Genomic DNA, 115343 nt, shown 5'->3' on the forward strand with positions numbered 1-115343 from the left:
TATTCATATGGGCATGACTTCATCTGATGTGATGGATACGGCTCTCAGCCTTCAGCTTGTGGAAGCTTCAAAGATACTAAACAACGGTGTTAAAGACCTGATAAATGCTTTGGCTGCCAAAGCTATGGAATATAAATATACTGTCCAGGTGGGACGTACTCATGGCGTTCATGCCGAACCCATTTCATTCGGACTGAAACTGGCCTTGTGGATGGAAGAAATGAAACGCAACCGCCAACGGCTTGCGGAGGCTACTAAGGCTATTACCGTGGGTAAAATGTCAGGAGCGGTAGGTACTTATGCTACTTTATCCCCTGAAATTGAAGAGATAGCCTGCAAAAAACTGGGGCTTTCACCCGCCTCCATTTCAAATCAGGTAATCCAGCGTGACCGCCATGCCCAGTACATGACTACTCTGGCTATTATCGCTGGTTCGCTGGAGAAATTTGCTACAGAAATACGGGCTCTCCAAAAGACCGAATGCCACGAAGCCGAAGAGCCGTTTGAAAAGGGTCAAACCGGTTCATCCGCTATGCCGCACAAGAAAAATCCGGAACTCTGCGAACGCATTTGCGGTATTGCCCGCATTATACGTGGTTATTCTGTTACTGCTATGGAAAATCAACCACTTTGGCACGAACGTGATATCAGCCATTCTTCTACTGAACGGGTGATTATGCCTGACGGTTGTCTGCTGATAGATTATGCCCTGCACATTTTTACAAATGTCATAAAAGGGCTTAATGTTTTCCCCGAACAAATGGAAAAGAATCTAAATCTAACAGGCGGTTTGGTTTACTCACAGAGGGTCATGCTTGCTTTGATAAACAAGGGTCTTTCACGCCAGCAGGCATACAAAATGGTACAGAGGAATGCCATGCGCACTTGGCAAGGCGAAGATAATTTTATGAACCTGCTCAAGGCGGATGCCGAGGTTATGCAATATGTGACCTCTGCCGAAATTGACGAATTATTTGATTACAAGTTTTACCTGCGTTATATAGATGATATATTCAGCCGGGTCGGACTTACTAATTCACAGTGGAAGAAAGGCGGGGACTCATCCTCTGATGAAGGACTGTCACCCAGAGCTATATAGATGACTGATAAAAAAGTACTTATGGAAACTGCCCTGCCTCTGCCTTCTTTTATAAAAGGAAAAGTGCGTGATACTTATCTGCTTGGTGATAAACTGCTTATCATTGCCAGTGACCGTATTTCCGCTTTTGATGTGATACTGCCTTCAGGCATACCAGGTAAAGGAAGGGTGCTTAACTGTATTTCATCATTTTGGTTTGAGAAAACTGCTCATATAATACCCAATCATGTTATAGAGCTGGTTGAAGATGTAAATTGTCTGGATAAATACCTGCCCGTAGCCGAACGGTTCAAATATCCGGAATATTTAAACAGCAGAAGTATGGTAGTCAAAAAAGTTAAGCGTGTTTCGGTTGAGTGTGTAGTGCGTGGTTATATTGCTGGGTCAGCCTGGAGTGAATATAAAAAGACGGGTACTGTAAATGGTGTCTCTATGCCGAAAGGTCTTTTGCAAAGCCAGGAGCTACCAGAACCTATATTTACCCCTACCACCAAGGGAGACGGCGAACATGACCGCCCCATGTCTATTGCTGAACTGGAAGCTATGGTCGGCAAAGAACTGGCTGATAAACTGGCTAAAAAGAGTTTGGAACTCTATAAATTCGGACGGGAATATGCCCGCCAAAGGGGTATTATTATAGCTGATACCAAGTTTGAGTTTGGTCTGGACGGCTCAGAGCTTATCCTTATTGACGAAGCCCTTACCCCGGATTCCAGCCGTTTCTGGGATGAAAAAACCTATAAAGTGGGCGAAGCCCAGGATAGTTATGATAAACAGCCTGTGCGGGATTATCTGGAAACTATTAGCTGGAACAAAGAACCCCCCGGTCCTGTATTGCCGGATGAAGTTATAAAATCAACTACCTGCCGTTATGAATACGCTTACGAAAGAATAACCGGCCTAAAGTTGGGTTAACCTGCTAGCGTGGATATATATAAAAGGGGCGAAAGCCCCTTTCCCTATTTTACAAATCGTTTAAATCAGTTTTCCAGCATACCTTTGGTGCTGGGGGCAATGCCTTCGCGTCTGGGGTCTATACCAGTAGCTTTGTCCAGTGCCCGTGCCAATGCTTTGAAAAGAGCTTCTGCTTTGTGATGGTCATTAGAACCGTAAAGAATGCGGGCATGTAAATTTAGCCGACCCTCTATTGCAAAAGTCTCCAGAAAATGCCTGACTAGGTCCGTGGGAAAACCGGTAAGGTCATTTTTAGCAAACGGCAAATCCAGCACTGCATATCCCCTGCCGCTCAGGTCCAGAGCTACTGAAGCCAAGGAATCATCCATAGGTACAGTTGCATCTGCCATGCGGACAATACCCTTGCGTTCCCCTAACGCCTCGTTAAAGGCTTTACCCAAAGTGAGTGCCACATCTTCCACCAAATGATGTATATCATCCCCGTTGGCAGAGATATTTATGTCAAATAAACCATGCTTAGCCAGTTGGGAAAGCATATGGTCAAACAGCCTGACCCCGGTACACATTTCAGCCTGCCCGCTGCCATCCAGATTCAGACTAAGGCTTATGGTGGTTTCGGTGGTCTGTCTTTTTATAGATGCTGTTCTCCTGGTCATGTTATTCCCCCATTTCCCCAAGCGCTTTTAACAGTGCGTCTGTATCTTCGGGCTTGCCCACTGAAAACCGCAGGCAGTTTTCCATCATCGGTGCATCAAAGCATCTTACCAAAATGCCCTGTAACTCCAGTGCCTGCTGAATGTCTTTGGCCTTGCCTTTAAGCAACTTGCACAAAATAAAGTTAGCTGCAGATGGATATGGCTTCAGCCAGCTAAATTTACTTAGTTCAGTATATAACCGTTTACGTTCATTCACAATCTTTTTTACGGTTTCCAGCATATATTCACGCTGGAGCATAGTCTGGCGGACGGCAGTATCCGCTGCAATGTTTACTGAATAAGGGTCTTTAATACGTGATAAGTAGTCTGCAATCATCGGCGGGAAAAGCCCGTAACCTACCCGCAGTCCTGCCAGCCCTGCCCATTTGGAAAAGGTACGCAGTATCATAAGATTTGGATACTTAGCCATATCCGAAATCATAGTCTGGCCTGTAAACTCGTAATAAGCTTCGTCAACCACGGTGGGTACGCCCAAATCCAGTATTTGTATTATATCCTCTTTGCTTATGGCTGTACCGGTGGGGTTATTGGGGGCGGCTATAAATATAAGCTTGGTTTTTGGAGTAAGTGCATTTTTAATGCCGCTGATATTTACATTATAACCGGCATCACGCGGCACATTGACTACGGTTCCGCGGTTCAAATCAGTATAAAATTTATACATGGCGAAAGTAGGCGGGCAGTTGATAACCTCATCTCCGGGGTTTATAAACAGCCTCAGCAGTAAGTCTATCAACTGGTCAGAGCCTGCCCCGCAGATAATCTGCTCCATATTTACGCCGGTATATTCCGCCAGCAAACGGCGGATTTCAAATTGGGTGGCATCAGGGTAGATATGGTACTGGTCAAAGGCAGCCATAGCCTGCCGTACCGCTGGTGCAGCCCCGTACAGGTTTTCATTGGCATCCAGCTTGATTATCCGGTTTTTTGTCTTTACCAGTTCCGGTGCTTTGCAGGCAGAATAGCCGGCAAACCCTTCTAGATCTGTCCGTATATATTTTTTCATATCATATGTCATATCAGTTCTCACTTATCCCATCCGCTTTAAGGCGGCTTCGGCATGGCATTCCAGCCCTTCGGCTCTGGCAATAGTGGCAGCGGCTTTCCCCAGCTTTGCCATTTCCTCTTTGCTCACGTTTACAATATCTATATATTTTACAAAATCCAGTATATTAAGCGGGGAGCTGAAACGGGCAGTGCCTGAGGTGGGTAAGGCATGGCTTGGCCCAGCTACATAATCCCCCATTACCACACTGGCTTTTTCCCCGTAGAAGATACAGCCAGCGTGATTTATGCGGGACAAATACTGTTCTGAATCCTTTACCAGCAGGCATAAATGTTCGGCAGCATACATATTGGCCAGCGTAATGGCCTCGTTCATATTATCCACAACCGCAATCAGCCCGTTGTCCTTTAAAGACTGCCGGATAATATCCTTTCGGGCACAGGTAGCAGCTTTTGTCTCCACGATATCGTTTACTTTGTTTGCCATCTCCTCAGATGTAGTCACCAGTATCGAGGCAGCCAGTGGGTCATGTTCGGCTTGAGCCAGTATATCAGAGGCACAATATTCGGCGTTAGCATATTGATCAGCAACTAACAGCACTTCGCTGGGGCCCTGAAGTCCGTCAATATCCACCACTCCGAATATGGCTTTTTTAGCCAGTGTAACAAATATATTACCCGGCCCGCATATTTTGTCCACTTTGGGAATTGATTTAGTACCGAAGGCAAGGGCTGCCACCGCCTGAGCACCGCCGCAGGCAAATACCTTGTCTACCCCGGCTATATAAGCGGCAGCCAGAGTGGGCATCGGGATTTTCCCGTCTACTCCCGGCGGGGTGACCAGTATAATCTCTTTTACGCCGGCTTCTTTAGCCGGAATGGCGGTCATCAGCACAGTTGACGGGTAAAAAGCTTTGCCGCCGGGTATATACAAGCCGACCCTTTCCAACGGGCGGATAAGCTGTTTGCCCTGCATAATTTCAGCTGCTTTCCAGACAGCCTCTTTCTGAAAGCGATGATAAGCCTGCACCTGAGCGGCGGCAAGTTTCAGTGCCTCAAAAAGTTCAGCAGGTATTTCACCAGCGGCCTGCTTGATTTCGGCTGGGCTTACCTCAAGTTTTGAAATAGCGGCACTGTCAAACTTCAGGGTATACTCTAAAACAGCTTTATCACCCTGTTTGCGTACATCGTCAATTATGCCGTTTACAGTCTTTTCAGGGTCAACCCCCAGCCGTTTGGCAAGTTCGGCCCTCTGGGTTTCGTCCAGAAAGAACCCGGTCTTATCCCGGCGGGAGAGCCTTTTTTCTGCTTGGGCAAACCCGCGGATTATTTCCATTTTACTTTAGGCCTCCAATGCCTTTTTAAGCATACTTATTACCGTGTTTATCCGTTCGCTCTTGGCGGCGGAGACTACGCTCTGGTAGTTGGCTATAACACAGGCGGTAGATTCAAATAAAGTATCTATTATTTTCAAGTTGTGGCGGGCAATAGTGCCGCCGGTTTCGGTATTTTCCACCAGCATATCCGCATCTTCCGGCAGAAAAGCCTCAGTAGCCCCCCAGGTTGGAACAATGCGGTAATGCCCCAGGTGGTTGCTTCTGGCGTAAAAGTCAGAGATATTGGTATATTCGGAAGCTATCCGCATTTCGCGGCTGCCGCAGTAATCTTTCAGTTCGTCCAGATTGGAAACCGGCACATCGTTATGCACCACCGCCACCAGTTTTACCCAGCCGTATTTCAAATCCAGCAGTTCCTTTACCGGGCTGGTCGGGAACTGGTAAAGATGGTCAGTCAGCCAGTCACGCCCGGTAATAGCCAGGTCAAAATTGCCGTTGGCTACCTGTATGGGCATATCCTGGGGGCGGATTACCTTTACCGCAATGCCGTTTATGCCGAATGCCGGACGGTGATTGCCCGTGGCAGATGGGTAGTCTTCAATAGCTATCCCCGCGGCATCCAATATCTTACGGACATGGGGCTGCTGATGCCCGTCAGGCAGTGCCAAACGCACAGTATCATCCGGCATATCCAGAAAAGATGGCTGGCAGCCATTTACTGGTTCAATCTTAATATCTTCCGCTTTGGGTTCAACATAGCGGCTGATATTTGCCATTACAGATGAAATAGCCCCGCTCAGGTCTTTTTCCTCAAGGCTCTGGCTGTTGGCTATCAGATAGGCTTTAAAATCCAGCACTTTAGCGATAGAACGCAGATTCTTTTTAGCCAGGTCTGCTTCGGACTTGCGCGGCAGAATAACCACTTCGGCGGTATCCGGCGGATAAGCCTCTGCCGAACCCCAAAGCGGGAAAATGCTGAAATTTTTAAGCCGCAGCTGCATGGCAAATACCTCGGCGATATTCGGGTATTCGCTGGCTATGCGTATACGGGTATTGCAAGCTGAGAGTGCTGCCAGATTATCATATGGGCTGTTTACAGCCGTAGCCGCATATAATGAGCCATGCCCGTAGCCAAGGTTTTTCAGTTTGACTATACTACTGGAAGGGTAACGTGAAGTCAGTTCGGTAAGCCAGTCTGCCCCGCAGACACCCAAATCATAGTTGCCTATGGCCAGCTGAATGGGTATATCCTTCTCGTGAAATATTTTGGCGGACATTTCCGGGTTGGAAACTGATTTAAAGCAGTATATTTTAGCCTTATCCACGTATCCGTCAAACCCCCACTGGCTTTTCTCCAGCAGGGCTTTGGTATCACCAAGTAATCTGCCTTTTGGCAGAGCCACTCTAAGCATCTTCTTCACCACTTAGCAGGCATATTACCTCGGCCTGATTTTTAAACTCTGTGGTTTTGTCTTCAATCAGGTCTGTTACTTCATAGCTGTCAGCCGCTTTAACCGTAACTGCCCAGCCATAAGCGGCCGTATCCACACCGGGGTAAAAAAGCTCAGCGCTTATGCCGCACTCGCGGATAAGGTTAGCCATTTCGTAGGCATTTTTAAGGTTATCACCTTCATATTTTATAAGTATTTTTTCTTCAACCATGTCATACATATCTTCGGCGTCTATCATGGGGATAAGGCGGTTCAGATATAAAGCAAACCCGGCTGCCGGTTTGTCAGGACCTCCCAGCAGAGGGATAAGCTTGTCATAGCGGCCGCCGCCGCCCACGTGTTCGCCATTTACAAACAAATGGAAAATTACCCCGGTATAGTATTCAAAACCTTTACCGGAGGCAAGGTCTATCTGGTAGCTGACACCCAGTTTATCCAGTATATCCACCCCTGCAATAAAATCATTCAGGGGTTCTTCCAGGTCACCGCCGGCAGCCCCGGCCATGGACATAACGTTTTTCAGGAAAGCGGCTGAAGTGCCTTTGTTTTCCATCAAGAGTTTCAGGGTGCGGAAAAGTTCAGGCTTTTCGGCCTCAAGTCTGCTCATCAGAGCAACGTCCCCGTCCAGCAGTTGGTCAAATATCTTATGCTGTTCATCAGTATTCGGCTCAAGCTGGGCCAATACCGCTTTTATAAGCTGGGCATGTGAAAGCCTTAGCTCCACATCTTCAAAACCCAGTCTGGACAGGGTTTCCAGTGCCAGTGTGATTAACTCGGCATTAGCTTCCGAACCGGTAACGCCGATAAGCTCGGCTCCCAGCTGCCAATTTTCGCGGGATTTTTTGCCTGTTTCATCAAAGCGGAAAATATTGGAGGTATAGCACAAACGGGCAACTTCCATTTCACGGAGATTATCTATATAAAGTCTGGCAGCCGGTATAGTGCCGTCCGGCCGCAGTACCACCCTTTCGCCGCTCCAACCGTCCCAGTCCAAAAAGGAATATACCCTTTTAAGCATTTGAGGGGTAAGTGTGCCGCTTGAGGTAAATAGGCTGAGGTATTCCAGCATGGGGGTACGCACTTCTTCGTAACCCCATGTAATGCAACTGTCATGGAAAATGCTCTCTATATACCTGAACCGAAGCATATCTTCGGGCAATAAATCACTGCAGCCTTTACAACGCGCAATCATGTTCTTCTACTCCGTTTAAAGTTAGTCTGTAGATTTTACAATACCCGGCCTGACCAAGCAAATGGTAGTAAAGTTATTGAAATATTATACCTTATAGCAATATACTTTAGTCGTCTTGTATTGGCTGATGAAGGAGTAAAGATGAGCTGGTATTGGATTGCCCCTTTAATCATCATAGCGGTGCTGGTAATTATTTTCGTGGTAAATCAAGTGGTCAGTGCTCACCTAAAACAAGCTGCCACCGGCAAAGAAGAGCTGTACGGCAAAAAAGCTTTGGTAAAAACCCCGCTAAACCCCGAAGGCAAAGTGCTATATGACGGGGAGATATGGGCGGCGCATATTGAAAACGGCACTGCCGAAGTGGGACAGGAAGTGGTTATAGTACGTCTGGAAGGATTGAAATTGTACGTCAAAATGGAAAGGAACGAATAAATGGAAGAAACCTTAAATACCTTAATTACGGTTGGTGTGGTTCTGGTTATACTGCTACTTATACTCAGTATGGCCGTCAAGGTAGTTGCCGAGTACGAACGGGGTGTCATATTCCGGCTGGGGCGGCTTATCGGCGGCAAAGGGCCGGGTTTATTCTTCCTTATCCCCTTTGTAGACCGCATGGTAAAGGTTGACCTGCGGGTAGTTACTATGGATGTACCCGGACAGGAAGTTATTACCCGTGATAATGTCACCGTAAGGGTTAACGCCGTGGTTTATTTCAGAGTGGTAGACCCTGAGGCCTCGGTGGTGAAAGTGGTTGACCATTACCGGGCTACTTCCCAGATTTCCCAGACTACCCTCAGAAATGTACTTGGCCAGTCAGAGCTTGACGAACTGCTCTCCCAGCGTGAAAAACTAAACCAGATACTTCAGCAGATTATAGACGAAGCTACTGCCCCGTGGGGTGTTAAAGTCAGCATTGTAGAAATAAAAGAAGTGGAACTGCCCGAAGCTATGAAACGGTCTATGGCCGCTCAGGCTGAAGCCGAGCGGGTACGCCGTGCCAAGATTATTCATGCCGAAGGCGAAATGCAGGCTTCCCAGAAACTGGCTCAGGCCGGCAAGGTTATTGCCAAAGAGCCGGTCAGTCTGCAGCTGCGTTACCTGCAAACCATGACCGAAATTGCTTCAGAACACTCTAACACTATAATTTTCCCTGTGCCGGTAGACCTTATCAGTATGTTCATGGATAAAGGGAAAGGCATGACTAACCCGAAGACTGAAAAAGACACTAAAGAATAGTTTTGTACCATCAGATAAATAAGAAGGCCTGCTTTGAAAGCAGGCCTTCTTATTTATGTATATATTAAATATCAATCAGCATGCCTCAGGCTTACGTCCCCCGCCATTATATGCACCAGATTACCATCCGCCAGCCGTATTCTCAGGCTGCCATCCGGATTGACAGTTTCCACTATCCCCCTATAAATATCTCTGCCGCTTGTTACGTCTACTTCTTTACCTAGTGTAATCAGCCGTTTCTTCCACATTTCAAACACACATTCACCGTGTTCGTTTAAATAAAGATACAGCCTTTCAAACTCGTGCAGAAAGCCAAGTATCAGTTTCTCACGGCTTACAGGTTTCCTGGTATGGTTTATCAGACTGGTTGCAATATCTCTTAGTTCGGGGTAGGTTTGCATATCGGTATTTACATTTATACCCAGCCCTACCACACTGGAATTCACCTGTCCGTCCCGTATATCATTTTCTATCAGCATTCCGCATACTTTTTTACCTTTTATCAGGATATCATTCGGCCATTTCAGTTCGGTCATTATACCGGTTGTATCTTCTATGGCAAAACTGACTGCCAGTGAAGCAGTCATTATCAAGCGTGAAAGTTCATTTTGATTGGGGTGCAGTATAAATGACATGTATATGTTACCCTGGGGTGATAACCACAACCGTTTCAGACGTCCATGTCCCTCTGTTTGCCTTTCGGTTATTATCACTGTACCGGCTTCGGCACCTTTGCGTGCCATATCCATTGCTACGGTCTGGGTAGATACAGTTTCCGGCAGATAAATTATTTCCCTTCCCATAAAACAGGTGTGCAGGTTATTTCGGATATCATTTATAGATATACAAGACATGCTCATATATTTCTCCGGAAGTTTAAATATCTGGACTTTACAGCCAAGACCATTATATTATACAACAACAGGCACATCGGGGGAGTAAACTGCTATGCCGTCCAACCCTCTGGAAGAATATAACCGCAAACGTAATTTTGCTAAAACTGCTGAACCTTCTGGTGTACGAAGTACACTCTCTGTACAGCCAGTATTTGTTGTCCAAAAACACCTTGCCAGCCGCCTGCACTATGATTTCAGACTGGAAATTGATGGGGTTTTAAAATCATGGGCTGTTCCCAAAGGGCCGTCTGCCAGTCCTAAAGAAAAACGGCTGGCTGTGCCTACCGAAGACCATCCCATGCAGTACGCCTCTTTTGAAGGTGTAATACCGGCGGGTGAATACGGGGCGGGGCAGGTGATAGTCTGGGATAGAGGTACTTTTACAAACCTTAAAGCAGGAAAAACACTGGCAGAGTCTTATGACACAGGACATCTGGTAATAGAACTTCAGGGTGAAAAACTCAAAGGCGGATATTCGCTTTTACGGACTAAAATGGGCTGGTTGATGGTGAAGATGGAAGATGCATTTGCCCGCCCGTTATCAAATATACTTGATGAACAACCGGCTTCGGTGATAAGCGGAAAATTGGTTGAAAATATTACTTAAAACAGGCTTAGCGTCTATATACACAGGGGGAGTTAATCTATGAATGTAGTAGAAACACATGGCATATCTAAAATATATGGACGGAATATCATAGTAGATAATTTGTCTCTTAGCCTTGAACAGGGGCAGATTATGGGGCTTATTGGACCTAACGGAGCAGGCAAAACTACCACTCTCCGCATGATGATGGATATTATAAAGCCTGACAGCGGTAAAGTGCTTATACTGGGCGAACAGATGAATGCTGACGCCCAGAATCATATCGGCTATCTTCCTGAAGAACGCGGGCTTTACCGAAAGCAGAAAATTATAGATTCTCTGGTATATCTGGCTAGTTTAAAAGGCATGAACCCTTCTGCTGCCAAAGCTAAGGCTTTGGAATTACTGGAAAAAGTGGGGCTTTCAGCCCATGCTGAAAAAAAGATTGAGCAGCTTTCACATGGCATGGGGCAGTTGGTACAGCTAGTTTCTGCTATTCTTCATGACCCGGTTCTGATGATAATAGATGAACCGTTTAACGGGCTTGATCCGGTAAATGTTCAGCTGGTAAAGAATCTGATGCTGGAGTTACGCAGTAAAAATAAATCACTTATCCTTTCTACTCACCGCATGAATGAAGTAGAAGAAATGTGTGATCGGGTTTGCATGCTTAATAAAGGTAAGCAGGTGCTTTACGGCAATCTGGTTGATATCAAAAATCACTACCGCAGCAATACTCTTGAAGTAGATTACGAAGGTGAATTCCCACCTCTGGATAAAGTTCTTGATGCCAAAGCGGCAAGCGGCAAAGCTCATATTATATTAAATGGAAACACCACTGCCCAGAATGTGCTGGTGCAACTGGTAAACAGCGGACTGATTATTCACCGCTTTGAAATAGCTACTCCTACTTTAAATGATATTTTTATCAGCATTGCAGGTAAGAAAAATGTCTAAATACAGTATTGTTTTAAAACACGAGTTCATGTCAACCTTGAAACGCAAAGGTTTTTTGATAACATCACTGGCTTTGCCGGTGCTGGGTTTGGTGGGTATTTTGGTGGGTATGGTGGTGCAGGATATAAACGCACAGCCGGATACTGCCGAACCCCTGCAAATAGGTTATGTGGATCAGGTGGGGGTTTTCAGCGGCTATCAGGAACAGCCAGGGGTTGTACTGGTGCCTCAAACAGACTCTCAGACAGCGGTTGATAATATGCTAAATGGGGAACTGGACGAATTTCTCATTATACCTGAGAACTATATAAATACCGGTATAATTCAGCGTTTTACCCTGGAAACTGAAATTTCTCCCGGCGGGGATATTTCTTACGCTATATCCAGCTTTCTTACCTCAAATCTTTTAGGCGGCAAGGTGGATGCCGATATCTTAAGCCGTGTACAAAACCCGTTTGCTCTGGTAAATACCGTTATAGACGAATCCGGCCAGCCGGCACCTGGTCAGGGCGGCATTCCCAACTATATTGTTTCCTATCTTTTCGGCATTCTTTTGTTGTTGGCCATATTTACGGCTTCTGGCTACCTGCTGCAAGGGCTGAGTGAGGAAAAAGAAAACCGTATTATGGAAGTACTCCTTTCTTCTGTCACCACCCGTGAACTTATGACCGGCAAAATAGTAGGTCTGGGTCTGGCTGGACTTATACAAGTCACTTTCTGGCTGGTATGTGCATGGGGTCTGGTTCAATTTGCTACTAAAACCTTCGGCGACATTCTGGGGGCTTTATCTATACAGGCGGATATGATAATAGTCTGTCTGGTTTTCTTTGTACTTGGCTATTTTCTGTATTCCATACTTATGGCGGCGATTGGCGCTATTACCTCTAACGTGCGCGACGGGCAGCAGCTGTCAGTTATTGTTACTATGTCTGCAGCCTTTCCTTTTTACCTGATGCCGTTTATTTTGGAAGGTGGAGATAGTATCCTGAACATAGCTCTTTCACTTTTCCCTATGACCGCACCTATTACCATTATCATGCGGATGGGTACGGGTATCCCTGTATGGGAGATTGTATTGGCAGCTATTCTTCTAAGCCTTACTATTTGGCTGTTTTTCGGGTTAGCCGCCAAATTATTCAGAGTATTTTTGCTTATGTATGGTAAAACCCCCAGCATAAAAGAAATACTGCACCTTATCAGGCAAACTTAGGCTGGCCGAGAGCAAAGCTGATATTTTGTACGGCTAAACAGGCTGGAAAGCTGCCAAGCCCTTTACTATTCGGCCGAATTGCTCTAAAATAGCCTCAAAACTTGCGGGTGTAACTCAGCGGTAGAGTGCTTGCTTCCCAAGCAAGACGTCGCGGGTTCGAATCCCGTCACCCGCTCCATAACAAATTTAGAAAGAGGTGCTGCGTGGGAACTGCAATTGATTACCAGAAGCAAATGACCGAAATCGTGTATGTGAACCTGCCAGGGCCTGAAGAACCTCAACCAGGCATGACAGGCGGAGAACTCCTCCATGGTTTTTTGGCTGAACTCAACAGGGCTCCTTCGGCTGAAACGAGGGCTTTTGTAAGCACTTTAGCCGCCAAGTGGAATATTCATTACCGTAACAGCAGCGGTCGCTAATATCCCCCCGCACTTATCCCGTCAAGGGGGTAAAAGAGGTGCATCATGGGTGTAGCAATTGAATACCAGAAAGTTATGACCGAGATTGTGTACATTAACCTTCCCGGTCCCGAAGAGCCTATGCCCGGTATGACAGGCGGAGAACTCCTCCATGGTTTCTTGGCGGAGCTTAACCGTGCAGTTTCACCTGAAAGCCGGGCATATGTAGCTTCATTGGCTGCCAAGTGGAATATCCATTACCGTAATTCCTTTTCCAAATAATCTCTTGATTAATAAATAGCCCCGGAAAACAGCCGCTCTGCAATGTGATTGCAGCCGGTATTGGAGAAATGCCACCAAATGATACCCCTATGTTACTTGCTGCTGATAACGTTGTATCAGAGCAATCAGCGCGTTTCTGGCGGTTATCCTCTAATGTTAGAATTAACCTCTACAAGGCCATATTATTTGAACTTCCCCTTACCAGTTATTCTGCATTGCAAAAACCGATTGGTAAAAGCGGCTTTCTGAAATAGCCTTTTTAGATAACCGGCAACTGAGAGTGCTTGGAGAAGATATTACATTATGGCTGGATAGAAATTGTCCGCCGCCTTAGAAAGCAGTATTGTCAATATGCTGAAGTACGGTCTGGCATTGGCAATAGTATTATTTTCAGTACTCAGCTTTTCCCAGGGTGATTCCAGTGCCGTAATGAATTTCACAGGTATTCATCTCATGACATATCTGCCCAGTATAATTCTAGGTATGGTTGTAGACCTTAAAGACCCTCTCCACGAAGGTCTTGCTGCCAACAATACCCTTTCAAAAATGCTTTAAGTTGATATTTTCAGCCAGATAATGATGTTCTGATACCGTTTAACCCTGATGATACACACTCTGCCCAATCCTGATATAATATTCTTATGACTGAAAACAGCCTTGCTTTGTATATGCATTTCCCTTTTTGCCTTAAAAAATGCGGATACTGCTCGTTTGTTTCTTATACAAATAAGCTTGAGCACATACCTGATTATGTAAACTGCCTGAAGAAAGAAATAAAACTGCGGACAGATGGGCTTTGCTTCCACAGCCTGTATTTTGGCGGAGGCACACCCAGTCTTTTATCACCGGCGCAGATAGCAGATATCATATCCGGTATAAAGACTTCTGCCCGGATTTTACCCGATGCAGAAGTTACCTTAGAAGCAAACCCGGGTACTCTTACCCTGCGGTATCTTGAACAAATAAACCGCCTTGGCATAAACCGCTTGAGCTTGGGTATCCAAAGTTTTTCAGATGCAGAACTGGCAGTGCTGGGGCGTTTGCATAATACCACCCAGGCACAGGATGTATACAAAAAAGCCCGAGCCGCCGGTTTTGACAATATAAACCTTGACCTTATTTATGGCCTGCCCCATTCTACTCCTCTTTCTTTTAAGACCAATCTCAATGAAGTGCTGAAACTGGCACCGGAGCATATTTCACTCTATGGTCTGACTTTGGAGGAAGACACCCCTATGTATCTGCAGGTACAAAAAGGGTTATTGCCCTTTATGGATTCTGAAATTGCCGCTGACCAGTATCAGCTGGCTGAAGAAATGCTGGATAATGCCGGATACCGTCATTATGAGATATCCAACTGGGCTAAACCGGGATACCAAAGCCTCCATAACCTCACCTACTGGCAAAACAGACCATATCTGGGTTTGGGTGTAGCAGGGCATTCATTTTTTCAAAATTGCCGTACAGCTAATGATATAAATCTTGATGAGTATTTATTCTGCTGGCAGAATAATTGTCCTCCTAAGCCATCTGAAAATATATATGTAGACTTGGCTAATCAGCTGGCGGAAACTATCATACTGGGTCTTCGGCTGGATAAGGGTATAACTGCCGAAGATATTGAAAACCGCTTCGGCCTGTGCGTGATGGATGTGTATTATCCCCAGATTCAGGAATGTGTTGAGCTTGGGCTCTTGGAAGAACATGACAGATGTATCCGCTTGACACCTAGAGGCCGTTTGCTTTCTAACGAGGTTTTCTGGCGTTTCTTGCCTTAAAGATTAAAATACGCTAATTTATATATTCAGCAATCACAAGCATATAGTTAAAGTTGGTGATATGAGTCAATCCAGTGTAAGAAATTTCTGCATTATTGCCCATATAGATCACGGCAAGTCCACTCTGGCTGACCGTTTGATAGAGATGACCGGTACTCTTCGGCGTGATGAAATGTGCGAACAGGTCATGGACAGTATGGAGCTTGAGCGTGAGCGCGGCATAACCATAAAAGCCAAGGCTATTCGTCTGCGTTATATCTCGAAGAACAATCAGGAATACCGCCTGAATCTTATAGACACTCCCGGACACGTGGATTTTTCTTATGAAGTTTCACGGACTATTGCCGCTTGTGAAGGGGCTATCCTTGTCATAGACGCAACTCAAGGCATTCAGGCTCAAACCCTGGCAAACGTTTACCTTGCAATAGAGTACAATCTGGAAATTATTCCGGTTATTAATAAAATCGACCTGCCCGGGGCTGATATCCCGCGGGTAATGGGTGAAATTAAAAGTGTATTGGGTTACGATGAAGATTCCGTAATCCAAATCAGTGCAAAATTGGGTTTGGGCGTACCGGAATTGCTGGAAGCTATTGTAACCAGAGTGCCTGCCCCCAAGGGTAATGCTAATCTGCCTCTGCGGGCGCTTATATTTGATTCACATTATGACCCTTACAAAGGTGTGGTTGCCTATTTGCGGGTAGCCGACGGTAATATAAACAAGGGTGATGACCTGTGCCTGATGGGACAAGGCACAGAATTCAAAGTGCTTGAAGCCGGATATTTTGCCCCTGCCCAGGTAGCTGCTTTGAGGCTTGACGTAGGTGATGTAGGTTATATAGCCACCGGGCTTAAGTCTGTAGGTGAATGCCGAGTGGGTGATACAGTGACCCTGCAGCATGGGGGTGCAACCCAGCCGCTTATCGGTTATCATCCGGCCAAAGCCATGGTCTTTGCCGGCATCTATCCCACCCAGACAGATGACTATCATGAACTGCGTGAAGCTATGGAAAAGCTAAGCCTGAATGATGCTTCACTATCTTCTGAACCGGAATCCAGCCCGCTTTTAGGTCACGGATTCCGCTGCGGTTTCTTGGGGCTGCTCCATCTGGATATAATAGTTGAAAGGCTGGAACGTGAATTTAACCTTTCACTGGTAGTAACCTCCCCCGGTGTCAGCCTGACAGTCACCCGTACCAGCGATGAAGTCCTTACAGTCGTAAACCCAAATGAAATGCCTTTGCCACACGAAATAGCCCGTATTGAAGAGCCGTGGGTTTCGGTGGTGATTATAACCCCTTCAAAATATATCGGTACGGTTATGGATTTAGTCCGGGAAAATTACGGCGTTTATAAAAATACCGAGTATCTGGGGCAGCTGGCCATGAGTGAGCTTGGGCAGCGGGTACAGCTTCATTACGATATGCCTCTGCGCTCCATACTCACCACTTTTCATGACCAACTGAAAAGCCGCACTCAGGGTTATGCCTCATTGGACTACGAGTTTATCGGCTACCGCGATGCTCATCTTTCCAAGATAGACGTTCTGGTGAATGATGTACCGGTAGATGCTTTCAGTCGTATTATTCCTCCGGATAAAGCTCATGAAATAGGTGAAGCGCTGGTAAAGAAGCTGAAGGAAATGATACCCAGACAGCTATATCAAGTCACCCTTCAGGCGGCTATCGGCAGTAAAATTGTGGCACGGGCTGACATATCTGCCAAACGCAAAGATGTAATTGCCAAGTGTTACGGCGGTGATATTACCCGTAAACGTAAACTTCTGGATAAACAGAAGGAAGGCAAGAAGAAAATGCGTCAAATTGGCAAAGTGGAAGTGCCAAAAGAAGCATTTTTAAGTGTCCTGAAACTTCAATAATTTGCTATTTTGCCTTGCCAAAGGGCAATTAGTGTGTTACAATACCGCCACTTAAGCTACTTTCGGGTATTCTATTGTCTTTTGTATACGTATGTCTTCGTGCCCGTAAGTAGACATTACTAAAAAGGAAGATTAGATTTTGGCCATTAGTCTTATTGCTATTGCCGTTCTCTTCCCCTTTGCAGCCGGCTTGATTTGTCTGTTTCTGAAAAACACCCTTCTCCGGTCTGGGCTTGTTGCCTCCTCTGCTATTGTGCTTATTTCCAGCTCTATTCTGTTGTTTTCACAGGGTGGTTTACCTATTGAATACAGTCCCGCCCACCAGTGGGATAGTATTATTTTGATATTGGACTATGTTTTGTTGGCGTTCTTCTTGTTTGTGGGCGTCAAAGATATTATTAAGAACGGTTGGAGTGCCAGAGGTATTCTAACTTCCGGTTTGGTGCTTTCCCAGATAATCCTTCTGGGTCTGTTTGAGTTTGTTTGGGCACCTGCCGTTCCGCTTTCTTCAGAACCGGCTTTTTTTATTGATCAGCTCTCCATTATCATGTGCCTTATTATTTCCATTATCGGTTCGCTTATACTGCTTTACGCAATCAAATATATGAAAGATCATGAGCATCATCAGCATCTTGGCATCACCCGCCAGCCCCGTTTCTTTTTCTTTATGACCATACTGCTGGGAGCTATGAACGGCATTGTCTTTTCTGATAACCTTCTCTGGATATACTTTTTCTGGGAAATAACTACTTTATGTTGTTTTGCCCTGATCGGACATGAACAAACCAAAGAAGCCATAAACAATGCTTTCCGGGCATTGTGGATGAATCTGATAGGCGGTCTAGGTTTTGTGCTGGCTATCATTTATGTCTTTACAAATTATGACAGCATTTCCCTGCAGGCTCTTATAACTAACCCGGCCATAGCCATGGCACCTCTTTTCTTCCTGTTTATGGCCGCTTTCACCAAAGCAGCCCAGGTACCGTTTCAAGGCTGGCTTTTGGGAGCAATGGTGGCACCGGTGCCTGTTTCTGCTTTACTTCACTCCTCCACCATGGTCAAAGCGGGTATTTACCTTTCTATCCGTTTGGCACCGTCTATTACCGATACTGCTTTGGCTACGTTAATTGCCCTGTTCGGGGCATTTACTTTTATGGTAACTGCCATTATGGCTATAAGCCAGCGTGAATCCAAGAAAGTTTTGGCCTACTCCACCATTTCAAACCTTGGGCTGATTATAATGTGCGTAGGTATAAATACTCCTTTGGCAATTACTGCTGCCATTGTGCTCACCATTTTTCATGCCATATCTAAAGCGCTGCTCTTTATGTGTGTAGGCGTTATAGACCACTCTATGGGCAGTCGAGACATTGAAGATATGGAAGGCCTGGTACGCCGTTATCCTTTGATAGCCGGCATAACAGTTGCCGGTATTCTCTCAATGATGCTGGTGCCTTTTGGTATGCTGCTGGGTAAATGGGCTGCCATAGAGGCTACTTCAGCTATGTCAGGGTTTATTTCGCCGCTGGTGTTCCTGCTGCTGGTTATAGGTTCGGCGGCTACTACCGTTTTCTGGGTGAAATGGCTGGGGCGTTTTTTCAGTGTAACACCTGGAATTGTGAAAATACGTTTTGAACGTTTTTCATTTTTATATCACAGCCCTTTACTGATGTTGCTGGCTTTTGCCGGAGTGTTCAGTATAGGGGTGATATCCTTCTATGAAAGCTTTATTTTACCGGCTGTAACTGCTTTCTATCCGAATGTCATTGACACTTCAAATGGATTTTTTGGAAGTGCCGCAGGTTTATTTACCGCCTGGCCGCTTTTTATCCTGCTGGCCATAGCCATTATACTGGTGCCGGTTTTATTTAAGCCCAAAACTAAAAACCTCAGCACTGCCTATATGTGCGGTGAAAATGTAAGCACTTCAGCTGACAGCTTTTATTCTGTAGCTGACGGTGAAACTAAACTAAAGCTGGGGTCTATGTATCTTGACACCCAGTTTGCCAATTCCCATCTGGATACCGGGCTAAAAATAGTTGGCCTTTTGATACTGGTTAGTATGCTGGTAGTGGTGCTGATATGAACGAATGGTTGCTGGTTGCCCTAGCCCTGGTTTTGCCCCCGGTACTCGGCAGTTTGCTTCGCGGGTTTGACCGTATATTAACTGCCCGCATGCAGGGAAGATTCGGGCCGCCTTTGCTTCAGCCTATCTACGATACTATCAAGCTGCTTGCCAAACGCCGCATGATTACTGGCCGTATGCAGGCCGTTGGTTCTATAGGTTACCTGCTGTTTATCATGGCGGCTACAGTCATGTTTTTCCTCGGCCAAGACCTGCTGCTGATTGTACTGGTGCTGGGTGTGGCAGACGTATTTCTGGTTGTGGGTGCTTTTGCCACCCGTTCCCCGTACAGCCAGATTGGTGCCAACCGTGAGCTTCTGCAGATACTTTCTTATGAACCTATCTTGATTATAACGGCTATCGGGCTTTATGTTGCTAACGGCAGTTTCATGATTTCCGAAATAGACCAGCCCTTGCTGCCCTCGTTGTGGCCCATATTGCTCACCCTGGTTCTGGTACTGGTTATTCTTATGCGTAAATCCCCGTTTGATATATCTTCTTCGGAACATGCCCATCAAGAACTGGTGAAAGGTGTATTTACCGAATATTCAGGCATTCACCTTGGGCTTATAGAAATTGCTCATATGTACGAACTGATACTGGTACTGGGATTTATCTCTCTCATGTGGCTTCCAGGTATTGTGCCCGGCGTTGCCCTGGCACTGGGTTGCTGGTTTTTGGTGCTGGTGATTGACAATATTACAGCCCGTCTTACCTGGTCGTCCATGCTCAAAATATCATGGATGTTCGGGCTGGGTTTGGCGTTGGTTAACCTTATCGGACTTTCAGTACTGGGAGGGGCATAATTGGATTTTATTACGAAGTCCCAGATAAAATCACCTTGGCTGCTCCATTTTGATTGCGGCAGTTGCAATGGGTGTGATATTGAAATACTGGCCTGCCTTACCCCTATTTATGATGTTGAACGTTTCGGCATTGTGAACATGGGAAACCCCAAACACTCGGATGTACTTCTGGTAACCGGCCCTGCCAATAAACGTAATTACCGTGTTTTACAAAACTTGTATCAGCAAATGCCTGACCCAAAAGTAGTTATTGTTATAGGCACTTGCGGTTGCAGCGGCGGTGTTTTTCATAACTGTCCGAATATACTGGGCGGTGTAGATAAGGTAATACCTGTAGATGTTTATGTCCCCGGCTGTGCCGCCAGACCAGAAGCCATTATAGACGGTGTGGTTATGGGACTTGGCAAGCTGGCTGAGAAAAAAGCTAAAGCCAAAGCCGATGCCAAATGTGAGGAACAGCATGTGTAATTGTGAGACTAAAACACCTGATGTTATTGACTTGTCCAAGCTGGACAATATCCTTGACGGTTACCGTGATAAAGCTGATATGCTTATTCAGGTGCTCTTAAAAATTCAAAAAGAATACAACTGGCTTCCCAAAGAGGCTTTGTATAAAGTAAGCCAAACCCTGAATGTACCTGTGAATAGGGTTTATCATGTAGCCACTTTCTATAAACTTTTCAGCGTAATACCCAAAGGCAAGCACAATGTAAGTGTCTGCGTGGGTACTGCTTGCCACGTATTTGGTGCACCCAAGATACTTGACCGCCTGGAGAAATCACTGGGTATAAAAGCCGGCGAAACTACTCCTGACCTTAAGTTCTCTCTTGAAACGGTAAACTGTCTGGGTTGCTGTGCTTTAGGGCCGGTTGTGGTGGTTGACGGCCATTATCATGGCAAATTGCCTACCGCCGATGCTGAAAAAATATTGGCAGACTACGATTAGTTAGGAGCATATGATGCCAAGGCTAAATACTCCGGCTGAGCTGGAAATACTGCGAAAAAAACTGGTTGAAAAACAGTCTGCCAACCGTCTCTGCATAACGATATGTTGCGGCACCGGTTGCCGGGCTTTAGGTTCAGTAAAATTGGTAGACGCTTTCCGAAATGAGCTTGCCAAGCAAGAGCTGGACAATCAGGTTGATATCAAAGAGACCGGTTGTCATGGTTTTTGTGAAAAAGGTTCGGTAGTTGTTATCTATCCCCAAAATATCTGCTATTTCCATGTAAAACCTGAAGACGCCGCAGACGTTGTTGCTAAAACAATAAAAACCGGCGAACTGGTAGACCATTTGCTTTACAAAGACCCTGCCAGCGGCGAAAGGCTGGTTTATCATCAGGATATCCCCTTTTACAAGTACCAGGAACGGACTGTACTGGGCGATAACGAGCATATAAACCCCCAGAATATAGAGGATTATATCCAGCGGGGCGGTTATTCCGCCTTGGTTAAAGCCCTTTTCCAGATGAACCCGGAATCTGTACTGGAAGAAGTAGATACAGCCAATCTGCGCGGACGCGGCGGCGGCGGTTTCCCTGCCGGTAAAAAGTGGCGCACCACCCGTGATGCCGCAGACCCGGTCAAATACGTGCTGGTTAACTGTGACGAAGGTGACCCGGGGGCATTTATGGACCGTTCCATCATGGAGGGGAATCCTCACTGTGTATTGGAAGGTCTAGCTATCGGGGCTTTTGCAATCGGTGCAAAAGAAGGTTATATATATGTCCGTGCTGAATATCCTCTGGCGGTGGAAAACCTGTATGCTGCCATAAGGCAGGCAGAGGAGTATGGTCTGCTTGGTAAAAATATACTTGGCTCCGGCTTTGATTTTATTGTCAAAGTCCACGAAGGCGCAGGCGCTTTTGTTTCCGGCGAATCTTCGGCCCTAATGACTGCCATTGAAGGACGGGTCGGTGAACCCCGCCCCAAATATATCCGCACTGCTATCAAGGGGCTCTGGGATAAACCCTCAAATCTAAATAACGTGGAAACCTGGGCTAATGTCCCCCATATTATAAACAAAGGGGCGGAGTGGTTTAGGTCTATCGGTACCGAAGGCAGCAAAGGCACCAAAATATTTGCTTTGGTTGGCAAGGTTAACAATACCGGATTGGTAGAAGTGCCTATGGGTACTACCCTCCGGGACATTATATTTAAAATAGGCGGCGGCCTGCGTGACGGTAAAAAAATAAAAGCTGTACAGACAGGCGGCCCGTCAGGCGGCTGCATACCCGAAAACCTGCTGGATTCGCCTGTTGATTATGATGTGCTGAGTAAACTGGGTTCTATGGTAGGTTCAGGCGGGCTTATCATAATGGACGAAGAAACCTGCATGGTAGATATTGCCCGCTATTTTATAAACTTTCTTTCAGACGAATCCTGCGGAAAATGCCTGCCCTGCCGCGAAGGGCTTCGCCAGCTGGTAGATATACTTACCCGTATCACTGAAGGCAACGGCACTATGGCAGATATGGATACGCTTGAAGACCTGAGCGGGGTGATGAGTGAAGCCTGCCTGTGCGCTTTGGGACAGCAAGCCCCCAATCCTTTGCTGACCACCCTTAAATATTTCCGCCATGAATACATTGACCATATTAAAAACAAACATTGCGAAGCCGGTGTCTGCAAAGCCTTGCTTACTTTCTATATTGACCCTGACAAATGCAAAGCCTGTATGATCTGCGCCCGAAACTGCCCCACTGATGCCATCAAGGGCGGCAAAGGGCTTATTCATACTATAGAACAGGATAAATGCATCAAATGCGGTGCCTGTCTTGATACCTGCCCCGCCAAATTTGATGCGGTCAGGAAAATATCCGGCATACCTATACCGGAAAATGTACCATCTGGACCTATTCCTTTAAACCGGAAGGCAGAATAATGGAAGAAATCAAGCTTACCATAGATGGCAGGGAAATTACTGCTCAAAACGGGCAAACTGTTTTTCAGGCAGCGGCCGCAGCCGGTATTCATATACCTTCGCTTTGCTTTCATGAGCAGCTTGAACCATATGGCGGATGCCGTGTATGCAGCGTGGAGGTAATAACAGGCTCGCGCTCCAAGGTGGTAGCTTCGTGTGTTTATCCGGCATCAAACGGCCTGGTAGTAAATACCAATACCGAAAAAATACGCCATATCCGCAAGGTACTTATAGAGTTGCTGCTTACTAAAGCCCCCGCTTCAAAACCCATACGAGACCTGGCTGAAGAATACGGTGCGGATACCGCCCGCTTCAGTCATGATGCTTCTTTTTGTATACTCTGCGGCTTATGCGTGCGCTACTGTGCCGAGGTTAAAAAGGCCAATGCTTTGTGCTTTATCAGCCGGGGTACTCAGCGTGAAGTAACGTTTGTACCTGAAATTGCCAACCGTGAATGTGAAAAGTGCCAGCAATGTTTTGATATTTGTCCCACAAACTTTATCCGGGCTAATTTTGAAATGGCCAAAGCTCTCACTTTCGGGACTGAGGAATAGTTATGTTAGAAAATGCTGAATATATAAAAACCGAAGAACTGCTTGACCAAACCCAAAAGCTCTATGACGAAGGGGCAATATTCTGTACGGCTTCCTGTATAGACTTGGGTGATGAATTTGAAGTTATTTACCACTACAATCTGGAAAATGGCCTTAGGATGAAGCATCTTCGGTTAAAAATAGATAAAAATGAAACTGTTCCCAGTATTTCAAATATATATCTATGTGCTTCGCTTATTGAAAACGAAATGCAGGAGCTTTACCAGCTCAAACTCAGCAAAATTGCTATAGATTTCAGCGGCGGTTTTCTGGTCACCAAAGAAACCCCCAAAAGCTACATGATAAAAGCCCCTGATTACAAGCTTATTCCGGTAGAACGCCTGACTGCCCCCTGCCAGAGGACTTGCCCGGCAGGTATCGATGTATCCCGTTATGTCCGCCTTTGCGGCGAAGGGAACTATGATGCGGCCTTAGCTGTAATCAAACAGGCCATGCCTTTCCCCGGAATACTGGGCCGGGTTTGCTTAGCCCCCTGTGAATCTGCCTGCCGCCAGGGCAAGTGCGGAGAAGCTATAAGCATCAAACAGCTTAAACGGGCGGCCTATGAATACGGCCATTATACAGATATCCTCACCGCCAAAGCCACTGGCAAAAAAGTGGCCGTGGTTGGCTCTGGTCCGGCTGGCTTGGCAGCAGCTTATTTTCTGGCCAAAAAGGGGCATAAGGTAACTGTGTTTGAGGCTTTGCCGAAAGCCGGCGGCTATATGCGGGTAGGCATACCTGAATATGCACTGCCCCGCCAGATACTGGATGCCGAAATTGAAAACGTTGCCAAACTGGGTGTTGAGTTCAAGCTGGGTACAGCCGTAAATTCGCTGAGTAGCCTCAAAGAAATGGGGTTTGATGCCACTTTGCTGGCGCTGGGTGCCAATCAGGGAGTACGCCGCTCTAACATAATAGCCGCTTTCAGCGGAGCTACAGACGTATTTAAAAAATTCGGGCTGGCAGTTGAAAATATAAACGGCAGCAATGTGTTTAAGGTTGACGATGATACGCTTAGTACTTCGCAGGAGGGTGTTTTTGCCTGCGGAGACGCCGTAAACGGGCCTACTTCGGTAATTCATGCCGTTGCCTCCGGTAAAAAAGCGGCCGCCAGTATAGACCAATATCTGGGCAGTGACGGCAAGTGGGTGTATGAAAATATTGTAGCCCACGAGCCGATATCCCGTGATACTTTCCTTGAACGGATTTTGCCCAAGAGCAAACCTTTAAGTGTTAAATATGATATTAAGCAAGCCAAAGAGCGAAATGAAGAAACTGCCGGCTATAGCCGTGAAGTTGCCGCCGCCGAGGGCAAACGCTGCTGGCGCTGTGATTTGGAGGAATAAATGGCACGAACAGTAATACCCTTCGGGCCACAGCATCCGGTATTCCCTGAGCCGGTACAACTTAAACTGGAATGCGAAGACGAAACGGTAGTCGGGGTTACGCCGGTTATCGGTTACGTACACCGCGGGGTAGAAAAGGCCTGTGAGATAAATACCCTGCGGCAGAATATCTTTCTGGTAGAACGTATCTGCGGCATCTGTTCAATCCAGCACGCCCTTTGCTATTGTCAGGGCATAGAGGAACTGGCTGGTATTGAAGTTCCCCAACGGGCACATTATCTGCGCACTGTCTGGGCTGAGCTTTCCCGTCTTCACAGCCATAGCCTCTGGCTGGGTTTGTTGGCGGATGCACTCGGTTTTGAAAGCCTGTTCATGCAAATCTGGCGTGCCCGTGAGATTATCCTGGATATACTGGAGATGACTGCCGGACACCGGGTGATTACCTCTGCCTGTGTGGTGGGCGGAGTGCGCCGTGACATAGACACCGAAATGCTGAAAAAAACGTCCGATATGCTGGGTGAGTTTAGAAAGATGATGGATAAAACTATCCTGCCCACCCTGCTGAATGACCCCACCTTGAAAAAACGGACTGTAGGCAAAGGTATTTTATCCTATGACCAGGCTATTACTTTAGGATCTTGCGGCCCTACCATGCGCGGCAGCGGCGTTTCGTCTGATGTCCGTTCCACCGGGTATGCCGCTTTTAAGGAGTTGGGCTTTGAACCGGTAGTGGAAACTGCCGGAGACAGCTATGCCCGTACTTTAGTACGCACCCGTGAATTATATCAATCTATAGACCTTACTCTGGCGGCTCTCCATCAGATGCCTGCCGGTGAAATAATGGTTAAGGCAGATGCCTATCCCGAAGGGGAAGTATTCACCCGGGTGGAACAACCCCGAGGTGAACTTACTTACTATATAAAGGCTAATGGCACTAACCACCTGGACAGGTGCAAAATACGCACTCCCACTTTTGCAAATATCCCTACCCTATTGGTAATGCTGCCGGGGTGTGAACTGGCAGATGTGCCTGTTATTACTTTATCTATAGACCCATGTATATCCTGCACGGAGCGTTAGGAGAAGGCTATGCCCTGGATGATAGGAACAATACTTAAAAATTTGTTTTCAACTCCCCCCACCCGCCGCTACCCATACGAAAAACGGGAGTCATTTGCTGATTCACGTGGCAACATTACCTGGGATGCCGGGCGTTGTGATATGTGCAATGATTGCGCCCGGGTCTGCCCCGCCCGCGCTATTGCTCTTAAACCGGAAAAACATATTATAGAGTATGACCCGTTGAAGTGTATTTACTGCGGGACCTGTACTGAGACATGTCTGCAGCATGCCATTATCCAGCATCCGTTGTATGCTGCACCTCAGGTTGAACATATTTGCCAGATAACCGAAGTACATCACTACCGCTACTAGGCAAATAGTTTCTTTAATAATCAATCCCGGTTGTAACAGGGATTGATTATTTGACAAGCAAAAACATTATGTCAATATGTCAGGCAGTGTCTGCGGTAAATGGCATTACGTCTTGTATTTGGTCTGTATTACAGAAAAACATAACCAGGCGGTCTATACCCAGTGCATTTCCTGCACAAACGGGCAAATGTTTTACGGCCTCTAAAAATTTATCAGGTGAAACTACCCGTCTATTCTGTTCGGATTCTATCAGCCATTTTTCTTCGGCAAAACGGCTTGCCTGCTCAAGCGGGTCTGTCAGCTCTGAATAGGCATTGGCCATTTCCAAGCCGGATATAAAAAACTCTGCTCGTTCGGCTACTTCCGGTTTAGTCTCTTTTATCCTGGCCAGAGATGCCATTTTAGCCGGATAATCCATCAGCACCATAGGCTGTTCGGATGGAAAAGACGGAATAACCTTTAACACCAGGTCATCATCAAAACGCTTTCCATCATCTATAATTATAGGATTCCAGCCTGCGATATCCCTAAACGCATCATGTACCGTTTTGCGTTCCCACGGGGGGGTAAGGTCAATATTATGCCCCAGATAAGAAACCATGGGTTTGCCAAAAAGCTTCATGGCGATATAATAAAATAGATTCTCGGTATCAGTTATCATCTGCAGGTAATCTGTTCCGACCCTATACCATTCAAGCATACTGAATTCAGGGTTGTGATGGCGGCCTTTTTCTTCAGCCCGGAAACAGCGGCTTATCTGATAGATGGTTGTATATCCCGCTGCCAGCATACGCTTCATATACAGTTCAGGTGAGGTCGACAGATAACCATTTTGGCATTCAATCGGTTTTATATAGCGTTCCGGCGCAACTGAGGGAACAAAAACAGGGGTCTCCACTTCCAGAAACCCCTGCTCATTGAAAAAACTGCGGATTAAACCCAGGATTTGCATGCGGCGTTTCAGGTTATCTTTCAGTCTTTCCAGCCGCTGCCTCTCGTCAGAATACATTACAGTTACTTCTTGTTGCCTACTCTTTCAACATAGGCACCGGTACGGGTATCTACTTTTATAATATCCCCTGCCTTCATAAATGTTGGCACACCAATTTCCATGCCATTGGAAAGTTTGGCTGGTTTATTCTGGGCAGTTACTGTTTCCTTGCCTGTACTCATGGAAGTTTCAATTACTTCCAGCTCAACAAAATTAGGCAGCGTGATTTCAATAGGCGTATCACCTAAAAGCTGCACAGGGATAACCATGCCATCTTTCAGGAAAACGCCTCTTGAACCCATGCGGTCTTCAGCCATATAGTGCTGTTCAAAGGTGTCAGTGTTCATAAATATATAATTGCCGTTTTCATGATAGAGATACTGCATATCATAGGTAGATACATCAGCTTCTTTGAGCTTATCCCCGGAATGAAAAGTGCGCTCCAGAATACCGCCGTCCATTAGGTTGCGGAATTTTATCCTGTACACAGCGCTTCCTTTGCCCGGCTTCATAAAATCCACATCATCCACGTTGTACGGTATATCATCCAACAGGATTTTCTTGTTCTTGCTGACTTCCTCTATATTCATACTGGCCTTTCGTATTAGAAAATACTAAATGTGTTCAATCCGAAAATAATAATGTATATACGTGTACCAAGTCAAATTGGTTGTCAGGTATATTGACGCTATTATTTTTTGTAATTATAATTAGTGATAAGCAAATAGTTGTAGTAACAATAAATATTCATGTCACCAATATATATTGAGAGAACACACATGACTAAGGAAAATTGCTTTGAAAATGCAAAAACAATCCTGGTTAGTGATATTCTGGGCCTTATCCAGAAACTTTATACTGAAGCACTGGTAGTACCGCAGGGATTGCTGGAAACAGAAATTACCATGCCCCAGTTACGAGTACTATTACTATTGCGTTTGAATGGGCCGCTTTCTATGGGTGTCATATCCAGAAAACTTTGCATTGGTTTGGCTACCCTTACGGGTATTGTAGATCGTCTGGTCAGGCAAGGCTTTGTAGAACGCGAAACCCCACCGGATAACCGCCGTGTAGTTATCTGTCATTTGACCGAAAAGGGGATTTCTCATTATGAGAGTCTGTGGCAGTTTACTACAGACAAAATAGCTGAACTGTTGGATGGGGTAGACAACGAAGGTTTGTCTGTAATACGCAACGGTTTCTGCATACTGGAAAAATCAGCTGCCAGCAAATCAGCGGCTATCGAAAATACTAATAGGATTTAATCATATGTTCAAAATCATCGCCGGGTGGGTCATAAAGTTTAAATATTTAGTAGTCAGTTTCTGGGTGATCCTAGCTGCTGTAATGGCATTTGCCGCCCCATCCTTACAGGAAGTAAGCAAACTGGACCAGTCCGGTTTTATGCCCACAGATTCAGATTCAACAAAAGCCAGTGCTCTGCTAAAGCAATACTTCCCAGATGAAATGGCCTCGGTTTCCGGTATGTACCTGATTATGTTTAACAAATCTACTCTCAGCCAGACCGATATGGATTATGCGAATCTTATTAGTCAATGGCTGTCTTCGGAGGATGCACCTTATGGCATTGGTGAGATAGATTCGGTATTCAGTAACCCTCAACTATCCAACCGCCTTATCAGCCCGGATAATACTACCATGCTAATCAATATCAGCTTGATGCAGTCCGCTCAAGACAAGCAATCTGAAATAATTATCAATGCTATTCACTCCCGGCTTACAGATATACCTATAGGACTTGAGATATATGTATCAGGTGAGGCGGGTATGTTAAATGACCTGTATGCAGCTTTGGCAGACAGTATAGACCTGACTACGATAGTTACTATTATACTGGTTTCGGTTTTGCTGCTTATTATCTACCGCTCACCGGTAGCTTCACTTGTACCTCTGTTAACGATAGGCATTGCCTATCTGGTAAGCCGTGGTGTGCTTGGTTATATGGCCGAATCAGGGGTAAATATCTGGTCACAGCTGGATATATTTATAGTGGTGCTGATTTTTGGTGTAGGTACAGATTACTGTTTATTTTTGATATCACGTTTCCGTGAAGAACTTCATAATGATCAAAACCGCTGGGATGCGCTGAAAACAGCTTTGGGACGTATTGGAGCAGTTGTTTCTGCCAGTGCCATAGCTCTTATAGTAGGCTTAATGGGCATGGCGATTGCCCGCTATCAGATGATTCAAACTATGGGGCCTTCGCTTAGTGTAACTATTGCCATTACACTGCTGTGTGCTATTACAATTACTCCCGCACTGGCATCTATATTTGGCGGCAAAATATTCTGGCCAAGCAAATTTGATGCCAACCAGAAAGAGAAGCATGCTGCCTTATCCCCTACCAACAAGTTTCGTTTCTGGAGTTGGGTGGGCACTATAACAACCAAGCACCCTTTACCCATAGCTCTGGCGATAATCGGCTTGCTTTTTGTACCCTATACCCAGCTATCGCAACAACGGCTTTCGTTTGATACTATCAGTGAACTCCCACAGGATGCGGAGTCTGTTATAGGTTTTAATAAACTTGTGGAACATTTTAATATAGGTGAGATGATGCCCACCACGCTGGTACTGGCGGACAGAAACGGACGAAGCTTGAGTACGGCTGATATTCTTGATGAACTGTCAGATTTGACTGCAAGTCTGGAAAGCCTAAAAGGTGTAGATGGTGTACAATCAGTGCTTCAGCCGGATGGTACTGCCGCCTCAGGTACAGCACTTTTAGCTGCAAACCAGATACTTAATTTAATACCTGACCGGTCTTCAGAAAATACAACTCCCGCTGAGCTGGTTTCCGACCAGACTTTGGCAGGTTTTTGGTTTATAAAAAACTATCTCACGGAGCTTAATCAAAGTTTCCCTTGGGTGGCAGAAGAAACCGCCTATCAAAGTTCTATGGCATCGCTTGATAAGATAACAAATATGCTTTTGGATATCCGTTATTCCGCTCAGATAGATACCCAGCTTAATGTACTTACTGAACAAATTCGCCAAACCGCAGATGCTTTACGACTTGGGTATCCTGCCAAAATTGAAATGATTTTTGCCGTTAAAGCCTATTTGGCTGAAAGTGCCCAGTCATATGGCTTTATTGCCGGTTTATATGACTATCAACAAACTATGCAAAAAATTGATAATATTGCGGCGCTGATTGCGCAAGCTAATAACGATGGCAGTATTGTTTCCGGACTGTATGGTCTGGCTTATTCCACCGAACATCTGGCGTTTGTAATAGGCAGTCAGGGGGTCTATCACCTATTTCCACAGTCATTGCCCGCAGATAGCTCATTATCCGGTACATCTAAAATACTGCTGGGTGAAATCGGATTATTCAGCCAGAATATGCACTCTTTAAGTAGTATATTTTTTGCCCACGGCAACCCGTATTTTATATCCCAAACACTTATAAAGGCCTCACCGGAGCTAAATAGTCTGGTTAATATGTTTTATTCGGAAGATCAGTCAGGCGTACGCATATTTTTAACTCTTTCTGATTCTCCCTATAGCAACGCGGCAATGGATACTATTTCTGAGATAAAAGCATTACTTCAACCAAATAATTCGGATGGGCAACTTTCAAGTTTGGAGTATGGTGTTCAAGGTACTAGCGCCACTAGCCAAGACGTCAGAGAAATGATTGAACAAGATTACACCAATATCCAAATGATAATCCTGGGAGGGGTTTTTCTGGTCTTGCTGATTCTTTTGCGAAGCATAGTCGCCCCTGTATATCTGCTCCTTACAGTCATGCTTAGCTACGGGTCAACCATGGGCATTATAACCTGGCTTTTTCAAGATTTGCTGGGGCATGCCGGTATAAGCTTCATGCTACCGATTATACTATTTACTTTGATTGTGGCACTTGGCTCAGATTACAATATTTTCCTGGTATCGCGTATCCGCGAGGAATCCGAGAATAAACCTATCAAAGAAGCTGTAAAAAATGCCATTTCTTCAACCGGTGGAGTCATTGTTGCCTGTGGCCTGATACTGGGAGGAACATTTGCGGCTATGCTCACATCACCCATACTTACCATGTATCAGTTGGGGGCTGCTGTTGCTATCGGTATTATAATGGATACGGTCATTGTCCGGGGCATTTTAGTGCCATCGCTGGCAACCATAGTCGGCCGCTGGAATTGGTGGCCATTTCACAAACTGAATAAATAAAAAATGTAAACCATAGTTAACAGCAGGCGTTTTTAAAATACTTTGCATTTATAGCTTAAAAGTATTCTGCCCAAAACCTTTATCTTAGTTAAAGGCAAATGCTGACTGGTACCATTGCCATTTGAAAGTCGCAGCCCCTTTTCGGTGGAATAAAGGCTGTACCCGTAAACGCCTTGATCTATCTGGCAGGCGTATAAATTTCCATCTTCAATAGCATGTTCCGCTTGAATTACCACCATTTCACCCTGATAAATCCCAAAATGTTCAAGATGATTATCTTCGACCTGAAGGGCATAAATATTCTTTCGGTCTTCAACTATGCTGCGAGGGATAAGGAAACTCTTGTATGCCAAATCTCGTTGAGTCTTGCGTTCAGGCATGCATCCATGTACACAGATTTCCACTGTCTCAAGTCTTTTAAAAACAGTTTGGACTTCTGCCAATATATCTTCAATCTGTCTTGGGGATACCGGTTCATTTTCAGAAATAAGCTTGGCAGGTTCAATACCAAAAGCATTTGAAAGCTTATTTGCAGTTGCTAGAGTAATACTCTGCCTCTCACCTTTTTCCAGCTTTCTTATATATTGTCCTGAAAGCCCTGAACGGGTGCCTAGATATTCAGGCGTCCAGCCCCGGGCCTTCCGAAACTCTCGTATTTTTTCGCCTATACTCATCATTGTAATTATATAGACATTATGCACTTAAATTATGTAATTGACAATATGTATTTTTCGGTTTTTTATCCGCATAAATGCATGAATATGCCGGGATAAATGGAACAATAAAACGTATATCACCGAAATATAAACAATAATGCAGTAAATATAGAGAAAATATGCTTAGTTAGCAAAAATAGGCATTGTAGTAATATGGTGGCTGAATATTTGACGAAAAACGGTTAGCAAAACACGAGGGAGTAAGTGGTAGGCCGTACAGGTCTCGAACCTGTGACCCTCTGATTAAAAGTCAGATGCTCTACCAACTGAGCTAACGGCCCACAAACAGACGTTATTTTAGCATCGATGGGTAGGTTTTGACAAACTTTAAGCGGCTATTTTGGGGTTATTTTTGAAATATTTGTCACTATTAGCCAAATCTCACCTATTTTGTTGTGGTTTCAGCCGGGATAGATTTAATTTCGAGGTTAGATTTCCTTTTGCGGCGTTTCCAGCCTAATCCCTCCAGAAAATCACCTATAATTATTTCCTGATATGATTCATGGCGGAGAGATAAATCAGGGTTAATGCGGTATTTTATGCCACGTCCCTCTTTTTTCTTGGCTATGTAACCTTCAGTTTCAAGATCGGCAATTATTTTTCTTACAGCCCGCTCGGTAATATGTATATTTTCAGCAATTTCGCGTGCGGTAATACGTGAATGTCTGGCTAAAAAACTTAGCACCAGTGCGTGGTTTGTAAGAAAAGTCCAGCTCGCCATTCATAACTCCCCTAAAATTTATGTCCAATTTTACCATTTGACAAGTGCTTTGATTAGTGATAAATTATTCATGTTTTAGATATCATAACTAGTTAAGCATGAATAACAGAACATCCTGATTGTAAACTATTTTATTCATGCATGCAATATCTAAAACTGACAACGTAAGTGTTGCCACATCGGGTACATTAGAGTGCACGAAAGGGGGTGACTACAATGGTTGACAAAAAACCCATGGCTCCTGCTGCCAAGCCCGGCGCTCCCGCTGCCAAGCCCGTTAAGAAGTAACTGGTAATTCACTGATGGTAAAGGGCAGGAGAATCTCTCTCGCATCAAGGGTGATTCTCCTGCATTATTTTTGAATATGCTCTGGTTGCCTGTGTTAATATTCGTGGCCACTATTTTGCTGGTGGTTTTTAAACCTCGGCCTTTTAACGAAGCCGGGGCTATTTGTTTGGGTGTCTTTCTTATGCTTTTTACGGGGATTATTCCCCTTTCTAATATCAGCCAGATATTTTCGGCAAACCTCAATATTCTATTATTTTTCTTTGGTCTTATGCTGGTAAGTTATTTCGCAGAGTTATCCGGTTTTTTTAGTTCGGCGGCCAATCTAGCTTTAAAACTTTCCAAGGGTAATTCTTGGCGTTTGTTGGGCTTAGTTTTTGCTCTGGGTATTATCATCACTATGTTTATGTCAAATGATGCCACTGCCCTGCTCCTTACCCCGGTAGTTTTCATGCTTGTTAGCCGGTATGGGCTAAAACCTTTACCATACGTATTTGCTTGTGCCTTCGTGGCAAATACAGCCTCAATGATTTTTCCATTTTCCAATCCGGTAAATTTATTGGCTGTAGACAAGTTTAATCTTAGTCTTAGTGAATATTTGACGTTTATGCTAATTCCTAGCCTACTTGCCATTACAATCACAATAGCTATATTTTATTTTGTTTTCCGGCGTGATCTTACACCAAGGTTTTCAATAATGGAGAACAAACCTGTTGCCTTAAATAATTATTCACGCTCGGTCCGATTTACATTAATTTTTCTGGCAGCAGGTTGTCTTTTAACTTCCTTTATGGGGTGGCCGCTTGCAATTCCGCTTATGGTGACTGCTTTTATACTGTTAGGTATAACCTTAGTTTATAAAAAAATGGATTTCAATCATCTCAGACATTCTGTTTCATGGTCCATACTGCCATTTGTTCTGGGGTTGGCTTTCATGGTAAATGGGTTGGAAAATGCCGGGTTGACTACGACGCTTGGTAACTGGCTTTCCGGAACTATGGCTAGTGGTGGCCAACTGGAAACCGGGTTGATTACGTCTTTCGGCACAGCTATCGGTTCCAATTTTATAAATAACTGGCCGATGATGATGGTTTCAGTATCCAGTTTATCCGTCATAACTGATATCAGTGGCGGCAATGCATGGCTGGTCTATCAGGCTATTTTGGGCGCAGATTTGGGGCCTAATCTGCTTATAATGGGCTCATTATCTACTATGCTTTGGCTTATTCTCTTACGTAAACGGGGGCTGACAATAAAGCCCATGGAATACACAAAACTGGGGCTGCTCATCACTCCTCCGGTGCTTCTGATATCAACTTTGGCCATATTTCAGTTGGGGAAATTGAGTAATTAGTATGAAAACAATCACTCGCAAGAGTTTGGATAATAGCATAAAAGACGGAGCGGCATATTCAGCAATGCTGGGGCTTACCCAGGACTACGTAACTCCTTTCGCTCTGGCACTAAAAGCTTCCGTACCTCAAATTGGTATACTGTCGGCTTTACCGAACTTATCAGTTGCTTTCTCACAGCTCTTTGCCCCATTTCTTTCTGAAAGGGCTCAGAGCCGCAAGAGTTTCGTGTTCAAAGCAGTATTATTGCAAGCTGTATGCTTTTTACCTGCTTTTATTATGCCTGTGCTTTTCCGTGATTTCGGAGTTTGGTGGCTAATACTCTGGTACACACTGGGTACTATGTTTGGTTCACTTGGTAATCCTGCCTGGTCAAGTCTGATGGCTGATTTGGTGCCGGGCTCTATTCGGGGGCGTTTCTTCGGCTATCGCGGCATGATAGCCGGCATAATGACTCTGGCATTTTCGCTGGCCAGCGGCTTACTTTTGCAGATAAGTACGGATACCCTGTTTTTGGGTTTTGGGCTTATATTTTTCGGTGCCAGTTTAGCTCGTTTTATTTCAAGTTTCTTTTTAAATAAAATGGAAGACCCTCAAGCCAAAGCCCCTGTGAAAGATGGCGTAAGCATGAAAGCTTTGGTAATGGATCTGAATAAAACCCCCATGGGGAAATTTATATCTTATTCAGCGCTTATAAATTTCAGTACTTATATTGCCGCCCCATTTTTTGCTGTTTATATGCTGCGTGAGCTTGGCTTTGATTATCTGACTTATATAATAGTAATTTCCTCAGCTTCAGTTGCCAACTTCGTATTTATGAAGGTTTGGGGAAGGGTTTGTGATATATGCGGTAACGTAAAAATACTTAAATTATGCAGTATTTTTGTGCCTGTTGTGCCTTTGCTCTGGATATTCAGCCATAACATATATTATCTGATAGGTGTTCAGGCGCTTTCAGGAATAATATGGGCAGGTTTTCTGCTATCCGGTACCAACTACATTTTTGAAAGTTCAAACCGCCGTAACCGCATGCGGGGTTTTGCACTTTACACAGGCGGAAACAGTCTGGGGATTGCTTTAGGGGCACTTACGGGAGGTTTCTTAGTCAGTATTTTGCCCCAGCTGAACGGCTATCACATGCTAAGTCTTTTTCTTGTTTCGGTAATAGCCAGAGCAATAGTAGTGAGCCTGTTTATAAATGGTATTAAAGAAATGAAACTCAAGGAAAATCCTATACCGCAGGCATTTATTTCTGCCTATAAACTGGATTTATTGGCTCTAAAAATCAAAATTATATCTCAGTCTATATTTCAGCTGCCGCGCATTTTCCGCCAGCCGCTCCGCTCTGGAATAGTGATAAGGATATTCCAGCTGATTATCCGTTTCTAGTTTGTAAAAATTTACCTCGGCCTGTTACAAAAATACGTTTGCGTATATATATATTTATGTAAATGCCCTGCCGTGCCAGTTGGATTTGCCAATCTCCAGTACTATAATAAACCGTAATATATCTTAAGTGAGGCTTGCCATGGTTGACCCGCGTACTGAAAAACTGGCCGATTTACTTGTTAACTACTCTATCGAGGTAAAACCCGGCGATAAGGTTGCCGTTAACTATTTTAGCAGTGCATTGCCTCTGGCAGCAGAAGTATACAAGAAAATACTAGCTGCCGGCGGTCATCCATTAATGCAAGTTTCTAAAAATGAGTTTCTGGAATATCTGCTGAGATATGGTTCTGATGAACAAATAAGCTATGTTCATTTTCCACAGAGATATATTACGGAACATTATGATGCCACTATCCACCTGCTGGCTGAAGAAAATACTAAAGCCATGACCAGTGTTGATCCCCGAAAAATGGTGGCCTTTGAAAAAGCCCGCACCGACCTTATGGAAACCAGTATGAGACGAACAGCAGAGGGGAATTTCCGCTGGGTTTTAGCTATTTATCCCACTAACGGATATGCTCAGGATGCAGGGATGAGTTTGGAAGAATATACTGATTTTGTTTACAATGCCTGCCTGCCGGATATGAATGACCCTGTAGCCTTTTGGAAAAATCTGAATAAGCGCCAGCAAAAAGTAGTAGATTGGCTTAAAGGTAAAAAACAGGTACATATCAAAGCCAAAGATACTGATTTGCACCTGAGCATTGAGGGACGAAAGTTCATAAGTTGTGATGGAAAGCTTAATATGCCTGATGGGGAAGTATTTACCGGCCCTGTAGAAGATAGTGCCGAAGGGCATGTATATTTCTCATATCCGGCCATAGAAGCCGGACGCGAAGTTACCGGGATACGTCTTTGGTTCAAAAAAGGCAAAGTAGTGAAAGCAACTGCCGAAACCAATGAAGAATTCCTGCTTAAAACATTGGATACTGACTCCGGCGCTAGGTATTTGGGTGAATTTGCTATAGGTACAAGTGAAGGAATCCAAAAATTTACCAAGCAAATACTCTTTGATGAAAAAATAGGGGGAAGTTTTCATCTGGCCTGTGGCGCAGGTTATCCTGAAACCGGCAGTGTAAATAAATCTGCTATCCACTGGGATATGGTATGCGACCTGCGGGACGGCGGCGAGATATGGGTAGACGGTGAGCTATTGTATAAAAACGGTAAATTTATTATCGAATACTAATTTTATATAGTCAAAATAATTATGGCGGGGTGGCGGGATATGCTTAAAATCGTATCACAAGACCATTCGTCTTTTACGGACAGGTACGAAGCCGGTGCTTTTTTAGCTATTGAACTTGGTAATCTGAAGGGTAAACAGGCAGTTGTACTAGGTATACCCCGCGGCGGGGTGGTTATTGCTTCCCAAATAGCTGACCGCCTTAGAGATGCCAGACTGGATATAGTCCTTTCCCGCAAACTCCGTGCCCCATCCAACCCGGAACTAGCCATAGGTTCAATATCTGAAAATGGCCAGGCATATTTAAACCACCACCTGATCCATCAACTGGAGATTCCCCTTGAATATGTGCATAAAGAGGCTGAATTTCAGCTTGACGAGCTTAAACGGCAGGCACGTGTTTACAGGGAAGTTATCCCCCGTATCCCCCTGAATAATCACCTGGTTATAATAACCGATGACGGCATAGCTACCGGTTCTACCTTTGAAGCAGCTTTAACATCAGTACGGCAGGAATGCCCTGCCTATCTTATAGCAGCCATCCCGGTAGGCTCGGAAAGTACTCTTAGGCGGCTGGAACATTTAGCGGATGAGGTTATCTGCTTAAAGTGCCCTAAGAAATTTGAATCAGTCGGACAGTATTATTACTATTTTACCCAAGTAGATGACGATAATGTGCTTAATATATTAAAGCGTTTTCGCCATATATTATAGAAACCAGAACCAAATAGATTTACTCTGCCGGAGGTTATATTTTATATACATCTGGCGGTTTTAACTCATATTTTTTACGCCGGGATTATTTTGCGGGCCTTTGAGCTGATAAACATGTTATAAATATATAACGTGTTTATTAAATTGATTACCCTGGAAAGGATTTGCCTGTTATAATAGGTTTTGTAGCAAAACAATATTTGATATAGCTGACACAAATATCCCCAGGAGAAGGAAAGGATTTTGCCGAATGAGTGAAGAACTAAAAGAGTTGATTGAAGCGGCGATATACAAAGAAGTTGCCTCTCAGTCACTTTACCAGTTTGCCATGCAAAAAACCAACGATACATCGGTTATACAGCTTTTAGAAACACTGATACAGAACGAAGAAGGTCATCTAAAAATACTTAAAGATTTGCTGGTCAAAGGCAAATTTAAACCGAAGGCTGTCACTCCCCGTTTGCAAACTCTTAAGCTGGATACCTATATTAAAGGCGGTACACAACTGGAAGGATCAGGTCTGCAGGACATACTTCTTTATGCTATTAAGGAAGAGCAATCAGCTGCAGAGTTCTATTCCCATCTTATGTCTACCTTTATAAGTCAGGAAGCCAAAGATATGTGCCGTTTTCTGGCTGCCGAAGAATTGGAACACAAACTAAAACTGGAACTGATTTATGATGACCTGTTTTTCATAGAAAATTAGGTTCGTAGACAGAATTTTGCTGTTAAAATACATGAATACCCAACAATCAGGAGGTTAAAGTGTCTGAAGATATCGCTAAAATACAAAAACCCGAAAGCAATAAATATACGGATAAAAAGAAACTTTACGTTGTGCCGCTGGTGCTCGGCTGGAAGGAAGCTCCCCCAGAATATGAAGCTATGCTTAGCCGTTACTGGAAAGAAGTTGGGGTGCAGCTTGCCCATCTGGAAAGCCGCATCGGTAGTGTCAATTATGTATTTCACGAATCTGTAGACCAAAACGGGATTGAAGGGCTGGATGTATTGACCAATTTTAGCCCTGTAAGCAAAGAAATGGCTCTCCGTTTTATAGAAAAGGGCGCAACTGTAGAGCTGACTGAAGATAATGAACTGGTGAGGGAATGTCTGGATTGGGAACGATTTATGCTTATAGGTTTTACCAGCCAAAATGTATCAAAACTGGTATCCGAAAAATTCATTCAGGCGGTAAAGAGCAGATATGAGTTTATCCGCAACCGGATAAGTGAAATAATAAAAGAAAATCAGGCCGGTGTACTTTTTATCCGCGAAGGCAATTTAATGCAATTTCCCACGGATATTGAAGTCTTCAGCGTAGCTCCGCCGGTTCTGGATGAAATTCACCGCTGGCTTAGAGAACGCCGTGATAAAATACCGGCTCAGTCAGAAGGTGATGATATTGATTCATGTATTGCCGAAGATCCGGGAAACACACCTCATGCTAATGGCACTAAATAATCATTAAATTAACAGTTATCAAAAAGGCGGCTTATCTGGTCACTCAGCTGGTTACGGACAACGCTATCCAGACTAAGCCCGCCTTCCAACATACTTAATCCGTTTTCCACCTGCGCATTGGTTTGCCTTAGATTTTGTATCTGGTCAGATTGATATTGCGCCCTCTGACTTATCTCGTCCAAATCTATCTCCAGTTCAAATCTATCACGCAGAAATTCAAGAAGAAGTAACTCAGCTGCAGCATCACCGCTTGTTTGCAGATAGAATGGTAAAACCTGCCACAGGCTCATGGCATTTATTCCGCATTTACCGGCCTGCCAAATCACAAATGAGTTTATATCTACCTTTTGGTTGGGCGGGGTGTCAAAATTCATATTGCACTCAACCCCTGCATTTTCCAAACTGTATTTATGGATATCTGAATTTACTACCGCCATAAGGCGATGAGGTGCTGTGTGTGAAATCATGGCACCTACACTGCCCAAACAGATAATTTCATTTGCCTGATAGTCCGCGGCGGCTTTTATAAGTTTACTTATGTAATCATACTGGTTAAATTCCGGAATACTCCCCTTGAATATAAGCAACTGCCTGCCGGACAGGTATTTCAGTGTACCTGCAGGGAAGTTTGCTAGATCTTCTCTTACAGCTATGCCGCTGAGTGAGAAATATTTCTCTATCTCCAGTTCAAATACAACAGAGATGGTATCCTGTTTTTCCATCTCCGCCAGTACTCTTTCGCTCAGTAAACCGAATTCACCTTGCCAGGCAATAATCAGACATTTTGCCTGCAATTTCTTAACTTCCATGTTCATTCTGGTTATGGTCTTTCTTGAAAAATTCATTTATATTTTCTTTGAGCCACTTTTCATCATCATCGGAAATCCCTTGGTTTTCGCTTTGATGATAACGGTTATCCAGCTTCTGACGCACCAATTCCGGAAAACGGGAGTACATATCTGCAATCATCTCATCAATTTCTCTAACCGATTCATCCATCCGGAATAAATCTACGCTGATACGTATCACATATCTTAAGGCTTCAAGAGAAGAACGGGAAGCATGCGGATAAACCAACGGTAAGTGGGAAAGGTAATCAGGTATTTCGCCCATGAGACACGCAGCAGATATCTTTCGTTTTTGGGCTACGCCCAGTAAAAGCCCGTTGAGGCCGGAAATATTGGTTACAAAATTCTTGCCTGCCAGATTACTCTTGAGTTCCTCAGGCAAACGTTCCTGTATCATACCGAGAAAGTTTTTATTGTTGGCAACAGTCCAAACCTTGGGTTTGATTTTATGGTGAGTCATGGTGACTGCTGCGCCAAAGGTGATAATACGCTGACAGCCCAATTCTTCGGCTACGTCCAATACACGGTTTGCCATGCGGTGTGCCCGGCTTCCCTGCGCATAAGTGTTCTGCCCATCAGCAGGCTGTTCGTCTCCCATGAATATTATGATATCCTGACCACACCACTGCTGATAATAAAAACGGCTTAAAGGAAAACGCAGTTCCTGTTGAACACCATTTTTAATACTTACTCCGGCAGGGTAAAAAAACTCTTCAGGTTCTATATCTGCCAGAACTCCTGCCCCAAGATGATCACGCAAAGTGGCCAGGGTCACGATACCCACGTTGCCAACACCCGGCCAAGCCGCCAGCATTATTGGGGATTTCATTTCCGGCTTATTATGGTAAATTATTCCCATACCTTTGCTTATACCCCTTACAATAATATATTAAAATTAATTTAAACGGCAATTCAGCCCGCCGTTATTTAGTATGCTAAATAGTACATGTTTGAGGGTTTCATAATAAACAGCTACACCCTTTTCAAGGCATAATACTGCTTAAAGAATCTGCTGGATTTTTACTGATGTAAAAGAAACATGACAATATTGTATATTGGTATGTTTAAAGGGTTAATTTCAGTTTTCGAATAACCCCAGCAATTTTCCGAATAAAAAGAATCCACTGATACTTATTAACAAAATAAGAACAAAGGTCAAAATAACCCGCGGAGAAAAGAAAGCTTTTATTATGGCACCGCGTACTAACTTGGCATGCTGCTGTTTTACCAGATTTTCCGCTGCTCTTCCAGCTAAATATTCATCTTGCAAGTCAGGCATGGCAAAAACCCTCTTAGACCAGCCAATCAGCCCAGATATATCTCAAGCGCATCTTCGGCTACAGTTATCAAACGTCGGGTGGTATCCAGTTTTATAGAGTACATATAGCTGGTTATGGGTGGGTTTTCATTTTTGGGATCCATATAACGTACAAAATAATCTTCGATAATTATGCCGGTTTCAGAAACATATTTATCAATTTCAGGGTATTTGGAGGTCATGTTGGCTAAACGGACTGAAAGTATTTTTACTCTTTGGCCTTTTAGAAAACGTGGTGCCATCCCCATTCCTCCATTGATGTTATTTTACTTTATCCCGCTTTATCAACCGGGTATTATTTTGAAAGATAGGAGAAGACACTCGTGCAACAATACGCTGCCCCCATCCAAGTATATACCGACATACTTTACCATATCTTTAGTTATTAGGATACTTCCCCATCGCCATTAGGCTTAAAAGGGCAAAGTTTTATATCACCCCAAATCCCTATTTTGTCATCTTTGATAAGTACCAGACCGTGTACTCCCTCTATTTTCTGCCCATATTCCAATGCTGACGGAATATCCTCACAGGTTTTCACCAGATTGGCTACCGCAGTGGCAGCAGCATCTGCCAAAATGGCCGAGGTTGATACAACCATGGCCGCATCAGCCTTGCCGAAACTAAAACTATGCCCTACCGTACCGGACGATGTGCAAATCCCTAAGGGACTATTTTCGGGACTTATTTCCAATGCCAATGTACCGCTCAAAGGAGATTTGCCGGCAAATATGCCAATCCGTCTGGCGGAAAGAGTATGTACAAATATATCTCCGCCGTTTTCAACCAGAATCTCCGGACTATATGCTAAAAGCTCTTTGCCAACATATTGGGCTACTGCCCCGGCAACAGCTGCCATAGGCCCTACATCTGCTTTAGCTGCAGCTTCAGCCATATCGCGTATAATGGGGCTGGAATCAGGATAAATTTTGACAGGTTTGAGACTGGAGGCAAAGACAGGATAACGCTTGATATAATCCGTGATTTCCTTACGGTACTTCCTGACAAAAAAATATGCTACTTCTTTAAGTTCTGTTGCAGCCAGTATTAATAAATCCGATTCCTCTTCAACCACTTGAAAGGAGTGCAGGCGTCCGGCATTTACCCAGTTTCGGTATGTACGGGGTTCATACATATTATCCCGCTAAAAGTGCAGTTCCATAGCCCGCGGAGGGCATGATTGAATACATATGCCGCAAACTATGCATTTTTTGGCATCAAACTTAATCTCTCTGCTCTCACTATCTATGCTGAAAGCATCTACTGGACACATAGTCACACACGCTCCGCAGTGCGTACAACGATTTTCGTTGCGGGTTACTTCACGGCTTAAAGAATCTATCTTGACGCCGGCTTCATTCAGATAGGCAATACCCTTGTCATACGCCTCACGTTCACCGGTAATCTCCAGCACCATCAGCCCCTCTTTATCTGGGGTTATTGATGCTTTGAGAATATTAAAAGCCAAATCAAAATCCCGTATAAGGTGGTAAACAATAGGCCGGTCTACCAGTCTTTGAGGAAAGCGTAAAACTATTCTTTTAGATGTCTTCATGTTACCACCTACAGGAGATGATGATTATCGTCACTCAGCGGGCGTTCTTTAAACGGCCGTATTTTAAGACCGGAGTCTATTCCCGGCAGAGGTGCAACCGGACTGGTAATTTCAAATCTGCCCTGCTCAATCCAGTCTTTTAGTTTACCGGCAATTTCCCTGGCACGCGAATAGCTGCAAAGTGAAGCAGTAGGTATATTTTTACCGTTTATACTTACACTGCCACTGCGCAGTTGGGCATAAGTAACTTCGGCAACCGCACCGGAACGCAGATTCGGATAAGCAGACGAATAATCGATAACTGTACCGATAATATCATTATCTGTAACAAGCGTAGACTCAAGTATCTCTTCGGAGAGTATAGGTATAGGTACACCGATACCTACAGATAAAGTTACTCCATATCCCAACATACTGGTACCAACAAGATACCGGGAGTCCATTTGTTTCAGGTCACCTATAACGGTCAGCGTACCTGCCCCGCCTTTGGGTACACCGCTATCGGTTCGGGGAACACCGGGGTTATGCTGGGTACCTTGCCATGCGATATAACCGACACCTCCGCCTAAAAATATGCGACTGCCAATGCCTATCGTACGGTAATAAGGGTCATTAAGGAGAGGCGACAGCATACCGGCAGTGCAATAATTTATGTTGCCCATATTAGGTTTTAAAACACCCATATAGGTATAGATGGTTTTGTCAGAAAGATTAACAGCTACATTATAGTTCTGGTAGGCGTTACGCATATTAAACAGCACAGCTTCGTTAAGGTCTTTTATATTTATATAGCTGGAAAGTCTCCGGCGGGGATAGCAGTCTGTTCCATAAGCGCTGGCTTCAAGACGTATATCTTTGCCGGCCACCAATTCTTCTATCACGTGCCCGCCGCCGTAATTGAACTCACCCGGGTGAATGCGGTTTCGGGGATCATCATCCGGTAAAGCGTTAGCACCGATAAACAAATCTGCCGCCGCAAAAGCTGCATAGGCTGGCACATCATTTAAATACGCCCGGCCTCCGCCTAGTTTCATACGGGGATTGGTATGGCCTATATTAAAATAAACCCCAGAGGAGCACATAGGGCCGAAAGTACCAGTGGTAACCACATCAACCTCTTTGAAGGTAGTTTTCAGCCCTTTTTCTTTGGCATAACCTACAATTTCTTCGGCCGTAAGGACAACAGCTTTGCCTTCTTTAACTCTCTGGTTTATTTCCTCCAGCGTTTTTTGCATCTCAGCCCTCGCCTGAAACAAAGCCTGAAACAGGTACGTCTTCAAGCTAAAATTTAGATAACTATATCACTTACAATAGTAGTCTTCAAACAAATATATCTGCTGCAGTGGTAATATAGTTATAATATAATAAAACGAAGTAGTACTTTTGGGGGATTTAACTTACTAAAACTAACTTATACTATAGTATGATATCATACCTGTTTAAAAGGAAGACAAATGCGCGCTGACGAATTATTGAAAATAGCGGTAGACAAAAAAGCCTCGGATTTGCATCTCCGGGTGCCAAACCCTCCCGTACTCAGGATAGATGGTGCACTTAAGCCTCAGACAGACTGGCCGGTTTTATACAACAAGGCGATTGAGCAGATACTGGAAGAGATAACCACGCCCGAACAGCGTGAAATATTTTATGCGGAAAAAGAGCTGGACTTTGCCTATAGCGTAGCCGGAGTGGCCCGTTTCAGGGTAAATGTGATGAGACAACGCGGTTCTATCAGCATTGCCTTCCGCCAAGTACCTTTTCAGATACGAAGCATAGATGAACTGGGCGTACCAAAAATCTGCAAAGAGCTTATTCTGAAACCGCGCGGGCTTATACTGGTAACCGGCCCTACCGGAAGCGGTAAATCCACCACCATGGCCGCAATGGTTGACCACCTGAACAATACAGATTCACGCAACGTTATTACTATCGAAGACCCTATTGAATACCTGTACACAAATAACCGCTGCATTATTGCCCAGAGAGATTTGGGTGACGATACCAAGTCTTTTTCTACTGCTTTGAAACATGCCCTTCGTCATGACCCTGATGTGATTTTGGTGGGTGAAATGCGTGACCTGGAGACTATTTCTACCGCCATCAGTGCCGCTGAAACAGGCCACCTAGTAGTGGGTACTCTTCATACCACAGATGCCCCTCAGACTATAGACCGTCTGATAGATATATTCCCTCCTGACCAGCAGCAGCAGATACGCATGCAGCTGTCTCTGGTTATTGAGGCAGTGCTGGTGCAAACCCTGTTACCCAAACTGGAAGGTAAAGGGCGGGTAGCTGCTTTTGAAATAATGGTGGCAAATACTGCCGTACGCAACCTGATACGTGATAAAAAAGCCCATGAACTTCACAATGTAATGCAGTTAAGCTCCAAAGACGGTATGCAGACACTTGACCAATCTTTGGCAAACCTGGTACGCCAAAATATGGTTTCGCTTGAAGAAGCCATGCTAAAAAGCAGCAATCCGGAAAGATTGCAAAAACTGCTTGCATACCAACAAACCAAGCAAAATCAGTTCTGAATACATCACTAGAAACCTACATCGTTTTATATAGATTTTTAGTATGGGCGGGTGATACGGATGTACAACCCGCCCATACTTTTTTTTACATATTATCCCGGTATCGGCTAGATAAGTTCTAATACTTTAGTATTAGACTTTATTATTAATTTTAGTCTTTTATAGAACTTTTAACACTTATATATACTATTTTGCAATACCATTACTTCATAATTAAACTTTACTCGGAAAGGGGACTAATGCTATAGTAGTAAAAAGTATTTCAGGGGAGGAATTATGCTGATTGATTACGGCTATATTGCACTATTCCTTGTAGCTGCAATACTTTTCACAGCGGTAGTATTAGGACTGCCGGTTCTCCTGCAAAAAATAGGCATTATACCTAACAAGCCTGATAAAGTTAAAAATGCCGCTTACGAGTGCGGCGTGGAGACTCACGGCCGTACCTGGGTTCAGTTCAATTTCCGTTATTACTACTATGCACTCTTGCTTATAGCTTTTGATGTATTGCTAGTCTTTCTTTTCCCCTGGGCAACTCAAATTGGTTCTTTGGGATTTTACGCTTTTGGAATAGTATTTATCTTTTTGCTTATAGTCTTGGCGGGCTACCTGTATGCATGGAAGAAGGGGGCTTTGGAATGGAATTAAACTCTGATAAACCGCTAAGCCTGCTTACTCTGGATGAAATTGACCAGCAGGAAGGTGGGGTAATTCAAAGCTTTCGCACAGGACATACATCGCCTTATCCTGACCCGGCTGACTGGTTGAGCGGCGACGAACCGCCTCCGGGGGTTTTTATTACTAGTGTGGAAAAGGTGCTTAATTGGTCACGCCATTATTCGCTTTGGCCGGTTATGTTTGGGTTGGCCTGTTGCGCTATTGAGATGATGTGCATGGCTGCTTCCCGCTGGGATTTAGCCCGTTTCGGTATGGATATTTTCCGTGCCTCTCCCCGTCAGGCAGACCTGATGATAGTTGCAGGTACACTTACATGGAAAATGGCTCCCTGGCTGCGAAGGATTTATGACCAGATGCCTGAGCCAAAGTGGGTGCTGGCCATGGGCGCTTGTGGCACCAGCGGCGGTTTATTCTGGGATTCATATTCGGTAGTACCGGGTTTCAATCTGGTAGTTCCGGTTGATGTATATGTACCCGGGTGTCCTCCCCGTCCGGAAGCCCTGATGAGAGCTATCATGGATATACACGAAAAAATAGATAAAACCCGTATCATAAAGAGATAAATTCATGACCGCTGCACTTGATTATCAACAACTGAAGACTGATTTATCTGAGAAATTATCTGGCATTGAAATTCAGGCAGAGGCTTCTTTTTTGCTGGTTCCCGCAGAGAATATACACAAAGTATGTGAATGTTTGACCTCTCTGCCGTCTATCCATATGGATTATCTGACAAATCTTACAGCGGCAGATTATCCGGAATATATCGAAGTTATTTTTCACCTGAACTCAGTTGAGCATAATACCTCTATTACTCTCAAAACCCGCCTGACTGACAAGGCTAATCCCAAAATGTCTTCGGTAATGGATATCTGGCGCGGAGCAGAGTTGCAGGAACGTGAAATTTATGACCTGTTCGGGGTGATTTTTGAAAACCACATAGGCCTGAAACGCATTTTCCTGTGGGAAGGCTTTGAAGGTTATCCTTTGCGCAAGGACTTTGCAAATGGCCATTAAAACTGAAAACTTTATCTTGAATATAGGTCCTCAGCATCCGAGCACCCATGGTGTGTTCCGCCTGCGTATTGTTCTGGATGGTGAGGTAATTACCGACCTTGAGCCGGTTTTCGGCTATCTACACCGGGGTATTGAAAAACTGGCTGAGGGACGTACCTACCTGCAGGACATACCTTTTACAGACCGTCTGGATTATCTGGGCTCTATGACCAACAACCACGCTTATGTTATGGCAGTGGAAAAGCTGGCCGGCATAGCAGTGCCGGAACGGGCTGAATATATAAGGGTGATACTGGATGAACTTCAGCGGCTGGCCAGTCATCTGGCGGGATTGGGCTTTTTTCTGAATGACTTGGGTGCCCTTCAAACCCCTTTGCTGTATATGTTCCGCGAGCGTGAAAAGATTGTGGAACTGTTTGATATGTGCAGCGGCCAGCGCTTAAATTACAATTATTACCGTTTCGGCGGCTTTGTTCAGGATTTACCGGAAGAATTCCTGCCGGCCCTGAAAAAACTGCTGGATACCTTGCCCGGTTTCATAGACGAATACGAACAGCTTATTTCCACCAATGAAATTGTGCTTATCCGCACCAAAGGTGTCGGCGTGCTAAAGCGTGAGCTGGCAATAAACTCCAGTGCGGCCGGGCCGGTTCTTAGGGCAAGCGGGGTAAATTGGGACATCCGCCGGAATGACCCGTATTCCATATATGACCGCTTTGAGTTTGACATACCCACCGCCCAAAACGGTGATACCTATGACCGCTATCTAGTGCGTATTCAAGAAATGCGCCAAAGCGTGCGGATACTCCGCCAGGCAGCCAAAGACCTGCCCGAAGGTGAAATAATGGGTAAAGCCCCCAAACTCCTTAAGCCACCTGCGGGTGAAGTTTACAGCCGCATAGAAGGGCCTAAAGGCGAACTGGGCTTTTACCTGGTTTCAGACGGCACGGATAAGCCTTACCGCTGGCGGGTGCGTCCGCCCTGCCTGTTAAATTTATCAGCTTTGAAGGATATGGTGATAGGTTGGAAAGTGGCTGACCTTATGGCTATATTCGGCAGTATAGACATTGTAATGGGTGAGGTGGACAGATAATGTCTGACTTTTGGGTTCACCTGCTCGTTTATCTGGTGATACTTTTTGGTTTTGTGATTGTGAGTGTACTCATATTCATCTGGCTGGAGCGCCGTCTCATCGGCCGTTTCCAGCTTCGTCCCGGTCCTAACAGAGCCGGTCCTTTCGGCTTGCTGCAGCCTATTGCAGATGCTATCAAGGTGCTTATTAAAGAGGATATTATCCCCACGGAGTCAGACAAAGGGGTATTCTGGTTAGCCCCGCTGGTGGCTTTTGTACCGGTAATGCTGATGTTTGCCGCCATACCCTTTGCAGATGGGGCTATGCTGGTTGATCTTAATATAGGCATACTTTATATCTTGGCTGTCAGTTCGGTAACTGTAATAGGTATATTTATGGCCGGCTGGAGCAGCAACAGCAAGTATTCCCTGCTGGGTGCCATGCGTACCATAGCTCAGGAAGTGAGCTATGAAATACCGCTGGTACTTTCCATACTCGGTGTTGTTATGTTAACCGGTTCGCTTTCTATGAATGAGATAGTTAAAGCTCAGAGTGTCCCGTTTATTCTTTTGCAACCTCTGGGTTTCTTTGTATACCTGTCCGCCGCCATGGCAGAAATTAACCGCACCCCGTTTGATTTGCTGGAAGCGGAGTCGGAGATTATTGCCGGTTTCCATACCGAATATTCCGGCATGAAATTCGGTCTTTTTTACCTTATGGAATATGCCGAAGTGCTGGCAGTTTCAGCCATAGCCACCACCCTGTTTCTGGGTGGCTGGCAAGGGCCACTGCTGCACCCTGTTATATGGTTTATCACTAAAGTCCTTATAGTCTTTATGTTTATAATCTGGGTGCGCGCCACCATACCCCGTCTTCGCATAGACCAGGTAATGGCTTTTGGCTGGAAATTCCTTTTACCCTTGTCCCTTGCCAATCTGGTCATTACTGCTTTTGAAATACTGATTGCACCGGATATTAATACAGCTGTGCTTGTGGGTGTAAATATAGCGGTAATGTTCGGGCTTATCCTCCTGTTCAGTAAATTTTACAAGCTGGGAGGTGGACGTGTCAGCGTTAAGTAATACCGGGGGCGGCATTCTGAAAGGAATGCGCCTTACCTTCAAGCATCTTTTCCGCCCGTGGATAACTGTCCAGTATCCGGAAGAAAAGCTGACTATGTCAAAAAGGATACGGGGAACTCAGGTTATCTGGGTGAAGGAGACTTGTATTGCTTGCCTGGCCTGTGCCAGAGCCTGTCCGGTGAAGGCTATAAACATGGAGGTTTCCCGCGGCGAAGACCGCAAGCTTAAGGTAGACCATATGTCTATAGATTTCGGGCTGTGCGTCTTTTGCGGTCTGTGTGTTGAATCCTGCCCTACTAAAACGTCAATTTACATGGGCTACGGCTACGAAACTACCACCTACCGCTGTACCAACGTTGAAAAAGCGGAAGGGCAAAGCCGTTCCGAGTGCCGCTGCCATGAACTGATACTTACCGGGGATGAACTTGCCCCCTCGGCAACCCGGGTACTCAGCGGGTATGACCGCCCGGATGCCGCAGAAAAACTGGCTGAACAAACCTTGCTTATAAATAAGAAAGGCTATTTTGAAAGGTAAACCGGGGTGGAAATAGCGTTCTGGATTATAGCCATAACCTGTATAGTCTCCGCCTTGCTGGTGGTGGGAGTGAAAAATATTTTCCACTCATCCCTCTGGCTGATACTCTGTTTCCTTTCGGTTGCCGGCGTGTTTTTGCTGCTTTCGGCAGACTTTCTGGCAGCGGTGCAGATACTTATTTATATCGGTGCTATATCGGTACTGATAATACTGGCAATCATGCTTACCCGTGAGGTTCAGCGGGGCAACCTTACCAACAAGCTGAAAATACCGGCTCTGGTTGTTGTTACCGCTTTGGGCGGTGTTATGACCTATATGCTTATCAGCTCAAACTGGACCTCAAGTGACGCACCAGCCCCCTCTACCACCACCCCCGGCCTGGCCGAAATGCTTTTCGGTTCAGACGGGTTCGGGCTGGGGGTACTGATTACGGGCGTAATATTACTGGTGGCCATTATCGGAGCTATAGTACTGGTGAGGGACAAATAATATGGGACTGACTCACTTTTTGGTACTGGCGGTAATACTGTTCTGTATCGGTCTTTACGGGGCGCTGGTTAAAAAGAGCGCCGTAGTGATACTGATGTGCATAGAAATAATGCTGAACGCAGTTACCATTGCGGCGGTGGCCTTTAACCGTTTTTCTGCCGCCGAATTTTTTACCGGGCAGATATTTACTCTGTTTATTATCGCGGTGGCGGCCTCCGAGGCAACTATTGGTCTGGCCATAATAATATCCATTTACAAAAACCGGGATACTATTGATGCCACCAAGATAGATTTGATGAAGTGGTAAAGAGGAAGAATAAGCGATGACCCAAACCGGACTCTGGCTCATAATGCTGCTCCCCCTTATCTGCGGAGCTTTGATAGCCATGGGATATGCCTTTTTCTGCAAAAAACCGGCTTTAAGCGGATACCTAGGCATAGCCGGCGTAGGCGGTTCGCTGCTACTTTCTATCTGGGGGCTGACAAGCCTGCTGGGTAAGGAAGGGGTTTCTCACTATGCTTCAGGATTCAGCTGGTTTTCCATTGGGAATTCGGTTGATATCAGCCTTAACCTAAACTTTGACCCGCTGGCCGGCATAATGTGCTTTGTAATCCTTTTTGTCAGCCTGATGGTACACATATATTCACAAGGCTATATGCACGGTGATAAAGGGTATCCCCGTTATTACGCCTTTTTGTCTTTCTTTACCGCCTCTATGCTGGGGCTGGTGCTCTCTGACAACCTGCTTTTTACCTTCTTCTTTTGGGAGTTGGTGGGTCTGGCATCATATTTTCTTATCGGCTTCTGGTTTACCCGCCCGGCCGCCGCCAATGCCGCTAAAAAGGCGTTCATTGTAACCCGCATAGGTGATGTGGGCTTTTTAGCCGCTATACTCATTTTGTTTGCGAATACCGGTACGCTGGATATAAACAGCCTGAACGGCATGGCCGAAATGGGGCTTATAGGTGCCGGCGCAGTAACTGTGGCCGCTCTGGGTATATTTGCCGGCGCGGTGGGTAAATCAGCCCAGTTTCCCCTGCATGTATGGCTGCCGGATGCTATGGAAGGCCCTACCCCCGTTTCCGCCCTTATCCATGCCGCCACCATGGTTGCTGCCGGTGTATTTCTGGTTGCCCGCACCTACCCTATATTTGAAAGCTCGGCAACAGCCATGCTTTGGGTATCTATAATCGGCGCGGTTACCGCTATATTTGCCGCTACCATGGCGCTGGTTATGAATGACATGAAGCGTATACTGGCCTATTCCACAGTCAGCCAGCTGGGTTATATGATGCTGGGGCTGGGTACAGGCGGAATTGCTATCGGTATATTTCACCTGTTTAACCATGCTTTTTTCAAGAGTTTGCTCTTTTTAGGTTCGGGCAGCGTAAATCACGCTACCGGCACATTTGATATCCGCGAAATGGGCGGCCTGTCCAAACCCATGCCGGTTACCAGCAAGACTTTCCTTATTGCCTCACTCAGTCTAGCAGGCATCTGGCCGCTTTCAGGCTTTTTCAGCAAGGACGAGATACTTGCCGGGGCTATGGACGGGCAATTTATCCTGTTCATTCTGGCACTCATCACCGTATTCCTGACCGCCTTTTATATGTTCCGCCTGTACTTCGTGGCTTTCGGCGGCACTTACCGCGGCAAGGGGCATCCCCACGAATCCCCCAAGGTCATGTCTTGGCCGCTTCTGATACTGGTTGTGCCTTCGGTAATCAGTGGTTTGCTGAATGCCGGCGGCAGTTTCAGCGGCTTTTTGGGCGAGGAAGTGCATACCGGCTTTTTTGAGGGATTATTCGGCATTTTGCTGCACCCGCTGGCCCTGGTTTCACTGGCCGTAGCCGGCGGCGGTATATATCTGGCTTTCCTGATGTATAAAAAGAAGAGCCTTTCACCTGCTGTATTTTCAGAGCGTTTTAAATGGCTTTATATGATATTTTCCAAGAAATACTGGATGGATGAGCTGTACGAAGGGGTTATATCCCGCACGCTGCTTATGAAGGGACTGTTCGCTTTTGCGGCCTTCTTTGACAAAAAAGTAGTAGACGGCGGCTTAAACGGCTTCTTCATTCAAAAAGTATTATTTTCCCGTCTTTTCAGCCGCTTCCGCACCGCTGATGAACGCATAGTGGACGGGGCGGTAAACGGGGTTGCCGCTATAACCGTAGAGAGCGGCAAAGTGGGACGCAAAGCCCAGACCGGGCAGCTCCAATCATACGGAATTTATCTTGCCGCCGGGGTGGTTGTACTGGTGATGGCGGCTCTTATTATCTGGTAAGGGGGGAGTATGAGCATACCATACTTAACACTAATAACTTTCCTGCCCGCAGCGGGAGCTATCTTGATGGCTCTGTGGCCGCGTTTGTCCGGGCGGGCAATAAAAATCAGCTCACTGCTGCTCACTCTTGTGCCGCTGGTGCTCTCACTAGTGGTCTTTGCCGGATTTGACCGGAGTAGTTCCATGGCCGGGGTTATACAGTTTGAAGAAAATCTCCCATGGATATCCCTTTTAAACGCTAACTACCACCTTGGCGTTGACGGTTTAAGTTTGCCTTTCCTGGTTCTGACTACTTTACTGGGTGTTCTGGCAGTACTTATCAGCTGGAAAGTAGACCTCAGGGTAAAAGAGTTTTTTGTCTGGCTGCTTATACTCCAGACCAGTATTACAGGCGTATTTGTCTCTCTTGATTTGCTGCTCTTCTTTATCTTCTGGGAGCTGGAACTGATACCCATGTATTTCCTGATTTCAATCTGGGGTGCAGGGCGTAAAGAGTATTCGGCTCTTAAATACGTCCTTTACACCCTATTTGGCGGTGCGTTTATACTGGCCGGTATCCTGATACTTTTCTTTGCCACCGGCAGTCTGGATATAGCGTCTCTGGCATCTACGGACCTAAACAATTTCCTGCGTCCGGCCATGATGGTGCTTACCTTCTTTATGTTCTTTATCGGTTTTGCCATCAAGCTTCCGGCTTTCCCCTTCCACACCTGGCTGCCGGATGCCCACACAGACGCACCTACCGCCGCCAGCGTTATTCTGGCAGGCACGTTGCTTAAAATGGGCGGCTATGCCATGCTCAGGTTAAACGTGGCCATGTTCCCTGACGTCTGCCGTGACTGGGCACCTTTGATACTGACTATTGCAGTCATAAACGTAATTTACGGTGCCGCTATCACCCTTAAACAAACAGACATAAAAAGGCTTATTGCCTACAGTTCGGTAAGCCACATGGGTTTTGTACTGCTGGGTATATTTACCCTAGGTGAAATCTCCATGAATGGTGCGGTTCTGCAAATGTTCAGCCACGGCATAATCACCGGCCTGCTCTTTGCCATAACCGGTGTGGTCATGCACAATACCCACGAACGGGATATTAACAAGCTTGGCGGTCTGGCAAAACAAATGCCCCGCACAGCTATCATATTTATACTGGCCGGTCTGGGGGCAATGGCAGTACCTGCCACCAGCGGATTTATCGCCGAAGTCAGCGTATTTTTGGGTTCATTCCAGAGTTCGGTAGTCCCCGGCGGGCAGGTCTTTACCATGCTCTGCCTTTTGGGTTTGGTACTGGCGGCTGCATATATACTCTGGACAGTCCAGAGGGTATTTTTAGGCCCCGGACTGGAAAAATTCCAGATGGTAAAAGATGCCGATAAAACCGAAATAGTTTTTTCACTGGTATTTTTGGTGGTAATGTTCGGGGTTGGTCTTTATCCCCAAATTGTTGTAGATGTAATTCAAACCGGAGTGGCCCCGCTGGCGGCCCTTTTCGGCGGATAGAGGCAGATGGATTTGTTTATGCCTGAAATAATAATACTGATAACAGCCGTTCTGGTAATAATAGCTGACCTCTTTTTAATCAAGAACAAGAGGTATCTGGCTTATCTGTCTTTGCTGGGTTTAGCTGCAGCGGCTGTTGCTGCTGTGCTTAACTGGAATAACCCTCCCGAAATGGCTTTCGGCGATATGCTGGCACTAGATGGCTACTCCAGTTTCTTCCGGATTCTTTTTATCTGCCTTTCAGGTTTGGTTATAATGGCTTCAATAGATTATGTAAATAAGTTCAGACGTTTTCAAGGCGAGTATTATGCACTGGTTCTGCTTGCCCTGCTGGGCATGATAATGATGGCTTCCACAGCCAACCTGATTACTATGTATCTTTCTCTCGAACTGGCCGGACTGGCTTTTTATGTGCTGGTAGGATTCTTGAAAGACCAGCACTCCACCGAATCTGCTCTTAAATACCTGCTTCTGGGCGGGGTGGCTTCGGCTATGCTGGTATTCGGTATGGTACTTATTTACGGTTTTAGCGGTGAAACCAATTTGGGAGGTATTCTTAACTATATACAGACACTACCATCTGGTATGGATATAACTGCCCATGCGGGATTTATGCTTGGCATTATTCTTACTATTACTGGGCTGGGTTTTAAAGTAGCGGCAGTCCCGTTCCAGTTTTGGGCACCTGATGTTTATCAGGGTTCACCCACCCCTATCACCTTGTATCTTTCAATAGCCAGCAAAGCGGCCGGGTTTGCCCTTTTCCTTCGTCTTTTCTACACCGTTTTTACAGATCCGCTGGCGCTCAGCCATGAATGGGCTTTAATAATTGCAGTACTGGCAACCGCTGGTATGACACTGGGCAACGTACTGGCTATACCTCAAAAGAATATCAAGAGAATGCTGGGTTATTCCAGTATAGCCCACGCCGGTTACATACTGGTAGCTTTGGCGGCAATAGGCAATGCTCCAGAACTTGCAGACGGGCGGATAAGCCTGCTCTTTTATTTGGTAGCTTTTGCCGTATCAGACATGGTCGCCTTTATTTCAATTATCGCTATCAGCCGTTCTACCGGCAGTGATGAAATTTCATCTTATGAAGGACTGGCTAAAACAAACCCGGTGTATGCTTCTGCTCTGACACTGGCACTGCTGTCTCTCACCGGCTTTCCGCCTCTGGCAGGTTTTCTTGCCAAGTACTACATATTTAGTGCGTCCGTCCAGGCAGATTTACTGTGGCTGATGATTGTGGCTGCGGTAAACACTGTAATTTCAGCTGTTTTCTACTTTAACGTGATACGGGTAATGTGGCTTAGACAACCCCGCCAGGATGTACGGGTACTGGCTTCATGGCCACTTAAACTGGCACTTGGTATTTCGGGACTGGCTGTGTTAATATTCGGCATTATACCTGAAACGCTCCTGAACCTTATAGAAAAGGCTACCGAGCTAATAATTCACTAGGACATTTGCCTTGCCGATTTTAGAATATATTGACACTCATGCCCATCTGGATATGCCTGAATTTGATACTGACCGTCAGGAAATATTTAGACGGGCTTTTGAAAATGGCGTAAAGACTATAATAACTACCGGCATAGATATACTTTCCAGCCAAAAAGCTATTGATATGGCCGCCGCAAATGCTTCCATATATGCTGCCGTTGGTATCCACCCTCAGGAATGTAACGGGGCAACTGAAGCAGATTTTGCACATCTGGATATACTAGCCGATGCTGATAAAGTTGTGGCTATCGGCGAATGCGGGCTGGATTATTACCGTGATTACTCACCCCGCCATACCCAGTTGGAAACCTTTTATAATCACCTTGATTTAGCTGATAAAAGCGGCCTTCCCTTGATTATTCATTGCCGCCAAGCCGAAGAGGATATGCTGAATATACTTTCAAATTGGTCTGCCCAGAGTCCCGCTTCTGAAGGAAAAGGTGTAATTCACTGCTTCAGCGGTTCCGCTGAAACTGCACTTAAATATATTAATATGGGTTTTTATATCGGGCTGGGCGGGTATATAGGTTATCCGTCCTCCAAAAAGTACCGGGCAGATTTTGCCGCTATACCGCTTGAATGTATTGTACTGGAAACAGACTGTCCGTTTTTGCCTCCTCAATCACACCGCGGGGAGAGAAATGAACCGGCCTATATACCGCTAACAGCTGCTATTCTGGCAGAGATAAAAAATCTTGAACCTGCTGAAATAGCATCTGTCACCACTGCTAATGCCCGCCGGTTATTTCACCTTGATAAATAAATAAGCCGAAGGGCAGATATCTTTCAAAACACATTCCTCACAGCGCGGTTTTTTGGCATCACAGACTGCCCGGCCATGGTCTATCAGGTAATACGAAAAATTCCCCCATTCATTACGGGGAATAAATTCCATCAAATCCTGCTCTATTTTTACCGGATCAGTATTATTGGTAAGACCCAACCGTTCACTAAGGCGTTTCACATGGGTATCTACCGCTATTCCTTCAACCAACCCGAAAGCATTATGCAGTACTACATTTGCCGTTTTACGTCCAACACCGGGCAGAATAAGCATATCCGCCATATTAGATGGTACAACCCCGCCAAAACGGCTTACAACCCCTCTGGCAGCACCCATAATATTCAGTGCCTTGTTGTGAAAAAAACCGGAAGACTTTATATCCTGCTCAAGTTTATCTAAAGAAGCCTCGGCAAAAGCTTTGGCATCTGGATACTTTTTAAACAAAGCAGGGGTAATTTTATTTATCATCTTGTCAGTGGACTGTGCCGATAAAATAGTAGCTACCAGCATTTCAAACGGAGTAGTAAAGTTGAGCGCCGTTTTGGCATCTGGATATATTATCGAAAGGCGTTTAATTATTTCAGATGCCTGTTTTTCAGGGTTCTCAACCAGCATTTTTATCCTCCAGATTTTCATTTCAGATATTATACCCCAGAATTTTTCGAGTTGGCATATCAAATAATCAAAGCTAGTTGTTATTTCTCTATTAGGCTTAATAAAAAACTGCTATAATAAACGCCATGGCGAAAACAATAATGATTCAGGGTACTTCCTCAAACGTAGGCAAGAGTATACTCGTAACTGCTCTTTGCCGGATATTCAAACAGGACGGCTACAAAGTAGCCCCATTCAAATCCCAGAACATGGCACTGAATGCCTTCGTTACCAAAGAGGGCGGCGAAATCGGACGGGCACAGGCTGTTCAGGCAGAAGCCTGCGGAATTGATCCCAGCGTAGATATGAACCCTATTCTTATGAAGCCTGAAGCAGATTCCCGAAGCCAGATTGTGGTTAACGGCAAAGTAGATCGTACCATTTCCGCCCGTGAGTATTATGAATATGCACCGCTCCTGCTAAATACCGCACTGGCGGCACTTAACCGCCTGCGTGAGAAAAATGACATCGTAGTTATAGAGGGTGCCGGCAGCCCTGCCGAAATAAACCTTAAACAGCGGGAAATTGTGAATATGAGGATTGCCAAGGCGGCAGGTGCACCCGTACTCCTAGCTGGAGATATAGACCGGGGCGGGGTTTTTGCTTCTCTTATCGGTACAGTAGACCTTTTAGAGCCTGATGAACGTTATTATATCAAAGGTTATCTGATAAACAAGTTCCGGGGGGATGCCAGTTTACTGAAGCCGGCTATAGATGTAATAGAAGAACGCACTTCCATACCGGTGTTGGGCATTATTCCCTACCTGCGGAATATGGCTATTGCTCAGGAAGATTCGGTTTACCTTGACGAATGTAAAGGCAGTCTGGGCGAAACTGACCTGGATATTGCGGTAATCCGTTTGCCGCGCATATCAAATTACGATGATTTTGATGCTTTAGCTACAGACGGGGCTTCAGTCAGGTTTGTAGCTAAGACTGCCGAAATCGGCAACCCTGATTTGATAATAATCCCAGGTACGAAATCTACCATACCCGACATGGAGTACCTGTGGCAGAATGGTCTCGCTGAAACTATTATTAAAAAGGCCCGAAAGGGAACTCACGTATTAGGTGTTTGCGGCGGTTATCAGATTTTAGGAAAAATGATATATGACCCCCATAAGACCGAGTCTGAAAATACAGAAATGAAAGGATTAGGGTTGTTAGATGCCGAAACAACCTTTGAAAAAGAGAAATCCACCACCCAGGTAAGAGGACAGGTCAAGTTCAATAGCGGGTTGCTTTCAGATATGGCAGGTTGTGAAGTGGGAGGTTATGAAATCCACATGGGGCGCACCCGGTTATTTTCTGCCCAAGCTGCATTTCACGTCACAAATACTCCAAAAGGTTCGGCAGATTATCTGGATGGGGCATCCAATGCGGAGGGTACAGTACTGGGCACTTACATACATGGCATATTTGAAAGTGCAGCTTTCCGCCGCGGTTTCTTAAATGCAATCCGCCGCTACAAGGGTATTCCTGAACGCCAGACTGACTATTTTGACCGTGACAAAGAGTACGATAAGCTGGCGGAAATAGTTAGAGCAAGTATAGATATGGAAAAGATTTATGCCATTTTGAACGAGGGTATAAAATGACTCATGCTGAAGCTGAAGATAATATAAAACTGCTTTTGGAAAAAAGCAAGACCGAACCTGCACTTAATTTTCTGTGCATAAAAATACTGGAACTGAAACCTGGTTATTCCAAACTTAGTATCAAACTTAAACCCGAATTTATAAATGCTTACGGAATAATTTTCGGCGGAATTACCATGTCTTTAGCAGATGAAGCATTCGGCTATGCTGTAAACAGTCTGAAACTCCCTACAGTGGCAGCCCAGTTCAATATCCACTTTTTGCTTGCCCCAGACAACGACGATGAACTTATAGCGGAAGCAAAAGTAATCAAATCCGGCCGCCGCCTTGCCGTTGCCGAAGTAGAAGTGACCAGCACCAAAGGTAAACTGATAGCCAAAGTCAGTGCCAGCGGTGTTCCGCTGTAATTTTAGCTAAGCTGGGGCAGAGGTTTCATCATCACCCAGATAAGCGGCTATCACATGGCTATCGTTCTTGATTTCTTCAGGCTTACCCTCGGCAATTTTACGCCCGAAATCCAGTACCGCAATACGGTCAGCCAAGTCCATAACCACACCCATATCATGCTCAATAAGCACAATACACTTTACCCCGTCACGCAGTATGGGTGTATCAGGATAAGTCTCGCCTTGACCTTCAAATATATCTACAATAAAACGGGCAATATCTTCTTTTTCTTCAAGGTTCATGCCCGCCATAGGTTCATCCAGTAAAAGTACCTGGGGTTCTAAAGCCAAAGCCCTGCCCAGTTCCACCCGTTTTCTCATACCGTACGGCAGCATACTGACTATTTTTTTACGTACAGGTTCTATTTCCAGAAAATCTATAATATCTTCAACTATCTTGCGGTGTTTTATTTCTTCCTTATGAGCCGGCCCGAAATACGCCCCGCCAGTCAGAAAATTCTGTTTCATAAATATATGCCGGGCAGCCATCAGGTTTTCAAGGGTGGTTAAACCTGAATAAAGTTCAATATTTTGAAAAGTACGGGCAATACCCATTTTAGCCACCCGGTCAGGGCGGATACGGGCAATATTCTGCCCGTTATAAATAATACTGCCGGACTGTGGCTTGTAAAATCCGTTAATACAGTTTAAGAGACTGGTCTTGCCGGCTCCATTCGGGCCGATTATAGCTGTAATCTGGTTATCGTAAATATCCAGGCTAACTTCTTTGAGTGCCTTGATACCGCCGAATGAAAGGGAGAGGTTATCTACTTTTATCTTGGTATCAGGCTGATTCATTGTGCTGCCTCTCCTCGTTCATAATCTTATCCCGATAGTTGATAACCCTGTGGCACAAAGGCCCTTCGCATTTTAAGCTGTGCCCGCATTTCTTGGCCTTTTTAACCATCTCTTTCTGGGTATCACGGGAGGGCGAGCCGTACGTGTCAAAAGCGGTACAACGTACAAAACCATCATTTTTTACTATTATGGTTACCTCGTCACACACTGCTTCGCAGAGTATGGTACAGGCGGTAATCTGCCAATCAACCATATATTTCCCCTAATCCCACTTGCGTTCATCCAGCATAAGTTTGGTTTCCTCTGCCAGAGCACTCGCGGGTACAAATTCTATGCGGTCAGCCTTTAAGAGACACCTGTCTTGAAACTTCTTATTCAGTTCTTCAGACAGTTTTTTAGCATCAAATTCCTTTTCATTATGGACACAAATAAAAGTCATCTCATCACGGTTGGCAGGACGGTTTATTCGTATCTGGTAACGGACTATCTCGGGGAAAAGCTTGAAAACATCTTCGGTTTGTTTGCCGACTACAAACATACCACGTACTTTGACAGCATCGCCTACCCGCCCTATTATGCCACTGAGTTTATAGGCAGTACGCCCGCAGCTGCACTTCTCTTTTTTAAGGCAGGATAAATCACCTGTCCCAAAACGCATAAGTCCCCATGTTTTATTATTTACCGGGGTAACTACTATTTCACCGACTTCCCCTTCGGGCAGCTGTTTGCCGTTCTTTGGGTCTACTATCTCCACTGCATATTCGTCAGACATAAGGTGCAGGCCATTTTTCTCTTCGCACTCGTAAGCCAGACAGCCGCCTGTTTCAGTCACGCCGTATGCCTGAAAAGTTTCTATGCCATAATCTTTTTCAAGTGTCTTGCGAATAGATAATGTCAGCATTTCGCCGGTAAACCATGCGCGTTTCAGGTTTAAATCTTTTTTAATATCCAAACCCATCTCTTCTGCCTTACTTAGAAGGCTCAGAAGATAGCTTGGTGTACCCACAAAAGCGGTTACTTTCAGCTCCCGAATTGTTTTAATCTGCATTTCGGTATGGCCGGTACCGGAAGCAATAGGTGTAGCCCCGCAGTCACGCAGACCTTCGTGAAAAAGTATGCCGGCTGGGGAAAGGTGATATGTAAAGGTATTTATAACTACATCAGCCTTACGGAAACCAGCCGCCCAAAAAGAACGCCCAAACCAGCGAATAGTACTGGTGTGCAGGGGTTCATAAACCGGACCGGGCGAAATAAATATTCGTTCTATATTATCTTCGGGTATCATCAAAAAACCGCCCCAAGGCAAGTCTTGTTTTTGCATTTCAATAAGGTCTGCTTTACGAATGATAGGTAGCCTCTCCAGATCTTCCATTTTGCGTATCAGTTCCGGTTTCAGTCCGGCTTTTTGGAAAATGGTTCGGGTTGCCGCCGAATGTTCGTAAGCATAAGCAGCGGTTTCCTTAAGCCTGTTATTTAGAAATTCAACCCTCTCATCAAGCCCCATAGCTTCCAGCTTGTCAAAGTGGTTGTTTTTGCCGTTCTCTAAAGCCATCTTTTACGCCTCTTGTAATGTTTGACCTCACGATAGCTTTTCTTAGAGCCCACCGTGGAAAGCCCCATATAAAATTCTTTAACATCTTCATTATTGGTTAGAAATGAAGTGTCTCCATCAAGTACTATCCGTCCGTTCTCCAGTACATAACCGTAATGAGCAATCGATAACGCTACCTTAACATTTTGTTCAACCAGCAGTACTGATGTACCCTGTTCTTCATTAAATCTTTTGATAATGCCGAATATTTCTTTGACCATCATCGGTGCCAAGCCAAGTGAAGGCTCATCCAGCATCATCAGCTTTGGGCGTGCCATCATGGCACGCCCTATTACCAGCATTTGTTGTTCCCCGCCTGAAAGATATCCGGCAGTATTGTGCTGAACATGCCTCAGGCGGGGGAAATATTCATATACCATAGATAAATCAGATTTGATATTCTGACGGTCTTTACGGTTAAAAGCCCCTACAATCAGGTTTTCTTCAGTGGTAAGATGCTCAAAGACATGGCGGCCTTCCAAAGCCTGAACTATGCCCAGCTTGCCGATAGCTTCCGGATTTTTCTTGTCAATGCGGTCGCCGTCCCACTCAATATTGCCGTCTGTTACCAGCCCTTCCTCAATATGCAGCAAGCCTGAAATAGCTTTGAGAGTAGTGGTTTTACCGGCGCCATTGCCACCCAGCAATGCCACTATAGACCTCTCCGGTACTTCCAGCGACACACCATGAAGCACCTTTATAACGTTCAGGTAGGTAACCTCTATGTTATTTACTTTGAGCATAGATAAAATATTACCTTTCGCTATTTGCCAAACCAATCAAAATTTTCATAAGCAATGCTGGGCGTTTCTATCCAGCCGCTTATAACCTTAAGCTGTCCATCTTCAATCCTGAAAACTCTGACAGATTTTACCAGACGGTTATCGCCGATTGAGTATGAAACCGGGCCATGCAAACCGCCCACATCGTACCCATTCAGCCGTTTTATGCCGAATTCTTCAATAATCTGAGGGGTTAACGAATCCACACCACCGGGTGAGTTTTCAATAGCCAGCCGCAATATTTCAGCTATAATCAAACCCTCTGCCCATGAGACGATATAATCCATATTGCCGTAATTTTCAGGGTGATATTTCAGACAGTATTCTTTCATCTTGGCCATGGCGGGGACATTTTCATCCCAGCTTACAGTAGGATACACGCCCAATATCCCTTCGGCCTTGTCTGCACCGACAAGCTCCACCAGTGACTGGGTAAACCCACCGTGGCCGCAGCCTATCTGGACACCGGGGTATATACCCAGCTCAATCATTTGCTTCACAATAACAGATGTAGGCTGAGGAGTACTGGATATGTAAACTACATCCGGATTTTGATTTTTCATATTTAAAAGGTTTGCAGTGTCATCATTGATAGTAGTGGAATGTTCGTAAATACCCACTATTTCCACGCCCAATTCCGCAGCCATAGCTGTTGCGGCATCACGCGCACCATAACCGGTAGGATTTTGAAGTATCATCAGGGCAACTTTGGGTTTACCCTCACCCTGCCATATATTCTCCATGTAATACTGCATGAAGGCTACCCAGTCATCACCATAATCCGGCAACTGGGAATATATATGCTGAGGCGGATGAGTCAGTGAAGGTGAACTAAAAGTGGTAAACCCCGGGAAACTTACTCTATTGGCTATTTCCATAGATGCCTGCATATCTTTTGAGGAATTTGTGGTAAAGAAAAGGCATTCTGAAGAAATAAACTCATTTATCACGGTAACTGCTATTGCAGTGTCATATTTGGTATCCCGGAATATAGGTTCAATCTTATATCCGTTTACTCCGCCCAGTTCATCATTTATGTACTTGATTGCATCCAATTTGGCATTACCCTGAGGAGTTCCTTTTTCGGCGGCTGGTCCGGTATAACATACGCTAAGACCAACTTTCAGAGTTTTATTGGTCACCAGCGGATTATTATTGTTATTACCGGTGATATTATCCAGATTGCATCCGCTTAAGGCAATGGGTACAAGGGTCAGCACCAGAGCCATAAAGATTCTAAAGCCAATTTCAGATTTTCCTAGTCTCATCAGATCCCTCCTTTGAGGCTATATTATCTATTATTAAGCTTCTCAACACAACTCTCCGCAGATCCCCTTGTACCCATTTACAGCCTATTTAGCTGCCAAACCAGCTAAAATCCTCGTACCTGATAAGCGGTGCTTCTACCCAATCACTCAAGACCTGCATTACACCACCGGATATTTGGAACACTCTGACCGCTTTGGCCAGACGGTTATCGCCGCTGACATATGAAACCGGCCCTTGCAAACTACCCACAGTATAACCATTGAGCTTCTTTATTCCGTATTCCTCAATAGCTTGCGGAGTCAGATTATCTATACCCCCAGGGGTATTTATCAACGCAAGGCGAAGTATCTCCGCGACAATCAAACCCTCTGACCATGAAGCAATATAATCCATATTGCCGTAGTTTTCAGGGTGATATTTCAGGCAGTATTCTTTCATTTTTGCCATTCCCGGTACATCTTCGTCCCAGTTTACGGTAGGATATACGCCATATATACCTTCGGTATTAGTCACACCAGCTAAATCTATAAGAGCTTTGGTAAATCCGGCATGGCCGCAACCGACAGTTACTCCGGGATAGATATCCATCTGGTTCATCTGCTTGATGATGACAGACGTAGGCTGGGGAGTGCTGGAGATAAAGACCACATCCGGGTTTTGACTTTTAAGGTTTATAAGATTCGCCGTGTCATCTGTGATAGTGGCAGAGTGTTCGTAGATACCCACTATCTCTATACCCAAATCAGCCGCCAAGGCATTAGCCGCATCACGCGCACCATAACCGGTGGGATTCTGGAGTATCATGAGGGCCATTTTAGGAGTACCCTCACCCTGCCAGATATTTTCCATGTAATATTTTGCAAATGATGCCCAGCTGTCACCGTAATCCGGAAGCTGTGCATATATATGCTTTGCCGGGTGGGTGCAGACCGGTGAACTGAATACGGTAAATCCGGGGAAATTTGCCCGGTTGGCAATTTCCATAGAAGCTTGCATTTCCTTAGAGGCACAGGTAGTGAATAACAGACAATCTTTATCCATCATCTCCTGTACAATCGTTGCCGCAAGCGAAGAATCATATTTGGTATCACGCCAGATGACTTCTATCTGGTATCCGTTTACGCCGCCCAATTCCTCATTTATGTACTTGATTGCATCCAGTTTGGCATTCCCCATTACAGAGCCTTTTTCAGCTGCCGGGCCGGTATATGGTATTGAAAAACCAACCTTCAAAGTAGGCTTTTCCGTTCCGCCAGGATTATTGGCATCAGTATCACTTGAACCGCATCCCCCCGCCGCCACTGAAAAAAGCAAAAGGAGCATGCTAAAAAAGGACAAAGCTCCCCTCTTTATCAATTGTTTACGGTTTTGCCCTAACATGACTTGTGCTCCTCCTTTTTTCAGAATTCCCTATTTTTTTCGCCTAATACGAGAAAGGCCAATACCGGTAAGAGGACTTGAACAGTTGCCAGCGGTGGGCGAGGCCTCTTGGTTCAAGCACTAAAAACAAGACAATTGCCAGGCCGAATACCATCGGCCCAAGCCCGGCTGCAAAGCCTGACGGCAACTGCGGGAAAGCAGAGCCCATAAGAGGGGATACATACTGGACACCCTGCTGCAGCAGACGGATAAAGAGCGCCCCGAATATAGGGCCAACCCCTGTACCCAAACCGCCTATAATCACAATACCAACGTATAAAATTGAATCAGACAAGGTGAAATTTTCAGCCGTCAAATAACCTATCCAGTGAGCCATAAGCGAACCGGCCACACCGGCCAGAAAACAGCCGATGAAAAAAGCCAGCAGCTTATACTTGAAGACGTTTATACCCATGACCTCAGCCGCCAAATCATTATCCCGTATGGCCACAAATGCCCGCCCTATGCGGGTGCGGGCTATATTTTTCATGAAGAAAATAGCCAAAACAGCCACCAGCATAATAATGAAGTACTGGCTGCCCTGAGTGGTAAAGTCAAAATTAAAAAGATTAATCGGGGGTATCACAATCCCGTTAAAACCGCCGGTAAGGCTGGACCAGTGGTTTATCACCCAGATTATGATAAACTGGGCGGCAATAGTGGAAATAGCCAGATAAAACCCCTTTACCCGAAGGGAGGGCAACCCGAACAGCACACCCACCAGACCGGCCATAATGCCGGACGCTATCATGTCAAAGGGGAAAGGCACTCCCAGTTTGCTGGCCAAAATAGCGGTAGTATATGCACCCACAGCAATAAAGCCGGCATGGCCTACCGAAAGCTGGCCGCAGTAACCCATAAGTATGTTTAAACCGGCCGCAGCCACAACCGTAATACCTATAAGGTTCATAATACCCAGCCAGTAACTGCTGATATTGAACGGCAGGCTGAATAAAAGAATCAGAAAACCAATCAGCATAGCCCAATGGGTTTTGGTACGGAAGATAGCCATATCCGTCTTGTAGCTGAAATTACGCGTTCCGCAAGGTAGATCCATAGCTATATCCTCTCGATGCGTTCCTGCCCAAACAGGCCATAAGGCTTGATGAACATTACGATGATAATAATAATAAAGGGTATTACCTCTTTAACGCCCGGCCAGGTGAGGGAGGTAAGATACCCGCCTCCCAGATTTTCAGCCAGACCGATAATAGGCCCGGCTATCATAGCCCCTAAAAACGAATCCAGCCCGCCCAGTATCACCACTGAAAAGGCTTTGATACCGGTTTCCACCAAGCCCAGAGTGATACCGCCTATGCTGGACATCAATACCCCGCCCACAGCCGCCAGCACTATGGCCAGCATCCAGGACAGGGAAAATATACGGGTTACGGGTATACCGCAGGCCTGAACAGCCTGCTGGTCATCAGCGGTAGCCCGCATGGCCACCCCCATTTTGTGGTATTTGAAAAAGAGGGTCAGCATAGCAAAAAGAAGCAAAGATATACCGGCCGCCCAAACATATTCCTGTGAAATAACCGCCGAACCTATGTGTATAGGTGTTTCAGGGAAAATCTTGGGCAGGGCAGCCACACTTTGCGGCCAGATAAAGCTGACCACACCCTCCAGGAAAAACCCCACCCCCAGCGTCACCGTAACCAGCGAAAGGATAGGCTGGCCGATAAGCGGCCTCAGGATAATCCTTTCCATCAGCCAGCCCAGAGCCAGAGCAAATAAAACCACGCAGATAAACCCCAGCCAGAAGGGCATGCCAACCTGTGCCAGCATACTGTAGGTAAACCACGAACAGATGAGCACCATCTGCCCCAAAGCCAGATTAGCCACCGAAGAAGATTTCCAGATGAGGGTAAAACCAAGTGCAATAAGAGAGTACACCAGACCAACCGTAATACCGGTTATTATATATTGCAATAAATCTGCCATAATCTCCGCCTACAAAGACCTTACTTTTATACTGGTAGTTACTACGCCCTTGCGCCCGTCCCGATAGGTTACCGCCGCTTCCACCTTTACTTCCTTATCCAAATGGTACATGGCATCTATCAGGTCTTTATACCGTTCAGATACAAAACCCCGCCGAAGTTTACGGGTGCGGGTAAGTTCAGCTTCGTCAGGGTCAAACTCTTTATGCAGCAAAACAAACTTTTTTACCCGTGCGCCTTCCGGCAGATAGCTGTTTACCCTTATAAGGTCTTTGGCAACTAAATCCGCAACCTCTTTTTTCTGGGAAAGGTCTACAAAAGTAGTGAAATTCAAGCGATTTTTCTGTGCCCATTTGCTTACCATAGTAAAATCAATATTTATAATGGCGGTTACATATTCCTTGTCTTCACCGCCAACCACCATGGCATCTTTTATATACGGGCTGAAACGGAGGCGCCCTTCAATATACTGAGGGGCATACTTTATCCCGCTTGCCAGCACGCCCAAATCTTTCAGGCGGTCAAGGAATATCAGGTGACCCTTTTCGTTTATATTTACGGCATCACCGGTAGCAAACCAGCCGTTTTTAAAGCTCTGGGCAGTCTTTTCAGGGTCTTTGTAATAACCGCTGAACATACAGTCACTGCGGATAAGAAGCTCACCTTCATTAGTCAGGCGCACTTCCGTGCCCAGTGCCGGCCGCCCCACACTTTCAAAGCTGATATCCCCCTTGCCGTGAGAGGAAATAAATCCGGCTTCAGTTGAAGCATAATTCTGCCTTAGCTCAATACCCAGGGAATGTATCATTTTGAAGGTATCCAGCGAAAGCACCGAACTGCCGGTAACCCCAAATCTTACCTTACTGACCCCCAGTTTATCTTTTAAGGGGTGAAACAATAGCCCGTCAGCTATCTTATGGCCTATCTTCAAGGGGAGACCGGGCTTGCTCCCGGCCAGAGTTTTTTCGGCCATTTTATACCCCAAAGGTGAAAGTGCCTTATAGGCCAAACGCTTCAAGGGATGAGCATCTATTATTTTTACCTGTATCTCACTTACCAGGCTTTCCCATTGGCGCGGGCCGTAGATAACAAAATTAGGCCCTATTTCACGAGTATCTTCAGCAACCGTTTCCGGCTCTTCAGAAAAGTTCAGGCGTGCGCCGGAAAGAATATGGGGTATGGTAGCGAAAAAACTGTCACCTACCCACGAGGCAGGGAAATTTGAAATAAGGTCGTCTTTATAGTTCAGCGGGTAACGAGCAACAAAACCCTTGGCGGTAGTGATAAGGGAACGATGGCTGAGCATAGCTCCCTTCTGAAGTCCGGTAGTACCGGAGGTGTAGTAAATGAAGGCAATATCATCAGGCTTGGTATCACTTAGCAGTTGTTCAAATAATCCGGGATGGCTTCTTTCGTATTCCTGCCCCAGCTTCATCACATCTTTAAAACTTACCAGCATGGGGTCATCGTAGTTTTTAAGCCCTTTGGGGTCCCAGTAAATAATCTTTGACAGGTTTGGCAGTTCGGGCAGCAGTTCCAAAAATTTGTCAGCCTGTTCCTGGTCATTTACTACTGCTATTCTCACTTCGGCATGACGGGCAATATACTTAACCTCGTCAGGGATAGAGTCCACATATATACCAGTGGGGATTGCACCTATGGCCTGGGCGGCAAATTCCGCCCAGAACCATTCTGGTTCATTATCGCCGATAATAGACACCCTGTCAGCGGGTTTAGTCCCCAAACTGAGCAGCCCCAAACCGAAATACTTAACCGTACCGTAGTAATCGCTCCAGGTATATTTTTGCCATATACCCAGATTTTTCATACACATGGCAGGCTTATCGCCCCATTGTTCGGCATTATGTTTTACCAGTTTGGGTATTGTGTCTACTTCAGCCATAACAAACCCTCTTTTTTTATCTGCCTAAAAAACTTCACCTCCCGTTTGGGGGAGGTGAGTCTGTAAAACACTGTTACTTATAAATCGGTTTACCTATTTTTACTCATCAGCTGCCCCCGAAAGCGCACACAGGGTGCGCCCGGTAAACATGAAGTAAAAATAAGTGTAGCCTGCGTATTTCATTGGCGTAGTGTAACACAGGCATAAATATGTGTCAAACAGTATTATTTTTTGTGTGTGAAAATACCTGTCTTGGGCGCATAAATCCTGCCTAATTGACAAGCCGAAAGCTATTCATTATTCTAGAACTATTACCCAACGGGAGAACAAGGTCTTGAAAAAGCTATTATCCGGCAATGAAGCTTTAGCCTTAGGTGCGTATCACGCAGGTCTTAAACTGGCCGCTGCCTATCCAGGCACTCCCAGTACCGAAATAATGGAAAATCTGGCCAAACTGCCCGATATACATACCCAATGGTCATCCAATGAAGCTGTAGCCGTAGAAGTAGCCACCGGTGCATGCTATACGGGTGTGCGGGCTTTGGCCGCCATGAAACATGTGGGGTTAAATGTAGCCGCTGATGCATTTATGGCTGTTGCAACTACCGGAGTAAAAGGCGGCCTTGTTATAGTAGTGGCAGATGACCCCGGTATACACTCCTCCCAGAACGAACAGGATACCCGGCACTATGCCCGGCTTTCTAAAATGCCGGTGCTAGAGCCGTCAAACAGTCAGGAAGCCTATGATTTTATGGCTTTGGCTTTTGAACTGAGCGAGCGCTTTGATACGCCGGTAATTCTGCGCAGCACCACCCGTGTTTCCCATTCCAGCTCTCTGGTGGAAACTCCTGCTGAAAAACAGCCTGCAGCCCAGGCTGCGTTTAAACATGATACTGCCAAACTGGTTATGGTACCCACCGCTGCCCGGGTACGCTGGCCAAAGGTACTTAAAAGAGAAGAACTTATAGGCGAATATGCGGAAAACTGCTTTTTTAATAAATACATACCTGGAAATGCCAAACTGGGTATCATAAGCAGCGGCATTGCCTTTCAATATGCTAAAGAGGTTTTCCCGGAAGCTTCATTCTTAAAGCTGGGCATGACCTACCCTTTACCTAAAAACCTTATCAAAGAATTCAGCCAGAGTGTTGAAACCATACTTGTAGTAGAAGAGCTGGATTCAGTTCTTGAAGATTCGCTCTGCCGCATGGGCACATCCGTAATAGGCAAAAAATATATACCCCGCAGCGGTGAACTCAATCCTGATATTCTGCGTGAGTCTGCCATCAAAGCAGGCATACTGCCTGAGATTAAAGACACTCTGCCAAAAATAAATACCCCGGACTTTCCCAAGCGGCCGCCGCTTTTGTGTGCGGGCTGTCCGCATACTGGCATATTTTTTACCCTCAGTACTCTAGGGCAGCGTTCGGCTCTGCCCGGAAAACTCAAACGTGAACCCAAGCTGGTGCTTTCGGGTGACATAGGCTGTTACACTTTGGGGGCTTACCCGCCGCTTTCGGCTATGGACACCTGCGGCTGTATGGGCGGAAGCATCAGTCAGGCAGTGGGTATGGAAAAAGCCGGTCTTACCGAACCTGTTATAGCCATTATCGGTGATTCTACCTTTATGCATTCCGGTATAAACGGCCTGATTAATTCAGTTTACAACCAGTCAAAGATAACCATACTTATACTGGATAACCGCACTACCGCCATGACCGGGCATCAGGGAAACCCCGGCTGCGGTATTGCCGCAAGCGGCCAAACTGTTACCGAGGTAAATCTGGAAGAGCTGATAAAGGGTACGGGAGTGAAAAACCTTCAGGTACTGCCTGCGTTTGACCTTAAAGCCCTGAGAGCTGGGCTGAAGAATGCAATATCCAGCGGCGAGCTGAACGTGATAATTGTACGCGGAGAGTGTAATGTCATCTGCCGGAAACGCTCCCTGCCAAACACTATTGATACCAGCCTGTGCAACCGCTGTGATGCCTGTCTTCTTTTAGGCTGTCCGGCTATCCAACGTGACGGTGACAAACTCTTGATAGACCCAAGCCTTTGCACCGGCAACAATTGCAATCTTTGTTCTCAGGTCTGCCCTCAAAAAGCTATTAAAACCAACGAGGCGGCGTAGGCTTATGAAAAAATTCGATATACTGATAGTGGGTGTGGGGGGGCAAGGAGTCATACTGGCCAGCAACGTGCTTTGTGATGCGGCTATGGCTGCCGGCTATGATGTTAAAAAGACCGATACCCTTGGCATGGCTCAACGCGGCGGGAGTGTAGTAAGTCACCTTCGTTTTGATAAAGAAGTTTGTTCTCCCCTTATCCCCAAAGGGCAGACCGATTTGATAATCGCCTTTGAAAAACTGGAGGCCGCCCGCTATATGGAATATCTGGGTTCGCAGACCAAGGCTGTAATAAACGATATGGCTATGCCGCCGGCTTCGATAAGTCTCGGCCTTTCAAAATACCCTGCGGATTCCGAAATACTAAATGGTTATACAAAGCTGGGCATTGAGGCAGATTTCATAGCCGCAAATGATGCTGTTAAAGAGTTGGGTAATACCAAGATGCTGAACATTTACCTTCTGGGATATGCTGCCCGTTATCTGCCGTTTGGTTTCGACATATTGGCCGATGCCATCAAAAAACGCCTGCCGTCTAAATTACTTGAGGGGAACTTAAAGGCACTTGAAGCCGGATATGCAGCCTCAGTAAGTCAAGCTTAGCTGAGCGAACAGGTATTATCTGATTCGGCGGATGCTATATCCCCAAGCAGTTTGGAAAGCAAGTCCGAAATCCTCAGTTCACCTGCCAGTTTGCCAGCCTCATCAATTACCGGCATTTCCACCATTTCTTTGTCTGCCATCAGGTTTATGGCATGGGCAATAGTGTCCGTTTGCTTTACGCTTACAACTCCGGAAGTTATTTCTTTAATAGTACATGACTGGCTGAGCCGCAGTACTTCAAAAGCATCTGAACGGGTAACCATATGTTTTTCAGAAACTATATTCAGCTTTACCTTTACCCACTCAAGCAGCTGCTTGAGTTTGACAATACCTGTTAAAACACCTTCTTTGTTTACAACAAACAGAACATGTGTATGTGAGTGAAAAGCAAAAGCCTTTATGGCATGCTCAATACCCATATCGTCTCTGACCATTCGTTTTTCAGATATTTTTTCACATAGTTCACTGACAATAATATTTTCCAAAATCCCTCACCCGTCTACTTTTCTTTTTGTCCGCATATCTCGGCCTGGCAATGGGGACAGCAAGGTTCTCCCCGCCCGACTAATCCCCCGCAAGCAGGGCAATAAAACAGTGACAATTTGCAAGCCTTGCAAAAAGGCATGCGCACATCAGCCTCGGTATTAATATTACAATATGGGCAAGCTGTCGGGTGTTTACCGGAATTTGAGTTTGTCATATTAACCTCTGGACTGAACTTTACTTTTATAATCGGCGATAGCACTGTGCAAGGCCTGCGGCCCCATTTGGGAACAGTGGTTACGGTTTTGTGGTAATCCTTTTATTTCAGCCTCTACCGCCTTGTTATCAATCTTCAGGGCTTCTTCAATTGTCTTATCAGTAGCCATCAGGCTTACCAGACTGGATATAGCCACGGCCGCACCGCAGCCATAAGTCTTGAACTTCACTTCTACCAAATGGTTATCTTTGACTCTTATGTAAAATTCGGTAACATCACCGCAAATATCGTTGCCGGCTCTGCCTATACCGTCAGGATTTTCCATTTCACCGGAATTAAGAGGATTAACAAAGTATTCCATAACCTTTTCAAAGTACAAAGTCATATTACATCCCCTTTTCCCCAGATACTATTAGGATAACAATTGAAAAGATAAAAATCAAAGGCCAACCATTTATATAATTTTAACACATACTTTTTAAGCTTAACAGTCAAACCGTAAACCATATCTTGTGTGCTATAATATTTGTAAATATGCCGAGGAGGCCAAAACTATGATGTTTGATTGGTCAAGTGCTGGCTGGGGCTGGATGATTTTTGGCGGTATTTTCATGCTGATTTTCTGGTGTGCTATCATCGGCGTTATTATCTGGGGGATTATACACCTTACCAAAAAAGGACAAAATCCATCTTCAGGTTCAACGGCAACCGAAAAAACGCATTATATGGATGTATTGAAAGAGCGCTACGCAAAAGGTGAAATAACCAAAGCGGAATTTGATCAGATGAAAAAGGATCTCCTGTCCTAGACCGAAGTAATGTCTGAAAATAAGCGGCCGGATGCTCTGCCCAAGATAATTATAGGTATAAGCGGCATGTCATGTACCAGATGTGCCGCCAGCATCGAAGCGCGTTTATCAAAAACGGCTGGTGTAATAAACCCTAAACTTAATTTTGCCTCCGGCAAGCTCATTTTCAGTTATGATCCGTCTGTTATCAATCTGTCAGATATAAAGGCCATTATTACCGATTTAGGTTACGGTATTATCAGTAATAAATCTATTTTCCCCATAAAAGGCCTTCATTGTACGTCCTGTGCAGCCAGAGCCGAAAAGGCTCTGATAAATACAAGCGGTGTAATTAATGCAGGTGTTAATCTGGCCAACCAGACTGCCAGCGTAGAATATCTGGATTATATTTCTTTCCGCGAACTCAGCCAGTCCGTAAGCAATATCGGCTATGAACTATTGCCCGAAGAAACACCCCGGGATGAAATTTCTCACTCAGAAGCTACTGAAACCCGGCAATTAAAACGGGAACTTTCAATAGCTTTGGTGCTGGGAATAAGCCTTATGATTATAGGATTCTTGCCAGCTTTTGGCGGCAAGGAATTTATTATGTTTTTGCTGGCTACGCCAGTGCAATTCTGGGCGGGACTGCGTTTTTACCGCGGGGCATTTGCCGCCTTGAAAAACCGCACCACAGATATGAATACCCTTATAGCGCTGGGTACTTCCGCTGCCTACTTGTATAGTATGATAGCTTTGGTGTTCCCGCCTTTATTTGATTCACCTTTGCTGGAAAAACACTTGTATTTTGATACATCCGCTATGATTATCGCCCTTATCCTGACCGGACGTTTTCTGGAATCCCGTGCTAGAGGGCGTACTTCTGATGCCATTCGCCGTTTGATTGGTCTTCAGCCAAGTACAGCCTCAATTATAAAAGACGGCAAAGAAATTTTGGTAAGTATAAACGAAGTAATGGCAGGCGACAAAATTATTATTCGCCCGGGTGAAAGACTACCCGTGGACGGGCTGATACTGGAAGGTTATTCCAGCCTGGACGAATCTATGGTAACCGGCGAAAGTATTCCGGCTGAAAAAAAAGCGGGTGATAATGTTATCGGCGGTACGTTTAACCAAACAGGTGCGTTCACTTACGAAGCTCAAAAGGTGGGAGCGGATACCGCACTTGCCCGTATAATACGGCTGGTTGAGGAAGCTCAGGGAAGCAAAGCTCCCATTCAGCGTTTGGCGGATAAAATAGCCTCGGTATTTGTGCCTGTAGTTATAGGAATCTCCGTTTTAACTTTTATTTTCTGGCTTTTTTTCGGGCCGGAACCTGCCTTCACTTATGCTTTTTTAAACCTTATTGCAGTATTGATTATAGCCTGCCCGTGCGCATTAGGTTTGGCCACACCTACAGCCCTTATTGTCGGTATGGGCAAAGGAGCTGAGAACGGCATACTTATCCGCAGCGCAGTAGCTCTGGAGAAAATACACAAACTGGATACTATAGTACTGGATAAAACAGGCACACTGACACGCGGCAAACCGGTGTTGAGCAATCTGGTAAGCCACCGTTTTGATAAAGATGCCTTTTTAACTCTGGTTGCCTCTGCCGAACAGTTTTCCGAACACCCTTTAGCCAAAGCTGTTTTAAAAGAGGCCGGGCGTAAAAAACTTGCACTTACAAATCCTGCGGAATTTTCAGCTTTGCCCGGTGCAGGGTTAAAAGCTACAGTTAACAGCGAGCAGATACTCATAGGAAACACAACCCTGATGCAGTCTCATAATATATCTCTGGCCGAATACCAATCTGAAGCTGACAAACTTTGGGAAGCGGGTGAAAGCCTGATTTTTGTGGCGGCAAACGGGAAACTCGAGGGTATTGTAGCCGTAAGGGATATATTGAAACGGGAATCAGCTGCCGTTATTTCCGAACTAAAAGCACATAAACTTAATACAATCATGCTAACAGGTGATAATCACCGGGCAGCCAAGCGCATTGCAGATGAACTGGGTATAGACCAATACGTAGCTGAAATAAAACCCGAAGACAAATCCAAACTTATACAAGATCTGCAAAACAAAGGCCGTTTAGTAGCTATGGTGGGAGACGGCATAAATGATGCTCCGGCACTTGCCAAGGCTGATGTGGGTATCGCCATTGGCACAGGCACCGATATAGCCATGGAAACCGGTGATATTACCCTTATTTCCGGTGACCTTTTTGGCATCACCAAAGCCATCCTGCTCAGCAGGGCGACTTTTAATACCATCCGCCAAAACCTCTTCTGGGCATTTTTCTACAATATCATCCTTATACCCGTAGCTGCAGGTGTACTTTATCTGTTTTTCAGCCAGAACGGTGTTCCTCAATCACTGCATTTCTTTCTGGGTGAATACGGTTTTCTAAACCCTATACTGGCAGCTCTAGCTATGGCTATAAGTTCTCTGACTGTAGTTGGCAATTCCCTCCGTCTGCGCGGTATAAAACTAAGTACCTATCTAAAGCATTAACACAACCGTTATAAGTATTGATACGTATTGAGACATTTTTACCCGCGTGGCATACTTTTTATATGAGGAGAGAGCGGGCACAAAAGGAGGTAGGATTATGACTCTGGAAAGATGGCAACCCGGTTGGTCACTCCGTCCCTGGCGTCCTTTCCGAGAAGTACTCAGTCCAGGCCTCTGGAATATGCTGACCAATGAGCGTGACTGGCTGCCAGCCACTGAAATGTTAGAGCTTAAAGACAAATATCTAATAAAAGCCGAGATGCCCGGAATAAATGAAGAAGATATTGAAGTCTCTGTATCTGACAATGTCCTCACTATAAAAGGTGAAAAAAAATGCACCAGCGAAATATCAGAGGAAAACTATTACTTCAGTGAGAGAAGCTATGGCAGTTTCTCACGCTCCATGACTTTACCCAACAATACCAGCCTCCAGAATATTGCCGCCACTCTGGATAACGGCATTCTGGAAATCAGCATCCCCAAAATATCCGAGGCCAAAGCCAAAAAGGTTTCGGTAACCAAAACTGCCAAATCCAAAAAAGCGGATATAAATACCAAGCCCGCAAAACCTAAAACAAAATCCTGAACATATCGCTTTAAACTGCCCGCTCTAAATATCACAAATATAGAAAGGATTCCAAATGGAAAAACCCCGAATAATAGAGCTGTTAAAAAGAGACATGGAGGATGAACACGGAGCCATTATCCAGTATTTAGGTCACGCATATGCTATAGGCGAAGGCGAAGTAGCGTGCGAAATAGAAGCCATTGCCCGTGAGGAAATGCGTCATCTGGACTGGCTTGCAGAAGCCATCACAGACTTGGGGGGAGAATTAAGTTTCAAACGCGGCATGATGGATATGACAGGCAAAACCGTATCCGAGTGGATGCAGGCTAATGTGGGGCTTGAAAACGGTGCTATTGCCCAATACCGCGAACATATAAAGCTTATTGATAACCTCAAGATTAAACGTTTGCTTGAGCGTATACTTTCGGACGAAGAGTCTCATCAGGGTGACTTCAAGCATTTTGTTGAGAAGACTCTGCGCGAAAAAATGACAGATAAGCGCGGAAACATCACCGATACTAACACTGAAAATTTGAGCTGGGGTATAAAACACGAATATACGGTTATTATCCAATACCTTCTTCAGTCATATGCGACTAAAAACGAAGAAACCCGAAAAGAGTTGCAAGATCAAGCTGTAAATGAAATGCAGCATATGGGTTGGCTGTCCGAAAAGATGATAGATAAAAAAGGCCGCCCTCACCTGGAGCATGATAAATTTGAAAAGACCCTTGAACACAATACAATGCTCAAGGCAGATATAGAGTTGGAACACAAGGTGGCTGATAAATATGAACAATCTGCTGCCCAGTCAACAGAGGGGGATGTTAAAGAACTTTTCCGAAAACTGGCTGCCCACGAACGCTACCATGCAGAAATATTTAAGGACCTTTTAGAATAAAATATATTACTATTTTGGAGGAACTGGTTATGTATACAGCCCGTGATTATTCGTACCTGATAGGTCTCGAAGGATTTTCTGATACACTCCTTAGAAATCACTTTACCCTATATCAGGGTTATGTAAACAACACTAATAAACTTTCAGATACCTTAAAAACTATGCTCACCGAGGGTAAAACAGCTACTCCAGAATATGCCGAACTCAAACGCCGATTTGGGTTTGAGTATAACGGTATGCGTCTGCACGAGTATTACTTTTCTAATCTGAGTACTTCTGCACCCTTATCCGAATCAAACAAACTTTACCAGGCAATATCAGCAGAGTTTGGCAGCTACCAGCTCTGGGAAGCAGACTTTAAGGCTACTGCCGCAATGCGGGGAATAGGCTGGGTAGTACTCTATAAAGATTCCCAGACAGGGCGGCTTTTTAACCAATGGATAAACGAACATGAGACCGGGCATCTGGCAGGTTTGTCTCCGATATTGGTCATAGACGTATTTGAACATGCCTTTATTACAGATTACGGTTTGAAACGAGCAGATTATATTTACGCCTTCATTAAGAACACAAACTGGGCTGAAGCGGAAAACCGCTTTAAGGCATAAAATCCCGCGTATAAAAATGAGGGACAGTTAAAAACTGCCCCTCATTTTTATTTTTATATAATTATTATTATTAAAATTTAATCAACCGGTATATCTGCCATATATATTTTTACTATGCCATCCTCGGGATGCCAATAGTATACAGTTGTGCCCACCATAGCTTCGCACAGTATATAATGATAACCAGTTGTACTTGCCCAACAAATACAGGCAGATACCAGATATCCGTCTTCCATTGCCGCCTGTTGAATTGCCAAAGCAGTAGCATATTGGTCATCAGCATAATTATAATCAGTCTGCTTATGGCTACTAGCCCAAAGCTGAAGCTTGTTAAGTGACTCAAAGTTTCTCAGCGGGTATTTTGCCTGAATAGCGGCTAGATCTTCTTCGGCAGTTGCCAGTTGTGATTGGGTTGAGCTAAGCTGCCCATTCACGTCTTGAATAGTGGATTGAGCGGTAGATAAATCTGACTGCAAACTTGATTTGTCTGCATTTAGCCCTAAAATTGTCTCCTGCTGGGTATTAATGGTATTGCTGTCATCTATATATTTATAGCCCAAAAATCCGGCAGCAATTACCGCCACTGCCAAAAATACAGAAAGTATGGTAACCGGCATATTGGGATTTTTTTTCGGGGACATCCGGGGTTCTGGGGCACTGACTGATGAAAAAGTAACGGGAGTTACATCAGTGAGTTTTTCAATGGTCTGCTCATTTGCCGCTGGCGTGACATAAATTTCACTATTCTTAGCTGTAGTTGAAATATCCTGCTTTGCACCGCAAGCCTTACAAAATAAGTCATCACCGGATATTTCATTTCCACACTTAGTACAATACGACATACGCTACCTCTCAATATTTTTAAGTACAATGAGCATTATAGTCTTACGTTAGCTATAGCTGTCAACACTTTTACAACAAATATTATCCATATAACAAAAAAGCCCCAGGCTTCTTACTGCCAGGGGCATATATTTAGCTTCAAATATGGCGCGCCTAGAGGGATGCGAACCCATGACCCTCGATCCCGAAGTTCTAGGCTAGCAGTGTTATTACCTGTTTTTACGTTCACAGTAATGTTTCAACGTTAATGACATATAATGAATTCATAGCTAAACTACCGCCAAGTGTTTTCTTGTTTTATCTGGTGTATTAGCAAATTATTAGCAGAATTTATTAGCAATCAGATATCGAGGTTTAATTTACAGAAGTGAAATTGTGCTGTAGTATTTTGACTGTAGCAGACCAACGGCTAGCCGTAACAGATTGGAGGCAATTATGAATTTTGGAGAGGGCTTTGTAATCAGTTTTTTTCTTCTTTCAATACTTTCTGCCATTCGAGCAATCTTCAATAAGAGTTACGTTAAAACAAAGTCCATATATGATATGAGTGCCACGGAAATAGGTATACTAGATGGAACAATCTCAATTGGGCCTAGGATAGTGTACTTTTTCATCCAAATAATCAGTAGCCTTATTGCTCCTTTATTTTACATCACAGCAATAATATTGGGATTTTTATTGAGCTTAATATTCTGATTGAATCGTATTCTTGATATCCCGACCTCGTTAACCAATTAAGTTTTGTTATTAGACTAGTCCTAAACATGAGTACGCGTCTATGATGGGTTATCATCGTCAAAATCTAACGCTAGTTCGAGATCATCGATAATATGCTAAAGGGAGTTTATTATGAAACGAATCTCTGGAATTTTACTTATCTTATTAGGTTTTATTATAGTATTTTTGGGGGGAATTCTTCATATAACAGGTATATTAAAGTGGTTTATCTTTATTTCTCTAATTTTTGTTGGATGGGAATTAGTAAAAAGAAAAACCTTTTGAAGAAATTCTCCTTCAAAAGGAGAGCTTCTTAGCTTTAGTAAGTGGTACCCCTGGGGAAATTCTAACGTTCACACGCGGTTTAGGAATCCGTTTAGGCCCATGTTGCAGGGTGTTTTGGTATTCTGCAAAGGGTTATTTCAAAACTAAAACTACTGAATATTGTCCGTCAAGTGTTACCTAAAAGTGACATGATTTGTAAAATGGATTAGCAAAAGGATTAGCAGAATATGTCTCAGAACCTTATTCGACCAATGTTACTGAGTCATATAGTTCAGGCATTTTATCTTGGCGGAGACGAAATTTTGTGCCATGATTATGCCCAGTTCGTGCATCAAAATCGACAAGGATATTGCCATTTTGTAATGCGCTTAGGAACTTATCCAAACTAAATTTTTCGCATATAAGGATATTATGATATTTATATAATTCTGTGCCGTCAGGCTTCCTTTGAACATCAGCGCGAACATAGAAACAGTTAGTAAGCTTAGTACGGGCTTTAGCATACAAGTCATCAAATCCCCAATAGGGTTGAGGATCCAATTCTTTCAAGGTTCCAACACGTTGTTGAACACTATTGAGCCAATCATTATGTCTTGGTGCAACGTATTTATGATCAAATGAAACTAACAACTTGCGCTCTTTTGCATCAACAACTACTCCAAACCCCCTGTCGCTTCTGTGTTGTCCATGAATAGTTTGCCGGAAAGACATTTCAGTATCAGGATATAGATGACCTGCAAATTCATGTGGCCATCCATATTTCAGTAAGAACATTTCTGGAACAAAATGTAATGCTCGAGGAGAAGGCTCCATATGAAATAATGTAGTAAGGCTTGTGGTATGAGATCTTTGAGTTTTTAATTCCCACTCATTAGCATTTGGAATGGGAAGGTTATTCTCCGTAATCCCTAAGAGGTCTTCTAGTGTGTTACCAATACCGCCTACATTACCGTGGCGTGCATTGGATATCCAACCTTGGCTACAAATACTTTGTAAGGCTGCAATTAGGGACTCTTTAGTGTAGATATTCATTTTTCAGGTGGTCTCCAAAAGTCCAAAATATATTCGAATGTTACACCCATAGTGATGTAATTAGAAGGCCATCCAAAAATACCGATTCGATTTACAATGTTTCTTCGATCCCAAATAATAGTATTTCGAAGTTCATAACCAACAGACCGTAGTGCTTCTATAACAGCAACATGGATGGTTATGCGTTCATTTTCCCACCACATATCGGGGACGTTAATAACGCAATGGCCTTTAGGCTTTAGCAACGGCAAGAGATTTTTATAAACGTTCGCCATCGCTTGTTTATAATCATCTAAGGATAGTGTTCCTAAGTCACGTTCATCTTGGCTGTATTGCTCAATAGCTCCTAGTTGTTCATTTGTACGTTCAGTACCTCGGCGGCTTTTATTCTGGCGTTTTCGATTTAGGAGGTTCGCATAAGGAGGAGATGTAAGCACAAGAGCGATGCTCTGTTCGGGCAAATATGTTTTAATATCTCGTGCATCGGCTAAAACTGCCAATTGTTTTGCCGGCGTAATATTTGGTAGTTGGGCTAGGCGCTCATTACACACATCGATATACTTTTGTTGAAGGTCAAAACCAACAGCGTTTCGATTTGCGTCCATAGCAGCAACAAGTGTGGTTCCTGAACCAACAAATGGGTCGACTACAAGTTCTCCTTCGTGAGTGAAGAGATCTATACATTTTCGAGCTAAAGATATAGGGTAAGTGGCGGGATGTATTTTTTTGTCTCTAACATCACGCCCATTGTAGTAGAACTCCCACACGCCGATTTGACTCTTGAGCCACGTTTTTGCATCCATACAATTAATATGTGAAGGTGGGCAGGAACAGGTACGTTCATAGTTTATAGACAGATAATCGGGCTCTTTAATAACCGCATTAGATGTATCCAACATGATGCTATCATTTTGGGTCAATGATTCTGTTTTTTCCAAGTGGTTTTGACCTCTTTCCGCGTTGGATATGCTAGAAAGACATATACAAATGGTATTAAGCCAGCTAGTCTCCAGCAGCGCTCCTATTGAGTCGCTGATATTATACTAGCTGGCTTAAAAAATAGCCAGATTGCATCATGGTGATACCGTCTAGAAATCTTTATTATGGGTATATTACTACATGTTAAGGTATTTAAAATATATTCGAATTAAAGATATTCACATTCTTACAAACGCTGCATTTCGCTTTACCTTGTTTCAATTTTTTATTTGACATGCGAATAAGAGCACCGCACTTTTGGCAACAACCTACCTTCTTGTGCAACTCATTAAGTGCAATAGTACGGGGTGAATTCGCATCATTTAACCCTTTGGTGTTATATTGGTTGTTCATCTTCTTTCCTCTCTTAAAACAAACTGCCTCAGCTTATAAGTCCCTTCTGGGATTAATCCCATTCGCATTGCATGTGTGCAGGCACAGATCATCCTCTGGTTCATGTATTTAAGACGATCCTCAGGGTTTAAGCTGTGTATAAGCTCAAACTCAGTCTGAGTTACACACTCACCAAACTTGTACATCTCTTTACTGAAGGCGTGCCACTTTCGGTGTATCCACTCATAGGCGTACCAATAGCCTCTTGTGCCAGGATTTTCTTCATAACCCTTATTCAGATACTTGCCCAAGTAATTTGCCATTCCTTTGCCACTAAAGACCTTCTCAACCTGTATCCAGCAGGCACCTGTAACCGCTTTCCACTGTTCACGAGCAATCTGGTAACTGATATAGTCCAGGCGTAGAACAGCGTGAATATGAATACAAGTTTTATTGGCATTCCACTCTTTGACTGCAAAATACTCCCTGGCCAGGCCTCTTCGTCTCATTCTCATAATCCACTTTCGCCAGGCATTGTGAATATCGCCCGTGAAAGACTCTGGAGTAGTAAGAGTAATCAATCGGTATTCACCTGCAAAGCTACATCCAAGCATGAATCGCTGGTAAGCCCGATTAAACTTCTTTTGCCTCTTCTCTTCGGGAGTTAATTGACACCATAGCTTGTCTTTTAGCTTGCGTGCAGTTATGGGTAATATATCAAGTATAGGGGACGACGGGCCCTCCCCCACCCCGCCGTCTTTTTCCTTTTCCTGGTGTGATTGGCACGGGACTGGTGATGGGCTAGCAATTGTTTGCTCAGCTTTGCTTCGCCCTTGCTCACTCGGATGACTCTGCAACTCCTCCTTGTTCTCAAGGTCAGATCTGTTTGTCATGGCCTAGACTCTCCGTCCAGAGGCACAATTCACATTGTGTCTCTCTGGCTCGGCCAGCGGAGATCCTGTTTGACTCATGGCAGAACCCAGCTCATTTGACTTGAGCCATTCCTGAAGGGATTGTTCAGAGACTCTGATACATCGGCCCAGTCTGATGTGCGGGATTTGACCCTGGGCAATAAGTTCATAAGTAAGTGACCTTCCGATTCCCAGTTGTTCTGATACCTCATTTGGTTTTAGTAGTTTTCCCATATCCTCTTTCCTATCTTGACTTAGTGCACAATACGATGTAATCTAAGACAGTATGAGCATATACCTATAGCGCGTTATGCTCATAACCAGTGCATCTATACATTAAACCAAACCTGGAAATGCGTAGAAAATGCGCCGGATGAAGGAGAATTAAATGGGTGGCCCAAGATTACAGCCAATTGCAGAGGAGATTCTAATCAAAATCTGGATGAATCTATGCAAACAAGGCCCGGAACCCTCTGCTAAAGAAGTCCTGGCTTCAACTGAGAGATTTCTAAAAGACCAGGGCAGAAATGATATCTTTTTGCCCAAACTGAGGAAGGTGCAGAATATACTTTCGGAAGCCAGGGCCAAGAATGAAGGATTACCGCCTCATGAGAAGCAGTATCAGAAGCCTTGGAACATGGCAACTCTGAATGAATACCCTATTCCATCTGAAACTCTTCAAGCCGTTGCCATGACATGGAGATTTGCTCTTATCAATGGCGAGCCTTTTACTATCCGCCAGGCTAAATGGGCTTCCAGGTTAACAGTCTTTAAATTCGTAAGCGATGCAACCAAACTTTTACTGTTGTCTTATGAATATGCCAAGAGGGAAGAGGCATCCTTAATATCCAGTACCACATTTGATTCCTTTAACAGTGACTTAAGGCTGGTCTTCAGCGGGGTTGAATACGCCACTATCTGGAAGCAATTGCATGGAGATAAACCTTTCCCTGATCCGTTCTTTACCTCTATCCCTTATGCCGATGATGGTGGGGTAATGCACGAAGCTTTGCATCCGGTTGAATACTATAATGCCTTGTATAATGGAACGTTGAAAAATGAAAGGGATTTAGAGCTACATGCCATGGTAGCTAAAATGCCTTCATTTGATACCTTAGGTTTGTTCTCAAATGAAATCAGGGTTTTATATTTGATGTGGCTTAATTTTATTAAGCAGAAGCCGGAGTGGCAGAGGATTACCGCTGAACAGGCAGCCGATGTTATCCGTAAGCTTAAGGATTGGTCGGTTGAAGTTCAGTCTTTCAAATATGACCCTAAACATCCACCCCAAGTACAGGGATTTGTTGTTGAAGAAAACGAGGTAAAAATAAGTCCGGATTTACCATCACCGAACAAAGTGCTTGATCTGCTAGCCGAGTATTCGAAAGGAGCAATCAGGAAATGAGAGGCCACATAACCAAAAGAGGCAAGGATAGTTATTCGATTGTAATTAGTTCGGGTGAAAGAGATCCAGAAACTAAGAAATATAAACAGCATTGGGAAACTGTAAGAGGCACCAAAAAAGATGCTGAAAAGAGGTTGGCAGAACTCCTAAACCAGATAGACAAAGGCCTTTATATAAAACCAGAAAAGACTACTTTAGCAGAATACTTGGAAAGATGGTTAAAAGACTATGTTTGGCCTAACCTAGCTCCTAAGACAGCTGAAGGTTACGAGCATATTATAAGAAGATATATCATCCCTGGGTTGGGCAAGATCCAACTAGCTCAACTGAAACCAGAACATATCCAGAAGTATTACGCGAACCAGCTATCAATCGGAGGAGATAAGGGAATAGGTTTAAGCCCCAGAACTGTAAGACATCATCATATGTGCCTTCACAGTGCCTTAAAAACAGCCGTTAAGTGGGGGTTAATAATCCGTAATCCTCTTGATGCGATTGATCCACCACATTGCCAAAAACAGGAAATGCACACTTTAAACGAAGGTGATATTCAAAAAGTTCTGGATGTAGCAAAAGATACGCCCTACTTTGCCTTATATTATTTGGCTTTATTCACAGGCTTAAGAAGATCCGAACTTCTTGCTCTAAAATGGAGTGATATTGATTTTCTAATGTGCCAGCTTTCCGTAAGCCGTTCTCTACATGTTTTAGCTAAAGGGGAAATAGTTCTAAGGCAAACCAAGACCGCCAAAAGCAACCGTTCGGTTGCTTTATCCCCTTCAACAGTCCAGATATTAAAAAAACACAAAGAGAAACACCAATCCTTCAAGATATTAGCTGGATCTCGGTTAAGTGAAGATGACTTTGTATTTACTAATATTGATGGCAAGCCTTTACTGCCAAATACAGTAACTCATAACTGGATAAAAATAGTAAGGAAAACAGGACTAAACGGTATAAGATTACATGATGCCAGACATACCCATGCATCGCTTATGTTAAAGCAAGGTGTCCACCCAAAGATAGTACAAGAAAGATTAGGCCACTCCAGCATCCAGGTAACACTAGATACTTACAGTCATGTCACTCCTGGACTTCAACAAGCAGCTGCTAAAGGTTTTGATAACTTAGTTTTACCAGGTACTACAATATAATTGAGAGGTCAAGCTATGGAAGACGAACTCATACAGCGGATTAAACGCATTTATGCAGCTATTGAGTTATCGGAAGAGACAGATATGAGGCAACTTATTGCTAAACCTATTATCAACGAAAAGCGAGTTGGTTTCTACCAAGATTGGCAAGGAGATTTAAACGATGAACAAATTATTAATCTTGCCATTTCCATTATTGATAATATAGCTAATCTAAAGGATCATCTAAAAAAATGGACAATAAACCACGGTATCGATAAAACAATTGTGGATATTTTTTTTGAAAAATCAGAACCCTTAAAAATTATAAAGGATTTATCGAATAACGATAAACATGGTTATCCACCTCGCAAAAGTGGACATTCTAAAAGGACGCCAGTATTAAGAAATATTCATCGCATTATGCAGTTAAAAACAGCCCCTATCAAAGGATCTTTTGTTTCTATGACCTTTGACAAAAATGGCTGTCCGATAGTACGTGGTTCTGGAACGGGAAAGGTTATATTAACCGGTGAAATAGTTGATTCGAACAATAAGATCATTGGCGATTTCAATGATATTGCTTCTAAGGCAATATCAGATTGGGAATTATTACTTGCTGAAATTGGAATCAAATATTGATTATTAGCAATTTATTAGCAGAAACAAAAAAGCCCCCAGCATTTTAGTGCCAGGGGCTTAAATTTAGCTTTAAATTTGGCGCGCCTAGAGGGATTCGAACCCACGACCCTCGGTTCCGAAGACCGATGCTCTATCCACTGAGCTATAGGCGCAGGCCGTTTTAAAAATGGGGTGAGTGATGGGACTTGAACCCACGATCTCCAGGGCCACAACCTGGTGCCTTAACCGCTAGGCCACACTCACCAAAACCACCCGTATTATAGCCAATACCTGCCTATCATTTCAATTTATTATTAAAACTGGTTATTCCAGCTTTAACGCCGCTCCAGATAAGCAATTGTCACACCCGAACCACCCTCGCCGTATTCTCCCAAGCGATAAGACTGTACAAGAGAATGCCCTTTCAGCTCTTCCCAGACCAGCCCGCGTATCACTCCGCCGCTTTTGCCGTGTATAATTTTTATAACCATATGCCCAGCCATAAACGCATCATTCAAGTATTGTTTAAACGCCGGCAGAGCTTCATCAACAGTCAGATGACGAAGGCTTATTTCATTGGGCACGTTGTCCGGGCGGCTTCGCTTCAAGTTGTACGGCACAAGATATCTTAGCATCATGCCCATATGCGGGCAATATTGCGGTAACATTGCCGTATACTGTTTACCTTACAGACTTTACTTCTAACCTCCAAATAGAATACTATTCCCTTGCAGGTTAAAATATCTGACTGTAATTAAACAATATCGGCGGTGCGGTGAAACCCGTAAAGATTATTCCTTGTTTAGACGTTAAAGATAACCGCATAGTTAAGGAAATAAAATTTGCCGATATGGCAGACGCTTATGACCCGGCTGAAGCGGCTTTTATTTATTCCACTCAATGGGCAGATGAGCTGGCGTTTCTGGATTTGACGGCCACGCTTGAAAATAGGCCTATTCATACGGACTGGATAAAAAATATACTATCTAAAAGCGGCTTGCCCTTGATTGCAGGCGGCGGTATCAGTAAATTAAGTGATATTGAAAGTTTACTGGCAATAGGTGTAAGTAAAATAGCTCTAAATACTGTTACTCCTCAAACCAAATCATTTGTCAGTGATGCTACAGCCAGATTTGGTAATGAACAGATAATAGTAGCTATAGACGGCATTAAAAACCCGCCAGGGTATGGACGCCCAAGACTTGAAACTGTTATGCCAAATGGAGATGTCAAACCTAAACTGGAATTGGTAAGTTGGGCAAAGCAAATGGAAGCGCAAGGGGCAGGTGCCATCTTGCTTACCAGCAAGGATGCTGACGGCACTAAAGACGGCTATGATTTAGAAATGACCAGAGCTGTTGCCCAGTCTGTCAAAATACCGGTAATTGCCTCCGGTGGTGCAGGCAAACTTGAGGATATGTATACTGCGGTGACCGAAGGCGAAGCTCAGGCGGTGCTGGCAGCTTCAGTTTTTCATTCCGGTATCATAAAAATACCTGAACTAAAAAAATATTTGCATTCAAAGGGTATTCCAGTAAATATGCCGCATTAAATATATTTCCCTCAGAACCGCCACCCCTTTTTCTCTAACAGCTTCGTAGATTTCTCGTCAGATATACGGCAAACTATTGCCTTATATGCAAAGGCACTGTTACAATGAATAAAAACCTTACACAGAGGATAAACTTGATAAAACAAGACGGGCGCGAAGTAGAACGTGAGAAATTAGCCATTTTACGGGTTTTGGCCAGCTGCCAGACACCAGTTGGCAGTAAAATCATTGCCCGCCGCCTGAAAAATGAATACGGGGTTGACCTTTCGGAACGGGCAGTCCGTTATCATCTGATACTGCTTGACGAAAGGAAGATGACCTGCAAGATTAGCCGCCGTGATGGCAGAAGCATTACCCAACTGGGTCTTGAAGAGCTGGAAAATGCCATGGTCACCGACAAAGTGGGCTTTGTCATTGACAAAATTGAACGGCTGGCCTACATGACCGATTTTGATCTGGATACCCTAAGCGGCATGGTGCCGGTAAATATTTCTTTTTTTGCCAAAGACCAGTTTAAACCCGCTCTTAGGTCCATGGCACAGGCCTACAAAGCCAATTTATGCGTAAGTGATTTAGTGTGTATTATTCATGAGGGAGACAAGATTTCGGATATCACCGTTCCTGCCGGTCAGGTAGCTTTCGCTACTGTCTGCTCTATCGTGATAAACGGCACTCTTCTCAAGGCCGGTATCCCCATGGATTCCCGCTTTGGAGGTACTCTGCAGTTTCACCAGCATAAACCGTGGCGATTTACAGACATGATTTACTATACAGGATCTTCACTTGACCCGTCTGAAATATTTATTGCCAGCCGAATGACCAGTGTTTCAGAGGTAGCCCGAAGGGGTGAGGGGAAAGTTCTCTGCAATTTCCGTGAAATACCTGCTGTAAGCCTGCCGCTGGCTGAAAAAATAATAGCAAAGCTGAAGAATGCCGGAATAAACGGAGTACTTATGATGGGAGAAGCCGGCAAATCAGTTTGTGAAATGCCGGTAGGTTTGAACAAAGTCGGCATGATAATGATGGGCGGGCTTAATCCAGTAGCCGCAGCGGTTGAGAGCAACATACCGGCTGCCAGCCATGCTATGAGCGGTTTAGTACCTTACAGCAGTTTTACAAGCTACTGGGAAGCAGCAGGGATTAAGAAACCTGTTTAACCAGGCACTATCCGTCCTTATATATGCCTTTGGCATAAAGTTAAGCCTGCGGGTATATTTCGGTTGCCAATATCCCATCCGTATGTATCTTTCCCAGTTTAACTCTTGAGATGGTATTAACCGGTTTTTGGTTGAATTTGCCGTATACCCTTATATAATCAGGGGTATATCCAAACCAAAGTCCGCCTCTCGTCTTATTCTCCCAGAGTACATCTCTTTCCATGCCAATTTTTTGTCTGCGATGCTGCAGACTCGCATTTTTTGCCACAAACATCATCTGTAAAAGACGTGTTTTTATAACCGCAGGGTCTAATTTTCCACTCATAGTTGATGCAAGAGTACCAGGACGCTCGGAATATGGGAAAGGATGCACCCTTGCAAAACCTGCTTTCTCCACATATCTCAAGCTTAGTAAAAAATCTTCATCAGTTTCACCCGGAAACCCAATTATTACATCTGTAGTAACAGCCGTATCCGGAAGACAAGCACGTATACTCTCTAGTGTGCGGGTATAATCAGTCAAAACGTATGGGCGTTGCATAAAACTTAATATGCGGTCACTGCCGCTTTGCAAAGCTATGTGAAAATGATTACACAACCGCGGATTTTGCCATAGGGCTAAAAGCTGTGGTGTGATTTCATTCGGTTGTAATGACGATAACCGCAAACGGGGTATGTAAGTACATTCCAGTATAGATTTAATCAAGCCTGCCAGATTAAACCCACTAGATGCGTACTCGCCTATCTCCGTACCTGTAAGCACAACCTCCTGATACCCTTCAGCTTGCCTTAGGTTTATTTCGCTGATTATTTCGTCAATCCCACGGCAGCTCTTATTCCGCCTGACAAACGGTACAATGCAATATGAACAAAAGTTATCACATCCGTCCTGTATTTTTATAAAACTGCGTGTCCGCCCATGCTCATATAAAGCCTTGGCAGAAACTTCCAGCGGGAAAAGGCGAACAATTTCAGCAACAATATCTGCTTTCCGCTCGTTATCCAGTATCAGGTTGGCATCCGGGCAAGTTATTCCATCTCCCCCGTTTTCGGCATAACACCCGGTCAGGCAAATGAACCCGTTTGGATTGTGACGGCGGGCAATACGTACCTGATAACGGGCTTTGCGGTCTGCCACATGGGTAACTGTGCAGGTATTCAGAATATAAATATCCCAGTTATCCTGCGGGCTGACCAGGCGGTAGCCTGCCTCCGCAAATTCACGCCCAATAGCCTCTGTCTCAGCCTGATTCAGCTTGCACCCCAGTGTATCTAAAGCTATATTAAACATTAAGTCAGATTATACCAAAGCCTCCCCAAACTTGCAGTTAAAATATGCCTGTGTTATAAATAGCCAATTTAACAACTGAGGTGAACAGATGACTGATAACCAGCCCCAAAACAGGGTTGTCATAACCGGTATCGGTATTGTCAGCCCTCTTGGACTTGATACCCAGACCACCTGGGAAGGCCTGATAAACGGACGCTCAGGTATAGACCATATCAGCCTCTTTGACGCATCAAATCTGGCAGTCCGCTTCGGCGGAGAAGTTAAAGATTTTGACCCTGCAAATTATATATCCCGCAAGGATATCCGCCGTATGGACCGCTTTGCCCAGCTGGCAGTAGCCGCCGGAAAACAAGCACTTGAAAATTCAGGTCTAAGTATAAATGAATGCACCAGTCAGGATATCGGGGTAATTGTAGGCAGCGGTATAGGCGGACTTTCGGTTCTTTTTGAACAAATCAAAGTTTTCCTGGAACAGGGGCCGGACAGAGTCAGTCCCTTTTTAGTACCCATGATGATTGCAGACATGGCCGGGGCCCAGGTATCTATCCAACTGGGTCTTAAAGGGCCTAATTTCTGTACTACTTCGGCCTGTTCTTCGGGGTCAGACGCCATAGGCACAGCTTTTGAAAAAATACGTTTCGGTTCTGCTAAAATCATATTGGCGGGCGGTGCCGAATCCATTATGAACCCGGTAGGTTTTGCCGGTTTTTCAGCCCTAAAAGCCCTGTCTACCCGCAATGAAGACCCCCAGACAGCTTCACGCCCGTTTGACGCCAACCGGGACGGCTTTGTTATTGCAGAGGGTGCGGCGATTATGGTACTCGAAGAACTGCAAGCCGCCAAGGCCCGCGGGGCGAATATTATTGCCGAGATAATTGGTTACGGCGGTTCTTCAGACGCTTTCCATATCACCCAGCCGGTGGAATCCGGAGTTGAGGCCGCACGTGCCATAAACATAGCCCTTAATAGCGCCGGCATCAAACCGGAAGCAGTAGATTATATAAATGCCCATGGCACTTCTACTCCGCTCAATGACAAAATGGAAACCAACGCTATAAAAGTTGCATTCGGAGAACATGCCCGAAAACTGGCTATCAGTTCCACCAAATCTATGCTGGGGCATCTCATAGGCGGGGCTGGGGCTATTGAAGCATCTATATGCGCGCTGACTATTAAAAACGGAATTATACCTCCAACCATAAACTACACAACGCCTGACCCTGACTGTGATTTAGATTACACCCCCAACACAGCCCGCAAAGCCAAAGTAAAGGTGGCACTCAATAATTCATTCGGGTTCGGCGGGCACAATTCAGTGCTTATCCTCAGGGAAATGGGCAGTGAAAATATTGGCTAATTGCCTCTGGAAACTAAAACCGGCACCTCCGGAAAAGATTAGCCAGAATTTTCCTTATCCGCCCTTGATTAGCCGTTTGCTTCATAACAGGGGTATTGAAACCGCTGAAGAAGCTGAGTTGTTCCTGTCATCAGACAGGCGTCTAAATCATAACCCATTCTTATTTCCTGATATGGAAAAAGCGGTCAGCCGTATCTACATAGCCTTGCTGACAGGTGAAAAAATAGTAGTATACGGGGATTTTGATGCTGACGGGCTGACGGCTACAGCAGTTTTAACCACTGGCATTGCCCGTTTGGGAGGGAATGTAATCCCTTACATTCCTCACCGCGTTACTGAAGGGTATGGTTTAAAAATATCCGCCCTTGAAAAACACCGAACAGAGGGTGTTTCACTTATCATCAGCACAGACTGTGGCATCACCGCTATACCTGAAATAAAGCGGGCAAATAAAATCGGACTGGATGTGATAGTCACAGACCACCATACCCCGCTAGATGAACTGCCGCCTGCATATGCCATTATAAACCCCAAAGTACCCGGCGAAACCTACCCTTTTAAGGAACTGGCAGGAGTTGGGGTAGCGTACAAACTTATACAGGCTTTATACCGCAACTTGGGGCGGGAAGATGAAACCAGAGATTTACTGGACTTGGTAGCTATAGGCACAATTGCTGATATAGTACCCATTCTGAATGAAAACCGTTATCTGGTAAAAGAGGGCATCAAACTCCTCAATGCCGAACCCCGTCCCGGCATTATTGAAATGGCACAGCTTAGCCGTCTGCATCTAGGGGAAATAGAACCGGAGAGCATTTCGTGGATAATGGCACCCCGCCTGAACGCAGCCGGAAGGCTGGAACATGCTCTGGCAGGATATAAACTGCTTACCGCCACCACCATAAGTGATTCTCAAGAACTGGCACTCTGGCTTGAAAACAAAAACACCGAACGCCAGCAGCTGACCGTTCATTTTGTAGAAAAAGCCAGAGCTAGGCTGGATACACAGTTTCTGCCTGCATTACTTATATTCATTGATGCCGAATGTCCGCAAGGTATCAGCGGGCTTGTGGCAGGCAGACTGTCCGATGAATATTACCGTCCGTCTATTGTTATAAAGACCAACGCAGATTCGGCTACAGGCAGTTGCCGCAGCATACCGGATTTCAATATCATTCAGGCCCTCAGCCGCTTTGCACATCTGTTCAGCCACTTCGGCGGACATGCCCAGGCAGCCGGTTTCACCCTGCCCATAGAAAATTTGGATGCATTTGTCCAAGGCATATCCGCTTATGCCGAAGAAACCCTAAGCGGTGTAGAACTGAAGCCGTTTATAGATATAGATATAGACACAGATCTAAGTGAACTCTGCCCGGCCACCCTGCGTGAACTTGAGAGGCTGGCTCCATTCGGAGAGGCAAACCCGAAACCTGTGTTCCTAAGCCGGGGGCTGAATATTACTGATTACCGCTCCATGGGCAGCAACAACGAACACCTGAAATTGCGTATTAAACATAAAGGCCGCTTCTGGGATGGAGTGGCCTTTCGCCAGGCAAAAGAACTGAATGGTTTTCTCCAATCCCCGGTGGATATAGTGTATAATCTTGAACTGGATAAATGGTGCGGAACAGATACACTCCGCCTGAAGATAATTGATATGTCACCCGCAGGTACCAAGATTTAATAAAAAGGTGAGCAAATGAATAGTTTGATAATGGTTATAATTGCCCTCATTGCCGCATATTTTATCGGCTCCACCCCTGCCCCTTATCTGGCAGGGCGGATTTTTAAAGGCATAGATATCCGTACGGTAGGCTCTAAAAATATGGGGTCTATGAATGTTTTTTACAATGTGGGTTTCTGGCCGGGTATTCTGGTACTGGCGGTAGATATAGGCAAAGGTGCTCTGGCTATGGCAGTTGCCAACTGGCTAGGTGAAGGGCTGGGTATCCAGATGCTGTGCGCCCTAATGGCCATTGCCGGGCATAATTACCCGGTATGGCTAAGATTTAAGGGCGGCAAGGGCGGAGCAACTGCCATAGGTATTCTGGCCTATATGATGCCAGAGGGCATTCCTATATATATCGCTTCTTTTCTTATCCTTATGGCTATTACCCGTTTCCCCACCTTGAGTTACGGCATTTCATTTATCAGCTTCATACTGGTGGCATGGCTTGGACAGCATGATTTGGGGAAAGTGCTATTTTCCCTTTTGGTAGTTATGATACCCATACTTATGTACATACCCCGAATGAAAGAGATAAAAAACAAGGCCGGCTCCGGCAATGCCAAACGGGCTATCTTCCGTAAAAACCTTAAAGAACGGCTTTAATCTTATTTTCCCAGAGCAGACAGAATAATTAAAGACTTGCAGATTTACTTTAAATACATTTGCAAGTCTTATTTTTAATGCTAATAATCCTAAAGTTTAACCTAAGCGTTTCGCGCTTAAGTTATCTTGTCCGCTGCCTTTTGGTTCCGTAAACGGTATATAAAGAGCGGAACAGCTATGGCAATAAGTATCAGCCCCACTACCTGAGCCTGTTCCAGCCCCAGAGCAAAATCATCATTTACCCGCACAAAACCAATGGCGACTCTCCATGCGGCATAGAGGTTTATGTAAAGCAGGAAAAGCTGTCCGTCAGGCCGCAGCTTTTTGGCAATAAATAAGCTAAAGGCAAAAAGACACAGTAAAAAAATAATTTCGTAAGCCTGGGTAGGTGCTACCTCTATACCATGCGGAGCGGCCGTGGCAGGGTTTGTATAAATCACACTGCAGCCGCTGCCACCGTATTCACCGTAACAACAGCCATTCAGCAGACACCCCACCCGGCCTATCGCCTGCCCCAGCAGTATGCCCGGAACAGCCACATCCAGCAGGTAACCCAGATTGAAGTGGGAATAACGGCTGTAAATCCACAAGCCTATAGTTGCACCGATAATAGCCCCGAATATGGTTAAACCTTCACCGCTCAAAATAGCTCCGGGGTTAAGGCTGTAATATTCCCAGGCATCTATAACATGCAGAAGCTTTGAAAAAATAATGCCGGAAGGAATAGCAATAATAGCCGCAGTCAGCACCGTATCATAAGAAATATCGGCCCCGCGTTTAATCCGCCAGAATATCCAGGAAATCAGTGCCACCACACCCAGAGCCATCATGATTCCGTACCATTTGACCACCAGCGAACCGATGCTGAAGGCTACCGGGTCTACATTTATTTCAAACATAAATACCAGTCCTGTTTCAATTTTTAAAAAGTACTATATTAAAATTATACCCGAACAAATTCAGCATCACAAACAGGCCTTGCCCAGGCATCTTTCCAGTACGGCTTTAGCCCCGTTTTTATCCAGCGGTTTGTTATTATTGCCGCACTTGGGTGACTGAACGCAACTGGGACAGCCGTCTATGCAGGTGCATTTTTCAATAACGTTTCTGGCGGCTTCCCAAAGGTCGTTGATGACTTCATATCCCTTTTCGGCAATACCTACCCCGCCGGGGTGTCCGTCATATATAAATATGGCCGGGGTACCGGTATCCGGGTGGAGCGGGGTAGAAACACCGCCGATATCTCCCCGGTCACACAGGGCAAATAAAGGCAGCAGCCCGATAAGGGCGTGTTCGGCGGCGTGGATAGCCCCGTGAAAATCCATTTTAGTTTTTTCCATAGCGGAGACTATATCAGAAGGCAATTTAAACCAGACAGCTATAGTGGGAAAAGTCTGCGGCGGCAAATCCAGCTGCTCCTCGCTCAATACCTGCTCTGTGAACTGGGCTTTACGCCTGTAGCCGGTTACAGTTAAAGTAACATCCACTTTGCCCAGATATACGCTGATATCCCCCACCAGTTTGTTTTTGAGCACTTCAATTATGCTTATTTCGGTAAGGTCACGGGTAACCGTATAGTAGTCCAGTTTTTTCTTTTCCAGCAGGGCTATCTGGGAATTAAGGTCAAAACGGCTTACCAGATAGCTTTCACCCTGATGCAAGTAAACCGCCCCGGGATAAGCTTGCAAAAAGGCGGTTTGAAAGTCCAGCGTTTCAATAATCTGTCCGCTTTCGGCATCTATCAGACAGAAATCCTTGCCCGAAGCCGAACGGATACTGATATCTCCGGCAGGATAAGAAATATCGGCTGACAGATAATAATTGTCCCGCCGCTTATTAAGCACTCTTTCCTGAGCAAGTGTATCCAGCTCCTCAATCAGGTTTTCACCGAACATATCCGTTTCACTTGCGTTTACCGGCATCTCCCAGGCGGCACATAAAAGATGAACCCTGTAGATATATGAATTTTCCGGATTGATAAAAGTGCCTTCAAAACCGCTGTTAAACAGTTTTTCGGGGTTATTCATATAATACTGGTCAAGGGGGTTATCCAGCCCCAGCAAAAAGGAAAGTGAGTGGCCGCACCTTCGGCCGCTTCGTCCTGCCTGCTGAAAAGTGCTGGAGATACTGCCCGGAAAGCCGGTCAGTATGGTAGCCCCCAGGTCACCTATATCTATTCCCAGCTCAAGTGCATTGGTGGAAACCGCCCCAAGCAATCTGCCTGAGAAAAGCTCTTTTTCTATCTTGCGGCGGTCTTCGGCGGTATACCCACCCCGGTAAGGCTTGATGAGGTCTGCAAACTCCGGCTTTATGGCTATCAGGCGGTCACGCGAATATTTATAAATAAGTTCGGTCAGCCGTTTGGTACGGGTAAAGTCCAGGGTACGGATTTCGTGGCTGACCAGTTCGCTTAAAAGAAACGAAGATTCCGAGTTAGCGCTATGGCGTATGCCGTTAGCCGGGTCAATAATGGGCGGATTCCAAAAAACAAAATCTTTTTCTGACCTGGGAGAGCCGTCATTATCTACCACTGAAAAAGGCAGCCCGGTCAGACTTTGGGCATGAACGCCGGGGCTGGCTATAGTAGCCGAACTGAGAATAAACTGCGGGGAACTGCCGTAGTAACGGCAAAGACGCCTAAGCCTGCGGATAATATTTGCCAGATGCGAACCAAACACCCCCCGGTAAATATGGGCTTCGTCTATCACCACATATTCCAGGTGGCGTAAAAACCGCCCCCACTTCTGGTGAGACGGCAGTATGGAAACATGGAGCATATCCGGGTTTGAAAGTATAATCCGGGCTTTCAGGCGTATATTCGCACGGCTGTTGCCGGGGGTATCGCCGTCATATACAGCTATTTCCTCATCTGCCAGGAGTGAAGGCACTGCCAGGGATTTCAGGCTTCGCAGCTGGTCCTGTGCCAAAGCCTTAGCCGGGTAAAGGTATAAAGCTCTGGCATTCGGGTCTGAGAGCAGTTTTTCCAGCACCGGCAGGTTATAGCACAAGCTCTTGCCGCTGGCCGCCGGGGTGGCCACTATAATATTCTTCCCCTGCCAGCTAAGGTTTACAGCATTTGCCTGATGGGTGTACAAGGGCAAAATCCGTTTTTTTCTGAGGCGTGCATCTATCCGGGGCAACAGCGGGGCGTCAGTTCTGGCATATTCCGCCGGACGGTAAGGCAGGCGTTCAATATGGGCTATCTGCTTCTGATAATCAGGCAGTGATGCAATATAGGCTAAAAATTCGGTAGTTTCCAAAAGCCTTTATCCTAAACCGCCATTATTTCAATCTGAAAATCACGTATAACCAAATCAAACCCGCCGTCAGTCACAAAAGCCAGTACTTTATTCAGTAACTGGTCAGCCACCGCGGCACTGTTGCTGATACAGCTTATACCAATAACCGCCGTCTTCCATCTGTCCATTTCTTCGGCTTCGGCTACCGAAAGATTGAAACGGTTTTGCAGTTGCCTGATTAGCGGTTGAATAAGCTGGCGCTTGCCCTTCAGCGAGGTATTTTCAGGCAAGTCCAGCCACAGTTTTAATATACCGGCGTGCAAACTCACACAAACACCTCTTTAAAACCCTTAAATGAATATAGCGTTACCCATATATTACGTCAAGTAAACACTTGCTGGAATATGGTATATTATACCTAAATATAGCGCATTTGTTTTACAACACAGGTACAGTGTGATATAATTTTGACTTTAAATTGAGTAGAATAACATAAGGGGAATAAGTTTGGACAAACAGGAAAAATCTCTGATTATTAACGAATTCAAAAAGAGCGAAAACGATACCGGCTCTACTGAAGTGCAGGTAGCCTTGCTCACTGCCCGTATTCACCAGTTAACCACCCACATGATATCCAACAAACATGACTTTCATACCAAGAGAAGCCTGCTTACTTTGGTTGGCCGCCGCCGCCGCTTGCTCTCATACATGCGCAACAATAACGGGGCCGGTTATCAGGAGCTTATTGCCAATCTTGGCCTTAGAAAATAAATATTGCCAAAGGCAAATAACCCTGTAAGGAGATTACGTTATTGATAACTGCCAACTCATTTGAACGAACTATTGGCGGCAGAAAACTTATTATAGAGAGCGGGAAAATGGCCCGCCTTGCAGATGCCGCAGTAACTATCCGCTATGCGGATACCGAATTACTGGTAACACTTTGTGCTGCCAAAAAACCGCGCGAAGGGGTGGATTTCCTCCCCCTGACTATAGACTATGAAGAGCGGATGTATGCCGCAGGCAAAATCCCCGGCGGGTTTATCCGCCGCGAAGGACGCCCCAGTGAACAGGCTATTTTGGCTGGACGTCTAACAGACAGACCTCTTCGCCCCCTTCTCCCCAAGGAGTGGCGGAATGAACTTCAGATTATTATCACCGTAATTGCCTCAGATAAGGAAAATGACGCTGATATCTGGGGTGTGGTAGGTGCTTCCACTGTTCTTGCCATGTCTGAAATACCCTATGAAGGTCCGGTTGGAGCCAGCCGCGTAGGTTATATAAACGGTGAATTCGTGCTTAACCCCACCTTTGCCCAGCTGGAACAAAGCCAGATGGATTTGGTGGTAGTCAGCACCCGCAAAGCCGTGGTTATGATTGAAGCCGGGTCTAAGGAAATTCCCGAAGACCTTATGATTAAAGCGATTGAGTTTGCCCACCAGGCAAATCAGGAGCTTATTGACCTTCAGGATGAAATCCGCGCCAAGCTGGGCAAGGAAAAACTGCCGGTGCCGGTGCTGGAAATACCTGAAGAAGTCAAAGCAGCGGTAGCCGCCTTTGTAAAGGGGCGGGTAAACGAAGCTCTGAGCCATCAGGACAAAACCCTCCGTGAAAATGCGGTTGAAGCCCTTCAGAGCGAACTGGTTGAAGCTTTGGCAGAAACATACGCCGAGGGCGATATTCTGGCTGCTTATGATAAAGAAATCAAAAAGGCTATCCGTTCAACTATACTTGAAAAAGATATCAGGGTAAACGGACGGGGCATTAAACAGCTTCGCCAGCTGGACGCTGAAACAGGTATTCTGCCCCGCGTTCACGGCTCAGCTTTGTTCACCCGCGGTGATACCCAGGTTATGGCCGTTACCACTCTGGGTTCTTTACAGGAATCCCAGCAGCTGGATGGCTTGAGTGCCGAAGATACCAAGCGTTTTATGCTTCACTACAATTTTGCCCCCTTCTCTACCGGTGAAGTTAAGCGTTCTGGCTCCCCCGGACGGCGTGAAATCGGCCATGGTGCTTTAGCCGAAAGGGCTTTGGTGCCTGTCCTGCCCACTCCCGAAGAATTTCCCTATACCATTCGTATGGTAGCTGACGTAGTCGGTTCATCAGGCTCTACTTCTATGGGCAGTGTCTGTTCGTCCAGTTTGTCACTTATGGATGCAGGTGTACCCGTTAAAAAAGCTGTTGCCGGTATCTCCATCGGCCTTATTACCGGTGAAAATGATACCTACTGCACCATTACTGATATTGAAGGTATTGAAGATAACTACGGCGATATGGATTTCAAAGTTGCCGGTACCCGTGACGGCATAACCGCCATACAGGTGGATATGAAAGTCAAGGGTATCAGCTTTGACGTTATCCGTGACGCTATCTACCAGGCCAAAGAAGCCCGCTATACCATACTGGAAGTAATGGACAAGGCTCTTGCCCAGCCCAAGACTGAGCTTAGCCCTTACGCCCCCAGAATGTACAAGATAAGCATTGACCCCTCCAAGATTGGCAGTGTTATCGGCAGCGGCGGCAAGACTATCCGCTCTATTATTGAGCAGACCAATACTACCGTTGATATTGAAAATGACGGCACAGTGGTCATCGGTGCTACTGACGAAGCTTCGGCCCAAAAGGCTATCAAGATAATTGAAGACCTGACTAAAGATATTGAAGCCGGCAGTGTTTACACCGGTAAAGTTACCCGGATAATGACCTTCGGCGCTTTCGTTGAAATCCTGCCCGGCAAGGAGGGCATGGTACACATAAGCGAACTGGCTGACCACAGAGTAGAAAAAGTGGAAGATATAGTCAAGGTTGGTGATGAAATAACGGTAAAAGTTACCGAGATTGATTCCCAAGGCAGAGTAAATTTGTCACGGCGGGTCATTCTCAACCCCAACGCCGTACCCATTTCACGTAACCGTGATTCCCAGCCGCGTCGTTCCGGGCCTTTCCGCCCTCAAGACCGGTCCAACTCATAATATATTAGGAGGCGCTATGACACCTATAAAGGTTGTAGTTCACGGTGCCTCAGGCAAAATGGGCCAGGAGGTCTTAAAGACCCTGTGCCAGGAAAATAACCTTCTTCCGGTGGGAGCAGTGGATATACGGGCTGAAAGCCCATCCCTGACCCTGCCGGACGGAAGCGGCTCTATCCCCTACTCGGCAGACCTTTCATTTATCCTCTCGCAGACCAAGCCGGATGTAATGGTAGATTTTACTATTGCCAAGGCTTCCATGCCTGCCATCCGCATTGCCGCCGCCCACAAGGTTAATCTGGTTATAGGCACTACCGGCTTTTCGCCTGAGGAAATATCAGAAATTGAACTGCTGGCTAAAACCAATGACATCGGGATTATAGTTGCACCCAACTTTGCCCTTGGTGCTATAATAATGGTTCATTTGGCACAGGTTGCTTCACGTTTTCTTTCCAGCGCCGAGGTGATAGAACTTCACCATGATAAAAAACTTGACTCACCCTCAGGTACAGCTTTGGCCACAATAACAGCCATGCTGAGAGCCCGTGGTGAGGCTTTTAACAAACCGGCCAAGGAAAATCTGACTGATGCCCGCGGGCAGGAACATGATGGTATAAGAGTGCACAGCGTACGCCTGCCGGGTCTGCTGGCACATCAGGAAGTGATTTTTGGAGCGGCCGGTCAAACGCTGACTATACGGCATGATGCCTTTAGCCGCGAATGTTATATGCCGGGTGTTACACTGGCAATAAAAGAAATAGTCCAAACCAAAGGTTTTGTTTTCGGTCTGGACAAACTGCTTAAGCTTTAGGAGGCAGTCCATGGGTTACAGAGTGGCCATAGTAGGTGCTACCGGTATGGTAGGTCAGGAATTTATAAAAGTACTGGAGAAACGGGATTTTCCGATGGATACCGTTTCACTCCTGGCGTCAGACCGCTCTGCGGGCAAGAAAATGATGGTCAAAGGCGAGGAAATAGAGGTCAGGGAGACCGCCTATGATTCGTTTAATGATGTGGATATCGCCTTGTTTTCAGCCGGTGCGGATATCTCCCGCCATTTTGCGCCTATCGCCGCCCAGCATAAAGCCATAGTGGTGGACAACAGCGCCGCATTCCGTATGGATCCGAAAGTACCGCTGGTAGTGCCTGAGGTAAATATTGAAGACATTACCAAGCATAAAGGGATTATTGCCAACCCGAATTGCTCTACAATTCAAATGGTAGTTGCCCTGTACCCTTTGCATCAGGTAAATCCGATTAAACGCATTGTAGTAACCACTTTTCAGGCTGTATCCGGTACAGGTATAAATGCAGTTGACGAGTTGCGTGCTCAAACACGCCAGTTGCTTGACGGGCAGAAGGCTGTTGCCCATGTATATTCGCACCAGATTGCTTTTAATGTACTGCCGGAAATTGATGTCTTTCTTGACAGCGGCTATACCAAGGAAGAATGGAAAATGCTGGAAGAAACCCGCAAGATTATGCATGCTGATAACATACAGGTTTCAGCTACCTGCGTCAGGGTGCCGGTATTTACCGGCCACTCTGAAGCAGTAACTGTAGAATTTGAACGTCCCATGGAACCGGAGCAGGCACGTGATATACTTCTCCGCTCACCCGGCGTCAAAGTACTGGATGAGCCGGCTGTAAAGCTCTACCCGCACCCCTGGCTGGCCACCGGCACCGACGAGGTATTTGTGGGACGGATACGCAAAGACATTTCCAACCCCAATGGTTTGGTTATGTGGGTTGTGGCTGACAATGTCAGAAAAGGCGCTGCCTTAAATGCAGTCCAGATTGCCGAAGAACTGGTAAACCACGGCATGATAGGAGGTTAGAAATGAAAGACTTAGGCAGACTTATTACCGCTATGGTAACCCCGTTTAAAAAAGATGGGACAGTAGACTATGTTCAGGCTCAGAAACTGGCTCTGGGGCTGCTTGATTCAGGCAGTGATGGTCTGGTGGTAGTTGGCACTACCGGTGAATCCCCTACCGTTACCTGGGAAGAAGAACACGCCCTATTTGCGGCTGTAAAATCTGCTGTCGGCAACAGGGGAAAGGTTATTGCCGGCACAGGTGCCAACAGCACTCAGGAAGCACTGGAAAATACTTTGAAGGCTGAAAAAATCGGGGTAGATGCCTGTCTGCTGGTAGTACCCTATTATAATAAACCCACTCAAGAGGGTCTATATCTTCATTTCAAGACGATTGCTGAAGCCACCGAGCTTCCCTGCATACTTTATAATGTACCTTCCCGCACTATTACACACATGAGTCCAGAAACAGTAATCCGTCTGAGCCATATACCTAATATTGTAGGTATCAAAGAAGCCAGCGGCAAACTGGACGATATCGCTCAGATAATAAACAATGTCCGCCCTGATTTTACTGTCTGGAGCGGAAATGACAGCGATACTCTACCCATGCTTGCAATGGGGGCTTACGGTGTTATCTCGGTAGCTTCACATTTGGTGGGTAACCAGATAAAAGACATGATAACCAGCTTTGTGTCAGGCAATACGGATAACGCAGCCGCTATTCACCGCCACCTGACCCCGCTGATACGCTCACTTTTTGTTGTATCAAACCCCATACCCATAAAGTATGCCCTGAATTACCTGGGGTTTAATGTAGGCGGGCTGAGACTGCCCATGACCGAAGCAGATGAAAAGACCGCCGCCCTTATACGTGAAAGCCTTAAGGGCTATACTATCGACCTGCCTATAAAATAAAAATGATACAGTCTGACAATGGTCTCTACCGTTTAGAAAAAACGGATATAAAGCATCTTGCCCAAGCAGCAGCCGAAGCATTCAAGGATGACCCGCTCACTTTGTATCTCCTACAGGGGAATACCCAGAAAGCCCGGCGGCTGCCGATGGTTTTTGAGTACTATGCAGCACTTGGTATAAAATACGGACAGGCTTATGCCTCTTCTCCAAATATGGAGGCGGTTTCAGTTTGGTTTGATGCCCCGGTGCGTATTTCCCTCTTGCAACTTATCAGCTGCGGTTTCCCTGTAAAAAACCTCTGGTGCGGGTTTAATTACTTTCAGCGGGATATGCAGTTAAACAATCTGTGTGACAAAATGAGAGACCAGCTATACCCTTTTAGTAACAAATACCTTGCTTTGCTGGCTGTAGCCCCCAAACACCGTTCAAAAGGGCTTGCCAGTAAAGTCGTCCGTCCTATTCTGGCGGAACTTGACCGGAATAATATAACGTCTTATCTTGAAACCCAAAGTTTGCAGAATGTAAATATGTACCGCCACTGGGGTTATGAAGAAATAGGCTCTTTCAGTATACCTCTAGGCAATATTTCACTGCATGCCATGCTCAGGAAAAACAGAAAGGACCAATATGGAGGAAATTCCTCTTCAATACCTCTATAAACTGAATAAATCAGATATACCCAGAGCAGCTGAAGTCTGTGCCCGTGCTTTTCAGAATGACCCTATAATGAAGGAGATTTCAAATGGGAAAGCGGGTATAGATGCTCTTTACCGGATTTTTGCATATATTTTAAAAACCGGGATGGATATCGGGCAGTCATATGCCAGTTCCGCTAACCTGGAAGGAATAGCCCTTTGGGAACCGAATAATGTCCATAAAACATTTCGTCAGCGTATCAGGCACTTGTCCTACCTTTTTCAGGCAAGGAACCAGCTGCCACTTTTAACTGAAATGTCCAGAGTAGATAAAATTAGCCAAAGCCTGCGAACCAAACATGCTCCGGCTATATATTTTCACCTTGCTCTTCTGGCCGTTAACCCTGAATATCAGGGCCACGGGATAGCCGGGCATTTGATACGCCCCATGCTGGACTTTATGAATCAAACAGGCATACCGTGTTATCTGGAAACACAAAGCCCTGAAAATGTGTCTATGTATGAGCATCTGGGTTTCAAAACACTGGCCAGCCAGAGGATTTCAGGTACCAGCCAAACCATATATGGTATGTTGAAAAACCCTGACGGCAAGGTGTCTTAGTTTTTACAGCTAGAATGTAAATATAAAATCCATCTTGGCAACTATTTGAATTGCAAAAATAGAATAAAAAAGGGGGCTTTTAAGCCCCCTTCGGTATTTAGAGAAATATTAGGTTTATTTGTAGATAGTCTGTTCGCGTGAAGGGCCAATACAAACTGCACTCATCCGGCAGCCTATAAGCTCCTCAATGCGGCATATATAGTCTTTTGCTTCATTCGGCAGATCTTCATAATTTCTAACTTCTTTAGTAGAACAAAGCCAGCCAGGCATCTCCTCATAAACAGGCTTGCACTTAGCAAGTTCCCCTGAGTTTGCTGGAAAATATTTGATTATCTTGCCGTTAAGCTCATACGCAGTACAAATTGATATGGTAGGTAAAATATCCATAATATCCAAGCGGGTCATTATGGCAGTTGTCATGCCATTTATCTGGCAGCTGAACTTTCCGGCCACCGCATCAAACCAACCTATCCGTCTGGGACGGCCAGTAGTTGTACCGTACTCGTGGGCTTCATCACGTATGGTATCCCCGGTTTCATCTAAAAGCTCGGTAGGCATTGGCCCGCCGCCAACTCTGGTACTGTAAGCCTTGAAAACACCCAGTGTAGCACTTACTGAAGCCGGTCCTATTCCTATCCCCAGACAACCGCCGGCTGCCAGAGGCGAACTGGAAGTGCCATAAGGATAAGTGCCAAAATCAGGGTCAAGCAAAGCCCCCTGTGCACCTTCCATTATTATCTTTTTGTCCTGGCTGATAGCCTCTTCAATAATATGAGTGGTTTCTTTGATATTGGGTGCCAACTCTTTTCCCCATTTGAGGCAGGTTTCATAAATTTCATCCAAAGAAATAGGCGCTGCGTCATACACTTTGGTAAGCAGCTGGTTTTTACATTCCAGTACATACTCCAGTCGCTCACGCAGATATTCGGGCAGAAGCAAATCACCTACCCGTATGCCCATACGGGCATATTTATCCACAAATGCAGGCCCTATCCCCCTTCGGGTAGTACCCAGTGATTTATTTCCTCTGGCCTCTTCTTCAAGCCCGTCCAGCAGTATATGATATGGCAAAACCAGATGAGCCCGGTCACTTATAAAAACATTGCCAACATTCACGCCGCGGCTGATAAGTTCATTGCGTTCACGTATGAAAACATCAGGATTTATAACCACCCCATTGCCGATAATGCATTTCACACCGGGATAAAAAACCCCTGAAGGAATAATATGAAGTTTAAACTCACCCATAGGGTTGATAACAGTATGACCCGCATTATCACCGCCGGAGAAACGTACTACGTAATCAGCCTCCTGGGCCAGCATATCTACAACTTTGCCCTTGCCTTCATCCCCCCACTGTCCACCGACTATTGCTGTAACAGGCATAACTCCCCCAATTTTGGCTTTAAACATATTTTATCCCCTCACCCAACTACCAGTTGCCGAGGGGAAACCGATAAAGTTTAACAGATTAGGCTGATAAAGTCACTATCATTTGGTCTGGCGGTAAACATTTACAAGCCGCTGAATGACAGTTATCAAACTTAACACGCTTACCAGCACCAACACCGGCACAAGTATGTTAAACATCATGCCTATAGCCAGGGCAACCACCCGTTCAGGTCTGGTAAAAAACCCTTCCTTGCCCTCAAGCCCCATGGCTTCAGCTCTGGCACGTATATAGCTGACCATCAGGGATAAGGTAAGAGTAACTACCGCAAGCACTACTTCAGGTGTTTGCCCATTTTGAGAATAAAGAGCGCATATACCTATAAGTATTGCCGCTTCCGAAACCCTGTCCAAAGTAGAATCAAGTACTGCCCCGAAGCGGGTAACCTTGCCGGTACGTCTGGCCAGTGCTCCGTCCAGCATGTCAAATACACCTGCCAGCAGCATAACAATCCCTGCAAGCAACAGATTTCCATTCACTATAATCCCGGCTGCTACCAGGGTAATAATAAAACCGGTTACCGTAACCATATTGGGGGTAAGACCGGTTTTAGCTAAAAGGTTTATAATGGGATTGGTGACTTTTAGGGCTATTTCCTTACGTAAGCTTGCCATACCAGACATTATATTCAGACTCTTTTCTGCCCTGAGTTGAAGGCAACAGCCAAACTATTTACCTTCCGGACCGTGGTGATTTTTGCTTAACACCAAATGGTAGTACTCTTCAACTTTTTTAGCAACCTTTTTCCAGCTATACTGCTGAACTGTTTTTAAGCCTTCGGCACTAAGCTCAGAACGCATATCGGGATGGGCTACAAGTTTCATCAGGGCTTTGGCCAATTCATCTGCATTTTTAGGCGGCACTAACAGCCCTTCTTTATTATTCGTGAGGACACATTGATATCCTTCTATTTGAGAAGCCACAATCGGCACACCCAAAGCCATAGCTTCCAGAAGTACAATACCAAAACTTTCCTGGCCGGTAGCCGGTGAACAATAAATATGGGCTGTTTTATAATAACGCGGCAGCTCAGTGCAGGAAACCCCGCCCGTAAATACCACATCTGAAAGTTCGTGCCGTTTTACTATATCGCGGTAATGTTTAATTTGCCCGGGTGTACCCGGGCCTACTATCAGAAGCCTTGTCTGAGGGCATAGGGGCTTAATCTGGGCGTACGCATCAATAAGATAACCCAATCCCTTTCGATTCTCCATCCGTCCCACAAAAAGGATATTAAGTTTGTCATCCATATACTCCGGTACAGGCTGAACTTCGGTATTAAATAAATCCAGGTCTATCCCATTGGGCACAATAGTATATTCACCGGGGATATATTTGGAGGCAAAACGCAAAGCTGCTTTGGAAACCGCCATATGCCCATGGAGGTTGCGCCTGCGCCTTCTCAGGAATATGCGGGTAAAAGGCCAGCCCAAATTATAACCGGGCTTGCCCTGACTGGCATGGAAAGTAGCCACATTACAGGTTTTGGAAAACCGGAGCATAGCACTGCAAAGCATTATCATAAATGGCTCATGCAGATGGATAACATCAAACTTTTCGGTTTCTAAAACCTGTTTTATGCGGTTTTTCAGATTCACCGAAAGGCTGATGCGAACTACTGTTCCGGAAGTAGCCAGAGGACGGGGTTTACCGACCCGAATAAAATCAACACCGTATTCGGCCGGAGACTTTGATGCTGGAGCAATGATGCGAACATCATGCCCCAGCATTTTAAGTTCTTTATAAAGCGAGCTAACGTGGTTAACCACGCCACCCGGGTAGGCAAAATCATAAGGACAGACTAAAGCTATTTTCACTGTTAACCGCCAACTAACCTACAGTATCACTAAGGAAGTTCGGGTTATTTTTCTGCCTTCTTTTCAGCCCCAGCCAGTTTCTTGGCAGAGGTCTTTTTAATGAACTCTGCAGTCATAAGATGAGCAGCGTCGTCAGTATACTGAACGGGAGGTGACTTCATAAAATATGAAGAGGGTTCGTTCAGTGAACCGGACATGCCGTTATCCATAGCTAATTTGCAGCAACGAATGGCATCAATGACTACACCGGCGGAGTTGGGGCTGTCCCAAACTTCCAGCTTCATCTCCAAATTCAAGGGGACATCACCGAAAGTCCGGCCTTCCATCCGGATATGGCAGAACTTGCGGTCTTCAAGCCACGGCACGTAGTCACTGGGGCCTACATGAACACAATCAGGGTCAAGCTTGTAATCAAGCTGAGAGGTAACTGCATTGGTCTTGGAGATTTTCTTTGATTCCAGCCGTTCGCGTTCAAGCATATTCAGGAAGTCAGTGTTACCGCCGAAATTCAGCTGATAAGTTTTTTCAAGCTTTACACCGCGGTCACAGAACAGTCTGGTAAGTACGCGATGGGTAATGGTAGCACCTACCTGTGACTTGATATCATCACCGATAATAGGTACACCGGCAGTTACAAAACGCTGCTGCCAATACTTTTCACGGGCGATGAATACCGGTATGCAGTTAATCATACCGCATCCGGCTTCCAGAATCTGCTCCACATACCACTTGGTGGCTTCCTCAGAACCCACCGGCAGATAGTTGATAACAACATCCGTCTTGGTTTCTTTGAGGATTTTCACAATGTCAGCGGTAGAGCCGGGAGCTTTCTGGATAATCTGGGAAAGATATTTGCCCAGACCGTCATGGGTCATGCCGCGCTCAACTTTGACGCCGGTTTCGGGAACATCAGTGAATTTAAAAGTATTATTTGGTTTAGTAAAAATAGCTTCACTAAGGTCCTTGCCGACCTTATTTTTATCAACATCAAAGGCAGCAGTGAAGTTAATGTCGCTAATGTGATAACCGCCAAGATTGACATGCATCAGACCTGGAACGAATTCAGTGTCCTTTGCTTTCCGGTAATAGTGAACACCCTGTACTAAGGACGAAGCACAGTTACCAACACCGATAATGGCAACGTTGATTTTACCCAATTTTTTCCGTTCTCTCCTTCCAACAGAAGAGGCTATCCTGAAACGTCACTAACCCTTCAGAAGATAACCTCTGAATAATTTGATACCTCTTTAAGCCCACACGGGCATTTTTAAAGCCGTTTGTAAAGATAAACTAAGTAACTTAGCCTATCCTGAAAACCTTCCCGCCGCAAACAGGGCAGGTACCTTGCCAGGCTCCGCGACCATTTTTCAGAGTAACTCTCCTGGCATCTTTGACGTCAATCTTCTTGCGATCCTTGACACAATAAGCCTGTACCATGGCCGGTCTCCTTTCGGGTATTTTGGAATATATCATCTACTATTATAGGCGCATTGTCAAGCATTATAAGTATAATTTTAAGCTAATCCGCATTCTCTTTCAGGCATTGATTTACGAATACTTTTGCCGGATGCCAACTGCCGTCACTCTCCGGCTGGATTATAGCCGCAAATCTGTTTTTCGTGTTATATACGGCAATTACCTCAGGCCTGTCATTTTGCTCCAGTGTTATCTCCAAACCATTTACCAAGCGTGTTATATTCTTTTCATCAAGGGTCACTCTAGGCAAATGCCCTATGGCTATTTCGGGTGGAAGCAAAATATCCTGGAGTTTTCCTTCATTCTTGGCTGCTTCAAGGTCAGTAAATGAAAGAGATTTTGCCAGATTAAATTGCCCGTAAGCTTCTCTGACCAGTGATTTCAGATATGCCCCGCAGCCCAGTTTTCTGCCCAAGTCAAAAGCGATAGACCGTATATATGTACCATGTCCACATTCTATCCGTAAACGCAGTACAGGCAAATTGCAGTCAAGCAGTTTTATGCTATAAATCATGGCTGTCCGGGGATTTCTTTCTACCTCTAAACCCTGACGAGCCAGATTATAAAGCCGCATTCCGCGATGTTTTACGGCACTATACATAGGAGGTATTTGAGTAATCTCACCCTGAAAATCCAGCAGTGCTGTTTGTATCATTTCACGTGTAATCCGGTCAAAGGGTTTTCGGGAAGTGACCTCGCCTTCACTATCATAACTATCTGTTTCTGTCCCCAGCTCTATTTTAGCCAGATATGTCTTGCTAACAGAAGAAAGGTACTCTATGAGACGCGTAGATTTGCCTAAAAAAACGGGGATAACTCCGGTGGCATACGGGTCAAGCGTACCTCCATGCCCTACTCGTTTCTGAGAGTAAATACGTCTGATTTTTGAAACCACATCAAAGGAGGTTATCCCGAAGGGCTTGTTGATATTCAAGATGCCATCCATGGCTAGTCTTCAGGCTGGTGTTGAGTAACCCGGTCAATAAGGGTATTCAGGCGAACACCCCTCTCTATTGTATCATCCCACACGAAATGGAAAACCGGCATATAGCGGATATCAGTCTTCTTGGCTATTTCGGTACGGAAAAAACCGGCAGCTGTATTCAAAGCAGCCAGAATTTCATCTTTGTGCTCGTTGCCGGATAAATGACTGACATACACGTTAGCATGCCGCATATCTTCAGATATATCTACTTCATTTACAGATAATAACGTATCCAGACGCGGATCACGAACCTCTTTTTGAAGGAGGGCACTTATATCCGCCCTGAAAAGCTGATTCAGTTTCTTTATCCGCCGTGACATCAGCGTGATTTTTCCTTATGATAAAACTCTAAAATATCACTCTTCTGAAATTCATTAAAATCTTTAAGTCCCACGCCGCATTCGTAACCGGCTACTACTTCTTTTACATCATCTTTGAAACGGCGGAGACTGTTGCTGGGTGCATCTACAATCACCTCACCGCCCCGCAGAAGCCTCACCTGAGAGTTCTTTATCAGTTTACCTTCCAATACCATACAACCGGCTATGCTTAGCTTCTTGGTGCTTTCAAAGACTGCCCTAACTTCGGCCCGGCCGTCAATCACCTCTTTGATAGTAGGTTCAAGCAAACCTTGCAGGGCTTTTTCCACATCTTCTACCAGTTTATAGATAATGTCATAATGACGGATATCAATATCTTCGGCATCAGCCAGACGCTGAGCATTGGTTTCGATGCCGGTGCTGAACCCAATAATCAAACCGCCTGACGCCATAGCCAGCATAACGTCACTCTCGGTTATGTTGCCAACACCGCTGCGGTTTATATTTATCTTTATCTTATCCGTACCCAGTTTTTCCAATGAATCTTTGATAGGCTCCAGACTGCCTTGAACATCGGTTTTAAGTATTATGTTAAGCTCTTTTATATTACCCTTGCTCACCTGGTCATAAACATTGGTAAGGCTGACTGCGTTGGTTTTACGGATAACCTGGCTATTTTCATTAACCATATCCCGAGCCTGTTTTTCGGTGGCGACAGCTATAATCTTGTCACCCACTTGGGGTACATTTTCCATACCAAGCAGAGCAACCGGAGTGGAAGGTTCAGCTTTTTTAATACGTTTGCCCACATCATTAAACATAGCCTTTACGCGTCCCCAAGTATTACCTGCAACCACGGTATCACCCAGTTTCAAGGTGCCACTCTGTACGAGTACGGTAGCCATAGGACCTTTGGTTTTATCCATTTCGGCCTCAATAACCACGCCATTTGCGGGCTGGTTGGGATCGGCTCTTAAATCTTCCAGTTCAGCAATAAGCAAGACTGCTTCCAGCAGTTCGTTTATACCCTTCTTTTCGCGGGCAGATGTCGGGATTGCCAGAGTGTCACCGCCCCATTCTTCAACCACCAGCCCGGCTTCGGCCAGCTGCTGTTTAACTCTATCGGGGTTAGCTTCAGGTTTGTCCATTTTGTTTATAGCCAATATAATCGGCACACCAGCCGCCTTGGCATGATCCAAAGCCTCCAAAGTCTGCGGCATAACGCCGTCATCAGCAGCAACGACCAAAATCGTAATATCGGTAGCCTGGGCACCTCTGGCGCGCATGGCAGTAAATGCTTCATGACCGGGGGTATCCAGAAAAGTTATCTTCTGGCCTTTGATTTCCACCTGATATGCCCCGATATGCTGGGTAATACCGCCGGCTTCTTTTTCCATAACATTAGTGGAACGTATAGCATCAAGCAAGCGGGTTTTACCATGGTCTACATGGCCCATAATGGTTACAACCGGCGGGCGGAGGGGGAAGTTGCTCAGTTTTTCCTTGGCGGGAGAAACTTTTTTAGCGGCACTCTTTTTCAGAATCTTAAGCTTGGCCTCAAAACCAGCCGCTTCTACAATCCCTTTGGCCACCTCAAAATCTATAACCTGATTTATATTAGCCATGATGCCTTTGCGCATAAGGGCTTTAATAACTTCAACAGGGTTTGTATCCAGACTATCAGCCAGTTCTTTTACCGATACCACTGCCCCAAGTTCAATAACCTTGACCGGCGGAGCAATTTCAGTTTTGGCGCTTGGTTTACTTGTCTTCTCTGCCATTTTCTTTCACCTCACACACTTCGCGCCCATATTTTAACAATTCCTCACGGTTTTCCGTTGTTATGGCAATTTTTAGAGCATGAGTAATATAACTGCCCTTTAGCCCGGATTCCCAGCAGGCTATGTCTTTGCACAAATAGGCGCCGCGCCCTTCTAGACGCCCGCTATGGTCTACCCTTACGTCATTATCTTCTGTTCTTACCAGCCGAACAAGCTCCATCTTAGCTTTTTCGGTACGGCAGGCAATACAAGTCCGCATGGGCACAAATTTAGAAGTCGATTTCCTCTGATTCATAATCTGTTACATTCCGCCGTTTTTTGCCCTTCAGCTTGATACCATCTTCAGCGGTATCCTTGCCTTTAACGGTCTTTTTCTTGTTTTTGCTTTTATTTTTGTCATCAATGATAACTTCGCGCCTGGGCAGCAAATCTTCCGCAAAACGCAGTTTGACCGAATCCCCTTCGGATACTTTATCAAGCACATTCAAAGGGACTACCACACCTTGCTCTTCGGGAACAGCTTCTGCCTTTGCCGGTGTTTCTTTAACCGCAGGTTCTATTATTAGTTCCGCAGGCGGCAATTTTCCAACAGATTCCTCTTCAATCTTTGAAACAGGTACCGCCGCAGGTTGTTTCTCAACAGTTTTCTCAACAGCTTCAGGTTTGATGTGCTCAGCCTGCTTGCGGGCAGCTTCTTCTGCGCGTTCAACTTCTTCGTCAGAGGCACTCTTTATATCAATACGCCAGCCTGTCAGTTTAACTGCTAGACGCACATTCTGTCCTTCTTTACCAATGCCCAAACTGAGCTGACGGTCAGGTATAACTACAATGGCAGATTTTTCCGCCTCATTCAATATAACTTTGGTAACTTGAGCAGGGCTGAGTGAATTCGCAATAAAAGTGGCTATTTCATTATCCCAAGCCACCACATCTATTTTTTCTCCGTTCAGCTCGCTGACAATGTTTTGGATACGGATACCCCGCAAACCCACGCAGCAACCTACCGGGTCAATTCCCGGCTGCAAAGCGCCTACCGCTACCTTAGAGCGTGAGCCTGCTTCACGGGCAACAGCCTTTATCTCTACCAGTTGGTTAAAAACCTCAGGTACTTCCATTTCAAACAAACGCCGTACCAGACCAGGGTGTGAACGGGAAACAATGACAGCAGGACCTTTAGCTGTTTTAGCCACGTCCACCACATAAACCTTTATCCGCTGTCCGGCACGATACCTCTCACCATAAGCCTGTTCACTGGCAGGCATTATAGCTTCTACCCGGCCGATATCAACCGTAATCTGTTTGGGCTCTATTCGCTGAACTACACCCACCAGAGTATCTCCAGCCTTAGAGGCATATTCGTCAAATATAGCCGTATTTTCTGCCTCATGCAGACGCTGTAAAATAACCTGCTTGGCAGTCTGAGCAGCAATACGCCCGGCATCAGCCGGAGTATCTTCAACCATCATCAGGTCGCCTATTTTTGCATCTGCTTTTTGCCGTTTAGCCTCAAGCAAACGCATTTCTTGGCGGCTGTCAATCACTTTTTCAACTACCTGCTTTTCGGCCATGACTTTTACCTTACCGGTAAGCGGGTCTATTTTCACCGTGATATTCTGGTTTGGAGCAAAGCTCTCTTTACGATAAGCCGATACCAATGCCGACTCAACGGTAGCAAGTACTACTTCTTTTGGCAGATTCTTCTCTGCCGAGAGCTGGGTGATAGCGAGCAAAAAGTCGCTTTTCATCTCGGTTCTGTATCCTCCTCAGTTTATCCCGATACAACAAAAAAGTGGGTTTGAACCCACCTCAACAACGTGATTTAGCTTTTACGGTAGTATAACACAAAGCCTTGTATATTGGCAATATACAAGGCTTTAAAGTCCTGCGAATATATCCCGTTGACACCCATCAAGCTTAACTGTAACATTAACTATTATGCTTGCAAAAGTATCAAGTTGTGCCCTTATTGGACTGGAAGGCACTATTGTTGAGGTGGAAACCGACATATCTGCCGGGTTGCCGTCATTTACCATTGTAGGACTGCCGGACGCCGCTGTTCAGGAAGCCCGTGAGCGGGTAAGAGCAGCAATCCGTAACTCCGGTTTTACTTTCCCTGTCAAACGCATAGTTGCCAATCTGGCACCGGCTGATTTCAAAAAAGCCGGCCCTGCATATGATCTTTCAATAGCTTTGGCTATTCTTATAAGTTCCGAACAGTTAAAAGCAGACATATCTCAAATAGTATTCCTGGGGGAACTCTCGCTTGATGGTAGTCTTCGTCATACCAGCGGCATATTGCCTATGGTTGCGCTTGCCTACCAAAACGGTTATCGCGATATCATTGTGCCCGCCTGCGATGCCCGCGAAGCCTCACTGGTTGAGGGTGCCAATATACTTCCATTTAACGCGCTAAAAGAAATCACTGAATACCTGCAGGGAGACCGACCTGCACCCAAGGTATGTGAAATAAAGGAAGATTTTAAAAATATTAACCAAACTAATTATGTTGATTTGTCTTTCATAAAAGGGCAGGAAAATGTAAAACGGGCGTTGGAAGTAGCTGCCGCAGGCGGGCACAATATGATAATGACCGGTCCGCCCGGCAGCGGTAAAACCATGCTGGCAAGGGCGTTGGTTTCCATACTCCCGCCGATGACCAGCGCTGAAGCTCTGGAAGTTACCAAGATATACAGTATTGCCGGTCTGCTGCCTCCAAATACCCCGCTTATAAACAACCGCCCTCTTCGGTCTCCTCACTATACTATTTCTTCCGCCGGGCTGGTCGGCGGAGGCACTTTCCCCAAACCAGGGGAAATCAGCTTAAGCCACCGCGGGGTTCTTTTTCTGGATGAACTGCCGGAATTCGGACACAGCCTGCTTGAGCTTCTCCGCCAGCCTTTAGAAGACAAAACCGTGACCATAAGCCGGGCGCAGGGGAGTGTCAGTTTTCCGGCCAATTTTATGCTGGTAGGTGCTATGAATCCCTGCCCTTGCGGCTTTTTTGGTGATAATTATAAACATTGTACATGCCCGCCGGGGTTGGTAACACGCTATCAAAGGCGAATCAGTGGCCCGTTTTTAGATAGAGTGGACATAGTTATAGATGTACCCCGCATAGAATATGAAAAACTTTCCAGTGACCGCCTTGGCGAATCATCAGAGGCAGTCAGCCGGAGGGTGGGGAAATGCCGGGATATTCAGCTAAGGCGTTTTGCCACAAGTAAAATACTTTCCAACGCGGAAATGACCCCGGCAGAAATACGCCAGTTTTGCATGCTTGAAGATGCCGCCCAGAACTTGCTGCGTACCGCTACCAAACAACTGTTTTTGTCCGCCAGGGCTTATCACCGTATATTGAAATTAGCCCGCACCATTGCTGACCTTGAAAATAATGATATAATCAAATCACATCACTTGGCCGAAGCGATACAATACAGGCCACGCTGGCAGGTATAAAATGAAGGACCAACTTACTCTTCAAACACCCCGCCTGGAATTGATACCGGCAAACGCCGACATGCTTAATTGCGAAATTCAAGAACAAAAGCAATTGGGGCAATTGCTGGAAGCTGAAATTCCAGCTAACTGGCCGCCGGAAGGTTACGGTTGTGAAACCCTTAAACGCTTGCTGACAAAATATGAAGCAAGCAAATTTAAAACCGGTTATCTAAACTGGTATATAATTCTGAATCAATCCGGCACTCA

Annotated in this window: 117 protein-coding genes and 4 tRNA genes (2 of these 121 running past the window's edge); 69 read left to right on the top strand and 52 right to left on the bottom strand. The window is 45.2% G+C overall.

Annotation, left to right across the window (positions count from 1 at the left end):
* Nucleotides 1–1099: the 3' portion of an adenylosuccinate lyase gene (gene purB, locus UCH007_RS03625; protein WP_046961072.1), read on the top strand. It extends 257 nt beyond the left edge of the window; only the last 1099 of its 1356 coding nucleotides appear in the window; its start codon lies beyond the left edge, outside the window; its stop codon occupies nt 1097–1099.
* Entirely contained in the window at nt 1100–2014 is a 915-nt protein-coding gene (locus UCH007_RS03630) for a phosphoribosylaminoimidazolesuccinocarboxamide synthase (protein WP_046961073.1), read from the top strand.
* Between the two features lie 65 nt (nt 2015–2079).
* Here UCH007_RS03630 and hisB read toward each other — a convergent pair whose 3' ends face one another.
* Genes hisB through UCH007_RS03655 form a run of 5 tightly spaced genes read right to left on the bottom strand, consistent with a single transcriptional unit; the run spans nt 2080 to nt 7715 of the window.
* A complete protein-coding gene (gene hisB / locus UCH007_RS03635; RefSeq protein ID WP_046961074.1) occupies nt 2080–2670 on the bottom strand; it encodes an imidazoleglycerol-phosphate dehydratase HisB in 591 nt (196 codons plus the stop codon).
* Nucleotide 2671: 1 nt separating this feature from the next.
* Nucleotides 2672–3748 carry a histidinol-phosphate transaminase gene (gene hisC / locus UCH007_RS03640; RefSeq protein ID WP_046961542.1) on the bottom strand — a complete coding sequence of 359 codons (1077 nt, stop codon included), beginning with the start codon at nt 3746–3748 and terminating at the stop codon, nt 2672–2674.
* Nucleotides 3749–3760: 12 nt separating this feature from the next.
* Nucleotides 3761–5071, bottom strand: a complete 1311-nt coding sequence (hisD, locus tag UCH007_RS03645) for a histidinol dehydrogenase (RefSeq protein WP_046961075.1) — start codon at nt 5069–5071, stop codon at nt 3761–3763.
* 6 nt (nt 5072–5077) lie between these two features.
* Complete coding sequence (gene hisG / locus UCH007_RS03650) at nt 5078–6484, bottom strand: ATP phosphoribosyltransferase (RefSeq protein WP_046961076.1); 1407 nt, start codon at nt 6482–6484, stop codon at nt 5078–5080.
* Entirely contained in the window at nt 6477–7715 is a 1239-nt protein-coding gene (locus UCH007_RS03655; protein ID WP_046961077.1) for an ATP phosphoribosyltransferase regulatory subunit, read from the bottom strand. Before UCH007_RS03655 ends, hisG begins: the two co-directional genes overlap by 8 nt.
* Before the next feature lie 141 nt (nt 7716–7856).
* Between UCH007_RS03655 and UCH007_RS03660 the strand changes: the two genes are divergently transcribed.
* Together UCH007_RS03660 and UCH007_RS03665 are read left to right on the top strand one after the other, a co-directional pair.
* On the top strand, nt 7857–8147 hold the full coding sequence (locus UCH007_RS03660) for an NfeD family protein (protein WP_023652313.1): 291 nt from the start codon (nt 7857–7859) through the stop codon (nt 8145–8147).
* The gene (locus UCH007_RS03665) at nt 8148–8951 is read left to right on the top strand and encodes a slipin family protein (RefSeq protein WP_012882041.1); all 804 of its coding nucleotides are present in this window, start codon (nt 8148–8150) and stop codon (nt 8949–8951) included.
* Between the two features lie 71 nt (nt 8952–9022).
* Here the strand turns inward: UCH007_RS03665 and UCH007_RS03670 are convergent, their stop codons facing one another.
* The gene (locus tag UCH007_RS03670; protein WP_046961078.1) at nt 9023–9811 is read right to left on the bottom strand and encodes a biotin--[acetyl-CoA-carboxylase] ligase; all 789 of its coding nucleotides are present in this window, start codon (nt 9809–9811) and stop codon (nt 9023–9025) included.
* A gap of 88 nt (nt 9812–9899) precedes the next feature.
* Here UCH007_RS03670 and UCH007_RS03675 point away from each other — a divergent pair, with 88 nt between their 5' ends.
* From UCH007_RS03675 to UCH007_RS03760, 18 genes are all read left to right on the top strand, one after another.
* The gene (locus UCH007_RS03675) at nt 9900–10454 is read left to right on the top strand and encodes a DNA polymerase ligase N-terminal domain-containing protein (protein ID WP_046961079.1); all 555 of its coding nucleotides are present in this window, start codon (nt 9900–9902) and stop codon (nt 10452–10454) included.
* Between the two features lie 39 nt (nt 10455–10493).
* A complete protein-coding gene (locus UCH007_RS03680) occupies nt 10494–11390 on the top strand; it encodes an ABC transporter ATP-binding protein (RefSeq protein WP_046961080.1) in 897 nt (298 codons plus the stop codon).
* On the top strand, nt 11383–12600 hold the full coding sequence (locus UCH007_RS03685; protein ID WP_046961081.1) for an ABC transporter permease: 1218 nt from the start codon (nt 11383–11385) through the stop codon (nt 12598–12600). The genes UCH007_RS03680 and UCH007_RS03685 overlap by 8 nt, the downstream gene beginning before the upstream one ends.
* A 103-nt stretch (nt 12601–12703) precedes the next feature.
* Nucleotides 12704–12778, top strand: a tRNA-Gly gene (locus UCH007_RS03690).
* Nucleotides 12779–12803: 25 nt separating this feature from the next.
* Nucleotides 12804–13019, top strand: coding sequence for a hypothetical protein (locus tag UCH007_RS03695; RefSeq protein WP_023652318.1), 216 nt, complete (start codon nt 12804–12806; stop codon nt 13017–13019).
* A 45-nt stretch (nt 13020–13064) separates the two neighbouring features.
* Complete coding sequence (locus UCH007_RS03700) at nt 13065–13280, top strand: hypothetical protein (RefSeq protein WP_046961082.1); 216 nt, start codon at nt 13065–13067, stop codon at nt 13278–13280.
* A 351-nt stretch (nt 13281–13631) separates the two neighbouring features.
* Complete coding sequence (locus UCH007_RS03705; RefSeq protein ID WP_156171831.1) at nt 13632–13835, top strand: hypothetical protein; 204 nt, start codon at nt 13632–13634, stop codon at nt 13833–13835.
* Nucleotides 13836–13921: 86 nt separating this feature from the next.
* Nucleotides 13922–15058 carry a radical SAM family heme chaperone HemW gene (gene hemW / locus UCH007_RS03710; RefSeq protein ID WP_046961084.1) on the top strand — a complete coding sequence of 379 codons (1137 nt, stop codon included), beginning with the start codon at nt 13922–13924 and terminating at the stop codon, nt 15056–15058.
* Nucleotides 15059–15119: 61 nt separating this feature from the next.
* Nucleotides 15120–16937, top strand: coding sequence for a translation elongation factor 4 (gene lepA, locus UCH007_RS03715; RefSeq protein ID WP_046961085.1), 1818 nt, complete (start codon nt 15120–15122; stop codon nt 16935–16937).
* 139 nt (nt 16938–17076) lie between these two features.
* Nucleotides 17077–19023 (top strand): NADH-quinone oxidoreductase subunit 5 family protein, encoded by a 1947-nt coding sequence (locus UCH007_RS03720; protein WP_046961086.1) that lies wholly within the window; start codon nt 17077–17079, stop codon nt 19021–19023.
* Complete coding sequence (locus UCH007_RS03725; RefSeq protein ID WP_046961087.1) at nt 19020–19868, top strand: complex I subunit 1 family protein; 849 nt, start codon at nt 19020–19022, stop codon at nt 19866–19868. Before UCH007_RS03720 ends, UCH007_RS03725 begins: the two co-directional genes overlap by 4 nt.
* Nucleotides 19869–20336, top strand: a complete 468-nt coding sequence (locus UCH007_RS03730) for an NADH-quinone oxidoreductase subunit B family protein (protein ID WP_046961088.1) — start codon at nt 19869–19871, stop codon at nt 20334–20336.
* Nucleotides 20329–20814, top strand: coding sequence for a complex I 24 kDa subunit family protein (locus UCH007_RS03735; protein WP_082111136.1), 486 nt, complete (start codon nt 20329–20331; stop codon nt 20812–20814). The genes UCH007_RS03730 and UCH007_RS03735 overlap by 8 nt, the downstream gene beginning before the upstream one ends.
* Before the next feature lie 13 nt (nt 20815–20827).
* Complete coding sequence (locus tag UCH007_RS03740; RefSeq protein WP_046961089.1) at nt 20828–22750, top strand: NADH-ubiquinone oxidoreductase-F iron-sulfur binding region domain-containing protein; 1923 nt, start codon at nt 20828–20830, stop codon at nt 22748–22750.
* On the top strand, nt 22750–23343 hold the full coding sequence (locus tag UCH007_RS03745) for a 2Fe-2S iron-sulfur cluster-binding protein (protein ID WP_046961090.1): 594 nt from the start codon (nt 22750–22752) through the stop codon (nt 23341–23343). The genes UCH007_RS03740 and UCH007_RS03745 overlap by 1 nt, the downstream gene beginning before the upstream one ends.
* Nucleotides 23344–23345: 2 nt before the next feature.
* On the top strand, nt 23346–24731 hold the full coding sequence (locus UCH007_RS07890; protein ID WP_046961091.1) for an FAD-dependent oxidoreductase: 1386 nt from the start codon (nt 23346–23348) through the stop codon (nt 24729–24731).
* Nucleotides 24732–25811, top strand: coding sequence for a hydrogenase large subunit (locus UCH007_RS03755; protein ID WP_046961092.1), 1080 nt, complete (start codon nt 24732–24734; stop codon nt 25809–25811).
* 9 nt (nt 25812–25820) lie between these two features.
* Entirely contained in the window at nt 25821–26165 is a 345-nt protein-coding gene (locus UCH007_RS03760; RefSeq protein WP_023652329.1) for a 4Fe-4S binding protein, read from the top strand.
* A 79-nt stretch (nt 26166–26244) separates the two neighbouring features.
* Here UCH007_RS03760 and epmA read toward each other — a convergent pair whose 3' ends face one another.
* Together epmA and efp are read right to left on the bottom strand one after the other, a co-directional pair.
* Nucleotides 26245–27174 carry an EF-P lysine aminoacylase EpmA gene (gene epmA, locus UCH007_RS03765; RefSeq protein WP_023652330.1) on the bottom strand — a complete coding sequence of 310 codons (930 nt, stop codon included), beginning with the start codon at nt 27172–27174 and terminating at the stop codon, nt 26245–26247.
* A gap of 5 nt (nt 27175–27179) precedes the next feature.
* Entirely contained in the window at nt 27180–27746 is a 567-nt protein-coding gene (gene efp, locus UCH007_RS03770) for an elongation factor P (protein ID WP_012882061.1), read from the bottom strand.
* Between the two features lie 189 nt (nt 27747–27935).
* Here efp and UCH007_RS03775 point away from each other — a divergent pair, with 189 nt between their 5' ends.
* Nucleotides 27936–28421, top strand: a complete 486-nt coding sequence (locus tag UCH007_RS03775) for a MarR family winged helix-turn-helix transcriptional regulator (protein WP_023652331.1) — start codon at nt 27936–27938, stop codon at nt 28419–28421.
* Between the two features lie 82 nt (nt 28422–28503).
* Nucleotides 28504–31350, top strand: a complete 2847-nt coding sequence (locus tag UCH007_RS03780; RefSeq protein ID WP_231854741.1) for an MMPL family transporter — start codon at nt 28504–28506, stop codon at nt 31348–31350.
* 32 nt (nt 31351–31382) lie between these two features.
* Here the strand turns inward: UCH007_RS03780 and UCH007_RS03785 are convergent, their stop codons facing one another.
* The 3 genes from UCH007_RS03785 to UCH007_RS03795 all read right to left on the bottom strand — a co-directional run bounded on the left by UCH007_RS03785 (nt 31383) and on the right by UCH007_RS03795 (nt 32787).
* Nucleotides 31383–32027 (bottom strand): LexA family transcriptional regulator, encoded by a 645-nt coding sequence (locus UCH007_RS03785; protein WP_046961094.1) that lies wholly within the window; start codon nt 32025–32027, stop codon nt 31383–31385.
* Nucleotides 32028–32271: 244 nt separating this feature from the next.
* Nucleotides 32272–32347: transfer RNA gene (locus UCH007_RS03790), tRNA-Lys, on the bottom strand.
* A gap of 104 nt (nt 32348–32451) precedes the next feature.
* Complete coding sequence (locus tag UCH007_RS03795; RefSeq protein ID WP_023652334.1) at nt 32452–32787, bottom strand: helix-turn-helix transcriptional regulator; 336 nt, start codon at nt 32785–32787, stop codon at nt 32452–32454.
* 364 nt (nt 32788–33151) lie between these two features.
* Here UCH007_RS03795 and UCH007_RS03800 point away from each other — a divergent pair, with 364 nt between their 5' ends.
* The 6 genes from UCH007_RS03800 to UCH007_RS03825 all read left to right on the top strand — a co-directional run bounded on the left by UCH007_RS03800 (nt 33152) and on the right by UCH007_RS03825 (nt 39234).
* Entirely contained in the window at nt 33152–34426 is a 1275-nt protein-coding gene (locus UCH007_RS03800) for an ArsB/NhaD family transporter (protein ID WP_023652335.1), read from the top strand.
* Between the two features lies 1 nt (nt 34427).
* Nucleotides 34428–35813: an MFS transporter gene (locus UCH007_RS03805; RefSeq protein WP_023652336.1), complete on the top strand. Its 1386-nt coding sequence runs from the start codon at nt 34428–34430 to the stop codon at nt 35811–35813.
* A 139-nt stretch (nt 35814–35952) separates the two neighbouring features.
* Nucleotides 35953–37062, top strand: coding sequence for an aminopeptidase (locus tag UCH007_RS03810; protein WP_046961095.1), 1110 nt, complete (start codon nt 35953–35955; stop codon nt 37060–37062).
* A gap of 39 nt (nt 37063–37101) precedes the next feature.
* The gene (locus tag UCH007_RS03815; protein ID WP_046961096.1) at nt 37102–37773 is read left to right on the top strand and encodes a phosphoribosyltransferase; all 672 of its coding nucleotides are present in this window, start codon (nt 37102–37104) and stop codon (nt 37771–37773) included.
* 250 nt (nt 37774–38023) lie between these two features.
* Entirely contained in the window at nt 38024–38479 is a 456-nt protein-coding gene (locus UCH007_RS03820) for a rubrerythrin (protein WP_046961097.1), read from the top strand.
* A gap of 59 nt (nt 38480–38538) precedes the next feature.
* On the top strand, nt 38539–39234 hold the full coding sequence (locus UCH007_RS03825; protein WP_046961098.1) for a hypothetical protein: 696 nt from the start codon (nt 38539–38541) through the stop codon (nt 39232–39234).
* A gap of 8 nt (nt 39235–39242) precedes the next feature.
* Here UCH007_RS03825 and UCH007_RS03830 read toward each other — a convergent pair whose 3' ends face one another.
* From UCH007_RS03830 to UCH007_RS03860, 7 genes are all read right to left on the bottom strand, one after another.
* Entirely contained in the window at nt 39243–40043 is an 801-nt protein-coding gene (locus UCH007_RS03830; protein ID WP_231854742.1) for a PAC2 family protein, read from the bottom strand.
* Nucleotides 40033–40911 (bottom strand): PAC2 family protein, encoded by an 879-nt coding sequence (locus UCH007_RS03835; protein WP_231854743.1) that lies wholly within the window; start codon nt 40909–40911, stop codon nt 40033–40035. Before UCH007_RS03835 ends, UCH007_RS03830 begins: the two co-directional genes overlap by 11 nt.
* Nucleotides 40912–41160: 249 nt before the next feature.
* Nucleotides 41161–41361, bottom strand: a complete 201-nt coding sequence (locus UCH007_RS03840; protein WP_023652343.1) for a hypothetical protein — start codon at nt 41359–41361, stop codon at nt 41161–41163.
* A gap of 26 nt (nt 41362–41387) precedes the next feature.
* Nucleotides 41388–41642, bottom strand: coding sequence for a hypothetical protein (locus UCH007_RS03845; protein WP_046961101.1), 255 nt, complete (start codon nt 41640–41642; stop codon nt 41388–41390).
* Nucleotides 41643–41785: 143 nt separating this feature from the next.
* A complete protein-coding gene (locus UCH007_RS03850; RefSeq protein WP_046961102.1) occupies nt 41786–42535 on the bottom strand; it encodes a UPF0280 family protein in 750 nt (249 codons plus the stop codon).
* 9 nt (nt 42536–42544) lie between these two features.
* Nucleotides 42545–42955 (bottom strand): NIL domain-containing protein, encoded by a 411-nt coding sequence (locus UCH007_RS03855; protein ID WP_012882077.1) that lies wholly within the window; start codon nt 42953–42955, stop codon nt 42545–42547.
* Between the two features lie 8 nt (nt 42956–42963).
* Nucleotides 42964–44190 carry a homocysteine biosynthesis protein gene (locus UCH007_RS03860; protein ID WP_023652345.1) on the bottom strand — a complete coding sequence of 409 codons (1227 nt, stop codon included), beginning with the start codon at nt 44188–44190 and terminating at the stop codon, nt 42964–42966.
* A gap of 219 nt (nt 44191–44409) precedes the next feature.
* On the opposite strand from UCH007_RS03860, the gene UCH007_RS03865 reads away from it, so the two are divergent.
* The 13 genes from UCH007_RS03865 to UCH007_RS03925 all read left to right on the top strand — a co-directional run bounded on the left by UCH007_RS03865 (nt 44410) and on the right by UCH007_RS03925 (nt 56425).
* The gene (locus UCH007_RS03865; protein ID WP_041330915.1) at nt 44410–45492 is read left to right on the top strand and encodes a type IV pilus twitching motility protein PilT; all 1083 of its coding nucleotides are present in this window, start codon (nt 44410–44412) and stop codon (nt 45490–45492) included.
* Nucleotides 45493–45768: 276 nt separating this feature from the next.
* Entirely contained in the window at nt 45769–46140 is a 372-nt protein-coding gene (locus UCH007_RS03870) for an NADH-quinone oxidoreductase subunit A (RefSeq protein WP_023652347.1), read from the top strand.
* 116 nt (nt 46141–46256) lie between these two features.
* Complete coding sequence (locus tag UCH007_RS03875; protein WP_046961544.1) at nt 46257–46733, top strand: NADH-quinone oxidoreductase subunit B; 477 nt, start codon at nt 46257–46259, stop codon at nt 46731–46733.
* A gap of 4 nt (nt 46734–46737) precedes the next feature.
* Nucleotides 46738–47187 (top strand): NADH-quinone oxidoreductase subunit C, encoded by a 450-nt coding sequence (locus tag UCH007_RS03880; protein ID WP_023652349.1) that lies wholly within the window; start codon nt 46738–46740, stop codon nt 47185–47187.
* Entirely contained in the window at nt 47177–48280 is a 1104-nt protein-coding gene (locus tag UCH007_RS03885) for an NADH-quinone oxidoreductase subunit D (RefSeq protein ID WP_046961103.1), read from the top strand. The genes UCH007_RS03880 and UCH007_RS03885 overlap by 11 nt, the downstream gene beginning before the upstream one ends.
* A complete protein-coding gene (gene nuoH, locus UCH007_RS03890; RefSeq protein WP_046961104.1) occupies nt 48280–49341 on the top strand; it encodes an NADH-quinone oxidoreductase subunit NuoH in 1062 nt (353 codons plus the stop codon). The genes UCH007_RS03885 and nuoH overlap by 1 nt, the downstream gene beginning before the upstream one ends.
* Complete coding sequence (locus tag UCH007_RS03895; RefSeq protein WP_046961105.1) at nt 49325–49876, top strand: NuoI/complex I 23 kDa subunit family protein; 552 nt, start codon at nt 49325–49327, stop codon at nt 49874–49876. The genes nuoH and UCH007_RS03895 overlap by 17 nt, the downstream gene beginning before the upstream one ends.
* Before the next feature lie 6 nt (nt 49877–49882).
* The gene (locus UCH007_RS03900; RefSeq protein ID WP_023652353.1) at nt 49883–50365 is read left to right on the top strand and encodes an NADH-quinone oxidoreductase subunit J family protein; all 483 of its coding nucleotides are present in this window, start codon (nt 49883–49885) and stop codon (nt 50363–50365) included.
* 1 nt (nt 50366) lies between these two features.
* Nucleotides 50367–50672 (top strand): NADH-quinone oxidoreductase subunit NuoK, encoded by a 306-nt coding sequence (nuoK, locus tag UCH007_RS03905; RefSeq protein WP_041330924.1) that lies wholly within the window; start codon nt 50367–50369, stop codon nt 50670–50672.
* A gap of 16 nt (nt 50673–50688) precedes the next feature.
* Nucleotides 50689–52653, top strand: a complete 1965-nt coding sequence (gene nuoL, locus UCH007_RS03910; protein WP_046961106.1) for an NADH-quinone oxidoreductase subunit L — start codon at nt 50689–50691, stop codon at nt 52651–52653.
* 9 nt (nt 52654–52662) lie between these two features.
* Nucleotides 52663–54156, top strand: a complete 1494-nt coding sequence (locus UCH007_RS03915) for a complex I subunit 4 family protein (protein ID WP_012882088.1) — start codon at nt 52663–52665, stop codon at nt 54154–54156.
* Between the two features lie 6 nt (nt 54157–54162).
* Nucleotides 54163–55620, top strand: a complete 1458-nt coding sequence (locus UCH007_RS03920; protein ID WP_046961107.1) for an NADH-quinone oxidoreductase subunit N — start codon at nt 54163–54165, stop codon at nt 55618–55620.
* A gap of 10 nt (nt 55621–55630) precedes the next feature.
* Nucleotides 55631–56425 carry a TatD family hydrolase gene (locus UCH007_RS03925; protein WP_046961108.1) on the top strand — a complete coding sequence of 265 codons (795 nt, stop codon included), beginning with the start codon at nt 55631–55633 and terminating at the stop codon, nt 56423–56425.
* Here UCH007_RS03925 and nth read toward each other — a convergent pair.
* Complete coding sequence (nth, locus tag UCH007_RS03930) at nt 56405–57061, bottom strand: endonuclease III (protein ID WP_023652357.1); 657 nt, start codon at nt 57059–57061, stop codon at nt 56405–56407. The two genes, UCH007_RS03925 and nth, sit on opposite strands and share 21 nt — an antisense overlap.
* Nucleotides 57062–57186: 125 nt before the next feature.
* Here nth and UCH007_RS03935 point away from each other — a divergent pair, with 125 nt between their 5' ends.
* Both UCH007_RS03935 and UCH007_RS03940 read left to right on the top strand, forming a co-directional pair.
* Nucleotides 57187–58698, top strand: a complete 1512-nt coding sequence (locus UCH007_RS03935) for a cobyric acid synthase (RefSeq protein WP_046961109.1) — start codon at nt 57187–57189, stop codon at nt 58696–58698.
* Nucleotides 58695–59105, top strand: coding sequence for a PaaI family thioesterase (locus UCH007_RS03940; RefSeq protein WP_046961110.1), 411 nt, complete (start codon nt 58695–58697; stop codon nt 59103–59105). The genes UCH007_RS03935 and UCH007_RS03940 overlap by 4 nt, the downstream gene beginning before the upstream one ends.
* A 6-nt stretch (nt 59106–59111) precedes the next feature.
* Here UCH007_RS03940 and UCH007_RS03945 read toward each other — a convergent pair whose 3' ends face one another.
* The 9 genes from UCH007_RS03945 to UCH007_RS03985 form a co-directional block, all read right to left on the bottom strand.
* A complete protein-coding gene (locus UCH007_RS03945; protein WP_046961111.1) occupies nt 59112–59942 on the bottom strand; it encodes an ABC transporter ATP-binding protein in 831 nt (276 codons plus the stop codon).
* The gene (locus UCH007_RS03950) at nt 59929–60195 is read right to left on the bottom strand and encodes a hypothetical protein (RefSeq protein WP_012882095.1); all 267 of its coding nucleotides are present in this window, start codon (nt 60193–60195) and stop codon (nt 59929–59931) included. The genes UCH007_RS03945 and UCH007_RS03950 overlap by 14 nt, the downstream gene beginning before the upstream one ends.
* Before the next feature lie 9 nt (nt 60196–60204).
* Nucleotides 60205–61494 carry a phenylacetate--CoA ligase family protein gene (locus tag UCH007_RS03955; RefSeq protein ID WP_046961112.1) on the bottom strand — a complete coding sequence of 430 codons (1290 nt, stop codon included), beginning with the start codon at nt 61492–61494 and terminating at the stop codon, nt 60205–60207.
* Entirely contained in the window at nt 61485–62276 is a 792-nt protein-coding gene (locus tag UCH007_RS03960; RefSeq protein WP_023652362.1) for an ABC transporter ATP-binding protein, read from the bottom strand. The genes UCH007_RS03955 and UCH007_RS03960 overlap by 10 nt, the downstream gene beginning before the upstream one ends.
* A 20-nt stretch (nt 62277–62296) precedes the next feature.
* Nucleotides 62297–63583, bottom strand: coding sequence for an ABC transporter substrate-binding protein (locus tag UCH007_RS03965; RefSeq protein WP_012882098.1), 1287 nt, complete (start codon nt 63581–63583; stop codon nt 62297–62299).
* Between the two features lie 88 nt (nt 63584–63671).
* Nucleotides 63672–64964, bottom strand: coding sequence for an ABC transporter substrate-binding protein (locus UCH007_RS03970; protein ID WP_046961113.1), 1293 nt, complete (start codon nt 64962–64964; stop codon nt 63672–63674).
* A gap of 43 nt (nt 64965–65007) precedes the next feature.
* Nucleotides 65008–66060, bottom strand: a complete 1053-nt coding sequence (locus UCH007_RS03975; protein ID WP_010936648.1) for a branched-chain amino acid ABC transporter permease — start codon at nt 66058–66060, stop codon at nt 65008–65010.
* 2 nt (nt 66061–66062) lie between these two features.
* Nucleotides 66063–66947 (bottom strand): branched-chain amino acid ABC transporter permease, encoded by an 885-nt coding sequence (locus UCH007_RS03980; RefSeq protein WP_012882101.1) that lies wholly within the window; start codon nt 66945–66947, stop codon nt 66063–66065.
* A gap of 9 nt (nt 66948–66956) precedes the next feature.
* The gene (locus UCH007_RS03985) at nt 66957–68849 is read right to left on the bottom strand and encodes an AMP-dependent synthetase/ligase (protein ID WP_046961114.1); all 1893 of its coding nucleotides are present in this window, start codon (nt 68847–68849) and stop codon (nt 66957–66959) included.
* A 334-nt stretch (nt 68850–69183) separates the two neighbouring features.
* Here UCH007_RS03985 and iorA point away from each other — a divergent pair, with 334 nt between their 5' ends.
* The gene (gene iorA, locus UCH007_RS03990) at nt 69184–70980 is read left to right on the top strand and encodes an indolepyruvate ferredoxin oxidoreductase subunit alpha (RefSeq protein ID WP_046961115.1); all 1797 of its coding nucleotides are present in this window, start codon (nt 69184–69186) and stop codon (nt 70978–70980) included.
* A gap of 4 nt (nt 70981–70984) precedes the next feature.
* Nucleotides 70985–71578, top strand: a complete 594-nt coding sequence (locus UCH007_RS03995) for an indolepyruvate oxidoreductase subunit beta (RefSeq protein ID WP_046961116.1) — start codon at nt 70985–70987, stop codon at nt 71576–71578.
* On the opposite strand, the gene UCH007_RS04000 is transcribed toward UCH007_RS03995, so the two are convergent.
* The gene (locus tag UCH007_RS04000; protein WP_012882105.1) at nt 71575–72063 is read right to left on the bottom strand and encodes a CBS domain-containing protein; all 489 of its coding nucleotides are present in this window, start codon (nt 72061–72063) and stop codon (nt 71575–71577) included. The two genes, UCH007_RS03995 and UCH007_RS04000, sit on opposite strands and share 4 nt — an antisense overlap.
* A 216-nt stretch (nt 72064–72279) precedes the next feature.
* Entirely contained in the window at nt 72280–72663 is a 384-nt protein-coding gene (locus tag UCH007_RS04010; protein WP_012882107.1) for an iron-sulfur cluster assembly scaffold protein, read from the bottom strand.
* Nucleotides 72664–72832: 169 nt separating this feature from the next.
* Here UCH007_RS04010 and UCH007_RS04015 point away from each other — a divergent pair, with 169 nt between their 5' ends.
* The 5 genes from UCH007_RS04015 to UCH007_RS04035 all read left to right on the top strand — a co-directional run bounded on the left by UCH007_RS04015 (nt 72833) and on the right by UCH007_RS04035 (nt 77660).
* Complete coding sequence (locus UCH007_RS04015; RefSeq protein WP_012882108.1) at nt 72833–73087, top strand: SHOCT domain-containing protein; 255 nt, start codon at nt 72833–72835, stop codon at nt 73085–73087.
* Nucleotides 73088–73096: 9 nt separating this feature from the next.
* Nucleotides 73097–75583, top strand: a complete 2487-nt coding sequence (locus UCH007_RS04020; RefSeq protein WP_046961117.1) for a heavy metal translocating P-type ATPase — start codon at nt 73097–73099, stop codon at nt 75581–75583.
* A gap of 97 nt (nt 75584–75680) precedes the next feature.
* A complete protein-coding gene (locus tag UCH007_RS04025) occupies nt 75681–76169 on the top strand; it encodes an Hsp20/alpha crystallin family protein (protein WP_012882110.1) in 489 nt (162 codons plus the stop codon).
* 55 nt (nt 76170–76224) lie between these two features.
* Nucleotides 76225–77052: a ferritin-like domain-containing protein gene (locus UCH007_RS04030; RefSeq protein WP_046961118.1), complete on the top strand. Its 828-nt coding sequence runs from the start codon at nt 76225–76227 to the stop codon at nt 77050–77052.
* A 29-nt stretch (nt 77053–77081) separates the two neighbouring features.
* Nucleotides 77082–77660 (top strand): superoxide dismutase, encoded by a 579-nt coding sequence (locus UCH007_RS04035; protein WP_046961119.1) that lies wholly within the window; start codon nt 77082–77084, stop codon nt 77658–77660.
* Between the two features lie 77 nt (nt 77661–77737).
* Here the strand turns inward: UCH007_RS04035 and UCH007_RS04040 are convergent, their stop codons facing one another.
* The 5 genes from UCH007_RS04040 to UCH007_RS07925 all read right to left on the bottom strand — a co-directional run bounded on the left by UCH007_RS04040 (nt 77738) and on the right by UCH007_RS07925 (nt 82993).
* Nucleotides 77738–78502 carry a zinc-ribbon domain-containing protein gene (locus UCH007_RS04040; protein ID WP_046961120.1) on the bottom strand — a complete coding sequence of 255 codons (765 nt, stop codon included), beginning with the start codon at nt 78500–78502 and terminating at the stop codon, nt 77738–77740.
* Nucleotides 78503–79745: 1243 nt separating this feature from the next.
* A complete protein-coding gene (locus tag UCH007_RS04045) occupies nt 79746–80537 on the bottom strand; it encodes an MvaI/BcnI family restriction endonuclease (RefSeq protein WP_046961122.1) in 792 nt (263 codons plus the stop codon).
* A complete protein-coding gene (locus UCH007_RS04050; protein ID WP_046961545.1) occupies nt 80534–81436 on the bottom strand; it encodes a DNA methyltransferase in 903 nt (300 codons plus the stop codon). Before UCH007_RS04050 ends, UCH007_RS04045 begins: the two co-directional genes overlap by 4 nt.
* A 429-nt stretch (nt 81437–81865) precedes the next feature.
* Complete coding sequence (locus tag UCH007_RS04055) at nt 81866–82741, bottom strand: rolling circle replication-associated protein (protein WP_046961124.1); 876 nt, start codon at nt 82739–82741, stop codon at nt 81866–81868.
* A 3-nt stretch (nt 82742–82744) separates the two neighbouring features.
* Nucleotides 82745–82993: a helix-turn-helix domain-containing protein gene (locus UCH007_RS07925; RefSeq protein ID WP_046961125.1), complete on the bottom strand. Its 249-nt coding sequence runs from the start codon at nt 82991–82993 to the stop codon at nt 82745–82747.
* A 154-nt stretch (nt 82994–83147) separates the two neighbouring features.
* On the opposite strand from UCH007_RS07925, the gene UCH007_RS04065 reads away from it, so the two are divergent.
* Genes UCH007_RS04065 through UCH007_RS04075 form a run of 3 tightly spaced genes read left to right on the top strand, consistent with a single transcriptional unit; the run spans nt 83148 to nt 85939 of the window.
* On the top strand, nt 83148–84164 hold the full coding sequence (locus UCH007_RS04065; RefSeq protein ID WP_046961126.1) for a hypothetical protein: 1017 nt from the start codon (nt 83148–83150) through the stop codon (nt 84162–84164).
* Nucleotides 84161–85318, top strand: a complete 1158-nt coding sequence (locus UCH007_RS04070; RefSeq protein WP_046961127.1) for a tyrosine-type recombinase/integrase — start codon at nt 84161–84163, stop codon at nt 85316–85318. Before UCH007_RS04065 ends, UCH007_RS04070 begins: the two co-directional genes overlap by 4 nt.
* A gap of 15 nt (nt 85319–85333) precedes the next feature.
* Nucleotides 85334–85939: a hypothetical protein gene (locus UCH007_RS04075; protein WP_046961128.1), complete on the top strand. Its 606-nt coding sequence runs from the start codon at nt 85334–85336 to the stop codon at nt 85937–85939.
* 76 nt (nt 85940–86015) lie between these two features.
* On the opposite strand, the gene UCH007_RS04080 is transcribed toward UCH007_RS04075, so the two are convergent.
* The 3 genes from UCH007_RS04080 to UCH007_RS04090 form a co-directional block, all read right to left on the bottom strand.
* A tRNA-Arg gene (locus UCH007_RS04080) sits at nt 86016–86091 on the bottom strand.
* 15 nt (nt 86092–86106) lie between these two features.
* A tRNA-His gene (locus tag UCH007_RS04085) sits at nt 86107–86182 on the bottom strand.
* A 71-nt stretch (nt 86183–86253) separates the two neighbouring features.
* Nucleotides 86254–86538 (bottom strand): Smr/MutS family protein, encoded by a 285-nt coding sequence (locus UCH007_RS04090; protein ID WP_228368628.1) that lies wholly within the window; start codon nt 86536–86538, stop codon nt 86254–86256.
* A 155-nt stretch (nt 86539–86693) separates the two neighbouring features.
* Between UCH007_RS04090 and hisF the strand changes: the two genes are divergently transcribed.
* Nucleotides 86694–87470 carry an imidazole glycerol phosphate synthase subunit HisF gene (gene hisF, locus UCH007_RS04095; protein ID WP_046961129.1) on the top strand — a complete coding sequence of 259 codons (777 nt, stop codon included), beginning with the start codon at nt 86694–86696 and terminating at the stop codon, nt 87468–87470.
* 104 nt (nt 87471–87574) lie between these two features.
* On the top strand, nt 87575–88627 hold the full coding sequence (locus UCH007_RS04100) for a DUF128 domain-containing protein (protein WP_046961130.1): 1053 nt from the start codon (nt 87575–87577) through the stop codon (nt 88625–88627).
* Between the two features lie 40 nt (nt 88628–88667).
* Here UCH007_RS04100 and mtaB read toward each other — a convergent pair whose 3' ends face one another.
* A complete protein-coding gene (gene mtaB / locus UCH007_RS04105; RefSeq protein WP_046961131.1) occupies nt 88668–89918 on the bottom strand; it encodes a tRNA (N(6)-L-threonylcarbamoyladenosine(37)-C(2))-methylthiotransferase MtaB in 1251 nt (416 codons plus the stop codon).
* 88 nt (nt 89919–90006) lie between these two features.
* Here mtaB and fabF point away from each other — a divergent pair, with 88 nt between their 5' ends.
* The 3 genes from fabF to UCH007_RS04120 are packed head-to-tail and all read left to right on the top strand — an operon-like array spanning nt 90007 to nt 93607.
* A complete protein-coding gene (fabF, locus tag UCH007_RS04110; protein ID WP_023652380.1) occupies nt 90007–91275 on the top strand; it encodes a beta-ketoacyl-ACP synthase II in 1269 nt (422 codons plus the stop codon).
* Complete coding sequence (recJ, locus tag UCH007_RS04115) at nt 91259–92959, top strand: single-stranded-DNA-specific exonuclease RecJ (protein ID WP_046961132.1); 1701 nt, start codon at nt 91259–91261, stop codon at nt 92957–92959. The genes fabF and recJ overlap by 17 nt, the downstream gene beginning before the upstream one ends.
* A gap of 15 nt (nt 92960–92974) precedes the next feature.
* A complete protein-coding gene (locus UCH007_RS04120) occupies nt 92975–93607 on the top strand; it encodes a glycerol-3-phosphate acyltransferase (RefSeq protein ID WP_023652382.1) in 633 nt (210 codons plus the stop codon).
* Nucleotides 93608–93723: 116 nt separating this feature from the next.
* Here the strand turns inward: UCH007_RS04120 and UCH007_RS04125 are convergent, their stop codons facing one another.
* The 3 genes from UCH007_RS04125 to UCH007_RS04135 all read right to left on the bottom strand — a co-directional run bounded on the left by UCH007_RS04125 (nt 93724) and on the right by UCH007_RS04135 (nt 97175).
* Entirely contained in the window at nt 93724–94506 is a 783-nt protein-coding gene (locus UCH007_RS04125; RefSeq protein ID WP_046961133.1) for a prolipoprotein diacylglyceryl transferase, read from the bottom strand.
* Between the two features lie 66 nt (nt 94507–94572).
* Nucleotides 94573–96867: a DEAD/DEAH box helicase gene (locus tag UCH007_RS04130; RefSeq protein WP_046961134.1), complete on the bottom strand. Its 2295-nt coding sequence runs from the start codon at nt 96865–96867 to the stop codon at nt 94573–94575.
* Nucleotides 96868–96878: 11 nt separating this feature from the next.
* Nucleotides 96879–97175 (bottom strand): DUF503 domain-containing protein, encoded by a 297-nt coding sequence (locus tag UCH007_RS04135; protein ID WP_023652385.1) that lies wholly within the window; start codon nt 97173–97175, stop codon nt 96879–96881.
* Nucleotides 97176–97353: 178 nt separating this feature from the next.
* Between UCH007_RS04135 and rpsO the strand changes: the two genes are divergently transcribed.
* The 7 genes from rpsO to UCH007_RS04170 are packed head-to-tail and all read left to right on the top strand — an operon-like array spanning nt 97354 to nt 103809.
* Complete coding sequence (gene rpsO, locus UCH007_RS04140; RefSeq protein ID WP_052753399.1) at nt 97354–97617, top strand: 30S ribosomal protein S15; 264 nt, start codon at nt 97354–97356, stop codon at nt 97615–97617.
* Between the two features lie 41 nt (nt 97618–97658).
* Complete coding sequence (locus UCH007_RS04145; RefSeq protein WP_023652386.1) at nt 97659–99821, top strand: polyribonucleotide nucleotidyltransferase; 2163 nt, start codon at nt 97659–97661, stop codon at nt 99819–99821.
* 16 nt (nt 99822–99837) lie between these two features.
* Nucleotides 99838–100629 carry a 4-hydroxy-tetrahydrodipicolinate reductase gene (gene dapB / locus UCH007_RS04150; RefSeq protein ID WP_046961136.1) on the top strand — a complete coding sequence of 264 codons (792 nt, stop codon included), beginning with the start codon at nt 99838–99840 and terminating at the stop codon, nt 100627–100629.
* Between the two features lie 10 nt (nt 100630–100639).
* Entirely contained in the window at nt 100640–101656 is a 1017-nt protein-coding gene (locus UCH007_RS04155; RefSeq protein ID WP_046961137.1) for an aspartate-semialdehyde dehydrogenase, read from the top strand.
* A gap of 2 nt (nt 101657–101658) precedes the next feature.
* Entirely contained in the window at nt 101659–102552 is an 894-nt protein-coding gene (gene dapA, locus UCH007_RS04160) for a 4-hydroxy-tetrahydrodipicolinate synthase (protein ID WP_023652389.1), read from the top strand.
* A 2-nt stretch (nt 102553–102554) separates the two neighbouring features.
* Complete coding sequence (locus tag UCH007_RS04165; RefSeq protein ID WP_046961138.1) at nt 102555–103211, top strand: GNAT family N-acetyltransferase; 657 nt, start codon at nt 102555–102557, stop codon at nt 103209–103211.
* Nucleotides 103180–103809 (top strand): GNAT family N-acetyltransferase, encoded by a 630-nt coding sequence (locus UCH007_RS04170; RefSeq protein ID WP_046961139.1) that lies wholly within the window; start codon nt 103180–103182, stop codon nt 103807–103809. Before UCH007_RS04165 ends, UCH007_RS04170 begins: the two co-directional genes overlap by 32 nt.
* A gap of 114 nt (nt 103810–103923) precedes the next feature.
* Here the strand turns inward: UCH007_RS04170 and UCH007_RS04175 are convergent, their stop codons facing one another.
* The 10 genes from UCH007_RS04175 to nusA all read right to left on the bottom strand — a co-directional run bounded on the left by UCH007_RS04175 (nt 103924) and on the right by nusA (nt 113383).
* Nucleotides 103924–105195 carry an adenylosuccinate synthase gene (locus UCH007_RS04175; RefSeq protein WP_046961546.1) on the bottom strand — a complete coding sequence of 424 codons (1272 nt, stop codon included), beginning with the start codon at nt 105193–105195 and terminating at the stop codon, nt 103924–103926.
* A gap of 105 nt (nt 105196–105300) precedes the next feature.
* Nucleotides 105301–105882 (bottom strand): CDP-alcohol phosphatidyltransferase family protein, encoded by a 582-nt coding sequence (locus tag UCH007_RS04180; protein ID WP_046961140.1) that lies wholly within the window; start codon nt 105880–105882, stop codon nt 105301–105303.
* Between the two features lie 45 nt (nt 105883–105927).
* Entirely contained in the window at nt 105928–107076 is a 1149-nt protein-coding gene (locus tag UCH007_RS04185; protein WP_046961141.1) for a glycosyltransferase family 4 protein, read from the bottom strand.
* Between the two features lie 44 nt (nt 107077–107120).
* Nucleotides 107121–108233 carry an inositol-3-phosphate synthase gene (locus UCH007_RS04190; RefSeq protein WP_046961142.1) on the bottom strand — a complete coding sequence of 371 codons (1113 nt, stop codon included), beginning with the start codon at nt 108231–108233 and terminating at the stop codon, nt 107121–107123.
* Between the two features lie 142 nt (nt 108234–108375).
* Nucleotides 108376–108513: a DUF5679 domain-containing protein gene (locus tag UCH007_RS07785; protein WP_023652395.1), complete on the bottom strand. Its 138-nt coding sequence runs from the start codon at nt 108511–108513 to the stop codon at nt 108376–108378.
* 82 nt (nt 108514–108595) lie between these two features.
* On the bottom strand, nt 108596–109498 hold the full coding sequence (gene truB, locus UCH007_RS04195) for a tRNA pseudouridine(55) synthase TruB (RefSeq protein WP_046961143.1): 903 nt from the start codon (nt 109496–109498) through the stop codon (nt 108596–108598).
* A 2-nt stretch (nt 109499–109500) separates the two neighbouring features.
* Nucleotides 109501–109857, bottom strand: coding sequence for a 30S ribosome-binding factor RbfA (gene rbfA, locus UCH007_RS04200; protein ID WP_012882136.1), 357 nt, complete (start codon nt 109855–109857; stop codon nt 109501–109503).
* Nucleotides 109857–111638 carry a translation initiation factor IF-2 gene (gene infB / locus UCH007_RS04205; protein ID WP_046961144.1) on the bottom strand — a complete coding sequence of 594 codons (1782 nt, stop codon included), beginning with the start codon at nt 111636–111638 and terminating at the stop codon, nt 109857–109859. The genes rbfA and infB overlap by 1 nt, the downstream gene beginning before the upstream one ends.
* Complete coding sequence (rnpM, locus tag UCH007_RS04210) at nt 111619–111933, bottom strand: RNase P modulator RnpM (protein ID WP_023652398.1); 315 nt, start codon at nt 111931–111933, stop codon at nt 111619–111621. The genes infB and rnpM overlap by 20 nt, the downstream gene beginning before the upstream one ends.
* Nucleotides 111908–113383, bottom strand: a complete 1476-nt coding sequence (gene nusA, locus UCH007_RS04215) for a transcription termination factor NusA (RefSeq protein WP_023652399.1) — start codon at nt 113381–113383, stop codon at nt 111908–111910. The genes rnpM and nusA overlap by 26 nt, the downstream gene beginning before the upstream one ends.
* 190 nt (nt 113384–113573) lie before the next feature.
* Here nusA and UCH007_RS04220 point away from each other — a divergent pair, with 190 nt between their 5' ends.
* A complete protein-coding gene (locus UCH007_RS04220; protein WP_023652400.1) occupies nt 113574–115094 on the top strand; it encodes a YifB family Mg chelatase-like AAA ATPase in 1521 nt (506 codons plus the stop codon).
* Nucleotide 115095: 1 nt separating this feature from the next.
* Nucleotides 115096–115343: the start of a GNAT family N-acetyltransferase gene (locus UCH007_RS04225; RefSeq protein ID WP_023652401.1), read on the top strand. It continues 628 nt past the right edge of the window; the window shows 248 of its 876 coding nt (coding positions 1–248); its start codon is at nt 115096–115098; its stop codon lies off the right edge, out of view.

Source organism: Dehalococcoides sp. UCH007, assembly GCF_001010485.1.
Taxonomy (GTDB): domain Bacteria; phylum Chloroflexota; class Dehalococcoidia; order Dehalococcoidales; family Dehalococcoidaceae; genus Dehalococcoides; species Dehalococcoides mccartyi_A.

Coding starts and splice junctions, on each gene's coding strand:
- UCH007_RS03630 (WP_046961073.1), top strand. CDS start 1,100: ATGACTGATAAAAAAGTACTTATGGAAACTGCCCTGCCTCTGCCTTCT.
- hisB (WP_046961074.1), bottom strand. CDS start 2,670: ATGACCAGGAGAACAGCATCTATAAAAAGACAGACCACCGAAACCACC.
- hisC (WP_046961542.1), bottom strand. CDS start 3,748: ATGACATATGATATGAAAAAATATATACGGACAGATCTAGAAGGGTTT.
- hisD (WP_046961075.1), bottom strand. CDS start 5,071: ATGGAAATAATCCGCGGGTTTGCCCAAGCAGAAAAAAGGCTCTCCCGC.
- hisG (WP_046961076.1), bottom strand. CDS start 6,484: ATGCTTAGAGTGGCTCTGCCAAAAGGCAGATTACTTGGTGATACCAAA.
- UCH007_RS03655 (WP_046961077.1), bottom strand. CDS start 7,715: ATGATTGCGCGTTGTAAAGGCTGCAGTGATTTATTGCCCGAAGATATG.
- UCH007_RS03660 (WP_023652313.1), top strand. CDS start 7,857: ATGAGCTGGTATTGGATTGCCCCTTTAATCATCATAGCGGTGCTGGTA.
- UCH007_RS03665 (WP_012882041.1), top strand. CDS start 8,148: ATGGAAGAAACCTTAAATACCTTAATTACGGTTGGTGTGGTTCTGGTT.
- UCH007_RS03670 (WP_046961078.1), bottom strand. CDS start 9,811: ATGAGCATGTCTTGTATATCTATAAATGATATCCGAAATAACCTGCAC.
- UCH007_RS03675 (WP_046961079.1), top strand. CDS start 9,900: ATGCCGTCCAACCCTCTGGAAGAATATAACCGCAAACGTAATTTTGCT.
- UCH007_RS03680 (WP_046961080.1), top strand. CDS start 10,494: ATGAATGTAGTAGAAACACATGGCATATCTAAAATATATGGACGGAAT.
- UCH007_RS03685 (WP_046961081.1), top strand. CDS start 11,383: ATGTCTAAATACAGTATTGTTTTAAAACACGAGTTCATGTCAACCTTG.
- UCH007_RS03700 (WP_046961082.1), top strand. CDS start 13,065: ATGGGTGTAGCAATTGAATACCAGAAAGTTATGACCGAGATTGTGTAC.
- UCH007_RS03705 (WP_156171831.1), top strand. CDS start 13,632: ATGCTGAAGTACGGTCTGGCATTGGCAATAGTATTATTTTCAGTACTC.
- hemW (WP_046961084.1), top strand. CDS start 13,922: ATGACTGAAAACAGCCTTGCTTTGTATATGCATTTCCCTTTTTGCCTT.
- lepA (WP_046961085.1), top strand. CDS start 15,120: ATGAGTCAATCCAGTGTAAGAAATTTCTGCATTATTGCCCATATAGAT.
- UCH007_RS03725 (WP_046961087.1), top strand. CDS start 19,020: ATGAACGAATGGTTGCTGGTTGCCCTAGCCCTGGTTTTGCCCCCGGTA.
- UCH007_RS03735 (WP_082111136.1), top strand. CDS start 20,329: ATGTGTAATTGTGAGACTAAAACACCTGATGTTATTGACTTGTCCAAG.
- UCH007_RS03740 (WP_046961089.1), top strand. CDS start 20,828: ATGCCAAGGCTAAATACTCCGGCTGAGCTGGAAATACTGCGAAAAAAA.
- UCH007_RS03745 (WP_046961090.1), top strand. CDS start 22,750: ATGGAAGAAATCAAGCTTACCATAGATGGCAGGGAAATTACTGCTCAA.
- UCH007_RS07890 (WP_046961091.1), top strand. CDS start 23,346: ATGTTAGAAAATGCTGAATATATAAAAACCGAAGAACTGCTTGACCAA.
- UCH007_RS03755 (WP_046961092.1), top strand. CDS start 24,732: ATGGCACGAACAGTAATACCCTTCGGGCCACAGCATCCGGTATTCCCT.
- UCH007_RS03760 (WP_023652329.1), top strand. CDS start 25,821: ATGCCCTGGATGATAGGAACAATACTTAAAAATTTGTTTTCAACTCCC.
- epmA (WP_023652330.1), bottom strand. CDS start 27,174: ATGTATTCTGACGAGAGGCAGCGGCTGGAAAGACTGAAAGATAACCTG.
- efp (WP_012882061.1), bottom strand. CDS start 27,746: ATGAATATAGAGGAAGTCAGCAAGAACAAGAAAATCCTGTTGGATGAT.
- UCH007_RS03775 (WP_023652331.1), top strand. CDS start 27,936: ATGACTAAGGAAAATTGCTTTGAAAATGCAAAAACAATCCTGGTTAGT.
- UCH007_RS03780 (WP_231854741.1), top strand. CDS start 28,504: ATGGCATTTGCCGCCCCATCCTTACAGGAAGTAAGCAAACTGGACCAG.
- UCH007_RS03785 (WP_046961094.1), bottom strand. CDS start 32,027: ATGATGAGTATAGGCGAAAAAATACGAGAGTTTCGGAAGGCCCGGGGC.
- UCH007_RS03795 (WP_023652334.1), bottom strand. CDS start 32,787: ATGGCGAGCTGGACTTTTCTTACAAACCACGCACTGGTGCTAAGTTTT.
- UCH007_RS03800 (WP_023652335.1), top strand. CDS start 33,152: ATGCTCTGGTTGCCTGTGTTAATATTCGTGGCCACTATTTTGCTGGTG.
- UCH007_RS03805 (WP_023652336.1), top strand. CDS start 34,428: ATGAAAACAATCACTCGCAAGAGTTTGGATAATAGCATAAAAGACGGA.
- UCH007_RS03810 (WP_046961095.1), top strand. CDS start 35,953: ATGGTTGACCCGCGTACTGAAAAACTGGCCGATTTACTTGTTAACTAC.
- UCH007_RS03815 (WP_046961096.1), top strand. CDS start 37,102: ATGCTTAAAATCGTATCACAAGACCATTCGTCTTTTACGGACAGGTAC.
- UCH007_RS03820 (WP_046961097.1), top strand. CDS start 38,024: ATGAGTGAAGAACTAAAAGAGTTGATTGAAGCGGCGATATACAAAGAA.
- UCH007_RS03830 (WP_231854742.1), bottom strand. CDS start 40,043: ATGGAAGTTAAGAAATTGCAGGCAAAATGTCTGATTATTGCCTGGCAA.
- UCH007_RS03835 (WP_231854743.1), bottom strand. CDS start 40,911: ATGAAATCCCCAATAATGCTGGCGGCTTGGCCGGGTGTTGGCAACGTG.
- UCH007_RS03840 (WP_023652343.1), bottom strand. CDS start 41,361: ATGCCTGACTTGCAAGATGAATATTTAGCTGGAAGAGCAGCGGAAAAT.
- UCH007_RS03845 (WP_046961101.1), bottom strand. CDS start 41,642: ATGGCACCACGTTTTCTAAAAGGCCAAAGAGTAAAAATACTTTCAGTC.
- UCH007_RS03850 (WP_046961102.1), bottom strand. CDS start 42,535: ATGTATGAACCCCGTACATACCGAAACTGGGTAAATGCCGGACGCCTG.
- UCH007_RS03855 (WP_012882077.1), bottom strand. CDS start 42,955: ATGAAGACATCTAAAAGAATAGTTTTACGCTTTCCTCAAAGACTGGTA.
- UCH007_RS03860 (WP_023652345.1), bottom strand. CDS start 44,190: ATGCAAAAAACGCTGGAGGAAATAAACCAGAGAGTTAAAGAAGGCAAA.
- UCH007_RS03865 (WP_041330915.1), top strand. CDS start 44,410: ATGCGCGCTGACGAATTATTGAAAATAGCGGTAGACAAAAAAGCCTCG.
- UCH007_RS03870 (WP_023652347.1), top strand. CDS start 45,769: ATGCTGATTGATTACGGCTATATTGCACTATTCCTTGTAGCTGCAATA.
- UCH007_RS03880 (WP_023652349.1), top strand. CDS start 46,738: ATGACCGCTGCACTTGATTATCAACAACTGAAGACTGATTTATCTGAG.
- UCH007_RS03885 (WP_046961103.1), top strand. CDS start 47,177: ATGGCCATTAAAACTGAAAACTTTATCTTGAATATAGGTCCTCAGCAT.
- nuoH (WP_046961104.1), top strand. CDS start 48,280: ATGTCTGACTTTTGGGTTCACCTGCTCGTTTATCTGGTGATACTTTTT.
- nuoK (WP_041330924.1), top strand. CDS start 50,367: ATGGGACTGACTCACTTTTTGGTACTGGCGGTAATACTGTTCTGTATC.
- nuoL (WP_046961106.1), top strand. CDS start 50,689: ATGACCCAAACCGGACTCTGGCTCATAATGCTGCTCCCCCTTATCTGC.
- UCH007_RS03915 (WP_012882088.1), top strand. CDS start 52,663: ATGAGCATACCATACTTAACACTAATAACTTTCCTGCCCGCAGCGGGA.
- UCH007_RS03920 (WP_046961107.1), top strand. CDS start 54,163: ATGGATTTGTTTATGCCTGAAATAATAATACTGATAACAGCCGTTCTG.
- nth (WP_023652357.1), bottom strand. CDS start 57,061: ATGCTGGTTGAGAACCCTGAAAAACAGGCATCTGAAATAATTAAACGC.
- UCH007_RS03935 (WP_046961109.1), top strand. CDS start 57,187: ATGGCGAAAACAATAATGATTCAGGGTACTTCCTCAAACGTAGGCAAG.
- UCH007_RS03940 (WP_046961110.1), top strand. CDS start 58,695: ATGACTCATGCTGAAGCTGAAGATAATATAAAACTGCTTTTGGAAAAA.
- UCH007_RS03945 (WP_046961111.1), bottom strand. CDS start 59,942: ATGAATCAGCCTGATACCAAGATAAAAGTAGATAACCTCTCCCTTTCA.
- UCH007_RS03950 (WP_012882095.1), bottom strand. CDS start 60,195: ATGGTTGATTGGCAGATTACCGCCTGTACCATACTCTGCGAAGCAGTG.
- UCH007_RS03955 (WP_046961112.1), bottom strand. CDS start 61,494: ATGGCTTTAGAGAACGGCAAAAACAACCACTTTGACAAGCTGGAAGCT.
- UCH007_RS03960 (WP_023652362.1), bottom strand. CDS start 62,276: ATGCTCAAAGTAAATAACATAGAGGTTACCTACCTGAACGTTATAAAG.
- UCH007_RS03965 (WP_012882098.1), bottom strand. CDS start 63,583: ATGAGACTAGGAAAATCTGAAATTGGCTTTAGAATCTTTATGGCTCTG.
- UCH007_RS03970 (WP_046961113.1), bottom strand. CDS start 64,964: ATGTTAGGGCAAAACCGTAAACAATTGATAAAGAGGGGAGCTTTGTCC.
- UCH007_RS03975 (WP_010936648.1), bottom strand. CDS start 66,060: ATGGATCTACCTTGCGGAACGCGTAATTTCAGCTACAAGACGGATATG.
- UCH007_RS03980 (WP_012882101.1), bottom strand. CDS start 66,947: ATGGCAGATTTATTGCAATATATAATAACCGGTATTACGGTTGGTCTG.
- UCH007_RS03985 (WP_046961114.1), bottom strand. CDS start 68,849: ATGGCTGAAGTAGACACAATACCCAAACTGGTAAAACATAATGCCGAA.
- UCH007_RS03995 (WP_046961116.1), top strand. CDS start 70,985: ATGAAAAAATTCGATATACTGATAGTGGGTGTGGGGGGGCAAGGAGTC.
- UCH007_RS04010 (WP_012882107.1), bottom strand. CDS start 72,663: ATGACTTTGTACTTTGAAAAGGTTATGGAATACTTTGTTAATCCTCTT.
- UCH007_RS04015 (WP_012882108.1), top strand. CDS start 72,833: ATGATGTTTGATTGGTCAAGTGCTGGCTGGGGCTGGATGATTTTTGGC.
- UCH007_RS04020 (WP_046961117.1), top strand. CDS start 73,097: ATGTCTGAAAATAAGCGGCCGGATGCTCTGCCCAAGATAATTATAGGT.
- UCH007_RS04025 (WP_012882110.1), top strand. CDS start 75,681: ATGACTCTGGAAAGATGGCAACCCGGTTGGTCACTCCGTCCCTGGCGT.
- UCH007_RS04030 (WP_046961118.1), top strand. CDS start 76,225: ATGGAAAAACCCCGAATAATAGAGCTGTTAAAAAGAGACATGGAGGAT.
- UCH007_RS04035 (WP_046961119.1), top strand. CDS start 77,082: ATGTATACAGCCCGTGATTATTCGTACCTGATAGGTCTCGAAGGATTT.
- UCH007_RS04040 (WP_046961120.1), bottom strand. CDS start 78,502: ATGTCGTATTGTACTAAGTGTGGAAATGAAATATCCGGTGATGACTTA.
- UCH007_RS04045 (WP_046961122.1), bottom strand. CDS start 80,537: ATGAATATCTACACTAAAGAGTCCCTAATTGCAGCCTTACAAAGTATT.
- UCH007_RS04050 (WP_046961545.1), bottom strand. CDS start 81,436: ATGTTGGATACATCTAATGCGGTTATTAAAGAGCCCGATTATCTGTCT.
- UCH007_RS04055 (WP_046961124.1), bottom strand. CDS start 82,741: ATGACAAACAGATCTGACCTTGAGAACAAGGAGGAGTTGCAGAGTCAT.
- UCH007_RS07925 (WP_046961125.1), bottom strand. CDS start 82,993: ATGGGAAAACTACTAAAACCAAATGAGGTATCAGAACAACTGGGAATC.
- UCH007_RS04065 (WP_046961126.1), top strand. CDS start 83,148: ATGGGTGGCCCAAGATTACAGCCAATTGCAGAGGAGATTCTAATCAAA.
- UCH007_RS04070 (WP_046961127.1), top strand. CDS start 84,161: ATGAGAGGCCACATAACCAAAAGAGGCAAGGATAGTTATTCGATTGTA.
- UCH007_RS04075 (WP_046961128.1), top strand. CDS start 85,334: ATGGAAGACGAACTCATACAGCGGATTAAACGCATTTATGCAGCTATT.
- UCH007_RS04100 (WP_046961130.1), top strand. CDS start 87,575: ATGAATAAAAACCTTACACAGAGGATAAACTTGATAAAACAAGACGGG.
- mtaB (WP_046961131.1), bottom strand. CDS start 89,918: ATGTTTAATATAGCTTTAGATACACTGGGGTGCAAGCTGAATCAGGCT.
- fabF (WP_023652380.1), top strand. CDS start 90,007: ATGACTGATAACCAGCCCCAAAACAGGGTTGTCATAACCGGTATCGGT.
- UCH007_RS04120 (WP_023652382.1), top strand. CDS start 92,975: ATGAATAGTTTGATAATGGTTATAATTGCCCTCATTGCCGCATATTTT.
- UCH007_RS04125 (WP_046961133.1), bottom strand. CDS start 94,506: ATGTTTGAAATAAATGTAGACCCGGTAGCCTTCAGCATCGGTTCGCTG.
- dapB (WP_046961136.1), top strand. CDS start 99,838: ATGACACCTATAAAGGTTGTAGTTCACGGTGCCTCAGGCAAAATGGGC.
- UCH007_RS04155 (WP_046961137.1), top strand. CDS start 100,640: ATGGGTTACAGAGTGGCCATAGTAGGTGCTACCGGTATGGTAGGTCAG.
- dapA (WP_023652389.1), top strand. CDS start 101,659: ATGAAAGACTTAGGCAGACTTATTACCGCTATGGTAACCCCGTTTAAA.
- UCH007_RS04165 (WP_046961138.1), top strand. CDS start 102,555: ATGATACAGTCTGACAATGGTCTCTACCGTTTAGAAAAAACGGATATA.
- UCH007_RS04170 (WP_046961139.1), top strand. CDS start 103,180: ATGGAGGAAATTCCTCTTCAATACCTCTATAAACTGAATAAATCAGAT.
- UCH007_RS04175 (WP_046961546.1), bottom strand. CDS start 105,195: ATGCCTGTTACAGCAATAGTCGGTGGACAGTGGGGGGATGAAGGCAAG.
- UCH007_RS04180 (WP_046961140.1), bottom strand. CDS start 105,882: ATGTCTGGTATGGCAAGCTTACGTAAGGAAATAGCCCTAAAAGTCACC.
- UCH007_RS07785 (WP_023652395.1), bottom strand. CDS start 108,513: ATGGTACAGGCTTATTGTGTCAAGGATCGCAAGAAGATTGACGTCAAA.
- truB (WP_046961143.1), bottom strand. CDS start 109,498: ATGGATGGCATCTTGAATATCAACAAGCCCTTCGGGATAACCTCCTTT.
- rbfA (WP_012882136.1), bottom strand. CDS start 109,857: ATGTCACGGCGGATAAAGAAACTGAATCAGCTTTTCAGGGCGGATATA.
- infB (WP_046961144.1), bottom strand. CDS start 111,638: ATGGCAGAGAAGACAAGTAAACCAAGCGCCAAAACTGAAATTGCTCCG.
- rnpM (WP_023652398.1), bottom strand. CDS start 111,933: ATGAATCAGAGGAAATCGACTTCTAAATTTGTGCCCATGCGGACTTGT.
- nusA (WP_023652399.1), bottom strand. CDS start 113,383: ATGAAAAGCGACTTTTTGCTCGCTATCACCCAGCTCTCGGCAGAGAAG.
- UCH007_RS04220 (WP_023652400.1), top strand. CDS start 113,574: ATGCTTGCAAAAGTATCAAGTTGTGCCCTTATTGGACTGGAAGGCACT.